This is a genomic window from Pontiella sulfatireligans (genome assembly GCF_900890705.1).
Classification (GTDB): Bacteria; Verrucomicrobiota; Kiritimatiellia; order Kiritimatiellales; family Pontiellaceae; genus Pontiella; species Pontiella sulfatireligans.
This window is the reverse complement of record NZ_CAAHFH010000001.1, coordinates 3,632,023-3,727,846: the sequence shown is the minus strand read 5'-3', so window position 1 is coordinate 3,727,846 and position 95,824 is coordinate 3,632,023. Positions and strand designations below refer to the sequence as shown.

The following is a 95,824-nucleotide window of genomic DNA, read 5'->3' as shown; positions in this document are numbered from 1 at the left end:
CTGTTCCCTCTTCAGAAGAGGAGTTGCAACGTTCATTTATCGGTGCGTAGCGGTTGGCCGCAACTCAGCATCAAAATGCTTAACCTCCCACCCATTAGGGGGGGGGCGAGTGTTCCGACCTGCCGGGCACTGCGCGTGGAGCAGGCGGGACGCCTGCGATACGGTTGCCGCATCGCCCGTCTCCGGCGGGCTCCGAAGCCGCTGGGATGGCGATGGCACGAGTTGTACCGCAGGCGTCCCGCCTGCTCCCTGAGAGGCTGGTAGTTATGCTTGACTTAGCGCCATTCGGGTTAGTCCTATAAAACAATGTTTTGACTGGAGCGTGCCTATGACTTCCCCTGCAAAATATCCGCAAAGAAGTCGTGGCCTTTGTCGTCTACTATGATGACGGCGAGGAAGTCTTCTACTTTAATCTTGCGGACGGCTTCGATCATGCCGCGTTTACGGTGACATTTGGAACATACCCCAGGTCCTGCTGAATGGATTGCAGGATTTTTCCGATGTTCTGCATCGTTGGATTGCCGTTTTGGCCTAGCATTCGGTGGAGCGATTTTTCGCTTATGCCGGTTTCCTCGGCCAGCCGTTTAAACGTGATTGATGCATGCACGAGATCGCGCAACATCGACCGGGCGATGGTTTGTTCGCCTTCCAGCAAGGCGTTGATCGCTTCCGCATAAATGGCCTTCCTGAATTCAGGTTCCGCTTTAAGCCGTGTCAATACCGTTTCTTTGTAGCTTTTTGTCAGTGCCATCGCTTTATTTTCCTTTCCTGTATGCCGCCCAGCGTTTCTTTGCGGCGGCAATATCGGCGGATTGTTTTCGTTTCGATCCGCCACCGAGCAGGATGATGATCGTATCGCCATCCCGGCCATAGTAGATCCGGTATCCCGCAGCGAAGTGCATCCGCAGCTCTTGTACTCCGTCGCTCACCGGTTTGGAGTCACCAAGGTTTCCTTGCTCCATTCGACGGACGAACATGTCGATCCGTGCTGCCACTGCAGCATCAAGTCCATTGAACTATTCGTCGAATGGGCAGCTGTTACCTTCGCAATATTCCCTTAATTCATACGTCGAATAGTAACGTATGTGTTTCTATTATTAATTTGGATTTTATTTGGGGGCGGCATGCTTTCGTTCCCAATCCTACTTCCCCTGCAAAATATCCGCAAAGAAGTCGTGGCCTTTGTCGTCTACGATGATGACGGCGGGGAAGTCGACTACTTCAATCTTGCGGACGGCTTCCATGCCGAGCTCTTCCATGTCGACGATCTCGACTTTTAGGATATTCTTTTCGGCGAGGAGGGCGGCGGGGCCACCGACGGAGCCGAGGTAGAAACCGCCGTGTTTGGTGCAGGAGTCGGTGACGGCCTGCGTGCGGTTGCCTTTGGCGAGCATGACCATGGAGCCGCGGTGCGCCTGGAAGGGTTCGACGTAGGGGTCCATGCGCTGGGCGGTGGTGGGGCCGAATGAGCCGGAGGGTTTGCCTTTGGGGCATTTGGCCGGGCCGGCGTAGTAGACGGGGTGGTTTTTGAAGTAGTCGGGCATCGGCTCGCCGCGGTCAAGCATTTCCTGGATCTTGGCGTGGGCGATATCGCGCGCAACGATGAGCGTGCCGTTGAGGCGAACTCGGGTGCAGACGGAATATTGCGACAGGTCGGCGAGGATTTCTTCCATCGGCCGGTTGAGGTCGATAACCGGCGCTTCGTCTTCGAGTTTACCGAGGTTGGCGGGCGCATATTTGGCGGGGTCGTGTTCGAGCTGTTCGAGGAAGACGCCGTCGCGGGTGATCTTGGCCTTAATGTTTCGGTCGGCAGAGCAGGAGACGCCGAGGCCGACGGGGCAGGAGGCGGCGTGGCGGGGCATGCGGACAACGCGGACGTCGTGGCAAAAATATTTGCCGCCAAACTGCGCGCCGATTTTGGAGTTCTGCGCCATTTGCAGAATCTTTTCCTCCCATTCGAGATCGCGGAAGGCGCGGCCGGAGGCGTCGCCGGTTGTCGGCAGGTCGTCGAGCGCGCCGGTGGAGGCGAGCTTGACGTATTTCATCGTGGCTTCGGCGGAGGTGCCGCCAATAACGACGGCAAAGTGGTAGGGCGGGCAGGCGGCGGTGCCAATATTGAAGAGCTCGGCCTTGAGGAATTCCGTAAGGCCGTCCTCGGTCAGCAGCGCTTTGGTTTTTTGGAAGAGGTAGGACTTGTTGGCGGAGCCGCCGCCTTTGGCGACAAACATCAGTTCGTATTCGTCGCCTTTGCCGGCATAGATGTCGACCTGCGCGGGCAGGTTGTTGCCGGTGTTCTTTTCGGAAAACATGTCGAGCGGCGCGATTTGGGAATAGCGCAGGTTGAATTCCTGGAAGCAGCGGTAGACGCCGTTGGAGAAGGCTTCCTTTTCGTCGAAGTCGGTCCAGACCTGAGCGCCCTTGGTGCCGACAACGATGGCGGTGCCGGTGTCCTGGCAGGTGGGCAGCTCGCCGATGGCGGCGATGACGGAGTTTTCCAAAAAGCAACGGGCAACGAAGAGATCGTTTTCACTGGCCTCGGGATCGTCGAGGATCTTGGCGACCTGCTGCATGTGGCCGGGGCGCAGGAAAAAGGAGACGTCGGCAAAGGCTTCGTAGGCGAGGCGTTCGAGCGCTTCGGCTTCGACGACGAGTACGTCCTTGCCGTTGAATTGCTCGACACGGACGCCGTCGGTGGTGAGAAGGCGGTAGGGGGTGGTGTCGCCGCTGTGCTGGATGGTCGGGGTGTAGGTGTAGTCGGGCATGGGTTTTCTCCGTTTTACGTACTGCGCTATGATTTGGTCAAACCGTCCTGTGCGTCAATGAAAAACGCCCGCCCAAGGAGATCGGGCGGGCGTTTAGTTGTTTGGGGTGGTGCTAGGAAAATTATTTGTGGCCGGCTTCGGCGGAAATGCTGACCTTGACCTCTTTGCCGATGGAGGAGGCCGAGGGTTTACCGATTCCCAGATCGACGCGGCTGAGCGTGGTTTCGCATTCAATGCCCATCAGCTTTCCGCCGCGCTTGCCGTCGACCGGGCCATTGATGGTTACGGGCAGGACGACGTCGTGATCAACTCCGAGCACATTCAGCTTGCCGGATACATCGAACGCGTTGTCGCCGGTTTTTTTAACGGAGGTGCTCTTGAAGGTGATCTTTGGGAATTTGGCCACATTGAAGAAGTCGTCCTTCTTCAGATGGTCGTCGCGTTTGTCGTTGTTGGTGTCGATACTGGCGACTTCGATCGAGCCCTCGACCGATTTCAGGGTTTTGGCGGCGATGTCATAGTCGAGCGTCCCCTCAAAGGTGTTGAACGATCCCTTGGCGTTGCTGACCATCAAGTGCTTTACTGAAAAACTGATTCCAGCATGGCCCGTGTCGACCGTGAAGGTTTCGGCGACGGCTCCCAAGGCGATAGAGATTCCAATTAATACGGCTACGGCATGTTTCATCGTACAGCTCCTTTTCTACTATTACTGATATATGACCATGATGGTCATATATAGTTGAGTTAAAAAAGGAACTATTTTCAATAGCCCGCTAATATTGGATCAGCGCATGCATCGGAAGGCCGGCCAGCTTTTCGCGTCCATGCAGGAATTCCAGCTCCATCAGAAAGTCGATTTCGACGATCTCGACCTCAAAGTTGCTTCGGATCAGCTCTACCGTGGCGGCGACGGTGCCGCCGGTGGCGAGCACGTCGTCGAGAATCAGGATTTTTTGGCCGGGCTTGAAAGCGTCGGTGTGGATTTCGACGGCGTCGGTGCCGTACTCGAGGTCGTAGGTTTGCTGGTGGACGGCGTGGGGCAGCTTGCCGGGTTTGCGGACCAGGCAGGTGCCGGCGCCAAGGGCATAGGCGAGCGCGGAGGAAAAGATAAAGCCCCGCGCCTCGATCCCAACCACGATGTCGATGCCCTGATCGGCGTGGCGCGCGGCCAGCAGGTCGATGGTGCGGTGGAATAGGCGACCGTCGGCGAGCAGGGGGGTGATGTCTTTGAACTGAATGCCCGGTTTTGGGAAATCGGGAATGTTGCGGATGGCGGCTATGATTTCTTCCATGGCGTAGACTTCAATGGAATGGATGGGGGCGGAAGGAATAGGTGAACCGCTGCGCCAAACGGCGCAGCGGTTAGGGTCATTATTAGCGAGTGGTTCTTCCGATCGTGCCCATGAGATCGGTCTTGAGGGTGGACATTAGACGCGAGTCGGTGCCGACCACCCAGTTTTCATCTTCCAGATACTGGGCTTCGGTGCGGAACTTCAGATTCTTATGATCCGGCGAAAACTTGATAGTCATCCGTACGCGGTAGTTCGAGAGGTAGTTCCCTGACCACGTGTAGAGCCACTCGGTTCGGAGATAGCCCTCTTCCTTCATCGCCACATCGAGCTCGAATTGCGTGACCACGAGATCGACCACCCGACCCCAAGCATCGTCGTATTGAAGATCCTCGCGAAGTTCCAGCAACACCCATGATGGGCTCTGCGACGACGAAAAAGAACGAGGCGATTTGGAAACGCATCCAGACAAAGCTCCAATGCAGATTGCGGCCAGAACCGCAGATAGCAGTTTTGTTTTCATTGTTGTTCTCCTTACCGTGTTGTGCGTCCGATGTTGCCCATGACGTCGGTTTTTATGGTGGAGAGCAGGCGCGAGTCATAGCCCATTACCCAGTTGCCGGCGCCTCCGAATTCCGCTTCCGACTTAATTTCGCATTTGGTCCGCTCCGGATTAAACTTGACGGTAACGCGCACGCGGTAGCTTTCGTTGACCTTGCCGGTCCAGGTGTAGAGCCAGGAGGTTCTGGCATAGCCGTCTTCTTTGGACAGCACTTCCATGTCGAACCGCTTTACGAGGGTGTCGACCACTGCGGCCCAGGCCTTGTCGTAGCTCTCGTCGGAACGGATTTCCACGCTGGCCCAAGTGGGTTCCATTGTTCTGACAAATGTTTTCGGTGCCATGCAACCGCTCAGCAAGATAAGGCTTGATCCGAGCAACAGTGCAAGATTGATTCGCTTCATACTTTTTCTCCCTAATTGATTTCTGTTTCCCTGGCGTTGTATGCTTGGCATACCGGCCGGGCAAGACTTATTCCGTAATATAGGAGCTGAGCTCTCTCTAAACAATGTTAAACAAGCATATTAATGCTCTCGCAAATGCCTCCAATTCTAAACGCAGCTGGCAGATTCTTTCCAAGAACGGCCCTAGGGCTATTTCTCAGCAGATGCTGACGGGTGCTCGTTGGCGAGCACGTCGTCGAGAATCAGGATTTTTTGGCCGGGTTTGAAAGCGTCGGTGTGGATCTCAACGGCGTCGGTGCCGTATTCGAGGTCGTAGGTTTGCCGGTGGCCGGCGTGGGGCGGCTTGCTGGGCTTGCGCACGAGGCAGGTGCGCCGGGGCCGGGGCATAGGCGCGCGGCAAGCAGGTCGATGGTGCGGTGGAAGAGTTCGCCGTCGGCGAGCAGTGAGGTGATGTCCTTGAACTGGATGCCCGGTTTTGGGAAATCGGGAATGTTGCGAATGGCGGCTTTAATCTGCTCCATGGCGATGGCTCCTTAAATGGATCAAAAACTTAGCGTGTTTCCCGAGCGTTGAAAAGCCCGCTTCCAAGAGTTGGAAACGGGCTTTCGCATTCGAGATGGCTTCGCGCCTATTTGGCTTCCGCCTTTTTCTTTTGGGGTTGTTTCTTTTTCTCCGGCTTTTTCTTTTTAACCGGCTGTTTGTCTTCGGCCTTTTTCGGCGCGGCTTTTTCGCGCTTCATTTCACTTTTGCGTTCTTCGAGTTGCTTCTTTTTCAGCAAAGCCTGGCGCTTCTTTTGGCTTTCGGTCAGCAGGATCTTTTCTGTGCGGTGCTTTTCGCTGAGTTGCATCTGCTCTGTACGGGCTCGTTCGGCCATGAGCTTCGTCTGCATGGATTGCTTCTCTTGAAGGGATAGTTTGCCGTCGTTGTCCATGTCGAACCGCTTAAGCATGTCGCGCTGTTTTTTCTGAGCCATGGCCTTGCGTTTGACTTGCTCTTTTTCGGCGCGCTCGAGGCATTTCGCGCAGACGGTCTTTTCGGCCGCCTTTTTCTTTTGAATCTTGGCCTGTGCTGCTTTTTCCTTCTTATGGGGTTTTTTCCCGTCGTTGTCGGCTTGAACGGCGACGACCATGCTGGACAGGGCAATCAGGGCAATCATGCTTCTTTTATTCATTTTCATACCTTGTGTTCTCCGGTTGATTCCATTTATACGACGCCGCTTGACATGGTGGGCTGGACAATCAAATGAGGGCGCTCTTGGCTTTCCAACGAATTGAATACCATGTATCTCTTTCCTATTGGCTAAACGTAGGGGACGGCATGAGGGGTTTCGGGAAAGGGGTTGGTTTGGTGTTGTGCTTCGCCGGACAGCTTCGACCGGGTCATTAAAGGGGCCGAGGTCAATAAACCCAAGTTAAAATAGGAGTTACGGCATGAAAAAAACAATCGGCATCGTTTGCTTCGGGGCGGCGATGGTTTGCATGGGAGGACGAATGGACAGCTACGAGATTATTAAGGTGGGGCAGAAGCTGACTGCGTCCGAGGTGGAGCAACTGGAAAGGGCGCTCGTTGAACGGCCGGACGACCTCGTCGGGCGCAAGAAGCTGCTGGGCTACTATTGGATGCGTCAGCATCAGCATCCGAACGAAAAACCGGCGAGGCAGCGACAGGTGTTGTGGATCATCGAGCACGCACCGGAAGACGACATCCATGCCATGCCCTACGGCCAAATGAACGAGTTCTTGGATGGGGCCGCCTATGCCGCCGGGCGCGCCGCTTGGCTGAAGCAGATCGAGGCCCAGCCGGAAAATGCGCTTATTTTGGGGAATGCCTCAGCTTATTTCTTGCAGGCGGACCACGCGTTGGCTGAAAAGTTCCTGAAAAAAGCGGCAGTGATCGATCCTAAGAATCCGGAATGGCCCAAGAAGCTTGGCCAGCTTTATTCGCTGGAGCGCGGCGCCGATCCGGCGGCCTCCGCCCGGCGGGAGCTCGAGCAGCTGGAGATCGCCTACGAGCGGTCGAACGGGATGGGAAAAAACTATCAGTTGAAGGACATGGCCCAGGCCGCGGCCGCGGCGGGGGATTACGCCAAGGCGAAGCAATATGCCCAGAAGATGCTCGGCTCGCCGGGAATCGACTGGAACTCAGGAAACAATGTCCACCACGGCAACATGGTGCTGGGGCTCGTCGCGCTGGAAGAGGGCGATGTGGAGGAAGCCAAACGCCGCCTGATCGCCTCGGGAAAAACCAAGGGCTCGCCCCAGCTCAATAGCTTCGGCCCCAACATGACGCTGGCCAAGGCGCTGCTCGAAAAGGGCGAAACCGAGGTTGTAGTTGAATATTTCGAACTCTGCGCCCTCTTTTGGGGACGGCATAGCGATAAGCTGGAGGCGTGGACGGCGCTCGCAAAGGGTGGCGTGGTTCCAGACTTCGGAGCCAATCTGAAATATTAACGGGCGTGCTTGTCAGTGGCATGTTTTATGAAAAACGCGGGTTTTTCGGGGTCTTTTTCATGGTGCAATAATGAGTCGCTAAAATAGGTTGCGCGCGCCCTGTTCCGGGTCTATACAGCTTCTAGAGGCGAGAGTAATGAGAAACTATGGCATAGATGAAGAAGTCGTCGTACGCCCGATCGACGGAATGCAGCTTTCAGAGGGATTCATCCGGGAGGATCAGCCCCAGCATTTCCTAGGTTGCCTGCCAGGTCTTGAACCAGCTGGAGGCGACACCCTTGATGATGTGCTGTTCAGGCTTGCAAAAAAAGCCAAGGCCTATTACGGCGACGATGTTGTCGTGGAAATAGCGCCGCGAATTGTTGCTACCTAGCACATCGATGATCGATCGACGGGGAACCGGCTTTGTTTTAAAGCGGCGCGGACGCCGCCGAGGTAGAGGTGTATCCGCGAATCCTGTTGCGTTTATGCGTTTGCCGTCGTCTTGATTCGTGCTAATCATTTGCAATCATTGAAAACGGGAAGATTGCATGACACTTGAGGAGTTTGGCTACAGCGCATGGTTTAGCGAGCAGATCGATCCGGCAACGGAGTCGGAACTGAAGGTTGCACGCATCACCGCCGTCCACAAAGGCGAGTGCGAGGTGTCCGACGGCGAAGAAACCCGCCCGGCCAAAACCACCGGCCGCCTGCGCCATCAGGCCAAGTCCAAGCTCGACTATCCCACCGTCGGCGACTGGGTTTTGGTCAAGAATTTTGACGACGAGGATTTCGGGCGCATTCACCGCGTGCTCAAGCGGCAGTCCGAGCTCAAGCGCAAGACCGCCGGGCGCACCAACCGCTACCAGCTTATCGCCGCCAACATCGACACCGCCTTCATCATGCAGACCGTCGGCCTCGGCTACAACCTCCCGCGGTTGGAGCGGTATTTGGTCATGGTTAACGAAAGCGGCATCGAGCCGGTCGTGCTGCTGAGCAAGAGCGATCTGCTTTCTGCGGAAGAGCTGGAGCAAAAGATGGACGAAGTGAGGACCCGCATGCCCGGCGTCCGCCTGTTTGCCTTCAGCAACGTCGATCAATACGGCCTGGATGAAGTGACCGCGCTTTTCGAGCCGGGCCACACCTACTGCATTATCGGCACCTCCGGCGTGGGCAAGACCTCGCTGCTTAACAGCCTGCTCGGAGAAGAGGACTGTCTGTTCACCCTGCCGGTCCGCGAGAGCGACGGCAAAGGCGTACACTCCACCACTTGGCGCGAGCTCATCACCCTCAAAAACGGCGCCCTCGTGGTCGATACCCCCGGCATGCGCGAACTCGGCAACATGGATGTGACCGAAGGCATCGGCGAAACCTTCGACGACATCACTGCGCTGGCCTCCCAATGCCGCTTCAACGACTGCTCGCATGTCGGCACGCTCGGCTGCGCCGTCACCGCGGCCGTCGAACGCAACGAACTTCCCGAGGCCCGCTACAACAACTTTGTCCGCCTGATGAAAGAGGCGGCGCGCCACGAGCAATCCGCGCTCGACAAGCGCGACCAGGACAAAAAGCTGAGCCGTTTCCACCGTTCCGTGCAGGGCGCCAACCGCAAGCATAAGGGAAGTCAGTAATGGAATGCGTGTTTGAAACCGAAATGATGGTGCGCGACTACGAATGCGACCTTCAGGGCATCGTCAACAACGCCGTCTATCAAAACTATCTCGAACATGCCCGCCATGAATTCCTCCACGAGGTCGGCCTCGACTTCGCGCAGCTCTGCCAAGACGGCATCGACGCCGTCGTCACCCGCATCGAACTCGACTACAAGCTGTCGCTGAAACCGCGCGATGAACTCATCGTCAAGCTCGGCATGCACAAGCAGGGGCGCATCCGCTTTGTCTTCGACCAGACGATCCTCCGCAAATCCGACGGCAAAACCGTGCTTGAAGCGCAAGTGACCGGCGTGCTTACCCGCGCCGGACGGCCCATTGCCCCAAAGCTGTTCGACGACGTCTTTGCCTCCAAAGGGTGGAGCTTCGAGTAGTGATAGTAGAGCCGGGGCTGCGAGCCGGCTGAGTGCGGGGCCATCTCGCAGCGATGGCTGTACTGGGTAGAGCCGGCTTTTTCCGAGGGTGGAAAAAATATTTGTCCGCGGGAGATTTCTGTGGCAAAATCCCGTTGCTTTTGAGGAGGATGAAGCCATGACCATCAAGGATTTCCTGAACGCGGCGGCAGACGACAGTCCGGATAACGTGGCGTTGAAGTTTAAACGCGGGGGCGCGTGGAACACCATCGGTTTCGGAGCCTTGCGCGAACGCGCTTGGCATGTGGCGGAGATGCTGCTTCGCCTAGGCATTCAAAAAGGCGACCGTGTGGCGATCTTCCGTGAAAATACGCCGGAATGGTTCGAGATCTACTACGGAATCATCGGTATTGGAGCCGTGGCGGTTCCGGTGGATGCCAAGCTCCGCGAGCAGGAAGTGGCGCATATTTTCCACGACTGCGGCGTGTCGGCCGTTTTTTGTTCGGCGCGTTTGGCCGTGTTTGATCCCGAAATGGTTCAAAGCCTCCATCGTCTGCGGGCGATTGTGGCGCTGGATTGCGGCGGCGAGTCGCCTCCGGCCAGCGACGGCGCCGCCGTGTACGACTACACCGCACTATGGCAGGACGTTTCGGCGGATGCCCTTGCGCCGGAGCGCGCCTTTGACCGGATGGGGCCCGAAGCCGATTCACCGGCCTCGTTTATCTACACTTCCGGCACGACTGGGCGCCAGAAGGGGGCGGTGCTGACCCACCGTAATTTCCTCTCGAACGTTGAAGGCATGCTCAGCGCGGTGGGGTTTGTCCGGAACGACAACCTCATGCTGGTGCTGCCTCTGCACCATTCGTTTGCCTTCACCTGCATCATGCTCGTATCGGTGCGCACCCGGTGCCAGATCAGCTTGGTGCAAAGCCTGAAGACCCTCAAGCCCGACATGGAAGAGTGCAAGCCCACCGTACTGCTTGCCGTGCCGCTGCTGCTGGAAAAAATGCTCATGCGCATGCTCGACGGCATCCGCGACAATGCCAGTGCCACCTTGATGTACCGTTTTGGATTGGCGAAACTTATTGGCGACAAAATCAAGGAAGGCCTTGGCGGTGCGCTCCGCCTGATTGTGTCCGGCGGCGCGCCGATCAGCCCGGCTACGCTGGAGGCCTGGAGCAAGCTCGGCTTCACCATTGTGGAAGGATACGGAATCACCGAAACCGCTCCGGTGCTCTCCGTCAACCCGCCCGCAGGGCCGCGGGTTGGAACCGTCGGCCTTCCGATTGCCGGCGTGGAAATCAAGATTGCGGATCCGAATGCCGAGGGCATCGGTGAAATCGTTGCGCGTGGCGATAACGTGATGCAGGGCTACCACAATAATCCGGAAGAAACCGCTAAGGTGCTCGTCGACGGCTGGTACCACACCGGCGATCTAGGGCACTTTGATGAAAAAGGCTATCTCGTCATCAGCGGCCGAAAGAAAAGCATGATCGTCAACCGCGAGGGCAAGAACATCTATCCCGAGGAAGTGGAGCTGCAGGCGATGAATTCCGAATATGTTTTGGAGTGCCTGTCGCTGGGCTATTGCGAACCCGGCGACAGCGCGGGCGAACGCGTCGGCCTGATTGTTGTGCCCAATATCGCTGTGTTCGACGCCGTGGAGGACCGCGAAGGCCAGCGGCTCAGCGATGCGCAGATCGAAGAGCGGGTGCGCGAGGATGTTCGCCTGCAGCTTTCAGCGCTTTCCGACTATAAGCGTCCGCGCAAAATCGAGGTGCGCTTCGAGGAGTTCGAGAAGACCAGCACCCAAAAGGTAAAGCGCTACCTCTATGCCATCGACACCGGCGGGAAGTCTTCATGAACAGGCGCACCGTCCCGCACTTTTACTATATCCAACCGCTCTCCGAAGATTGGACCGGCAGCAGTCTCGAAGGCGACGACACCGCTCCCGGCGGTACGGCATCCGTTCGTTTTCAGGCGCTGGACCATTGGGCGCTGGGCGCGCGCTACCAATCAAAGGTCGATCTCAAACTCACCGGCGAGATCAACCACGCGCTCGACGCCTCCGCCGAAATCACCCTGCCTTCCTCCTTCACGGCGGGCTTGGCCAACACCTCCATCAAGAATCTTACGCTGGAGCTGAACGTGGTTTGGACGGAATGGAGCGTATATGACGAGCTCGCCGTCAAGACCGCGGCCGGAACCCAGTCTGCGCCGAAAGACTGGGACGACGTTTGGAGCATCCGCGCCGGTGGCGAATATGCCTTGGGCGAACAGTTGGCGCTGCGTGCCGGCTATGTCTGGGATGAGTCGCCGGTCCCGGGGACAACCCGCGCCCCGGAGCTTCCCGGCTCGAACCGGCAGATGGTCACCGGCGGCGTTGGCTGGGCCAACGGCCGCCTCGGCGTTGACGCCGCCTATGCCCATCTCTGGGCCAAGACCGTAGACATGGGAAGCATCTATCCCTTAGAGGGAAAATTTAAGACCGCCACCCACGTTGTGTCGCTCTCTGCCAGCTACGCATTTTGATTGGGAGGCCGTCTTCAGTTGGACTTTTCGCGGAACAATTATTTCTGATTAACAGGTTGCATCTGTTTCAGATACGCGTATACATGCCCGTTCGTTTTGCGGAACCAAGCTATTGGAATCCGCTGATTCGGGGCTAAACTCTTGCGATGGGCGCGGGATCGACGCCCTGTTAATTTTGGAGGAGCGTCCTCCGCACCGTCCGGTTGGGCGGGGCGAAGTCCGTCTTCCATTTGTGAGAGGACATATGAAATTCACCGAAATGGGGCTTAGCCCCGAAACACTCCAATCGATTCAAGCCCTTGGATTTGAAACCCCGACCCCGATTCAGGAGCAGGCGATTCCGATCCTGCTCGAGGGCAAGCGCGACTTTGTTGGCCTAGCTTCCACCGGAACTGGAAAGACCGCCGCGTTTGGACTGCCGCTCTTGGAGCGCATCGACGCCGATCTGGCTGTTCCGCAGGGCGTCATCCTTTGCCCGACCCGTGAGCTGTGCCTGCAGATTGCCGAGGATTTGAAGAAATATTCCAAGCATCGCGCCGCCCTGAGAGTGGTGGCGGTTTATGGCGGTTCGCCGATCACCACCCAGATCAGGGACCTGAAGCGCGGCGCGCAAATCATCGTGGCCACCCCCGGCCGTTTGATGGATCTGATTGAGCGCAGAGCCGTGAAGGTTGACCAGATTTCCATGGTCGTGCTCGACGAAGCCGACGAAATGCTCAACATGGGCTTTAAAGAAGAGCTCGACAAGATTCTCGGCAAAATGCCGGAAGAACGCGTGACCTGGCTCTTTTCTGCCACCATGGCCAAGGGCGTGGCGCACATTGCGCAGAACTACCAGACCGACCCGGTGGAAGTTTCTGTGGGCGGCCGCAACGAATCGGCCGCGAACATTCAGCACCTCTGCTTTATGGTGCATGAAAAAGACCGCTATCCGGCCGTTAAGCGCATTCTCGACTTCCTGCCCGAAATCTATGGCTTGATCTTTTGCCGCACCCGTGCCGAAACCCAGACGGTGGCGGAAAAGCTGATTCAGGACGGCTACATGGCCGATTCCTTGCATGGCGATCTTTCGCAGGCCCAGCGCGACGCGGTGATGCGCAAGTTCCGCCAGAAAAACATCACGATTCTGGTGGCGACCGACGTGGCTGCCCGAGGCATCGACGTCGATGACATCACGCACGTTATCCACTATAAACTGTCCGACGAGATCGCCGCCTACACGCACCGCAGCGGCCGTACGGCCCGCGCCGGGAAATCCGGCGTTTCGATTGCGCTGGTCAACATGCATGAGCGCCGCCGGATCGTTGAACTTGAGCGTCGCAACAACATTAAGATCGCCCTCGAAAAGGTGCCCGATGCCAAAGCCATCTGCGAAAACCAGCTGCTGGCGCTGATTCACCGCGTGGTGGAATGCAAAGTCAACGAAGAGGAAATCAAGGATTACCTCCCGCCGGTCTACGAGGCGCTTTGCCATCTCGATAAGAAGGAAATCATCAAGCGTTTCGTGGCGATTGAGTTCAACCATTTTCTTGAGTACTACCGCAATGCCGACGACATCAACGTCAAGCCGCGCCCGCAGCGCGAACGTCAGGCCGGGCAGCAGCGTTCCGATAATTCGAAGCGCAACCGCCGGATGGAAGCGTACGACACCAAGCGTTTTTCAATCAACGTCGGCCGCGTTCATAAAGTGAATGCCGGCGCGATTGTCCGTCTGGTTTGCGAAAACTGCGGCGTCAAGTCGAACCAGATCGGCGCGATCGACCTCGGCCGGGACTCTTCGTTCTTTGAAGTTTCCAAGGAAGCTTCCGCCGCCATTCAACAAGGGCTGAGCAATCTTCAGCTGGATGGCCGGCAGGTCAGCATTCGTTCTGCCAGCGGACAAGGCGGCGGACAAGGCGGCGGCCGGCAGGGCGGGCGTCCCGGCGGCGGTCGTCAGGGCCATCCCGGCGGACGCAAGCCGCGGAGAGACTAATCATGAACCGCTCGGTTTTAATCACTGGCGCAACGCGCGGCATCGGCCGCGAATTGGTGAAGCAGCTGAACGCGCTTGGATATTCAGTGTTTGGAACCGGGCGCGATTCAACCTTGCTCGAAGCGCTCAAAGCGGAGACCGGCTGTCTGGGCGCGGTCGCCGACCTTTCCGATCCAGAGCAGGTCGTCGGCATCTTCGAGCAGGCGAAGGCGGCGTTGGGTCGGGTGGATATTCTGATCAACAACGCCGGCCTGAACCACCGCAAGGCGCCGGTCACCGAAATTGAGCTGGGCGACTGGGAACTGCAATATGCGGTTAATCTGCGCGCCCCGATGCTGCTCAGTCGCGAAGCGCTGAAGGATATGGGCGAACGCAAAAGCGGGCACATCGTCAACGTGGTCAGCACCATCGCCAAAACCTCGCAGCCCAACTATTCGATCTACAGCACGATGAAGTACGGCCTTATGGGATTCACCAAATGCCTCATTAAGGAGGCGCGCGAAGTGAATGTGAAGGCGACGGCCGTCTATCCCGGCGGCACCGACACCGATTTCCGCCCCGAGGAGCGTTCGGAATACCTTGCAGCCGATTCGGCCGCAAAGATGATTGTGCATTGCATCACCGCGCCGGACGATGTGGTCGTTCACGACCTGACCTACCGTCCGATGGTGGAAAGCAACTTCTAGGCGGTTCCGGTCCGCGGTCCGTGGGCGCATAATTCCATTAAATTTCTTTGCTGCATGGAGACGTGCGTGCAAAACTCCCCGCCTTGCTTGCCTGCCGGCGTGTGCCTTACAAACGCTTAGCGTGGTTGTAATGGAATAGGGCGGGCCGAGGTGCAACGATGTGTTTCAACCCAAGGAGAGAAAAATGAAATGGATTAAAACAACCTGTCTTGCGGCAACAATCAGTCTGTCGCTTACCAGCGTGCTGCAGGCCGCTCCAGCGATAGAAAAACCGGTGGTGATGCCGGAGGCCATGCTGTCCGTTACGGTTTCAGACCTGCACGGCTTGATCGACGGTGTCGGCAGCATTGCCGCGCAGGCCTCGCCGATGATGAACGGCATGATGCTCAAGAGCATGCTTGGCATGCAGCTGGGCGATCCCAGCCTTGCGGGCATTGCTCCCGGAAAGGGGCTTGCTGTCGTTGCTCTGGATATGACCAATGCTTTTGTCGTCATTGAAGTGGGCGAAGCCCAATCGGCGGCCTACGGCGCTGCCGTTGCCTCGAAAGGCATGCAGTCAAAATATGAGAACGGGCTGCTGGTTATCGGTAAAGCGCCAGAGCAAGTGGCAAAAGGCATCGCTCTCGCCGGTTCCGTTCAAAAACAGCTGCTGGTCAAGCGCAGCCCCACGCTTCGGGTGGCCGCACAGCCCGCCGCCATCGTGGCGAAAAACGGCGAGCAGATTCAGGGCATGCTCCAAATGATGCCCATGATGATGGGCGCCGGCCTGATGCAGTCGCCCGGCATGGATACAAACACGGTGGCGAACACCACCAAGATCCTCGAAGGCGAGCTCCGCGTGCTGCTCTCCATTGCAAGCCAATGCGAAGTGGCCGAGTTGGTTCTTGCGCCCGAGAACGGCTCGCTCCGCATCAGCAAAACCTATGCTCCAAAAGCGGGAACCCGGCTGGCGGCGTTGATGAACGCCCCGCAGGTGAACGAGCCCAATCCCAAAATCCAGGCAGGCCTGCTGGGCGGCGGCACGATGCTGCTCGATTGCACCATGGGCAATCCCGATGCGCTTGCGGCGTTCTTTGTCGGTGAGACGGAGCAGCTGGTCAAGGAAATGAAGCTGAAAGACATCGATATGGTCGGCCTGCTCGACAATATGAAAAAGTGGATGGGCATCTATGGCGGGACCTTCTGCGAGAGTGTCGGTTTTGGTGGCGACGGTGGCTTCAGCGTCAACTATCTGATGGAAGTCAAAGACGAGAAGGCCGCAATGGACCTCTTCCGGACGATGGAAAAGGACATGGCTTCTTTCTTGAAGCTTTATGAAAACCTCGGCATGCCGATGGGCATGAAGTTCCAGGAAAATGTCCGCGAGTACAAGGGCGTGAACATTCACCAGTTCACGGTCAACATGGATCTGGCGAGCATGCCCGAAGAGCAGCGTGCGCCGTTCGAGACCATGGGCCTTTCCAACATGTCCTACGACTTGGCGATCGCTGACGGAGTGATGTTCTATGCCATGGGAACCACCAAGGTTGAGGATCTGATGGACCGCGTGAAAGACGGCTCAGCCGTCGCGCAGCCGCTGAAGGCGCGCTCGGTATATCCGGAAGGCGGCTTTTACTACTTAGACTACGATGTGGCCAGCTACATGGAATTCGCGGCCTCGATAATGCCCGCAGGGCCGGCAAACCCGTTGACCCAGATGGCGGCCACGCTCAAAGGCGCCTCGCCGCTCACTTCGGCCGGATTCAAGCAGGACGGCCTCGCTATGTGGAGCGTTAACGTGCCGGGCGACCTGATCGCCAAATACGGCCAAATGATCATGATGATGCAGATGCAGCAAATGCAGCAAATGCAGCAGGGCGGCGCTCCGCAGGGAATGCCCGGCGCAATGCCGGTTCAATAACCGTTTCCTAAGAGTGGAAAATAGAATAACCCCGTCGGTTCCGGCGGGGTTTTCATTTTCCCGCTGTTCTTGGTTTAACCCGTTCGGCTTTATGGCTATTGTCCCCGTTTTACTTGAAAAAGAACCTGTTAGGTGGAGTTGGCTATGATTTATCGCATTGAAATTGGTTTAAAAGACGGCGTGCCGGATGCGCGCGGACGCGGCGTGATCCATCGGGCGGAGGGCGCCCTGAAAATGGCGATTGACGAATGCCGCACGCGCGACGTCTATAAAGTCGTCGCTAGCATCGATGCCGACACCGCCGCCGTGGTGCAGAAAACCTTTGCCGACCCGGTCGTGGCCGAATCCGCCATGGATCGTCTTCCAGCCCCTGTAAACTTTGACTGGATGCTCGAAATCGGCTTCAAGCCCGGCGTAACCGACAACATTGGCCGCACCGCCCGCGGCGCCCTGAAGGACATCGTTGGCCGCGAACTCGAATGGGAAGAGCAGGTCTACACCTGCATGCAGTATTTCCTCTCCGGCGACCTTTCCCGCGCCGACGTTGATCGTCTCGGCAAAGACCTGCTGGCCAATACCTTGATTCAGACCATCGCTGTCTTCTCGGCGGCCGAATGGCAGGCCACTGCGCCGGACGTCTCCGCGCCGATCTTTGACGACCACCCCGAAATCAAGGTCAACGTTGTCGAGTTGCCGGACGACGACGCGGCGCTGATGAAGATTTCCTCCGAGGGCATTCTGTCGCTCTCGCTCGAAGAGATGCACACGATCCGCAACCACTACCTGCGCGACGACGTGAAAGCGCACCGTGCCGAGCTCGACCTGCCCGAATGGCCGACTGATATTGAGCTCGAGTGTATTGCCCAAACTTGGTCGGAGCACTGCTCGCACAAGGTGTTTGCCGGAACGATCAACTACAAGGATGAAGAGACCGGCGAAGAAGAGACAATCCACTCGCTCTATAAAACCTACGTCAAGGCCTCCACCAAAAAGATTGAAGAGTCGATCGATTGGCTGATCTCGGTTTTCACCGACAACGCCGGCATCGTGAAATTCAACGAAGACATCCACCTCGTCTACAAAGTGGAAACCCACAACTCGCCGTCGGCTCTCGATCCGTTCGGCGGCTCCATGACCGGCATCGTCGGCGTCAACCGCGACCCGCTCGGCACCGGCATGGGCGCGGCGCTGGTTTCCAACGTCTGGGGCTACTGCCTTGGCTCGCCGTTTTACGACAAGGCCATTCCCGAAGGCTTGATGCACCCGCGTCGTATCCGCGACGGCGTCCACGAAGGCGTCATTGCCGGCGGCAACGAGTCTGGCATCCCCTACAGCCGCGGCTTCGAATGTTTCGACGAACGTTTCCTCGGCAAGCCGCTCGTCTACTGCGGCACGATGGGCACCATTCCCGTAACGGTCACCGGCGGACCATCCGAGCGCAAAGAGATTGAAATCGGCGACTGGACCGTCATGTGCGGCGGCCGTATCGGCAAGGACGGAATCCACGGCGCGACCTTCTCTTCCGAAGAGCTCCGCACCGAATCGCCGGCGCAGGCCGTGCAGATCGGCGACCCGCTGACCCAGCGCAAGCTCTACGAATTTATCCTCGAAGCGCGCGACCTCGGCCTCTTCCGCTGCATCACCGACAACGGCGCGGGCGGCATTTCTTGTTCGTTCGGCGAAATGGGCAAATATTCCGGCGGATGCGAATGCGATCTCGCCGGCGCGCCGCTGAAATATGAAGGCCTCCAGCCTTGGGAAGTTTTGGTTTCCGAAGCACAGGAGCGCATGACGCTGGCCGTACAGCCCGAGTGCCGCGAAAAGTTTGAAGCATTAGCGAAACAACGCGACGTAGAGGTAGCCTTTATGGGTACCTACAACGACAGCGGATATTTCACCGTCAAACAGGACGGCAAGGTAATCGCCAGCCTCGATATGGACTTCCTCTACGAAACCGGCTGCCCGACACTCGTCATGCCCGGCACGTGGAAGAAGCCGGTTGTTGAAGCGCCGGCCGTTGAAGCCAAAGCCGACTATTCTGAAACCCTGACGAAGCTGATGGGCGACCTCAACCTTTGCTCGCGCGAATACAAGAGCCGCATCTATGACGGCGAGGTGAAAGGCCTCTCGGTTGTGAAGCCCTACGTCGGTGTTAACTCCGATGTGCCTTCCGACGCCACCGTTATGCGTGTGGAATACAACAACGACCGCGGCGCGGTGCTGGCTGAAGGCATCAATCCGTGGTATTCCGATATCGATACCTACGACATGACCACCTCCGTGATCGACGAAGCGGTCCGGCGTGTCATCGCTGTCGGCGGCGACATGAACCGCATTGCGATTCTCGACAACTATTGCTGGCCGGATCCGGTTGAATCGGACAAGACCCCCGACGGCGCATATAAGATGGCGCAGCTCGTCCGCTCGAATAAAGCACTCTACGATCTCACCACCGCCTACAAAACCCCGGCGGTCTCGGGTAAAGACTCCTGCAAGAACGACTCCTCACGGGGGGGGAAGAAAATTTCGATTCCTCCGACGCTTTTGGTTTCTTCCATTGGCCAGATCGACGACGTCAAAAAAGCGGTCACCATGCCGTTGAAAGATGCCGGCGATGTGATCTATGTCATCGGCGAAACCAAAGATGAGCTCGGTGCTTCGGCGTACTACCGCCTGCTGGCTGAAGAGCAGGGCGTTCCGATGAACTATGGCGGAACCGTTCCGGCGGTTGATGCAGACAAGGCGCTGAAAATCTATGCGGCGATGAACAAGGCCACGGATGCCGGTCTGCTGAAGTCCGCGACGACGCCAAGCAAGGGTGGCCTCGCCGTTTCGCTGGCGCTGACCACCATTGGCGGACAGCTCGGCGCGGATGTGGATCTCAGTGGTTTGGGCGTTGATTCCTCCACCGCGCTCTTCTCCGAATCCAACAGCCGCTTTGTGGTGTCCGTTGCTCCTGAAAAAGCCGCTGAGCTGGAAGCGTTGTTTGCTGGCCTGCCGATTGCGAAGGTCGGAACGGTGACAGCTGATAAGACACTAAAGATTGCCGGAGCAGTTGAGGCAAATCTTGACGCTTTGGTTCAGCCCTTTAAATCCACCCTTCATGGTGTATAAGCTGTAGGCGGGGGCGGTGACCCCGCTAGACAGGGCCGGGGTCGATGACCCCCGGCTACAATAAAAACCCCGCGATCTGCATCGCGGGGGTTTTTTAATGTAGACGAAGCATCTTGCTTCGTTACGACTGAGCTGTTCGTGTGCAACGCGGCTGGAAGCCGCGTCTACGATCCACTACCTCTCAAGCGGATGCGGAGCATCCGGCGGAGCGGTTCGGCCGCGCCCCAGAGGAGCTGATCGCCGACGGTGAAGGCGGAGAGATATTCGCCGTCCATCTTCTTCTTGCGGATACGACAGGCCGGAGCGGTCATTGTTTGAAAATCGATTTCTTATCAGTTTCAGTTGATATTCGACGCTTTCGTACGCATGTTTTATGCGTGAATTTGGGAAGAAAGGGGTGCCGGTATGATTAATCTCCGAAAAGAAGTGATGTTGGGAATATTGATTTCTTCATGGCTGCTTTTGTTGCCGCCGGCGTTTTCCCAACGGCTTCAGATTCACCGGGTATCCGACAAACCTCTTATTCCGCCCTCCAAGGGTTACCCCGGACACTGTTGGTTTCCTAATGGAAATCTAAACCCTGCTCCAGTCGTGGCGAAGGTCAATGGGAGGATGAATCTGCTCTTGTTTTACCGTGCGTCTATGCCTCTTGCTGGAACAGGAAATGAAACCGGCGGACTGGGGCTTTGGAGCCTGCCGTTGTCAAAAGTTTCCTCCTTCAGCGATTTAATGGAGCAGGAGAACTACACTAAACAACCGTCGGCCGTTCTAACGGTCGCGGATTACCTGAGAGCCGGCATAGATGATATCGGCATTGAAGGATCCGGCCCAAGGCTTGCCGATCCAAACATATACGTTGATTCATTGCCTTCCCGTCAAACCGACATTTTGTATCTGACCCACAAGTTCAAGTATGTGGGCCAGAATCCAAACTCAATATATACGGTGGCCGCAAAAAGTACGGATGGAGGCCAATCGTGGACGCCGCTCGGAAGGCTTAGGGCGGAGGGCAAACCGGTCTCCATGGCACCGGCCATCTGGCGCCATGACAATGCATGGCATGCAATCGGGGGAAACGGGCACGTACGCAACTATTATTATCAGGATGATCCCCGATACGCCCAATGTCCCACGGATTGGAAGTTAATGGGTGAAGCATGGAAGCCCCAGACCGCACAGCAGCAGTTTCGGCAGATTACTACCCGCGTTACCGTAGAAGGGGAATTCGTATATGCCTGGGTAGCGGTTACTCCCCGGCACGGAAAAATGAAGGTGCATAATGATTGGCCAGAAACGGTTTCATTGTACCGGGCAAAGCTTTCAGAATTAGGGAAGAACTACGCATACAGAAAAAAGGACGGCCAGCTCACTTGGGAGGAATATCCCTATAACCCGGTTTTTATCCGTGGCGCTGCAGGAACACAGGAAGAAGCGGCCTTGTGGTCTTTTAATGTCGTGAAAATTCCGGGAGAGAAATTCCATTTGGTCTGCTGGGAAGCCGCAGGAAGCTGGAATGCTCCAGGAGGCAGCCGGCAAAGCGATCGCTGGCGGGATGCCTGGTGGGCCGGGCCTGCGAACGGGAAGTCCCCTTATGGATATGCTGGCTACAATAGAACGGGGTATTCTTCCTGTTTTGCAGCTAAACTGAATGCATCATCGCTAGGCGAAGTCTGGGATGCCGACATAAAAAAAGCTCCGTTGTTTAAGGAGAGTTTTGTGCTGAGAAACAAGGAAACAAAGAAATACCTGCTCCTTCCTGCTTCCGTAGGAAGTGCAGTGGAGCAAACTGCAAATATCAAAAAGGCCGCTGTGTTTTCGGCGGTACCTGCATATCGGAATGCAAAAAGCTGCAACTTCTGGTACATGGAACGGGCAGGATCAAACGGGCTGGTGCTGGCAAGTCCTGGTATTGGAAAAGAAGAAGACGTATTGCTGCAGGCCATGCCTGTAGATATTGATCCAATGAATCCAAGCGATATTAACGCCGGAAAAGACAAACAATGGCATCCAGTCCTCTATGAGCACCAAGGGGATGCGTTGATTGGTCTCCAAAACAGGTTTACCGGCTGTTTCTTGGATGCGTCCTCTTCCGGCAACAATGTGAAATGCAGAAAATGGGCTGATTCATTATCACAAAAATGGCTGTTGTGTTCGCCCGGTACGGGGCTCTGAATTGAATGCTCAGGGCGAGAAAAGGGGAAAGAAGAGGAGCCGGTCTTGTATTATATCGGGGACAGTCCTCTCTCCCGAGGTGGCTGAGCACGAAAAACCCCGCGATGCAGATCGCGGGGTTTTCTGTAGGATGAGGCTCTGCCTCGTCTGTATTCAGGAAGGGTCGAAGCAGAAGCTTCAACCTACCTTTCCAACAGAATGCGGAGCATCCGGCGGAGCGGTTCGGCGGCGCCCCAGTGGAGCTGGTCGCCGACGGTGAAGGCGGACAGGCAGGTGCCCAATCTTGACAAATCCCCAGCCTTCCATTAGTCACTTTTACATATGAAGCTGCTTGCTGCGCATCTTGAAGGACTTGATGAAAGTCCGCTTGTTGAACTCGATGAAACCGTCAGATCGATCTATCGGCTGATTGTTTTCGGCGACGACCATAAACAGTCGGATCTCTTGGCTCGGTATTATGAAGCCATGCAGCATTTGCGCGATGTGATGGCTCTGAAAAACGCGCAGCAGGAAGCACAAACCGAGGACGAAGCCAGAGAATATCTGGCGAACCTTAAATCCGGTATTGAACTGATCGTGGGCGAAATCGGAGTGCAGCACAGCCTCGAAACTCCGGTTGATCTTTTTCGTCTCTTTCGACTCATCGCTCCGGAGGCCGCGGCGCGGCATCCCAATCGATTCCGCCATACCACGGTGCAGTTCGGACCGTGTTTCGGAGCAGAACCTGCCCGGATTTCCGTCCTCGTCGATGAATTATTTCACGTTCTTCCGGAAATCAAGCATCCCGTCACCCGAGCGGTTTACATGCATCATGAACTTGTGCGGATTCACCCCTTTGTCGATGGGAACGGTCGTCTCAGCAGAATGGCCAAAAACTGGGTGCTCATGTACAATCTCTATCCGCCTATGTTCATTAAGAACATTTTCGACAAGCACTTATACATCGCCCGTCTGCAGGAAAGTTTTCTGTCGATTGAAGAGGAGCCGAATGTGCTTCATTCCACTACGCAGGCATTTTTTCAGGACGAGTTTCGCAGGCTCCGGGCTAGCGCGACTTTTATTTTGCACCGCATGCTCAAGAATCCGAAACTGGAGTTTCCAGAAGAATCAGAGGATCTTACCGAGCTCTAGTTAGATCACCGAAAGAGTACGAAAAACCCCGCAATTCTCATCGCGGGGTTTTCTGTAGGATGAGGCTCTGCCTCGTCTGTATTCAGGAAGGATCGAAGCAGAGCTTCAGCCTACCTTTCCAGCAGGATGCGGAGCATCCGGCGCAGCGGTTCGGCGGCGCCCCAGAGGAGCTGGTCGCCGACGGTGAAGACAGAAAGGTATTCGCCACCCATCTTCATCTTGCGGATGCGGCCGACCGGCACGGTCAGCGTTCCGGAAATGGCGGCCGGGGTCAGACGCGCAAGGGTGTCTTCCTTATTGTTGTCGACCACATCGACCCAGTCGTTGTCGTTGCGCAGGATTTCCATGATCTCTTCGACTGGGATATCTTTCGTCAGCTTGATGGTCAGCGCCTGGCTGTGGCTGCGCATGGCACCGATGCGGACGCAGATGCCGTCGATCGGAATCAGCGGATCGTTCTGCAGAATCTTGTTGGTTTCAACGTAGCCCTTCCACTCTTCCTTGGTCTGGCCGTCGTCGACGAGCTTGTCGATCCACGGGATCAGCGAGCCGGCGAGCGGGGCGCCAAAGTTGGCTGTTGGGATGTCGCTGCCTTGCAGGCATGCGGTAACCTTGCTGTCGATTTCGAGAATCGCAGAGGAGGGGGTGGCCAGTTCATCGGCCACGCAGCCGTTGAGCGAGCCCATCTGATTGAGCAGTTCGCGCATGTTCTGCGCGCCGGCGCCGGAGGCGGCCTGATAGGTCATGGAGGAAATCCATTCGACGAGGCCGGCCTTGAAGAGGCCGCCGATCGCCATCAGCATCAGGCTGACGGTGCAGTTGCCGCCGATAAAGTCCTTTTTGCCGTCGGCCAGGGCCTGATCGATGACCGGGCTGTTGACGGGATCAAGGATAATGGTGGCCTGCTCGGCCATGCGCAGGGTGGAGGCCGCGTCGATCCAGTAGCCATTCCAGCCTTTGGAACGCAGTTCGCCGTGCACCTTGGTGGTATAGTCGCCACCCTGGCAGGTGATGATGGTTTCCATTTCCATCAGTGCATCAAGGTCGTAGGCATCGAGCAGAACCGAGTCGCTCTTTCCGACGTTCGGCGCCGCCTGTCCGGCCTGCGAGGTCGTAAAGAAGACGGGATTGATCTGTTCAAAATCATTTTCCGCGCGCATGCGGTCCATCAGCACGGATCCGACCATGCCTCGCCATCCAATAAGTCCAGTTTTCATCGTTTTACTCCAGTGCAGCAAAAGCAACGCTTTTGACAGCAGTTATCAGTTATTCGTTAATCGTTATTCGTAAAAGTCCCTGACAGATTCGTCCTGTTAACTATTAACCAATAACCATTAACTGAAACGGCAGAGCCGTTTCTCATCCAAAGGGCAGGGCAGGAACAGTATTTAATTTGAAAACCAAACGCAAGCCGCTATTGTTTGCCGCTCATGCTTGAAAACAGCGGGTTGCAGAGGTTTGGAAGGGCAAAATATGTGGATTTGGCTGGGATTGGTTTCGATGCTGTTTTTGGGGGTGTACGACCTCTGCAAGAAGCATGCGCTCAACGACAACGCGGTTTTGCCGACGCTGTTTTTCTCGAATCTAGCGAGTGTCTGCCTGACGTTGCCGGTGATTCTCGGTTCGTTGGCCGCCCCCGACCTGATGCAAAACATGGGCCTGTATGCCGCGCCGATGCCGCTTCAATGGCACGGCTATATGGTGATTAAGGCGCTGATTGTTGGCTCATCGTGGATCTGCGCCTACTTTGCGCTGAAACACCTGCCGATCTCGATCGTGTCGCCGATCCGCGCCTCCGGGCCGGTCTGGACGCTGGTCGGTGCGATTCTGCTTTATCACGAGCAACCTGAGCCTTTGCAGTGGCTCGGCATGGGCATCATCTTTTTTTGCTACTTTGCCTTTTCCCTGCTCGGGCGAGAGGAGGGCATCCATTTCCTCCGCAGCAAGTGGGTGGCGCTGATCTTTCTTGCAACGCTCGTCGGCACCTGCAGCACGCTGTTCGATAAATGGCTGATTCAGCTGCAGGGTATGGCGCCGGTGCAGGTGCTGGCCTGGTATTTCCTCTACCTCTCCATCTTTTTCACCCTCGTGAACGGATTGCTCTGGTGGCCGAACCGCAAAAAAACCACGCCGTTCAAGTGGCGCTGGTCCATTCCGCTGATCGGCATTTTCCTGACCATCGCCGACTTTGTCTATTTTATCGGCATCACCGACCCCGATGCGCTCATCGTTATCTTGTCGGTCCTCCGGCGCTGCAGCGTGCTGGTGGCGTTCTTTGTCGGAGCCGTGCTGTTTAAGGAAGTCAACAAGCGGAAGAAGGCCTGGGTATTGGTGGGAATTATGATCGGCGTGCTTTTAATTGTTCTTTCCGGGCGGTAGAAAAGGGCGCTTATGAAGGCGGTTCTAAAACATGCGGGGCGGTGGCTCCATTTCCAATGTCCGGAACGGGTGCTTCGGGCGGATACGCCCGAGCAGGTGCTGCCGATGCTGCGCGAGGCGGAGGCGTCGGGCCTGTTTGCCGCTGGATTTGTTTCCTACGAAGCGGCGCCGGCATTTGACCATGCCCTGAAAACCCAGCCCGCCGAGGGCTTCCCGCTGCTCTGCCTTGGCCTCTTTCAGGCTCCGAGCGTGTTGGAAAATATTGAAGAGGCGCCAAGTGCCCGTTTCGATATGGGGGAGCTGAAGCCCTCGGTTACGAAACGAGATTTCATCAAAGCCATTGGCGAAATCAAAGAGCGCATTGCCGAGGGCGCGACCTATCAGGTCAACTATACCTATCGGCTCAACGCCGATTTTTCCGGCGACGTATGGGCCTTTTTCTACGAACTGGTCAACGGGCAGAAGACGGACTATGCCGCTTTCATTGAAACCGATGAGTTTGCGATCTGTTCGGCCTCGCCCGAGCTGTTCTTCAGCCTGAATAACGGGCGGATTATTTCGCGGCCGATGAAGGGCACCGCCCGGCGCGGGCGCACGTTTGCGGAGGATTGGAAGCAGTCGGACGCGCTTCAGCAGTCCGAAAAGGACCGCGCAGAAAACATTATGATTGTCGATATGATCCGCAACGACATTGGCCGGGTCGCCGAGCCGGGCAGCGTCGAAACGGTCAGCACCTACGACGTTGAAAAATATCCCACCGTCTGGCAAATGACCTCGACCGTTCAAGGGCGGATTAACCACAAAGACACTAAGGACACAAATCCCATCCAAGCGATGCTTTGTGAACCTTCGAGTTCTTCGGCGATTGCTGCTCAATCGTGTGGTGAAAAAAGCGTTGGTTTGGTTGATGTGATGAAGGCGCTTTTTCCGTGTGCATCGATCACCGGGGCGCCGAAGGCGAAGACGATGGAGATTATTCAATCACTGGAAACGTCGCCGCGCAAAATCTACACCGGCGGCATCGGGTTCATCACCCCGCAGGGCGAGGCATGTTTCAGCGTGGCGATCCGTACCGCTTTAATTGAAAACGGCAGGCTCGAGTTCGGCATTGGCGGCGGCATTGTCTGGGACTCGGACGCCGAGGCCGAATTTGAGGAAACGCTAACCAAGGCGCGGGTGCTGACCCAGCCGAGGCCGGACTTCCAACTATTGGAAACGATGCTGTGGGAGCCGGAGACGGGCATGTTTCTGCTGGACGAACACCTGCAACGTTTGGGCAAGTCGGCCGCTTATTTTGACATTCCATTGGATGTGCATGCCCTATTGCAGGCATTGGAAGAAAAAATTCACACCTGCGCAGGTGTGAACTTAAGGATTCGCCTGCTGGTTGCCAGAGACGGAAATACGGAGATCCAGACGTTTCCGCTGCAAGCTGGAGGGACGCAGGCCTCTGCGTCCGAGGGCGGAAAACGTCCGCCCCTCCACATCGCTCTCGCGAAGGTGCCGGTTGATTCGCAGGATGTCTTCCTGTTTCACAAGACGACGCACCGAGCGGTTTATGAGGATGCCAAAGCGGACTTCCCTGATTGCGACGACGTGATTCTTTGGAATGAAAAAGGCGAAGTGACCGAAAGCACCATCGCCAATGTGGTCATCCGTCGGAAAGGGAAGCTCGTTACCCCTCCCGTTGAGTGTGGTCTGCTGGCCGGCACATTCCGCCAATATTTGCTAAAAATGGGCGAGGTTGAGGAGCAAATCGTAACAATTGAGGATTTGAAGCAAGCGGAAGAGCTGTTTTTGATCAACTCCGTCCGGAAGTGGCAAAAGGCGGGTTTAAAATAAATCGGCATTAATTATTGCATCCCCTGCGGTTTGGCGTAGTTTTTCGCAAATCCAACCGTAAGGTGACGTTTATGCACGAAATTATGACGATAGAGGAAGTTGCTGCTTATATTCGCGTTTCAGAGCGTACAGTGTACGATTGGGCGCAAAAGAGCGAATTGCCCGGCGGCAAGCTCGGAACCACTTGGCGCTTCAAGCGCGCCGACATTGAAAAGTGGGTAAACGACCGTCTCTCCAAAGAAGCCGCCGTGAAGAGCGGTTCTAAAAAGGCCGCAACTGCCAGCTTTGTCCTTACACGTGAGCGGGTGGTTCTGCTGGACCACCCCTCCAAAAAAGAAGTTTTAACGCAGCTGGTTGATCTGCTGGCCGAAACCCCTTTTGTGAAAAACCGCGATGCGCTGCTGAAGGGCATCCTTGAGCGCGAAGAGCTCATGAGCACCGGCATCGGCTTCGGCATCGGCGTGCCGCATGTGCGCATCGATTCCGTGACCGACCTTGTGATGGCCGTGGCCGTCAGCAAGAATCCGGTAACCGACTACACCTCTCTCGACGAAGCGCCGGTGCAGATTATCTGCATGCTCGCGGCGCGAACCGACCAACACACGAAATATATCCGTACGCTTTCGGCCATTAGTTCGCGCCTGAAAGATCCAGACGTCCGTCGCGAAATCATCGCATCCAACGACCCGGCGGCCATCTGCAAGCTGCTCATCGACTCGGAGCAATAGCTATGCCAGAAATTCACTTAGGCGTTCTCGCCGTTCTCGGAATCTGCATTGCCGGCGGCATTGCCGGTGCATGGATTTTCCAAAAGTTCCATGTGCCGCAGGTCGTTGGCTATATTGTCATTGGCGTCCTCATCGGCGACACCGGCTTCGGGCTGCTGCATCCGGCCGATATTGAGGCGCTCCAGTCCTTCAATAATTTTGCTTTGGGCCTGATCGGCTTTTTGGTTGGCGGCGAGCTGAGCGGGAGCATTTTCAAGAAGTACGGCAAACAGTTTACCGCCATTCTGATCGGTGAGGGGATCGCCGCATTCATGCTGGTTGGCATCACCTCGACGCTCATTCTCTACGCGGTCTGCAACGACTGGATCATCTCCGCCGCGGCGGGCATTGTTTTCGGCGCCATCGCTTCGGCAACCGACCCGGCCTCGACCATCGACGTGCTGTGGGAATACCGCTCCGCCGGGGTGCTCACCACCGCCATCGTCGCCATCGTGGCGCTCGACGACGCGCTTGCCATGACGCTCTACGGCCTCGGCACCAGCGTTGCGACCATTCTGGTTCAGGGGCAGGGGGGGGGCGACCATTCCATCCTCCTGACGCTTCTGCACACTTTCGTAGAGCTGGGCGGCGCCATCCTGCTCGGCGTGATCTGCGGCTTTGTGCTCGACTATATGATGAAATACCTGCCGCAGAACGAGAAGCGCCTCGGGATGTCGATCGGCATGCTGCTGGTCTGCATCGGTCTCGCAATAGCGTTCAAAATGGACCTGATCCTCGCCACCATGGCTGTCGGCATCGTGCTGATCAACCGCGCGCCGAACCGTTCCAAGAAGCTGTTCGAAACCGTCCGCTCTTTTGCCACCCCGATCTACATCATCTTCTTCGTTCTTGTTGGCGCCCGTCTTTCGATCGGCAGCATGCCGTTGTGGGTGTGGGGGTTGGTTGCATCCTATGTTCTGATGCGCAGCCTCGGAAAATGGGCCGGGGCCTATTGGGGCGGCAGCATTTCCAAGGCCGAAAAACCCGTGCGCGACTATCTCGGCATGGCCATCTTCGCCCAGGGCGGCGTCGCGGTCGGCCTTTCCATCGTGGCCAGCCACAATCTGCACCATATTGAAATCATGGAAGGCATGCGGTTGAGCGATCTCATCATCTTCACCGTCACCGCCACCACGCTCTGTGTCCAACTGATCGGCCCCGCGTTTGCCAAGCTGGCCATCAAGAAGGCTGGGGAAATTGGCCGCAACGTGACGGAAGAAGATGTGATGGCCGAACTCGATGTGGCCGCCGTGGTGGATACGGGCATCGTCCCGCTGCACGAAGGCACGCCGCTCAATACCGTGGTGCAGCACTTTGCCGAACAGGACACCTTCGTCTATCCCGTGGTTTCCAATGACGGGAAAATCATCGGCGTGCTGACCTTTGAAATGCTCAAGGAGCTGCTGATCGACCGCGATACGTGGCAGTGGCTCGTGGTCGGCGACGTGATGCAGCCGGTGCGCCACCGCCTTTCTTCGAAAATGAACCTCGCCGAAGCGCTGCAGGAAATGATCAACAACCAGGTCGAAGCGCTGCCCGTTGTGGAAAGCGATGAAAACGAAAAACTCATCGGCGTGCTCGACCAGCGCGCCGCCCGCCGCAGCGTTGGCGCGGAACTCGTCCGGCGGAAGACCGCCGCGGCCTAAGGATTGCAACCATGTTGAAAAACCGGACATTTTGGCTCGCGCTTCTGATCCCGCTCCTGTTGGGTCTGCTGGTCGTTTTTGCCAAATATTCGTCCGGCGATCACTTTCAGGCGGGCATCGAAGAGCGCTCGTTTAACGCGCAGAAAAGCTCCCTCGAAGTCGAAGAGTGGGTGGAGGAAGATACCTTTTCCTTCGGCCTGCTCCAGAGCTTTCGCAGCGAGGTCGTCTGTCCCGTCGTTTACAGCCGATGCCGGTTCTTTTCTTTTACTCCCTTTGCCGCTCCTTTGGCGTCCGGCTGGGTGATGCCCCTGCGGATTTGATCCCGCAGCAATGAGCCACCCTTCCCAACTGAACCGCGGTAGTCACGCTTGCGGTTCCGTGTTTCTCTGCCCGTTTCGGGCGTTTCATTGTTCAATCGATCAAATTCAAGGGTTAAAAAATGAAAGCCAATTTGGAAAAAACCACCGTTAAGGATATTTCGTATCTCATCAATTCGTCCTGCCTGCGCGCCAACAACGGCATCTCGCTTGAAAAGCTCGCAGACATGCTCTGCTCATCCGACCGCTATAAGGTCTATCTGGAAAACGGCGACAGCCAACTGGTTGGGATTGTTCAGGCCAAGCAGATCGCTATGAAAATTCTGGAGCTTTCCCGCCAGAAGTCCGACGAAGAGGAAATGCTGCCGGCCATCTCCTATGTGATGAATTTCTACAAGGGCGGCGACCTTGCCGAGGCTCCTGTTTCCGTCAAAGCCAGCTCTACGCTTAAGCAGGTGCTCGAGCTGATGCAGCAAAACAGCATTCGCGAAATCGCAGTCGTCGATGCCCGGAGCCGTTTGGTGGGCACGCTCGAGGCCAAGAATATTCTTGCGCACTATTTGCAGGCCAAAGCCGAAGCGGCGCTTTAGCGGAGACGGCAACATGAAAATCATGAACTATACCCGCCGAGAGGCGTCGTGGCAGCCCCGGCTTGGGTCAGGTCCGCGCGATGCCGTTCTCGGAACCATACTTGAACAGCTCTGTTCCAACGGATTCTACACCGTGAACTGTGAGCTTTCGCACGAGGGAATTATGCAGGCGCTGATCGCCCGCGAGGCCCAGCGCACCACCGCCATGGGGGAAGGCATCGCTTTTCCCCACGCCCGGCTGCCGCAGCTGAAGCAGGCTTTATTTGCCGTCGCTACGTTTGAGGAGCCGGTCATGTTCGAGGAGTTTCCCGTACAGATCATCTGCCTGATTCTCGTGCCGACTTCCGATCCATCCGTTTCGCTGAAAATTATGGCGCAGTTCTCGCGGCTGCTCATGGAGCAGGGCGTGAAGGAACAGGTGCTCAACGCATCGGATCCGGCCGGGCTACGCAATATTTTCAAGGCGCATAATCCCCGGATCGACAAGCCGATTCTCGCCCGCGACATTATGCGGCCGCCGCGTTTCAGCGTGCTCGATACGGATTCTGTGGCCACCTGCTCGCACCTCATGAGCGTGAACAATCTTCAAGCTGTTCCGGTGCTGAACGACCGCCGCGAAGTGCTGGGCGAAATCACCGTAGAGCGGCTCTTTCGTTATGGGCTCCCGGAATTTTTCTCGAACCTTAAAAGCGTTTCGTTCATTGCCGAGTTTGATCCGTTCGAAAAATATTTCGATGACGAGAGCGACATTAAGGCCGGCGACATGATGGAACCCAGTGCCCGCATCGTGCCGATGGACTACACCATCATGGAAATCGTGTTCGACCTCGCCATTCAGAACTATCTCAAGCTCTACGTAACCGATCAGGATGGACGCTGGATCGGCGCGATCGACAAGGGCCTTGTTCTCGACAACGTGATCAACCACTGATTCTCTGGAGTTTTTTACCCATGCTACTTCCTATTATTGTATTTTTGGTGGTCTACTTTTTTATTGCCACCGAACTGATCGACAAAACGATTGCCTCGCTCATCGGTGCGGGGTTGATGATCGGCTTCCACTTCATCGGCTACGAAGAAGCGCTGCACGCCATCGATATGAACGTGCTGTTCCTGCTGATCGGCATGATGGTCGTGGTGAACACGCTCACCGATACCGGCGTCTTTGAATGGCTGGCCATTAAGCTGGCCAAGCTGGCCAAAGGCAACGGTCTGGCGCTGGCGGTGCTGTTCATGATTCTTACCGCCGTGCTTTCAGCGTTCCTCGACAACGTGACGACCGTGATTCTGATGGCGCCGATTACGATCCTGCTCTGCCAGCTGCTGGAAATTCCAGCGGTTCCGATTCTGATCATGGAAGCGGTCTTCTCCAATATTGGCGGCACCGCCACGCTGGTGGGGGATCCGCCCAACATCCTGATCGGCTCGCAAACGCATTTGTCTTTCAACGACTTCCTGCTCAACCTTGGCCCGCCGGTGGTGGTGATGCTGGTGGTGCTGGTCGCCGTTATGGCCTTCATGTTCCGCAAGTCGATCAAGACCACGGCACAGACCCGCAAGCGGATCGAACAGTCGCGTCCCGACAAGGCGATCCTTCAGCCTCTCGTACTGAAAAAGGCGCTGGTCGTGTTTGGATTCATCCTGGCCGGGTTCTTTGCCGGACGCGCGCTGGAGATCGAGCCGGGCATCATTGCGCTGTCCGGTGCGATGGTCATGGTGCTCGTCTGCAAAAAAGACATCCACCATTCGCTGATGCATGTGGAGTGGAACACGATCCTGTTTTTCTCCGGTCTCTTCATGATGATTTCAGCGCTCGAACACCATCACGTGTTTGCAGCCATGGGCCAATATATCCTGCACATCTGCAACGGCAACTTGATGGCCACCGCGTTGACCATTCTCTGGTTCAGCGCCATTGCCTCGGCGATCGTCGACAATATTCCGCTGGTGATGGCCATGATCCCGCTCGTGAAAGGCATCATCCCGATCTTTGCGCTGCAGATGGGCATCGACGATCCCGCGCTGGTCCACACGCAGATTGCCGAGCCGCTGCTCTGGGCGCTGGCGCTGGGGGCCTGCCTCGGCGGCAACGGCACGCTGGTTGGCGCTTCGGCCAACGTCGTGATTGCCCAGGTGGCGAACCGCAACAACTGCAAGATCACTTTCTGGTCGTTCACGAAGTACGGCTTCCCGTTCATGATCGCCTCGCTGCTGATTGCCCACCTCTACATTTATTTGCGCTATTTCGTTTTTTAACCCCAAGGAGTACATTGATGAAAAAAAACCAATCCATCAGTGGCGGCGTGCTGATCAGCCGCTACGACAGCGGCATCCAATATCCCGCCCGGAAATTCCTAGAGGAACAGTGGGGGGCGGAACGCATAGACCTGCTGACCGCCGAAGATCCGCTTCATCTGTTGTTCCACCATGTAGACGACTCGGCGATGGAGGTTCTTTTCAACCACATCGCGGACTTTTTGGAAGGCACTTCGCTCAAACGTCTCGCCTTGGCCGGAGGGTGTCGCCCCGATACGCTCACTGACGGCGAAGTGCATTTTAAACTTAAAACCGCCGCCTTCCATCTGCACCGGCACTTCCCGGAAGCTCAGATTGAAGTGCTGTTCGTAAACCAGTTTTCCGGTGTTGTAGAAGAGGTTTTCCCCGGATCGGAACAAATAGAATCTTAAAATAGCATAGCCATTAGGAGAGTCATGCAACTGTCGGTCAAGGATGTCGCAAAACTATTAAGCGTAGACAACAAAACGATCTATGGATGGATCAAGCAGGGGGATATTCCCGTCTACCACATCAACGAGCACTGTCGTTTCAATAAAGCAGAAATCCTTGAATGGGCCACCAGCCGCCAGATTGCGCATATCGCGCATGACGCGAGTGACATGGCGCACTTCCCGGGGCTGGTAGAAGCATTGGGGACGGGCGGGATCGTCTATGGCGTGAAAGGCGAAAACAAACCCACGGTGCTGCGCAACGTGGTGGACGCGATGCAGCTGCCGGCGGAGGTCGACCGAGACTTCTTCTACGAAGTGCTTCTGGCCCGCGAAAACCTCGGCTCCACCGGCTTGGGCGACGGCATCGCCATCCCGCACGTGCGCAACCCCGTCGTTCTGCACGTTACCCGCCCGACGATTACCCTCTGCTTTTTGGAAACGCCCATCGAGTTCGGTTCCATTGATGGGCAGCCGGTTGACATCCTGTTTTCGATGGTCAGCCCGACGGTGCATATGCATCTGCATCTGTTGGCGCGGCTTGGCTTTGTATTGCGCAATCCCGAATTCAAGGCTGCGCTCAAGGCCCGGCTTCCGCAGGATAAACTCATAGAGGCGCTCGCGCTCGCCGAGGCTGAAATCGGAGCCGGGATCCAATCCTCCAGCTAGCAGCCGATGCAAAACCATCTTCCCATTCTATTGGTTCTTGGATCCGCCGCCCTCAGTGCGTTGAGCGGGCTGCCCGCGTTGCTGTTGCCTCGCCGTTCTGCGGCGGGACAACGCATTGCGGCCACGCTGATGTGCGCCGCGGCGATGGCCGGGTTGGGCGGTGTTGCACTTGTTTTTCTTCATGGAACGGATGCCGCCGTGCTGCCCTGGCAGGCGCTGGGGGTTGCCATGCCGGTGGTGGCCGATGCGTTGAGCGCCTTTTTTCTCGTTCCCGTGCTGGTCATCGGCACGCTGGGTTCGCTCTACGGTCTCGGCTATTGGCCGCAGGCGGAGCATCCGGAAAACGGGCGGGGCCTGCGCCTGTTCTGGGGCCTGACCGTGGCAGGGATGAGCCTGCTGCTGGTGGCGCGCCACGCAGTGCTGTTTCTGATGGGTTGGGAAATCATGGCCGTTTCCGCCTTTTTCCTGATCACCACCGAAAACAACCTGCCGGAGGTGCGTGCGGCCGGCTGGGTCTATTTTGTGGCAACGCACCTTGGAACCTTGGCGCTCTTTGCTCTGTTTGCCTTGTTCCACTCAGTCACGGGTTCGTTTGAGCTGAGGGCCATCGCCTCCTCCGAAGCGGGAATCAGATTGCTCTCCGCAATGTTTCTTTTGACGCTGCTGGGCTTCGGCGTCAAGGCTGGCGTGATGCCGGTGCATTTCTGGCTGCCCGCCGCACATGCCAACGCGCCGAGCCACGTTTCCGCGCTGCTGTCCGGCGTGATGCTTAAGATTGGCCTGTACGGAATCATTCGCTTTGTCGGTTTTCTGCCGGATCCGCCGATCGGCTGGGGGGTGCTGGTGCTGACGCTCGGCTCTTGCAGCGGCGTGCTCGGCGTGGTCTTCGCTCTCGGGCAGCACGATTTGAAGCGGTTGCTGGCCTACCACAGCGTGGAAAACATCGGCATCATCATGATGGGATTCGGTTTGGCGCTGATCGGACGGTCGTGGCACCAGCCCCTGCTGGTGATGCTTGGAATGGCGGGCTGCCTGCTTCACGTTTGGAACCATGCGCTATTTAAATCGTTGCTGTTCCTCGGAGCCGGATCGGTTATTCATGCCTGCGGAACCCGCGAGATCGACCGGATGGGCGGACTGGCGAAAGCAATGCCGTGGACGGCGGCGTTTTTCCTCGTTGGTGCCATCGCCATTTGCGGGTTGCCCCCGCTCAACGGGTTTGTGAGCGAGTGGTTCATCTACCTCGGGCTCTTCCACGCCGTGTCGGACGGCACCGCGCTGTCGTGGTCAGCTGCGGCGTTGGCGGCACCGGTTCTGGCGATTATCGGCGCCTTGGCGCTGGCCTGTTTTGTGAAGGCCTTCGGCGCGGTTTTCCTTGGCGTTGCCCGCCACCCGAAAACCACCCATGCACACGAAGTGCCGTTGGTGATGAAACTGCCGATGGGCGTGCTGGCGGGATGCTGTGTTGCGATCGGGCTACTGCCCTTCCTCGTGACCCCGATGCTGAGCCGGGCCATTCTGGCCTGGGATACCGAGGGATTGCTGCAGGCGTCGTGCCCGCTGAACTTGCTCGCCCCGCTCCCAGCCATTGCGTTGGCCGGCCTGGTTTTATGCGGGGCTTGCCTGGCCTTGTATTTCGGGTTGTCGCGCAAGATAAAAAAGATCGACGCCCCGCGCATGCCCACCTGGGCCTGCGGCTATGCGCAGCCCACCGAACGGATGCAATACACGGCGTCGTCCTTTGCCCAGCTCCTGACCGGCCTGTTTCATTTTGTGCTCCGCTCTAAAATCCACGCGCCGGAAATCGAGTCTGTTTTTGCGCGCCCATCCCGCTTCGAGACCCATTTGGACGAACCGGTGCTGGATCGGAATCTGCTGCCGATGACGCAATTTTTTAGAAAACTCTTTAGCAAGGCGCTGCCGCTGCAGCGCGGCTTGACGCACCAATATTTGATCTACGTGGCCCTGATGCTGGTGGCCCTGCTGGTCTGGACGCTGCCGATCAAGGCGATTTTCGCCCGAATTTTTACTCGATAGGATGAACATGCAATACGAAATACATAACGGTTTGGTTCTGATTTTTGCGGCGACGATCATTATGATCGCCAGTGGATTGCCGGCCTGTTTTTTCGACCGCAGGTTCGTATGGACCCAACGGTTGACCACGGCCCTCATGTTGATTGGCAGCGTGCTTGGCTGGTGGGGACTGGTCGTGGCGTCGTTTGGAACTCCGGCCAGCTCAATCGTCTGGGATTGGCACTTGCCCGCTGGGCATTTTTCCATCGGACTGGATGCGCTGGGCGCGGTCTTCCTGATTCCCGTCTTCACGATTCCCGTGCTGGGTTCCTTCTACGGCCTTTCCTACTGGCGGCAAAGCGAGCACCCGGAGAACGGGCGTGGACTGGGCTTGTTCTACGGCTTGCTGGCTGGCGGCATGGCGCTGGTGGTACTGTCCCGCGACTCGGTTCTGTTTTTAATTGCCTGGGAGCTCATGGCCATGGCCGCCTTCTTCCTGGCTGGTGCGGAGGATGAAAAGGCCGAGGTTCGCCGCGCCGGATGGACCTATCTCGTGGCAACCCATGCGGGAACCATCTGTTTGCTGGCCCTGTTTGCCTTGCTGCGGCAGGTTTCGGGCGGCTTCGCGCTCTCCACTGTCGTGGACGGTTCGCTAACGACGGGCATCGCCGCCACGCTGTTTGTTCTGACGATAATCGGGTTCGGTTTCAAGGCGGGGCTGATGCCGCTGCATGTCTGGCTGCCCGGCGCGCATGCCAACGCGCCGAGCCATGTGTCGGCGGTAATGTCGGGCGTGATGCTTAAAATGGGCATCTATGGAATCCTGCGCGTCCTGACCTTGCTGCCGGTCACGGAACTATGGAATGGGGAAGTTGTGCTGGGTCTGGGCGCGATCACCGGGATTCTCGGCATTGTCTTTGCCATCGCCCAAAACGATATCAAGCGCCTGATGGCCTATAGCAGCATTGAAAACATCGGCATCATCACGATGGGCATTGGTCTCGCGCTGATCGGGCGGGCGCTCCACCGTGCCGACTTTGTCTTGCTGGGGCTCGGCGGGGCGCTGCTGCACGTCTGGAACCACAGCCTCTTTAAATCGCTCATTTTCCTCAACTCCGGAGCCATCATGCACGCGGTGCATACCCGCGATATGAACCGGATGGGCGGATTGGCCAAGTCCATGCCGGTCACCGCCGGACTCTTCCTGTTTGGTGCCGTGGCCATCTGCGGGCTTCCACCGCTCAACGGATTTGCCAGCGAATGGCTGATCTATCTCGGTCTGTTCCACAGCGTTGGTGCCGGAAGCAGCACCGTCTGGCCGGTCGGGGTGGCCGCCGTGGCGCTGGCTGTGATTGGTGCGCTGGCGCTGGCCTGCTTTGTGAAGATCTACTGTGTCGTATTCCTCGGAACGCCCCGCCATCCCGTCCATGGCCAACCGCACGATCCTTCGCGTTTGATGCGCTATCCGATGATGCTGCTGGCTGGCGGCTGCGTCGTGCTCGGCATTCTGCCCCAGCTCGGTTTCCCACTGCTCCAAAACGCCGTTGAGCAATGGATGGATCCGGTCGCCCCGGCGATTCCTCAGCTCGCTTCGGCTGCGCCTTTCCAATGGATCAGCAGCATGGCAATGGTGTTTATTGTCCTTGTGGTCGGCGGCTTCGTATTGCTTCGCCGGAAAATCGTCCGGCAGGCACCGGCTCTCGTCGGCACCTGGGGCTGCGGCTATGGGCTGGCCACCCCGCGGATACAATACACCGCCACGTCTTTCGGGGAAATGCTGGTTTCTCTTTTCCGCTGGGTGCTGTTTCCCCGGTTCCGGCGGCCCGCGATTTCGTCGGTGTTTCCGGCCAAGAGCGAATTCTCGACGGAGGTTCCCGATCCCGTGCTGGAGCGGGTCATCCTGCCCGCTTTCCGGCAGGCCGGACGGAATATGATGAAGCTGCGACTGCTCCAGCAGGGCCGCATACAGATCTATCTATTGTATGTGCTGGCCGTTTTGGTGTTTTTGCTCGGCTGGGGGAAGCTGGGCTTTTAAAGGAATTGAAACCATGATTAATCTACTTGTCCATTTTGTGTTGATGCTGGCCATGCCGCCGCTCTTGCTCGGGGTCATCAACAAAACCAAGGCGCTCTTTGCCGGTCGCAAAGGATTGCCGCTGCTGCAGAACTACTACGATTTGATCAAGCTCGCCCGCAAGGACGTCGTGATCAGCCAGACCACCACCTGGATTTTTGTCGCCGCGCCGGTCATCTCGCTCACGGGCATCGTCATGGCCGGGCTGCTGGTGCCGCTCGGCCCGTTCCAATCGCCAATCTCTTTTACCGGCGACCTGATCCTGTTTGCCTATCTGCTCGCCGTCGGCCGCTTCTTCACCACGGCGGCGGCGCTCGACACCGGATCGCCGTTCGAGGGCATGGGCGCCGCCCGCGAAGTCACCTTTGCCTGCCTGTCCGAACCTGTGTTGTTCTTTGCTTTGCTGGTGTTGGCCAAAATGTCCGGCACACTAATCCTCGGCGATCTGCTGCACGCGCCGCTGACGGTCGGCATCCAGGGGGCCGCCGCCTCGCTCGTGCTGGTGGCGATTGGAATGTTCATTGTGCTGCTGGCGGAAAACAGCCGCATCCCGGTTGACGACCCGAATACGCATCTGGAACTGACGATGATCCACGAAGCGATGGTGCTCGACCACAGCGGTCCGCTGCTGGGGCTGATTCTCTACGGAGCTTCGGTCAAACTGTTTGTTTTGAGTGCGGTATTGCTGCATATCCTCTTTCCGTTCCAGAGCGGGTATGCGTTGTTGGATTGGAGCCTGTTTATGGTTGAAATGCTCGGCGTTGCGGTTGCGATAGGAGTGGTTGAGTCAATTATGGCCCGTCTGCAGATGCGCCATGTTCCGTACTTGTTGATTGCTGCCATCCTGTTTTGTGCGTTTGGTTTTGTTTTGCTTGTGAGGTAAAAAATTATGAATCCGCTATTGAATGCATTGCTGGTGGTTGTGCTGGCGCTGAACCTGTTCGCGCTGGGCACCAGCCGCTTGGTCACGGTCATCAAGATCGTGAGTCTGCAAGGGGTGCTGCTGGGCCTTATGCCGTTTTTGATTGAAGGGCATCTGGGGTGGCGGCTGCTCCTGGCTTCGGGCGGGACGATTTTGCTGAAGGGCGGGATTATCCCTTTCATGATGATCCGGGCCATGCGCGATGTGCAGATTAAACGTGAGATGGAGCCGTTGATCGGTTTTCTTCCTTCCATGCTGCTGGGCGCGCTGGCCACCGGGTTTGCGCTGCTCTTTTCCAAATCGCTGCCGCTGGCGAGTGCGCACACCACGCCGCTATTGGTGCCGGCTTCGTTGGCCACCATCTTTGTCGGCTTTATTCTGCTCACGACCCGGGCTAAGGCCATCACGCAGGTAATGGGCTATCTGGTGCTCGAAAACGGCATCTATATTTTCGGCATGCTGCTGATGGGAGCCATGCCGCTGGTCGTTGAGCTCGGGGTTCTATTGGACCTGTTCGTCGCTGTTTTTGTCATCTGCATCATCATCAACCATATCAATCAGGCGTTCTCCTCTTTGGATACCCGCCGACTGGTTGCACTCAAGGAGTGAAGACCCATGGCTTTCGTACTGATTTTCCTTCCGTTGTTCATGGCTGCCGTTGCGGCGGTCGTACCCTCCGACCGGCTGCGCCCGTGGCTGCTGCCCGTTACGGGAACCCTGCATCTGGGACTGACGTTTCTGGTGCTGGCACGCCCCGGGCAGGTGGCCACGACGACCTGGCTGGTGCTTGATCCGCTCGGCAAAATTGTTCTGCTCGTGGTCAGCCTGCTCTTCTTCTTCTGCTCAATCCATGCCGTCGGTTATCTCAAGAATAGCCATACCCGTTCCAACCGGGTGTTCTGCGTTTGCTTCAGCGCCTTTCTGGGCGTGATGACGCTGGTCACCTGGTCGCACCATCTCGGGATCATGTGGGTGGCGATTGAGGCCACCACGCTGGTCAGTGCCCCGCTCGTCTACTTCGAGCACACCCCGCGCAGCATCGAAGCCACTTGGAAATACCTGGTGATCTGCTCCGTGGGCATCGCGTTGGCGTTGCTCGGTTCCTTCTTTCTCGCCTACGCCTCGCTGCACGCCGGGATCAACCCCACCCTGGTCTTCGAGGAGCTCCTGCAGCAAGCGCCCCATTTGTCCAAGCCCTGGCTCCACGCGGCGTTTGTGCTGATGCTCGTCGGCTATGGCACCAAGATGGGGCTGGCCCCGATGCATACTTGGCTGCCGGAGGCGCATAGCGAAGCCCCCGCGCCGGTCTCTGCCATGTTTTCCGGGGCGCTGCTGGTCTGCGCTTTCTTGGCGATCCTGCGGGTCTACCATCTCTGCCTGGCCGCTGGCGATGCGGCGTTTGTTACCCCGATTCTTATTTTCATGGGCTTGTTTTCCATGGCGGTGGCCGGGGTGTTCATGGTGGGGCAAAAGGACTTCAAGCGCATGCTCGCCTATTCCAGCATCGAGCACATGGGCATCCTTGCGCTGGGTATCGGCATCGGCGGAGTCGCCCTGTTCGGTACGCTTTTGCATGTGGTGGCCCACGGTGTCACCAAAGGCCTGTTGTTCCTTTCCGCCGGCAACATCTACCACGCTTACGGGAGTAAAAACACCGACGAGGTAAGCGGTGCGCTGCGGCGGCTGCCCCTGTCCGGCACGTTGTTCCTCGCCGGCTTTATCGCCATCATCGGCTCGCCGCCGTTCGGTCCGTTCATCAGCGAGTTTTCGATTCTGAACGCCGGGTTTGCAACCGGGCACTATGTCGCGAGCGGCTTGTTCCTGCTCCTGCTGCTGGTCATCTTTATCGGCATGGGCGCCACCGTGTTGAAGGTCGTCCAGAACCGCGAGCCGGCATCCGGGGCCGCTCCGCAACCCGTTTTCCGCGAAGGGCTGCTCACCGTCGCCCCGCCGATCGTTCTGCTCGGGCTGGTGCTGCTTTTGGGTTTGCATATTCCTGCGCCGCTAAGCAACCTTTTGCATAACGCAGTTGATTTCCTGGAGGTACAACCATGACCGCTCCATCTGAATTGTTGACGACCAGAAACGGCGAGGCTGTTGCGCTCGAAAAAATTCCCCGGCACGATCTGGCCGCGTTCCAGCGCATTGCATCGGGTGCCGTCGAAGGCGGGCAGCGCGTGGCCTCGTTCTTCGGTTACGATGCCGGCGAGCTCGGCGGCATCGACCTGCTGATGGTGCTCGCCAACGACGAAGATGGGCAACTGAATATCCTATCCACCAGCATCGAGGGCAATTCATTCCCCTCCATGACCCCCGACTGCAATCAGGTCCACCTGTTCGAGCGAGAAATCGCCGAGCAGTTCGGCGTCCGCCCGGAGGGGCACCCGTGGCTCAAGCCCGTGCGCTACCAGGCCTCCTGGCGCCCCGGTCGCGATGCCTGGAACCGGCCTGGAAACCAGCCGATCGTTCCCGGCTCCGGCGACTTCTACCGCGTGGAGGGCGACGAAATCCACGAGGTCGCCGTCGGCCCCGTCCATGCCGGCGTCATCGAACCCGGCCACTTCCGCTTCCAGTGCCACGGCGAACACGTGTTCCATCTCGAAATCGCGCTGGGCTACCAGCACCGCGGCGTCGAAAAAGCCTTGGTGGAACAACCCGCCAAGCGCGCCCTACATTATGCTGAAAACCTATGCGGCGACACCGCCATCGGCCATTCCACGGCCTACTGCCAAGTGGTCGAAGCGCTTTCTGGCTGCAGGAAAACCGTGCGGGCCCAGGCGCTGCGCGGCATTGCGCTGGAATTCGAACGCCTCGCCAACCACATTGGGGATCTCGGTGCGCTTTCCGGCGACGCCGGCTTTTTGCCGACCGCATCGTATTGCGGCCGCATCCGCGGCGACTTTCTCAACATGACCGCCGTGCTCTGCGGCAACCGCTTCGGGCGCGGCATGCTCCGCCCCGGCGGTGCGGGATACGATCTTGACGACGCTGGAATTGAAGATCTGCTGACGCGGTTGGAGGCTGGCGAAAAGGATGCGGCCAGCGCCATTGAACTGCTGTTCGACACCCCCTCGGTGCTGGCCCGGTTCGAGGGCATCGGCCTGCTGCCGGCGGACGTCTGCCGCGAGTTGGGCATCGTGGGCCCGGCGGCACGGGCGGCCGGACTGGAGCGCGATGTCCGGCACGACCATCCCTCCGGCATCTACCGTTTTGCGCAACTCCCGCTCCCCACCTGGAACTCCGGCGATGTCTTCGGGCGCGCGTTTGTCCGCTGGCTGGAAATCAAGCATTCGATCACCTTCATCCGCGATCAGCTCCATGCCTTGCCCGCCGGCGATGTTCGTGCGGTAACCGGGCCGCTCAAACCGGGGCATCTAGCGGTTTCGCTGATCGAAGGGTGGCGCGGCGAGCTCTGCCACGTGGCGCTCACCGATGCGCAGGGAAAGTTCCGGCGCTACAAGGTAACGGATCCTTCGTTCCACAACTGGGCTGGGCTGGCCTACGCCCTGCGCGACCAGCAGATTTCCGACTTTCCGCTCTGCAACAAGAGCTTCAATCTTTCCTATTGCGGCCATGACCTGTAACGGAGACCGAAACCATGTTTGATATCCTGCAAGCCCGAATCCACCAGAAGCACCGCACCATCCGCTTCCCCGATGCCCCGCCGCCCCCCGTGCCCGACCGTTTCCGCGGCCGCCCCGAGATCGATACAGCCCGTTGCGTCGAGGGCTGTCGCGCCTGTGCCGAAGCCTGCCCGACCAACGCCGTCGCCATCGCCGACGGCAAGCTGCCGGTGATCGATCTGGGCCGATGTATTTTTTGCAACGACTGTGTGCAAGCTTGCCCGCAGGAAGCCATCGCGCACAGCACCGACTACCGTCTCGCTGTCCGCGAACACGAAAACCTCGTACTGGAACCTGCCGATGCTTTGGTGCTGGCGGAAGAGCTCGGCAAAAAAATGAAGCGGCTGCTCGGCCGCTCGCTCAAGCTGCGCGTGGTAAGTGCCGGCGGCTGCGGCGCCTGCGAGGCCGATGTCAACGTGCTCGGCACCGTCGGCTGGGACTTAGGCCGTTTCGGGATCCAATACGTTGCCTCGCCTCGTCACGCCGATGGTCTGCTCATCACCGGCCCCGTGACGCAAAACATGAAGGCGGCGCTGCTCGACACCTATGCCGCCATGCCCGAACCCAAGGTCGTCATTGCCGTCGGTTCCTGCGCGATCTCCGGCGGGCCCTTTATCGACCATGCCGAGGTCAACAACGGCGTGGATTCGGTGCTGCCCGTCGATCTGTATATTCCCGGATGCCCGCCGCATCCGCTTACCATCCTCGATGGTCTGCTGCGCCTTCTCGGGCGCGTGGACGACTATAAAACCACTGTTTAACAGGAGAACTAAAAATGACCAACCGAAAACTCATTAACCAGCTCATTCAGCTGCAGGAACTTATTGTGGCGCGGATGCAGAAAAAAGTCGTTATGCCCCAGGCTCCTCTTGATGCGCTTGACAAAAATATTGCACAGCTTAGCGCAGACCTCCCGCAGGCGATCAATAGTCATCTAAACCGTCTGTTGAAGAAACATCCCGAAGCGGTTGTGCCGTTTGTCGACGGGCACTGCACCGGTTGCGGCATGGGGGTGAGTGCAAGCTTGATCAACGAGATTCGCCATGCGGACGAGCTGCACCGCTGCCTGAACTGCACGCGCTATCTCTATTGTCCGTCGGAGATTGTTGCCCGCGAGCATGCCAGCCGGGTTTACGGCGAAAAGCGCAAGATCGGCCTCGCCCGGTTTTCCGCGCAGTCGCTGATGGTTTCTCCGCTTACGGGGGATACGCCCGAAGAGGCGCTCGGCCAGTTGTGCAGCCGGATGCAGCAGGAGGGGTTTGTGTTCGATGGCGGCCAGCTTCTAGAAATGGCGCTTCAACGCGAGACCATCATCAGTACGGCGGTCGACAGCGGCATGGCTTTTCCGCACGTCCGCGGCGTCGAAGGCGGCGGCCTGACGATGGCGCTCGGCGTGCATAAGAAGGGCATTCATTTCGGCGGCCCGGGCCGGACGCTTACGCGCCTCTTTTTCTTCATGGTCATCCCGACGGCCACCAGCGCGTTTTATCTCAAGCTCATCTCCGGCCTTTCGCAAATCTTCCGCGAAAAAGAGGCGCGCGAGGCGCTGCTTGCCGCCGATAGCGAAGAGGCGCTTTGGAGCGCCCTGATGCGTCAGACCCGCAAGGTCATCAAGTAGGACATTGTTCCAGTCATTGGAAAACGAAAGAAAACATTATGAATACATTGGCCTTTATGGGTATGCCCGGCGGCAGCGAGATGGTGATCGTGTTTTTGGCCATTCTGTTGCTGTTCGGCGCCAAGCGTCTTCCCGAACTCTCGCGTTCGTTGGGCAAGAGCCTCGGCGAGTTCCGCAAGGGACAGGAAGAGGGCACCCGACCCGATCCCATTGAAACCAAAGACGACCAGTAGGATAATTCCATGAAAAAGTGTCCATTCTGCGCGGAGGAAATCCAAGACGAGGCGATCAAGTGCAAGCACTGCGGTGAATTTCTGGATGGCCGCCAAGTGCCCGCACCGCCGAAGGCGAAGGTGCCTTTCTATTTCAGCACCTCGTTCATCGTCGTCTCGTTTTGCTGCGTCGGCCCCTTGGCCTTGTCGCTGATCTGGTGGCGGCCCGGCATGAGCTGGACGGCCAGGATCGTATGGACGGTGGTGGTGCTGGCACTGAGCGTGGTGTTTTATGAAATCGCCATGAAATCGGTCGAGACGATTAAGCAATACTATGAGCTGATCGAGGGTTTCTAGAATAACAGAGTTGCACCTTGAAAGCCCGGGGGCTTGCAACCAAGATGACGTTGCGGGTTTAGAATGCTTAGCAACAGGAGAATGAAAAATGGAAAAACATCATCTATATTTGTCGGTGGTTCCCGAAGCTTTGGTGGCTTCCATGCTGCCGGCGGAAGAGTTTGGCCGTTATCTGGCGGTGGGTTCGCATAAGCGTTCGAGCGGTGTGGCGATCTACTTTGAAATCGATCCGGATTTCAGTTCTGAATTCTTCAATATGGGGATCGTGCCGGAGCGTTGCGTCGCGCACGCGGATGGATCGCCCAAGCGGTCGCTCTATCTCGGGGTCTACCGTGTGATGGAGCACATCCCGCTGGAGGTGCTTGGAAAGCTATACCTCACCACCCGGGACGGGCAGGTGCTGGTTTTGGAGCAGGGCGAACTTCCAACGGCGTTCCCGGACGCGCACTATCTCTATGATGAGCTATGCCCGGTTCATCCGCTGATCGCCAGCAAGTTTGATCCCATGGTCTTCACTAAGTTTGCCACCAATCCGGGCTCGCCCTTGTGCGTGCCGAAAATATTCTTCGCACAACTGGATCCGGCCGCCATTATTGGTGCCGACAAAACCGCTGAAGGCTCGCCGGCCATTCATAATCTTCCCGCCCGGATCAAGGAGTGCTTCGAGGAACTGGATGCGGTGGACAAACCCTCCAAGACGGCCGACCGAACCCGGCAACTGACCTTCCGGTGGAACCATATCAAAAACGGGTACTATATCGGGGATCAGGATCGGTTGCTCTACTACCCGTTCCCGTCCGTGGAAGCACTAGGGCGGAATCATCATGCCTGGTGGCGTTCCGCCACGCTTTGACCTCCGAGATGATAAAGGTATATGACGAGCTGGTTGAGGAGCTGTATTAAATACCGCTGTTGAGCGGATTCCAGCCTCTGGAAATGATGGCGTAGGATGCAGTCATGCAGGCGCTCGTTCCCATTCGGCTTTGAACGGTCAGACGACTGCGTCCGCGTTTTTCAAGCTCTTGGGAAACGCGGGCCATTTCCGATGGACTAACGGATGCTTCCGCTTTGAGCTCGGATTGAACCGGGCCGGAATATTCGGTTTCGCTTTTCACGACCATCACCTCCGCATCAAGGTCGGCCTCTTTCAGACCAATCGTGATCACCGCCCAACCGGCGAGAACCAGCATCGAAGAAATGCTTCCTGCAAAGCCGGTGCCCTTGTCGTTCAGGTTGGGTTTCAGCGGGGCAGTCAGTTCAAGCTTCCCGTTGGCATAGTGCGTTGGTTTGATCTGCAGCGCTTGTGCAGGGGCAATGTCTTTGAAGAGGTTTTCGAGCTGTTCAGCATTCATTGGAACAGGTTGCCATTGTGTTGTGCTCAATGCGAATGAATACAAAACGGTTTATGCCGCGGAGACACGGAGGTCAGGAGTTTTGATGGATTTACCCTATACGATTGCATCGTAGAAAGAGGACAGGATCATTGGATGACAGGACTATGCCGTTCCGGTATGGCGCGAATAGTCCCGTCCAATAAGTTCTCCGTCGAACCACTGTAGTTTTCTTGAGGGTGCTCTAGATTTTTTTGCTCTGTGCCTCCGTGTTTCCGTGGTGAAGCTTTCACGCCCTTGGCTCGACATTTCGGCGTATTTTGCTAACCTTCCTTCGTTGATAAGGAGATTCCGATTATGAAGGTCATTGTTGATTTAACCATTGTTCCGATTGGCGTGGGCATCTCGCTCTCGAAATATGTGGCGGCGTGCGAAGACGTGCTCAACCGCCCCGGGCTGAAGACCGCCTTGCATGCCAATGGAACCAACATCGAAGGCGAGTGGGACGAAGTATTCGCTGCGGTCAAGGCGTGCCACGAAAAAGTGCATGGCATGGGTGCGCCAAGGATCCACACCAACATTAAGCTCGGAACCCGAACCGACCGGGAGCAGTCGCTTGAAGACAAGGTCAACAGCGTGGTGGCTAAGCAGCAGGGCTAGTTTTTTTGGCCGCGAGAGAACGCAGAGAAGCGCAAGAGACCAAGGCTTCTTTCTTTGCGTCCTTTGCGCTAGATTGCTCTTGTTCATCTCAATCATGTGGCTAACCTCCAGTTGTTCGGCAAAGGAGGTCCCTATGGATGTGCAACGCAAGATGATGGTGGCCGTTCTTAAGCAGCAAGGCGTGAAGGACGGGCGCGTCATCGAAGCCATGGGCAAGGTGCGGCGCCACGTCTACATTCCCGAAGCGCTTCGGGGACGCGATCCATACGGTGACCACCCGTGCCCGATCGGCCACGGGCAAACCATCTCGCAGCCTTTCATTGTGGCCTACATGACCCAGCGCATCGAAGTGAAGCCCGGTATGCGGATCCTCGAAATCGGCACCGGATCCGGCTACCAGGCCGCGGTGCTCGCCGAGCTCGGCGCCAAGGTCTACAGCATTGAAATCATTCCCGAACTCTCCGATCACGCCCGCGCCGTGCTCGCCGCCGAAGGCTATAAAACCGTCGAAGTTAAAACCGGCGACGGATATAAAGGCTGGCCGGAACACGCGCTCTTCGACGCCGTCATCGTCACCTGCGCCCCCGACAAAATTCCGAAGGAGCTCGTGAAGCAGCTCAAGGACGGCGGCCGCATGATTCTGCCCGTCGGAACCGGCATCCAGCAGCTCGTTATCCTCGAAAAAACCGGCGACACGTTTCGTGAGATCCCCGACATGCATGTCCGCTTTGTTCCGATGGTTAAAGGAAATGATGATTGAGCCGTGAGGCGTGACCTGTATCCTTCCCAACAATCCCCTCTAATTCCCTTGCCTCAAAATCCTCCAGTCACCATCGTCTTCTTTTGAAGAAACAGCGGATTGATATTGAATATTGAGAATAGGCATTTCTGCCCGATTATGTAGTCAACATCCGGATATCAGGCAGACTTGCCAATCAATAATATATTGGGGACAGATAAATAATGAAAAAGAAAAGAGTCATGCGAGTAATCATTATTTCCCTGTCGATTCTTGCCGTTTCAGCAGGACTTTTCTTCTTTCACATGACATATGGATATTGGTGGGACAGACCATCAATCAGTGATGATGACATCACAGAAATCATAATTCATGAAGGTAACTTCATTCCTCCTGGTGTATCCCCAGTAATAAACTTAAGTGGAAAATCAGATGAGGCACATAGAGTCATTCGATCAATTAACGGCGGATGGCATTATCCACAGTTACTCAAATTTGGAGGTAATTACTCCTTAACTATATATCATTCTGACTCAAGAGAAGAATACGTGGTCATAGGATCACAGCACATATCTGTACGTTCAGGTGAAAGATACAAGAAGTACCGAATTTTAAGAGACATTACCCAAACCATTGCCGAGATAAGAAAAAACAACCCCAACCGGCCATCTGAGGTTGTCCTGCCGCTCAGCGATTCATAAATCGTGATGGAACCCGTTCCAGTTATTCCTGATTTCCATCGCACACCTTGATTCGCAGCACGGTGACGAGGCCGATGAGCAGGATGAGGGTTCCGGCGATGCGGACGTAAAGGTTGTCGATGGCGAAGCCGACGGCGTAGGTGCCGAATACGATGATGGAGGCGACGGCGATGATTTTGGCTTTACGGGGCATGCACCGGTTTTCGTGCCAGTTGCGGATGATGGGGCCAAAGAGGTTGTGTTCCATGAGCCAGCGGTGGCATTTTTCGGACGAGTTGGCAAAGCAGGCGGCGGCGAGCAGGAGCAGCGGCGTGGTGGGGAGCAGCGGCAGAAATATGCCGACCGCCGCCAGCGCGGTCAGCGCAAAGCCCGCGATGAGCAGCGGTATTCTCTTTCTTGTTCCCATGGTTTAGAAAAATGGTGGATCGGGTGGTTGGAGTAAACCGGAAACCGTCACCATTCTCCAGACACGCCAGCGTAGTAAAACCACGAAATACACGAAAGATCATATGCTCCTCGCAGCCTTGCTTTCGTGTATTTGGTGTATTTCGTGGTTAAGCACAGTGGTTGTTGGTCAGAGAAATGTAGAAATCGGCTGGCAAACGGAGGGCGGGTACGGGATAGTCTCGCCAGCAACGGACGTAGTCCGGCGAATTTTGGAGAGAGGAAATGAAGGCTGGCTTGATGAGGTTGTTTTTCTGGGGATTGATGGGACTGTTTGCCGGAGGTTCGGCGTGGTCGGTGGACAATCCGCTTCCGGTTGAGCTTGATGGTTCGCTTGTGCGCTACAACGGTTCGTTCTACGCCATGAGTGCTCAGACCAACGGACAGATGCTCGGATCGTCGAATCTGCAGGACTGGACGTCGCCGGTCGCCGTCTTACCGCCAGAGATCGGCGGCCCCTATGATTTGGCCTACCGGAACGGGCTCTTTTATTTATATGCTGAGGGCAAAGGCTTTGCCGCCGGCGCCGAACCGCTCGCGCCGTTTTCCGCGATTCGCAAGGCGGGCCTCTCCGGCGAACAGATGCGGCTGTTCCAGGATAAAAGCGGCGCGTTGTTTTCCGTCAACCGCCGTCTGGGCAGCAAGAAGGAGGGCGAAATTTGGTTGCAGCGCTATGCCTCGCCGTGGAAGACGGCCGACCGCGCAACGGAGCTGCTCGACGGCCGGCGCGGTATGTGGGATTCGCTCGACAGCGCCGATCTGGGGGAACCGGAAATTCTCGACTACCGCGGCAGCTACTACTTGCTCTACGCCGCCAATCATCCGGGGCCTCGCACCGGTCTGCGTGAAATCGGTGTGGCGATGAACGAGAATCCGCGCCGTTTTGAAAACCCCGACAAGCTTGCCGACCCGGTGCTGGCCCGCAATGTCGAACGGTTGGCTCGCACCTATGCCGCGGTGCTGCCCACGGCGGCGTATGCACCATGGAAAGCACGCTATACCACGAAGCGGCCGGATAAGAATTGGGCGGTTCCCGGAAGCAAGCTTTCGGGGTGGCGCACCGGCGACGGGGGCTTTGGCTTTCCGGCCGAGGTGGGCGAGGCCCAGCTTTTTACCTGCCACACCAAATGGAAGGAAAATGAGATCTGGGTTCGACGTGAATTCGATCTGCCGAGCGGCCCTTTAAAAATGCCCTTGCTGCAGTTGCGCCACGAAGGCGCAGTGCAGGTGTTCCTTAACGGGAAAATGGTATACGAATCGAAGGAGCCATCGCTGTCCTATAGTAATTTCGATATTTCCGAGGCGGCGGCGGGGGCGTTCAAACCAGACGATAATTTGCTGGCGGTGCATGCTGTTGCGCCTAAGAGGGCGGACTACCGTTTTCTGGATTTCGGCCTGTTCGATGCCGGCGATGAACCGGTTGAGCCGACGGTTTACGGCCTCGATGCGCCGCGCATCGTGACCGGACCGAACGGTTTCGAAAAATGGGTGGCCTACCGTGCGTGGTGGAACGGCCAGCGAGGCACCGGCCTCGACCGCGTCTTTTTCTACAACGACGAGATGGTGATCGATGGACCGACTACGGCCAACACGCCCGGCTATCACCCGCCTCCGGCCAAGCCGACCTTTGCCGACTCCTTTGCATCATCCGGAAGCGCTGCATGGGCGGAGCGCTGGAGTGCGGCCGGCGGCGCATGGGCGACCACGAACGGCGTTATGCGGCAAGCCGAAACCAAGGGGCTTGCCCGGGCATATATAAAACGGCCTCCCGCGGCCAATTATCTCTTTGAAACCAGCATCCGCATCACGTCTATGGAAAAAGGCATGCGCGGTGCGGCCGGCGTGGTGGCTTGGAGCGACGGGAAAACGGATATGCTGATTGGCATCAACCCCGTTACGCGCACGTGGGAATACCACCTCGAGCCCGGAGGCGGATCACCCCGGCGCCAGTCGCTGCCATCTGCCTTTCAATGGTCTGAAGCGCCGAAGGGCATCGATGCGGCGGCTGCGCCGCTGCATCGGCTGCGCATCACGAAGAACGGCGCCTATTTTGAAGTGTGGCTCGACGAAATGCTGCTGACGCCCGGTAAGCCGCTGATCACGGAACTCCACGGCGCCGGCGTGCCGGGGCTGTTTTGCAGCGGGGCGGCGGCCGAGTTCGACGGCGTGGTCTATACCGTTGGCTGGGACGAGCATGCCGAGTACATCACCGACTGGGGCTCGGCGGCGGACGGCACCCAGCCCAGCGGCGAGTGGCGGCACGACAAAGACGATGGACTCGAGCAGTGCCGGCACTCCGTTCCAGGCCTCGCCTTTAAGGGCGATCTGCTTGACCAGTATGAATTCACCGTGAATCTCGAGACCGAAAAACTCGAGGAGGGCAAGGAGCGGTTGTACGGCGTTTTTCCCGTTTTTGCGAACCGCGACAACTATCTCAAGGCTGTAATCGACACCCGCGGTCGCCAGCTTCTGGTTTCTGGAAAATTAAACGGCCGGGACATCGGTCAGATCGCGAAGACGCTTCAGCGCCAAATCGTGCATCGGCATCTTTTCGACGATGAAACCGCCTACCGCGACATTGCCGCCTGGGTCTACCAGCTCCGCTCACAGTCGGTTGTCAGCGCGCTGGACGTTCGCTGGCTCGAAGGCGACTTTGAACATTTGCGCCAAGAGTTCTTCGTGCCGTCTGATGACATGCTCATTCGCTATGCCAAGCTCGACCGCGGACGTGAACCGATGCTCTGGGACGACGGTCGCTTCTACGATGCCGACGAACCCAAACCGTATGCGCAAAAGCCGGAAATCCATAATCATATTGCCATTCGTCCGGAGATTGCGAACAACGTCGGATTTGGGCTCTACATCCCGTCCTCCATTGTAATCGACTCCCGAACGGGCCGTTATATCCGCGACTACAGCCCCGGCGAAGACCTAGACAACAACGAGGAGATTGGCAGCGACACCATCGACTCTGACACCATGTCCAGGCCTCAGGAAACGGTGATTACGGTTGAGGTGGAATCGAGTTATTTCTTCCGCTGCATCAAGCTCAAGGACCGCGTTATCATTGAGCTCAACGGCCAGCCGATGCTAACGATTAAAGGCGAGTGGCCTGCCTCGCAGGTCGGGCTCCTGACTGAGGGCCAGCCCTGTTTCTTCAACGGCATCACCCTGTACCACCTTCCGGACGAATAAAACAGCCACTCGCTTTTCCCTTGAAAGGTGGGTTTGTTTTTGCTCTTATCTCAAACCTTTGAGGAAACAATAGGAGTTGTTTATGAAAAACCTTTTCGACATACAGGATAAAGTCATTGCCGTCACCGGCGCCGCGGGTGTGCTGGCTGGCGGAACCGCAAACTATCTGCAGGAGCAGGGCGCATTCGTGGTCTATCTCGATCTGTTTCAGGACAAGGTCGATGCGACCGTGGAAGAGGCCAAAAAGATTTCGGACAAGTGCTGCGGCTTTGCCTGCAACGTGCTCGACCAAGCCGCGCTCGACGAGGTTTGCGCCAAGGTGCTCGAAACCTGCGGACGCATCGACGTGCTCATCAACGGCGCGGGCGGCAACATGCCCGGCGCAACCATCGGCCCCGACCAGGATGTGTTCGACCTGAAGATCGAAGACTACTCCAAGGTGCTTGACCTCAACCTCAAGGGAAGCGTCCTTCCGACGATGACGTTCGCCAGGGCGTTTAAGGAACAGGGCTTCGGCTGCGTGGTGAACTTTTCCTCCATGTCTTCGCCTCAGGCGCTGACCCGCGTGCTCGGCTATTCGAATGCGAAGGCCGCCATCGATAACTTTACCCGTTGGATGGCCGCCGAGATGGCGCTGAAGTATGGCGATAAAATCCGCGTCAATGCCATTGCCCCCGGCTTTTTCATCAGCAACCAAAACCGTGCACTGCTCACCAACGAAGACGGCTCCTACACCGAGCGCGGCCAGCAGGTGATCAATAAGACTCCGTTCCGCCGCTTCGGCGAGCAGGAAGAGGTCTTCGGCACAATCCACTACCTCATCTCCGACGCCGCGTCGTTCGTTTCCGGAATCGTCGTCCCCGTCGACGGCGCCTTCTCCGCCTTCAGCGGGGTGTAGATGCGTGATGATTGAGACGTGAATTGGCCTTGCAGACGCGAAAGCATGCAGGGGCAATCAAGTCTCAATCGTCACGTTTCACTCCCCGCATTACAAAGCCTCCTCTTTATTGTAATCGAAGAATTTAAGCTTATACTCTAAGTTTCTTTTCATTCGAAGGAGGCGGTTATGTTTAGTCCTGTGTTTTGGTGGGCCTTGGTCGGCATCGGTTTGATGATCTGCGAATTTGCAGTGCCGGGCTTGATTCTCTTTTTCTTTGGCCTTGGTGCGCTTGTCACGGCGCTGTTTGCATGGCTGCTTCCGCTGTCGCTCACGATGCAGCTGATCGTTTTCACGATTGCTTCGCTGGTTTCGCTGTTCGGTCTTCGCCGATTTCTCAAACCGGTTTTTGCCGGCAAGGCAACCGCCGGTGCCGGCGACGGGCTTTCGGAAGGGCTGGCCGGCGAGGAGGGCAAGGTAACCGAGGCCGTTGCGCCCGGTGCTCCTGGAAAAATTCTCCCGCACGGAACGTCGTGGAAGGCGGAGTCGGAAGAATCTCTTGAAGCGGGACAGGCCGTGGTCGTGGTTGGCCAGAAAAGCCTGACGCTGATCGTTAAAAGCAAGTAATGGAGGCAGAACAATGGGTGGTGGATTGATATTGATTGGAATCGTCGTTGTCTTTGTGGTCATTGCGATTGCAAAAACCATGCGGATTGTTCCGCAGCGCAGTGCGTTCATTGTTGAACGGTTGGGCAAATACAACAAGACGCTTGAGGCGGGACTGCACATACTGCTTCCGTTCATCGACAAGGTGGCCTACAAGCACACGCTCAAGGAACAGGCCGTGGATGTGGCGCCGCAGATGTGCATCACCAAGGACAATATTTCGGTGGAGGTCGATGGCATCCTCTACATGCAGGTGGTGGATCCGAAAAACGCCTCGTACGGCATTGGCAACTATAGCTTTGCCTCGACCCAGCTGGCTCAGACCACCATGCGTTCGGTCATCGGCAAGCTCGACCTCGACAAGACCTTCGAGGAGCGAGACTCCATCAACGGCGCGATCGTCGAGGCGGTTGATGCTGCATCCGATCCGTGGGGCGTGAAGGTCACACGCTATGAAGTGAAAAACATCACGCCGCCGCAGAGCATCAAGGAAGCGATGGAAAAGCAGATGAAGGCCGAGCGCGAAAAGCGCGCCGTCATCGCTGAATCCGAGGGTGGGCGCCAGGCGCAGATCAACCGGGCCGACGGCGAGAAGCAGGCGGACATCGCCCGCTCCGAGGGGGAAAAGATGAAGCGCATCAACGAGGCCGACGGTCGCGCCGCCGAAATCCGCGCCGTGGCCTTGGCCACCGCCGAGGGCATCACCGAGATCGCCAAGGCGATCAACGCCGAAGGGGGAGCCGATGCGGTTAATCTGCGCATTGCTGAGCAATACATTTCCGAGTTCGGCAACCTCGCCAAGACCAACAACACGATGATCATTCCCGCTAACCTTTCCGATGTCGCCGGTGTTGTTGCCACCGCCAAGGAAGTGATCGGCAAGATGGGCACTCAGGTATAGCTAGCGCATGAAAATTTGTGTTTTATTCCCCGGAAAAATCAAGCCGAAGGCACTGTTGGCAGCACAGGATGAATATGCCAAGCGGTTGAAGGTGTTTGGTGTTGAGGTGCTTGAATACAAGGACGAGAAAGTGTCTTCGCGTACGCCGGAGCAAACCAAGCAGGCCGAGGCGGAGCGCGTCTTTAAGCTGTTGAAGGTGGGCGACTATCTGGTGGCTTGCGACGAGCGCGGCAAAGCGATCAAGACTCTGGAAATGGCGGCGTTGCTGCGCGCGTCGCGCAGCGGGGATTTTCCGCTGGCCGGCAAGCGCCGCATGGTGATTGTAGTTGGTGGCGCATTGGGGTTGGCCGAGTCCGTGCGGCAAAAGGCCGATGCGGTTTGGCAGCTTTCTCCGCTGGTGATGGCCGGGGGCGTTGCGCGCATCGTATTGCTTGAAGGGCTTTACCGCGCCTTCACGGTGGTCGAGGGTCACCCCTATCACAATGAGTAGGCTTTTTCTTTATTCCTTCGGTTCTTCTTTTTCTTCGCTTTCATCTACAGCTTCCGGCTCTTCGACGGGGTCCCATGAATATTTCTTGGGGATGCTTGGAGGAAGGGCGATTTCGCGCACGAGCTTGTCGCGCCCGGGGCCTTGCATGGAGAGCTTGATCCATACGCCTTCCAGGCTGCCTTTGAGGTCGATTTTATCGCCCCATGTCCGGCTGGCGGAGCGCTTGAGGATTGACACGCTCTGGGTGGGGAACTCTTTGCTTTCGCCGGCCTCAATGGCGCGGATCTTGAGCTTGCCTTCTTTCACTTTGCTTTCTTCCATGGAGAGATAGCGCTCGGGGCGGGGATCATCCTCGCGGCGGTTCTTGTTGGCCTTCTCGTCCTTGACGGCCTTTTCCTGATCGTAGTAGATCCGGTATTCCATGGTGAGATTCTTCACTGGAATCTTGGTTTTGTTTTCGATCAGCAGGTTGAATTTGTAGTGGGTGATTTTGTCAATCGCAACCGTCTGTACGCCGGAGTCGCCGCCGCGGCGTCCGCCGGCTTCCTCCTCGCCTATATCCACCTCGTGTTCTTTTTTCGTGGAGTTGACCTCTTTGCGAACGACGTCCAGCTTGAATTTCGATGTGGAAAGAAAGTGTTGCGCCGTCTGCCATGCATCGACATATCGCTGGTCTTTTGCTGAAAAAGCCGTGGGGGCGACGGTGATCCGTTTTTTGTCGGCGCGCTCGATCAGCACCTTGCCGCTCGCCGCGTCGTACGAAACGATGCGGGCGCTGAGCGTCCGGCCATCCTGCGCGGTGAAGGTACGGTAGGCTTCATCCGCGTACGTTGCGGCGGTTGCCAGAATAATCAGACCGATCAGTTTCATCATATATCCCTCTCCAAGCTGCTATTGCATGCTAGCATGCCGTCCTCAATAAACGAAATGACTTTAGACATATTGTACAGTGCTCGCATTTTTAATCTGCGCGCCGTCTTTGGAGCGGGGGGAGCTTGCATAAACAGGCTAAGAAATTGATGATGCATCTTGTCTAAACCAATGTTTCTGGGAGATCAGCATGATAAAAAGCATTACTCAATGGATTTGTGCAGCCGCCCTTGCGGGACTGGCGACCTCGTGTGTCGGCATCAAAGTGGAGTCGTGGAAGAATCCGGAGGTTGGGGAGCGGCCGATGGGCAAGACCATGGTGCTTGCGATGGCTCAAAGCGACAGCCTGTGCCGGCAATATGAATCCATGTTTTGCATGGATCTGCAAAAGCTGGGGGCCGAGGCCCGCTCGCTGCACGCTCTCGTTCAAGACGCGGGAAAGCTGGACGAGGAGCAGTTGGTTTCGCTGCTTCGTGAAAATGGGTTCGACTCCATTCTCGTTACGCGCCTGATGTCGGAAGACCAGCAGCGCGGAATCGGCGCCAGCAACAGTTTCCCGACCTACTATGCCAGCTACTGGGGGTACTATTCGACCGTATATGTCTCTTCCTATGGAGGGAATCAAGGCGACATCTATCAGGAATACCGGCTGGAAACCAACCTTTACGATGTGAAGACGCGCAGCCTGATCTGGTCGGGCAGGAACGTGGTTTACGACGACCGCTCCAGCGAAAGCAACATGCGCGGCATCATCAGCGCCGCCGTCTACGATCTCAAGGACAACGGACTGCTCCAGAAAAAATAAGGCAAATGCCGCGTTTAGGTTTTGCGTGATCGCGCCACGTAGACAGCACCCACCGACGTTCCGCCCGTGATGGGGTTTGCAAACTCGATGGTGTGGGATGCGGCCTCGGTAAACACCAGCCTCAGGCGTTCGGTAAAAAACGCCTCGGGTGCTCCGTCCGCCCACATGGCGAATACGCCTCCGGGCTTCAGGTGGCGCGTCATTTCCGCAAGGCCTTCCTCGGTGTAGAAATGCGTGTTCGTTTGGTGCAGCACGTTGGTCGGCGTGTGGTCGATGTCGAGCAGGATGGCATCGAGCTGTTTTGTCGGCGCATTACGCATGAGGGCGAAAAAGTCGTTTTGTTCCAGTCGGCAACGGGGATCGTCCATCAGCGTCTTTCCCAATGGAACCAGTCCGGTCTGATGCCACTCGATCACGCCTTCGAGGTAGTCCACCACAACGAGCGATTCCACCCGCGGGTCGTTTAGCGCCTCGACGGCGGTGTAGCCCAGTCCAAGCCCGCCAACCACCACATCGAGACCGTCGTGGTCCAGCGCTCCGAGGCCCAGCTTCGCCAGCTGCGATTCGGCTTCGTGGAACAGGCTGGTCATCAGAAAATCTTCGCCCAGCTTCACTTCATAGATGTCAGTGTCGCCGAATTGGGCCATGCGTCTGCGGCGCAGCATCAAGTCGCCGATGGGGGTGGGGCGGAAATCCAGTTCTTCGTATAAAAAACTCATGCCGCACCATGATTGGAACAATACGCAGGGTCAAACAACTAACCCAACTTCTCTGAATCCGGCCATGTGTGGATTAAGGCCGTGCGCCGGCTTCTTTGAGGAGGGCGAGCATTTTCTCGTCGCCGTTGGCGAGGGCGCGCCGGTAGGCGGTGCACACCTTTTCGTAGACATCGCCGGGCGTCAGGTTTCGAGTGGTAAGGTTGTTGCTCATTCTGTCGTTCACCGTTGCCCCCAGACCGATAAGGGTTTTCACGGCGTCGATATGGCCTTCGCTGACGGCGTGCATGAGCGGTGTGGTGCCGTAGTTTGAACGGGCGTGGATGTTGCCCCCGTTTGATGAGAGGTATCGGATGAGTGCGCTGTTGCCGCTTTTGGCGGCAAAAAAGATGGGAGAGAGTTTGCCTTCCGTCGGGATGGTGCGTCCAAACAGGGAGGTTTGCAGTTTGCTGTAGCCGGTCTCCGCCCGGACATCCGCGCCCCGCTGTTCGATGAGAAAGCGGGCCGCTTCCAGATTGCCGCCGTGGCAGACGTCCATCAGCAGCGTCCGGCCCTTGGTGGCCTTGAGCCATGTCCCGGAGAGATTGTAGTGTTGAACAATGTAGAGGCCGGCCGATTGGTTTTTGCTCGCGAATATTTTATTGATTCGGCCGAGGGTGGTGCCGTCGGGGCGCGGCAGCGTGTCCATGGTGTTGTGCACGTTGGCCATGATTTCGGGAATGTAGCGGATGAACAGCTTCTGGCTGGAGGCTAGCGCCCCGAGATCGATCATGTAGATGTCGATGTCGCCGGCCTGGCTCATGGCATAGTCGAAGACCGCTCTGTTGCCGCATTCCAGCGACCAGTTCATCAGCTCGGTGTTCTCGGAGCGGGTCATTGGCTCCTTTGCCTGGCGGAGGGCGATGAGGCGCATGGCGTTTTCGGTGTCGGACTGCTTCATGCAGAATTCAATGGCATCGCCGAAGTACAGTTTGTGCATGGATGCCAGCACGTCGTCGGGCAAGGTCGCCAGGAAGGCGGCGTCTACGGCGGAGAGGGTGCCTTGCCATTCGTCGAGCTGCAGGGCGGCGAACGCATATTCTGGATCGGCCCGGAGCGCATCGGCAAAGGGGGCGCCAAAGCCGGTTTCATCGAGATCGACCCGGTTGCATGCATAGCCGAGTTCAACGAGTTTGCAGGCCAGTGCCTCGTCCTTGAGTTCGAGAAAAACATAATCCCCCAGAGCGGCCATGACCTCCTTCGTTTTCCAGTCGATGAATTTCACGTCGTTGAGAGCGGGCATGTGGGCGATGAAAAACTCGACGCGCTCCCGTTTGTTCCTGAGCATGGCGGTTTCGATCTGCTCGGCAAGAAAGCGGCAAAAGCGGGCGTTGAACTCGGTTTGCTCCTGCGGGCTTTCGACCTTGTAGCCGCTGGCTTTAAAGGCGCTGACATGAGCATTGAAAAACGTGATGTTGTATTCCTCTATCGCACGGTTCATGAAGACGGACCGAGCTTGCTCGGGGTATTCAGCCATGAAATAGTCGCGCCAATCCGGGCCGAGCGACCAGTACTGCAGCAGGCCCTGGTATTGGAGATCCGGCTGAATGCCGCGTGCGAAGGCCCATCTAAAGGAGTCCAGATTATTCGCCTGCATCGCTAGTTGACTGACCCGTGCCGGCACCGCGTTGAGCGCGGAGGCATGTTTGGCCAGAAATGCCTTGGCGGTTTCGGATGCCGGCTCGCCGGCGCGCAACAGGGCGGCGTTTTCGTCGGCGCCGCGGAGCCATGCCAGCTGCAGCAAAAGGTTTGATCCGGCGGAACCTTTTTTCAGGCCGGCTTTCACCTGGGCCATCTGCGCTTTTTCATCTACGCCGGCTTCCGGCCGTTTTGGGCCGGAGCACCCGGCCAGCAGCACGGCGAGTGCGAGGGATAGCGCGATGTATGATGTTCTATTTGTTTTCTTCATATTTTGGTTCCGTAGTTCGCCGCATAAAGTGGAATAAACATGAGTGGCTTGCAAACATTTTTGGAGCTGCAGGCTCTGGTTCCACGCGGAATCCGTTTCGGAGGCTTGAAGCTGTAGCCGGAGGCGGCGACTCCGGAGCGATAGTTGGGTCGGAGAATCCGATGCCTTGAATCTTGAGACCTGACCCCGGTTTTTGACGACCTAGGAGCGGCGGCCGCTCGTGGAAGCGTTGATGGGGTTCCGCGGTTTTCAGCAAACCGCGGCGATGGTGATCATCAGCGAGATTGGCGACTTCAAACCCTAACCAACGAACCGGAGGCTACGCCCCAGTTTTAACAATGGAAAAGACACCCCCTTCAGTTCGGCAAGAAGGGCTTTCCCGGGAGGTGAAGGCCGTCAGCTGGCACGCCCAAAACCGGCTCAACAAACGGAGTTTCAAACTGGCGATGCGCGGTATGCACGTGAACAAGATCCGCGTCGCCATCGCCTGCGAGCTCTCCTCCTATATTTGGGACATCGCTCACTTCGTCGGCTAATTGATAAAACCCGCGAACCACCATCCACTCAACGCGGGGGAAAAAACACGCTTTTAACTAATTGAACCGAACCCGGGGGCGCGCGACGAGAGCTGCGGAGGCCGGTCCTTGATAACGTTATGAGTTACGTCGATGTTCCGTCTGGGGCAACGGCCAGCACTCGTTAGCCAGACGAAGGGATAGCCGCGACAATCGTTCCATGAGTTCCGTTTGATTATCCATCCCTTCATTGAATTCTTTGCGCCCTTTTCCAGCGCGATCTTTGAACCCTTTTCCAACTCGCAGGCGATCGATACCTATTCTGAGCAAAGCAGATATGCTCCCAAGTTGCCCTCACCAATAATCTCAGTCTTTTTTATAGTCAGTTTAAGCGACTTAATCAGTCCTGGCATTCCATTGTTGGCAAGGAAATCCCGGAAGTTCCTAAAATGCTCCCGACCTGCTGCAATCTCAATAAAGTAAATTAGTGCCTTGTAGATCCAGCCTTTGGGGAATCGAATCGAACCAGGATGATAGTCGATCAGCAAAATGCGCCCTTCTCGTTTCAGAACACGTACCATCTCATTCATTACCTGCAATCGGATATCTCGACACATTTCATGTAAGGTCAGCATGCCAATGACCAAATCGAAGGATTCGTCTGGATAGCACATTTCTGAAGCGCTACCCAGCCGAAGTTCGGCTTGGTTGCCTAATTTATTCTTGGCTTCCTCTAGCATTGCAGGAGATGCGTCTATACCAAAGACTTTACAACCAGCTTTATGATAAAGATTCAAATTTGTTCCAGTACCACATCCCACATCTAAAACAAGCATGCCCTCTCGGGGAGGATACACTTGCATTCCAATCTGCCTTAAGGATGTGGCGAATCGTTCAATGAAGATGTCATATTTCTTTGCCGAATTTGCATATGGATCAGTATTCATTGTATCCCCCATTACGTTGTCCTATCTTCAAAACATCTTTTTCCCCTTTTTGCCTTCCTTTATCTGGGTTAAGGCGTATCGCGTTCCTGTACCCGATAGAATTGATTCGAATATAGATTCGCATCTTGCAGCGTGACGGCATCACCATTACCTGGCACACCAACTTGTCCCGCTACGTTTGTCCAGTTCCCCGATGTTAGATCATCGTTCCTCTGCAACGTGTAGTACCCATCCGCTAGAGAAGGGAAAGAAACTTCGATATGAGGAGTTTCCATCTCGAACACTTGAAAATCTAATTCCCCTACATAGGCAGACCGGTAGTTTCGCCCCGTGTACCGGATATAGCGGGCAGAATACGCTCCCATCACATCGTTGGTGCGTATGCCTGCATCAGAAAGGGAATCCATCATTGCGGAATGTCTATTGGTCCATACGGCACCGTCACTGGAGGTCTCGATAAGATAATACGCTGTCTGAACAGGATAATGTACAAATCTCCCGATCACCACGTTGCGCTCCAAATCCAGTGTGAAAGAAATCTCGTTACTGATTCCTTGATGACTGTACCAGACTGTATCGAAGTCTCCGTCCACAACGTTCAGAGGGTCACCTAGTACAACGTTTGTGTGCGGAGTGATATTCGTTCCCAATGCCACATTGTCAACGCCGAGCCCGCTTGTTTGATACATAGACATTGATGTGATGTGAAAATCAGCGGCCTCAATCTGGAGTATTATTCCAAATGAAAGTATCCCTGCCGTTAGACGCGCCGCTCTTTGGGTCATGATGCCTTTATTCATAATCGATTCTCCGGCTTGGTAAAGCCATATGAACGTTATGGGTGAGTGGCGTGAAAAAGCATACCCCATAAACTCGATGCGAGCTGTTGATTTCAAAACAACCCTGCGTTTTTCACGTACACTCCACCCACTTGGACTTCTCATATATTGTGGATGGGTGGGATGATTCGGATGATTATTATTTCATGAGTTTTCTGGCCATCATTCCGTTGATCAATGAGTCCTCCCATCGCTGTCCACACATAAGGGGGTTGTGATATTTCTGTATTCAGCCCTCTACTTTCAAAAAAAGGCATTTTTATTACTAGACCGTCTTTGGTCTTATACTCATCAAATGCCTTAAACTTTCGGTTCATCATGTCTACTTTGTAGTTAACAACATTGTCTTTCACCTGGTTAACAGTGATAGAAACTGACTTTCCGAATTTATAAGGCTCTTTCCTACAGACAACGTTTCCTTCAACAACGTTGGCATCTACTGCCATTGCTTCTGTTTTAGTTTGGTCATTTGTTACTGATTCTCCGATGCCTGCGTAAACAACAGGAAACTCAATAAGTTCAATGTCCGATCTTTTTATGAGGTCTTCGATTTGCGACTGCGTGAGCACTGGCTTTGGAAGCTTGGATACGGGGGGGGTGATATGTTGCTTTCCAAACAGATCGTTTTCTTTTGGCTGGGTGTAATTTTGAATGACTGCATTGGTATCATAACTGAATCCTAATTCTTGGATAATCGAATCTGGAGATGCCACTTGCAAACACTGAAAAGCGTATTTTGTTTTGTGTGGTTTTGGAGAGGAAGGAGTAGTCGAACAGCCAGCGATCAATATAACTACAAATAATGTTATGATTGTTTTTGTCATTATCTTTTCCTTGTCATCCCAACGTTAAACGTGAGCCTCGGTGCACATAAACATTGCCTTACTCAGCGGGCGTTTTCACCGTAGGCTCGATGTTCTTGATACTCATCTAAACCCTTCTGATAGGGCTGTTATTTCCTTAAGCTAAAATGAGGTGCCTCCTTCTGTCCAAGCAATACGGCTGACCACCCGAAGGCGGCGTCTCCAATTGGCACTAATCGAAGGAGGCATGAGATGAAGTATTACAAAACGACGACGAAATACAACTGCGGAATCGATCTGCATACGAGGCAAATGTACATCTGCGTGATGGACCTGGATGGGAACATTCTGGTTCACCGCAACATCCGGAACAACGACTTCGGGTTTTTCCTGAAGCTGGTGGAACCCTACAAGGATGATCTGACCGTAACCTGCGAGAGCTGCTTTGTCTGTTTCTGGCTGGCGGATGCCTGCGTGGATGCCGGGATCAAGTTTGTGCTGGCCCATGCGTTCTATGTGAAGTCGATTGCGGCGAACAAGCATAAGAACGACACGGAGGCGAAGCCGGAGAGCCAACCCAAAATGGGTTGGAGTGAACGAAGAGAACGTCAACGAGGATTCCCGGGAGCTGGCGGAGTGCCTGCGCACCAGTCGCATTCCCCCGGCCTATGTCTGCCCCCGGGATCTGCGGCCGGCCCGGAAGCTGCTCCGCCGCCGCAACAAGTATGTGAAGAACCGGGCCGAACTCACCGGCCATTCGACTTGCGAGGTGATGGCTGCCGGAAACCAGCCGCTAACGATCAGTGCGAACAGCAAGGAGCGCTGGCGGGAAGGCATCCGGTCAAGTTTTGACAACCCGCTCGATTCGTTCACTGCCGAAATGGAGTTGTCCATCGTCGAGCGCTACGACGAGATCATTATGAAAATGGAGCAACGCATCGAAAAACATGCACGGGATTTCAAGCAGCAGGACTACCGGCTGCTGCGCACGGCTCCAGGCATTGGAAAAATACTGGCGCTGACCATCCTCTACGAAACCATCGACATTGAACGCTTCCCGACCGTGAAGGATTTCATCAGCTATTCCCGGTTGGTCTGCGGCACCAACGAAAGCGGAGGAAAGGACTTCGGCGGCAAGGGGCGCAAGATGGGAAACCCATATATGAAGTGGGCATTCATGCAGGCGGCCATCTTGGGCAAACGGGCCGACCCGAAACTCAATGCTTATTACGAACGGCTCGAACGCAAGAAAGGCAAACACACAGCCAACGCCATCATTGCCACCAAGATCGCTCGGGCCGTCTATTTCATGCTCGACCGCAAGACCGGCTTTTCAGTCGATCAACTCATAAAGGGCAGACGATGATTTAATTTATGCTTTTAAGGAGGCGGTGGTGATCCGGACGTTCTAACTGGGACAATAGAGGTCATCCGATGCACGGCATAATAAAATGGTTCGAATCCGAAGCAGCCGTGATGGAAAGAACCCGTACCCGTTCCGCTTGATTGGAACCGCCGCCTCCGGTTTTTATAGAACCTGTTTTGATAAGGAGCCGACCCTGTCGCAAGCCCGCACCAAACTGGACTCCGTCTTTATGGCGGACAACCGATGTTTTCTTGAATAGGTAGCGTGCAGGGAAGTACCGCATGATTTTCTGGGACGTCCGGAGCCATTGAGGCCGGACAGCCGCCACCCCGAAGTTTTGGGGAGATCTGGCCGCCTGAGCCCGCACGGTTGTTTGAGGGAGCCTTGCTCCACTCGCCCATGTAGAAATAAAAACGGCACAAGTCGAGACCAGGTTGGATTGTTCAATCGATAGTGGAAGTTGGTAAAAACACGAAGATTGGATTGGGGGATTTTTTGTCTTTACTCAGAAGGGCTTAATGGTGGTTCTGCTTGTTTTTCTGTTTCAGTTGATGGAACAATAAAAACGGGCTCTTGATAAGTGGGCATGTTTTCCAGAATGAAAAATGTAATTGCTCCATGGACAATAACTACGCTCAGAATCCGTATGATTGAATTTCTTTTCCAGTTAATGGGGAATGCTCTTCTTTCCACCAGTGAGCAGATGGATGCCCATGTGATCGGATAAAAAAGGTAGATCCCAAATAATATTGCAAGGCTGAATTTTGCGGACACACCCAACAAGACGAAAAACAAACAGAAGGTGACAATCTGAGCGATAATCCATGTTGTTTTTCTTTTCATCTTATTTGTGCAGAACGTCTCGAAGCAGCGTTTGGGAGCGGAGCGACCAATAAGCTGACTTCGCTTGTTAGCTTTTACATTGTTTCGCTTGCGTTTTCTCCCAAGAGTCTTCTGGCTCAATACCAGAATCAAACCAGCTGCCTTTTCTAATGTTACTGTTCGAAATGCAGTATTTGTCACAAAGACACCCAGTCCGGCGATTATACTCTTCAACCGCTTGATCATTATTAAGCTCCATGTACCCATCGTTCTGCTCGTTCCACGATATTAAAATGATTTGCTCGGGAGAAATAGGCAACGTAACCTCAGTTTTGCTTTGTCCGAGGCCAACATGACGGAAGAAGGGTGGAAGTTTGTGAATTTCTGGGTTAACCCATACGCAAGGCGAATCGGATGTAATGAAACTAGAAGACGTATTTGTTCCAATTATTGAAATATGCATTTGAGCCAATAGCTCTACTTGGGAAATCATCATTGGAAATAGCGAATTTTGCATTGGTTTTTCTGCAAGACTACGAACCTGCTCATGCGAAAGAGATTCTTCAGAACCAGATAAAGACGGTTGTGTAGCAATAAATCGCTCTCCTCCTTCTTTTGTCATTTGTTCAGCTAGTGAATCCATCATTTCCAGGGCTTTGCCCCACTGATTCTGCATATGATCGCGTTGCACTACAGTACGAGCCTTCATGGCGGCAACAAATAAAAGCAATTGGGATTTCTCATCAGGCACAAGGTCAATTCTGTTTGATAGTTTTTCGCGACGTAATCTAGCAAAAAAACCTTCAAGCCCGGAAAGGCCATGCTCTAGGGTCAAATCTCTTTCGCCCCCGCTCCCGTGAATGGTATACATCTCGCTTTCACAAAAAATGTTTTGCGGGGCTTTGTTTTTGGAAGCAGAACCATCCTTGGAAATCATCCATACATATGGCTCATGATTTTTTGGCGCGTCAGAATCACACCAGGCCTTGAGGTATGATTCAGGTATCCAGTGCTGTTTCTTGTGCTTCATGTTTTTTATTCGTAGCTAACGTTACACGTGACTTTCGGTGCTCATAAACTTTGACCGGATCAAACAGGCGTTGTCACCGTAAAGTCCATGTGCTGGTTGTGTGCCGGGCTTGCCCGGCTACTTGTTGGTGCGTTGCTTGTTTCGCGCTCCTCCGTAGATTGCGGAAGATCTTGCAAGATATGGAGGTGCGATACAAGGGATTAGTTCAACCCCGGGCCGAATGGTGGCTAGGGTAGCAGAGAGCAGAGCTTCAGTCTGTAAAGCTGGGGTGAAGGAAGCTTAAAGCAAATGCGCGGGCTGACGTACAGCAAGCGAATATAGGCAAAGTGCACGGGGACGAGGGAGCAACACATTCGGAAGTCCTGACCATTCGAATACGGCGCATTTTGTAGATTCGACAGTTACGCGTGGAAAGTAGCCGAGGAGTACCCCGGGAGGGCCATTGGTTCTTGCGGATAGATTGCCGGAATGAGATCCCCGGCTTACCAAGCTCTCGGCCTGGCCTGCGTCGACTTTGCGCAGGGCGGGAGCCGGTTGGAAAGAATCGGGACACAAAACCTCGAAGTCGATCTGCGAGTGAGCAACCCGAAAGGGAAGCTTATCGACTGATGGCAGTCAGCAGCGGGCGTAATAGGTGGTGTCGTGAGAATCGGATGCGGAAATGCGACCGGTTGAAGTGCGGCGGTATTAAAGGCCCAAACGGTGGGCGGGCACGGGGTGCCTGTTAAATGCGAGTATGAGTAGGACGAGGTGTTTTATGAATTCAGAGCAGATGCTTATGGGACTGGGCGCTTCGGAACTACGCCGTCGCGGGAATGCGGTCGTCGACGAGTTCATAGCAAACCGACTGGCCGAAAGTACGACGGGACAAGACCGCCTGATGGAATCCATCTGCGCGGTTGAAAATCGAAGATCCGCCCGGAAACGGGTGGAAAAGAATAACGGTGCTCCGGGAATAGACGGCGTGAAAGCGCGGGAATTGACCGGAGCGCTGAACCGATGCTGGGGCGCGATTAAAACGTCCCTGCTCGGAGGAACCTATGAACCGATGCCGGTGCGCCGGAAGACAATCGAAAAACCCGACGGGGGCACCCGTGACCTGGGGATTCCAACCGTGCAGGATCGGTTCGTGCAACAAGCGATGACGCAGGTTTTAACCGCCATCTATGACCATGCCTTCTCGGACAGCTCCTTCGGGTACCGTCCGGGACGCTCGCAGGCGCAAGCCGTGGAACGGGCGAGGGAACATGTTCAGCGCGGGGCAAACTATGTGGTGAGCATCGACCTCTCGAAGTTCTTCGACCGCGTAAACCACGACCGGCTCATGAGTCGGCTGGCCATGCGGATCAAGGACAAGCGGGTGTTGAAGCTCATTCGCGCGTTTCTCAACAGCGGTATTATGCTGGAGAACAACGAGATCACCTATCCGGGTGAGGGCACGCCGCAAGGCGGGCCACTCTCGCCGTTGCTCTCAAATATCGTGCTCGACGGAAAAGGGGTCAGACCTATGAAATGATGTTTTTCTTCCTTTCCCCCGCGCCCCCTTTCCATTAATTTCCTTCCATGCCTCGGAAGCCACGGATTGAATATGAAGGCGCGGTGTATCATGTGATGTGCCGCGGGAATGGCGGGGATGCCATTTTTACTGATGACTGGGATCGGAAGATCTTTATGGACACATTGGATGAGGCGTGTGGCCGCTGCGGTTGGCGGATACATGCCTTTGTGTTGATGGGCAATCATTATCACGTTTTGCTTGAGACGCCGGAGCCAAATCTGGTGGCGGGTATGACGTGGTTCCAGGGGACATATACCCAGCGGTTCAATGCCCGGCATAAACGATGGGGGCATCTGTTCCAGGGGCGCTACAAGGCGTTGGTGATCGACGGAGTCCGGAATGAATATTTTTCGACGGTTGCCGGCTATATCCATCTGAATCCAGCCCGTGCGCATTTGTTTGATTTAAAGACGGGTGCGTTGGAAGAATATTGCTGGAGCTCATTTCCTCTTTACTTTGATCCGTCACTGCGGCCGGAGTGGCTATGTGTGGAACGGGTGCTGGGCAGTTTTCAGTGGTTGGATAACTCAACGGGCAGAAGGCAGTATCAGCAATTCATGCAGTCGCGGGTGTTAGAGCTCTCGCTGTCTGATAATCCGGCCGAATATGATGTCGCATGGAAAGAGCTTCGCCGGGGATGGTTTCTTGGCGGCGAGACGTTTCGCAAGGAGTTGATGGGGCGGATCGACGATGTTATGGAGGGGCGGCAGCGCAGTTCGTATTCCGGGGAGCAGGTCATTGGCCATGATGTGTCGGAGGCGGAACGCCTTGTGTCGGCGGGCTTGGCGGCATTGGGTTTGACCGATGAAGCATTGGCTGGACTGCGAAAGAACTGTGCGGAGAAATATGCGATTGCCTGGCTGGTGCGACGAAATACCTGTGTGAAGAACCTGTGGATCAAAGCTCGATTGGAGATGGGAAAGGCGACGAACTTTGCGGCTTTTCTGAAACGCATGGACGCGGGCGAGTTTGGTTCTGAAAGTTTTGATCGGGTTAAAAACATTAAATCATAGGACTGACCCCTCGGGGAAAGGCATAGGCGATGAAGATATGGGTTGCAAGGATTCCGGAAGAGGGATCGAATTACACGGGTGCCGATCCGGCCGGGATCATAGAGCTTGATGGCGATCCTTTTGTGCGGAAGGCGGGGGATGTACAGTACGAGCTTTATGCGCAGCGGGTTTCGGACGAGCTGGTTGTGCGCGGAACGCTGGCGGTGGAGATGGAATTGCGCTGTGCAAGATGTTCTGAATTTTTCTCGACAACGGTGACCGTTTCCGATTTTCTACGCGCTTACTCCGCCCCCGATGGAACTGATTCGGTGGATATTACGGAGGATTTTCGTGAGGAGATCTTGTTGCACGTGTCCGGTTTTTCGGTCTGCAGCGATGAGTGCAAAGGGGTATGCGCACAGTGCGGAGCCGACCTGAACAAGGGGGCTTGCTCGTGTGAACCTAATGACGGTCCAAGCGCCTGGACGGGGTTGGACGAATTGAATTTGTAGAATGTAAGGAGGATTGCTATGGCAGTTCCAAAGAGAAAAACTTCGAAAAGCAAGACCGCGAGCCGCAAGGCCCAGAATATGAAGAAGCCGATTTCCCGTGCTTCAAGCTGCTCGCAATGCGGCTCTCCGGCGCTCCCGCACCATGCGTGCCCGAGTTGCGGCTATTACAACGGACGCCAAGTATTGACTGTTGCCACTGAAGAGTAGGCTCCCGTGCGTATCTCGATAGATGCGATGGGGGGCGACTACGCTCCTCAGGAAATTGTTGCCGGAACACTCCAGGCCGCTGAAAAGCTCAAGGGTCTGGAGAAGTTGTTTCTTGTCGGCGACGAAACCGCGATCAAGACTGAACTCGCCAAGCATAAAGGCGCTGTTCCGTCGTGCATTGAAATCGTGCACGCCTCGGAAGTGGTTGGGATGGGGGAGTCTCCTGCTGTGGCGATTCGCCGCAAGAAGGATTCCTCGATCACCCGCGCACTGGAGCTGGTCAAGGACGGCAAGGCCGACGCCATTTTTTCAGCCGGCAACACGGGCGCGGCTGTAGCCGGCGCTACGCTGAAGCTTCGGACCTTGACGGGTGTTGCCCGTCCGGCGATCGCCGCTATTATGCCGACGCCGAAAGATCCGTTTGTGTTGCTTGATGCCGGGGCCAATCCCGACAGCACGCCTGAAATGCTTCAGCAGTTTGCCGTGATGGGCAGCATTTATTCCCGCGAAATCCTTGGGGTCAAGAATCCGAACGTTGGGCTTTTGAGCATTGGAGAAGAGGCGGCCAAGGGCAACGAAACCACCAAGAAGACCTTTCGTCTGCTGGACGAGTCGCATCTGAACTTTAGCGGGAACGTCGAAAGCCGCGATCTTTTCAGCGGGAAAGTCAGCGTTGCCGTGTGTGACGGCTTTGTCGGGAATGTCGTGCTGAAGACCAGCGAGGCGGTGGCCAGCATGATTTCCAGCTGGCTCAAAATCATGTTCAGGGCCAACCCGGTGCGTATCCTCGGCTACTTTCTTTCCCGTGGCGTATTCAAAGAGATGCGTTCGCACGCCGATCCTTCAAGCCATGGCGGCGCTCCGCTGCTTGGCGCTAACGGAATCGTCATTATCGGCCACGGCTCGTCGAACGCGCACGCCACCTTCAACGGTATTCGCGTGGCTTCCGAGGCAATAGATCATGATCTAAACCATTTGATTGAAGCTGAGCTAGCGAGTATAAACCCCAAAACCTAGTATTTTTTACGGAACACTTGAATGGATTCCAGACGGACAGTTTCAATCATTGGAACGGGGTCGTACGTGCCTGAAAAGGTGCTGACGAATAAAGACCTCGAAAGCATTGTCGACACCACCGACGAATGGATTTATTCCCGTACAGGCATGCGCGAGCGCCATATTGCCGCCGCCGATCAAGCCACGTCCGATCTGGGCGCCGCGGCGGCAAAGAAAGCCTTGGCTGATGCCGGCATCGGGGCCGACGAGCTTGATCTCGTTATTGTGGCCACGCTTTCGCCCGACATGTTCTTCCCAAGCACGGCCTGCTTCGTGCAGGAAAAGATTGGTGCCAAAAACGCTTTTTGCTTCGATCTCGGGGCCGCCTGTTCCGGCTTCCTGTATGCTTTGGACAACGCCAAGAACCAGATTGCCTGCGGGGCCATTGATACCGCGTTGGTGATTGGCTCCGAAAAAATGAGCACCTTCATCGACTGGGAGGATCGTGGCACCTGCATTCTTTTCGGTGATGGCGCAGGAGCAGCTGTGCTGCGCGCCGGCGGCGAAGGCCGTGGTGTGATGCAATCGGCCATGGGATCCGACGGATCGCTGGCCAATTTGCTTTGGACGCCCGGCGGCGGCAGCCGCAATCCAATTTCCCAAGATGTGCTCGACAACAAGCAGCAGTATCTTCAAATGCAGGGCCGCGAGGTCTTCAAACATGCTGTGATCCGGATGACCGAGTCGGTTCTACAGGCATTGGAAAAGAACGGTTTGGAAGCCGATGATATTGGATGCTTTATACCGCACCAAGCCAACATCCGCATCATCGACGCCATCTCCAAGCGGCTCGGAGTTGGCGACCGCATGTATGTGAATGTGGATAAATATGCCAACACTTCGTCGGCCGCTTTGGCCATCGCGTTGGACGAAGCCACCAAGGATGGAACCATCCAGAAAGGCGATTTGGTTGTGTTGACCGTGTTCGGAGGCGGCTTTACCTGGGGTGCAAGCGTTTTGGAATGGGGGAAGTAATGAAAAGAGCAATTGTTTTCCCGGGACAGGGATCGCAAGTGGTTGGAATGGGCAGGGATCTCGCGGAAGCGATTCCGGAGTGCAAGGCGCTGTTCGATCAGGCGAACGACATCCTCGGCTATGATCTCGCAGGCATCTGCTTCGAAGGTCCGCAGGAAGAACTCAACAAATCCAACCATGCGCAACTGGGCATCTTTGTGGCCAGTGCAGCGGCGTTCAAGGCTTTGGAGCTCAAACAGCCGGATATTGAATACGACATTCTCGCGGGGCACAGCCTCGGCGAATGGACCGCGCTTTATGTGGCCGGCGCCGTCAGCTTTGAAGACACGATCAAGATTCTCAAGGCGCGCGGCGAATTCATGCAGGCGGCTTGCGAAGAAAACCCCGGCGCCATGCTGGCGGTGATGAACGTGGCCGGCGAGGTGCTGGTAAAGGTTGCGGAAGAGGCGGGCTGCCAGGTCGCCAACTTTAATTCGCTGGCTCAGACGGTGCTCTCCGGCACGGCCGAGTCGATCGACAAAGCTGAAGTTCTCTGCAAGGAAGCCGGCGCCAAGCGTGCCATCCGCCTGCCGGTGGCCGGTGCGTTCCACTCGTCGCTGATGCAGCCGGCTGCGGACAAGATGGCGGCCTTTCTGGCCGGCGTCGAGCTGGCGGAAACCAACGTTCCTGTGCTTTCGAACGTAACCGCCGGCTTTCACGAATCCGCCTCGATCTCTGATAACATGGTGAAGCAGATCACTTCATCCGTACAGTGGGTGGCTTCTGTGCAGCGGCTTGCCGCCGACGGAGTCGAAGAGATTGTCGAATGCGGCCCGGGCAAGGTGCTTGCTGGGCTCATAAAGCGTATTGACAAGGATGTCGCAGTACGTAACATCGGCCAATTAACCGATTTGGAAAAGGAATAGGGGAAATACATGTTTCAATTGAACGACAAAGCAGCAATGGTAACCGGCGCCGCGCGCGGCCTGGGACAGGCTATTGCAGTGAAGCTGGCGGAAGCCGGCGCAGACATCGCCCTGTGCGACCTCAATGCCGAATGGCTCGAGGAAACCGCCGAAAAGGTCAAGGCGCTGGGTCGCCGTGCCGAATGCTACGGCGTGAACGTGGCTGAAGGCGACAGTGTGACTGAAGGCGTAAAGGCCATCACCAAGGATTTTGGAAAGATTGACGTGCTCGTCAACAACGCCGGCATCACCAAGGACGGCTTGATCATGCGTATGAGCGAAGACGACTGGGATGCGGTTCTGAACGTGAACCTCAAGGGCGTGTTCCTCTGCACCAAGGCCGCCATGCGCGGCATGATGAAGCAGCGTTCCGGCACCATCGTGAACATTGCTTCGGTGATCGGGTTGATGGGCAACGCCGGCCAGGCCAACTATGCGGCCTCCAAGGGCGGCGTGATTTCTTTCAGCAAGACGGTCGCCAAAGAGCTGGCCTCGCGCAACGTTCGCTGCAATGCAGTGGCGCCGGGCTTTATCCGCACGGCGATGACCGATGCGCTGGATGAAGAAGTACAGAACAAGATGAAGGAATTGATTCCGCTCTCGCGCTTTGGCGAGCCGGAAGACGTGGCCAACGTCGTACTGTTTTTGGCAAGTGACGCCTCCGCATATGTTACGGGTCAAGTACTCTCGACATGCGGCGGCATGGTAATGTAGCATTTGTAAGTGTAAACCTAGGAAAAGGAGATTAGAAATGGCACTTGAAGATAAAGTAAAAGACATCATTGTTGAGCAACTCGGCGTTAACGCTGACCAGGTTACCCTCGAAGCATCTTTCATCGAAGACCTCGGTGCGGATTCCCTCGATACGGTAGAACTCGTTATGGCTTTCGAAGAAGAATTCGGCGCTGAAATCCCGGACGAAGATGCTGAAAAGCTGACTTCTGTCGGCGGTGTGATCAGCTATCTGTCAGAAAAGGGTTTCGAGTAATCTAGCTGAAGGGTTTTTTAATGGCCGGAACCGCTCGTGAGGGTGTTCCGGCCATTTCAGCATTTATTCAATTGAGGAGCGGGTTATGAGTCGTGAAGTAGTAGTTACCGGTTTGGGCGTGGTTTCGCCCATAACAAGTGAGCTTAACAGTTTTTGGGAAGGCATTAAGAACGGCCGGTCCGGAATCAGTCGCGTTGAAGCTATGACGGATATTGACCAATATCCTTCGCAGGTCGGCGGCGAAATACGCGACCTCGATATTGAAAAGTTTATTGACCGCAAGACCGCTCGCAAGATGGATCCGTTCTCTACGTGGGGCCTGTGCGCCGCGATGATGGCGGTTGAAGATGCCGGGCTTGTTTCCGAAGAGCTCGACCTGCAGCGCGTCGGCGTTATTGCCAGCTCCGGCATCGGCGGCATGCAGATCATGCAGAACGAATGCCTCAAGGCCTACGAAAAAGGGCCGCGCCGCATTTCGCCCCAGCTCATTCCGCAGATGATCACCAACATTCTTTCGGGTTATATTTCCATCGAATACGGCTTTAAAGGCCCCAATTTCTGTATCACCAGCGCTTGCGCTTCCGGCACGCACTCCATTGGTGAAGCCATGCGCATCATCCAATACGGCGATGCCGACGTAATGGTCGCCGGCGGCTCCGAAGCCTCGATTGCCATGCTCGGCGTCGGCGGCTTTTCCGCCCTGCGCGCCACCAGTCGCCGCAACGACGATCCGGAAGGCGCATCCCGCCCGTTCGACAAAGAGCGCGACGGATTCGTTATGTCTGAAGGCGCCGGCATTCTGGTTCTCGAAGAAAAAGAACACGCCTTGAAGCGTGGCGCAACAATCTACTGCGAGGCCGCCGGCTATGGCCGCACCGGCGACGCCTACCACATTACCGCTCCGAATGCGGAAGCCGATGAAGCGGCGCGCGGCATAGCGCTTGCCATTGCCGACGCCGGGCTCAAGCCCGAAGACGTCGACTACATCAACGCTCACGGAACCAGCACCCCGCTCAACGACAAGGGCGAAACGCTGGCCATTAAGAAGGCGTTGGGCGAAGAGATCGCCTACAAGGTTGCGGTAAGCTCCACCAAATCCATGACCGGCCACATGCTCGGCGCTGCCGGCGGTGTTGAGGCGGCGATTTGCGCTTTGGCGATCCGCGACAGCATTGCGCCGCCGACCATCAACTACACCACGCCCGATCCCGACTGCGACCTGGACTATGTTCCCAATACCGCACGGGAAATGAACATCGACGTGGCGCTGAGCAACTCGCTCGGCTTCGGCGGCCACAACGCCACCCTCTGCTTCAAGAAGATCAAATAGAGCTTCTAGAAACTGGATACGAAAAAGGCGCCCTGCATTTGCAGCGCGCCTTTTTTCGTATCCGTTCTGGAGGAAGAAGCTATGGGAAGACGGAGCGGATGGCTTGGAGGTCGGCGACGATCTGTTTCTTGAGCTTTTCGGCGTTCTCGAAGACTTCGTCGCCCCGGATGTATTTGAGGTAGCTGACTTCGACCTGCTGGCCGTAGAGGTCGATGTCGGTTTCGTCGAGCAAATGGACTTCGAGAACCTGAAGTTTGTTTTCGTGGAAGGTGCCGCGGTGTCCGATGTAGGCGGCCGCATTGTGCAGGTTGTGTCCGACGCGCAGCTGGGAGGCATAAATGCCGCGGGGCGGGAGTATGTCGTTTTCTGGTTCTATGTTTGCTGTCGGATAGCCGAGGCCTCTGCCGATTTTTTCGCCGTGAACTACTTTGCCGATGGTGCTGACAGGGCGGCCGAGCATGCCGGATGCATCTTCAAGGCGACCCAGTTTGACGGCTTCGCGGATGCGGGTGCTGGAAACGCGCTCTTCTTTCCAGCAGACGGATGGGTGGGCGGAGAAGAACATGTTGCGCTCGCCGCATAGCTTGGTGAGCAGTTCGGGGTTGCCGGAGCGGTTGCGTCCGAACGACCAGTCCTCGCCGACGGAGATGCCGGCGAGTTCGGGAATGCTGGAGCACAGGTTGTCGAAAAAGTCGACGGGCTCCTGCTTCATGAAATCGATGGTGAAGGGCTGGAGGATGCAGCCTCCGACGCCCATTTCCTGCAGCTGGCGGCTCTGCTGGCCGGTGGTGAAGATCAACGGCGGGGCGCGGTCGGGGCTGAGCACCTTGGCGGGGTGGGGGTCGAAGGTGAAGACCCAGGCTTCGCCGCCGATGGTCTGCGCGTGGTCAATGGCGACTTGGATCACGGCGCTGTGGCCGATGTGCAGGCCGTCAAAGCAACCCGCCGCCAGAATGACCGGCGCCTGGGTGTCGCTGAATTCTTCCAGTGCGTGAATGATTTTCATGGATGCCTAATGCGTAATGGGTAATGCGTAATACTACGGAGAGAGATGATTTGGACAAGAATTACGCATTACGGATTACTTGTTGTCCCCGGAGTGCAGCATGTCAGCCAAATGAATGATTTTTTCGCCGATGGTTACGCGGTCGCATTCGAGGATTTCGTCGAGCGTGTAGGCCTTGTCCAGATTGAGGGGGCCGGATTCGGTGCGGCGGAGCTCGTCGAGGCTGCCGCCGACGCCGAGGTCGTTGCCGAGGTCGTGGGCGAGGGTGCGGACGTAGGTGCCTTTGGTGCTTTTGACGCGGAAGGTGACGAGGGGGTTGTCGAAGGCGAGCACGTCGTAGCTGTAGATGTGGATCTTGCGCGGTTCGCGTTCGATTACCTGGCCCTTGCGCGCCATTTTGTATAGCGGGACGCCGTTCTTCTTGATGGCCGAAACCATGGGCGGGATTTGCTCGATGTCGCCGAGGTAGCTCTGGATGGCGGCTTCGACCTGTTCGCGGGTGATGTGCGAGGCGTCTTTTTCTTCGAGCACTTCGCCGTCACGGTCCTGTGAGTCGGTCGTTATGCCGAGGTGGATGACGCCTTCGTAGACCTTGTCGCCGCCCATGATGCGGTCGGAAAGCTTGGTGCCTTTGCCGATGAGCAGCACGAGCAGGCCGGTGGCCAGCGGGTCGAGCGTGCCGCCGTGGCCGACCTTGCTGAACTTAAAATGGCTGCGGACTTTCGCGACGACGTCGTGCGAGGTCCATTCGGTGGGTTTGTTGATGAGCAGGATGCCGTCGAACGGATCGGGCTCACGGCGTTTACGATTTCTCATCGGCACCTTTATCGTCCTTGAATGCGGTGGGGTTTTCGCGCTCCATTTCGGCGAGCATCTGGAGGATGTGGTCGCCTTCCTCGATGGATTCGTCGAGGATGAAGTGCAGGCGCGGGGTGTATTTGAGCTTCACGCGCTTGACCATCAGGCGGATGATTTCCTGGCGGTGGCGGTTCAGGTAGCCGATCATTCCATCGCGGTTGCTTTCGTGGCCGAAGATGGAAATAAAGACGTTGGCATCGCGCAGGTCCGTTGCGCATTCGACGCGCGTAACGGTGATGGCGGCCGTATCGAAATTGGTCTGCGAAAAGTTGCGGTGGATGTCTTCCGCAATCTCGCGCTTAAGCAACTCGTTGACTCGAACTAGACGTGGTGTGGGCATAGCCTCTCCTCAAAAGGGAGCTACTATAGGCAACCCGCCCTGAAAATCCGCAAAAAATTGAATATATTTGCGGGGCCGGCACCGGTCGGCCACTCTTGGGAAATCCGCGGAAAACGTTTTCCAGCCTTTGAAAAAACCGCTATGTTCACGCGCTTATTTAAGGAGATGTGTGCAATGGATTTGAGTGCAATTAACGAGGAATGGTTCACCGGACAGTTGGAGTCTGCTGAAATCGACGTGGCTGAAGTGGTCGGCGTGTTTGATGCAATGCTTCAAGAAGACCGCGGTTCCGAGGCAAAACCTTGGGCGCAAAGCCTGTTTCAGAAGCTGGCCGAGGCCGGTCTGGTTGATGGAGCGCTGCTGGTGCTGGAGTGGCTGGCGGTAAACCGGTCGGTGGACGATGCGAAGGGCGCGGTCAACAAGCTTCTTTCCAGCGACCGCAATGCGCTTAAAATGATTGAGCCGGCCGGGTTCGGCGGAAAGCTTCCGGTTGGGGAATGCTTCAAGCGCCTGCGGCATCTGCGCTCGCTCAAAGTCGGCATGCTTTGCTTCAACGCGACCTGGGGATTCGGCATTATTAAAGACCTCGACTATTTCTATCAGCAGCTCGAAGTCGATTTTGAGAACAAGGGCGAACACGAGATGTCGTTCTCCTATGCCGCCGAGGCGCTTGAAGTGCTCGACGAAGGGCATCTGCTGGCCATCAAGTACAACAATGCAGCCGAGCTGGAGCGCATGATCAAGGAAGAGCCGGCGGAAGTTGCCCGCATCACGCTTCGCTCCTACGGCAACATGCCGGTCACCCGCTTGCAGTCCACGCTGACCCCTTCGGTGTTTCCCGAGGCCAAATGGAAAAAATTCTGGGAAACCGCGCGTCGCGAACTCAAAATGGATGCTTCGGTGGAAATCCCCAAGAAGCGGTCCGACAACATTGTGCTGCATAAAAAGGCGATGGCTTACGACGACGAGTGGTTCGGCCTGATTACCGAGATCCGCGACATTGAAGAACTCTTCGACCGCTTTAACGAGATTATTGAAAAGAAGATTGATATCACGACTGATGCGGCCAAAGCCGCATTGGCCGAGCGCCTCGCCTTCATCATTAAAGGTGCGCCGTCGGGCCGACCGGAATGGAAGGCGCAGGGCTTCATCTTCGCCAGTATTTTTGAGATCGAGCCGGCGGACGTTGATACGGCTAAGCTGATTCACGATCTGATTGACGGCGATCTGGTTGTTATGCTCGACCGTCTGCCTTCGCGTCAGCTGCAGACGCTGCTGGCCATCATGATTGAAAACGACAGAGACGCCGTGATCGCAACGCTAAGCGAAGTGATTCCAGTCGTCAGCCACCCCGTACTGAACGAAGTGATGGCGGCCTTGATCTCCTGTGGTGCCGAGGAGGAGGTCCGCCAGATCATGACCGTTGCGGTGGCCAAGCGCACGGCCAGCGCACCGATGCTTCTGTGGGTGCAGCGCTCGGCGGAATATGTCGAGAAATGGGGGCTGATCACCAAAGGCGACCTAGCTTTCCGGATCCAGGAAGTACTCGAAGTCAACAGCATGGGAGCGATGCTCCGTGCGCAGAACCAGTTGCGCGAGCGTTTCCAGCAGGAAGGGTGGCTGCACGATGTGATGGACGCCATGACCGAGCAGCAGCGCCGCGACTTTCTCCGCCGCACCAATGAAGGGCAGGGGTGGGATGCACTCGATCGCAAATCGGTCATCGCCAAGGTGCTCCGCAAGTTCCCAGAGCTGCAGGACATTATTTTGCCATCGAAGAACGCGAATACGGTAAAAAGGCAGATTCCGCTCACTTCCAGTCGCAGCTATGTCGAACGGCAAAAGCAGCTTGAGCGCATTATGACCGTTGATATTCCGGAAAACTCGAAGGAAATCGAAGTGGCCCGCAGCTACGGCGACCTCCGCGAAAACGCCGAATTTAAATATGCCAAGGAGCGTCAGGGCCTGCTGATGGCTCAGGGCGCGCAGTTGGCGGAAGATCTCGAAAAGATCAAGCCGAGCGACTTTGCCGATGCTGAAACCGATGTGGTGGGCATGGGCACCGGCGTAGAGCTGGTCTATCCGGGCGGCGCCATGGAGACCTTCTACGTTCTCGGCGCATGGGACCAGGACGAAGTGCTGTCCATCATCTCCAGCGAGACTGCTCTGGCAAAAGCGCTAATGGGGCACAAAGAAGGCGAAATGCTGCAGGTGCCCACCGGCGAGTGCGAGCTTAAGGCAATTTTGCCGCTATCCGATCAGGTTAAGGCTTGGATCAAGGGATAGGACGGTCACCAGCGAGTTCGCCTCTTTCCAGCGGACTTCAAGATCGAAGACCCGGGTGCCGAATACGCGCCCGGGTTTTTCTGTTTGATAGGCCGGGCGCGGATTGAAGGCCAGCATGTCGCAAACCAGTTGCCGCAGGGCGGGGCGGTCTCTGTTTTCAAGGGTTTGGAGAGCGCGTTCTGCTTTGGGCGAAAACTCCACCCGGTTGACGGGCTCCGGCGCGGCGGCTGCAAAAGCGCCCAGTGCGTTCGGCAGGCTGTCCGCGTAGGGGATGTAGGGCTTGATGTCCAGCACAGGTGTGCCGTCAAGGAAATCACCTCCACCGAGTTTCAGCCGAATGCCGTCGATCTCCAGCAGCTCCACCACCGACAGTCCGATAGGATTGGGGCGGAAATTGGAGCGTGAGGCGAATACGCCGATCCGCTTGTTGCCGCCCAGCCGGGGCGGGCGCACGGTGGCCTTCCATTCGTCGCGCGCTGATTGATGGAAAACGAAGATGATCCAAAGGTGGGAAAATCCGTCCAGTCCCCGGAAGGCGTCCGGCGTGTTGTAGGGCGGTGCCAGCTCCAGCGTGGCCGTGGCGCTCTTGACGAGGCCGGGCTGGCGCGGGATGCCGAACTTTTCGCTGTAGCAGGAGCGGATGGTGGCGATGGAGTTAATGTTCATGGTCAAAACTTGTCGCAGCGCGGTGGGCAAGTCAATCCGGATGTTCTGTTGCGCAGAGAGGGCAATCCCGCTAGCATGCGTTCCATGTGTCTTGCTGTTCCAATCAAGGTGGTTGAGGTGCTCGAAGGCCAAATGGCGATCGGCGAGCAAATGGGCGTGCAGGTCGAGTTTTCGACGGCGCTGCTTGGAGCGGTGCAGCTGGGCGACTATGTCCTTGTCCACACCGGCATTGCCATCGAAACGCTCGACGAAGCCGATGCGCAGGAAACGCTCTCGATCTGGAACGAACTAAACTCAACCCTCGGAAGTTGAACCACGAAATACACGAAAGAGGAATGAATGGTTTTCGTGTATTTCGTGAGTGGTGAAAAATGAACCTGTTGAAAGATTTTAAGAATCCGGTGCTGGCACGGAAGCTATCGGCGGCGATTGCGGAGACGGTGGGGGACCGGCCGTTCAGCATCATGGAGGTCTGTGGCGGGCAGACGCACACGATCTATAAATACAGGCTTCGCGAAATGCTCCCGCCGAATCTGCGGCTGGTTTCCGGCCCCGGCTGTCCGGTTTGCGTCACGCCGATTGAATACATCGACAAGGCGGTTTTCCTCGCACTGGAAAAAGGCGCAAGCATTTACACGTTCGGCGATCTGGTGCGGGTTCCGGGCACCATGATGTCGCTGGAAAAGGCACAGGCCGAGGGCGCGGATGTGCAACCAGTCTATTCGCCTTTTCAGTCGTTGCAGGCCGCCAAGGCCAATCCGGAGCGGCACGTGGTGTTTCTAGGCATCGGCTTCGAGACCACGCTGCCGGGCGTAGGGCTGGTGATTCGCGAAGCGCAACGGTCCGGGGTGGAAAACTTTTCGGTGCTGCTGTCCGCCAAGCGCGTGCCTCCGGTGCTCGACGCGCTGCTGTCGTCGGGCAAGGCCGAAATTGATGGCTTTATTACGCCTGGCCACGTGACGTCGATCATTGGAACGAAGGCTTACGATGCGCTGTGCGAAACATACCGGGTGCCCATGGTGGTGGGGGGCTTTGAGCCGCTCGACCTGCTCGGTGCGGTCCATCTTTTGGCCGGCGAGCTGGCTGGAGGCGGAACCCGCAATTTGAACGCCTATTCCCGAGCTTCTTCTAAAGAAGGGAATGTGAAGGCGCAGCAGGTGATGGAAGAGGTGTTCGAGGAAAAGGACGACGAGCTGCGGGGTCTTGGAGTTATTCCAAAGGCGGGCTACGGCATCCGCGAAAGCTTTGCGGAATTCGACGCCGACCGGCGCTTTGACATTGTTACAAACAGCCGCGAGCCGAAGGGGTGCATCTGCGGCGAAATTCTATGCGGCATCAAAGCTCCTGAAGATTGTCCCCTGTTTGGGGCAATCTGCACGCCCGATGCGCCCGTCGGCTCCTGCATGGTCAGCAATGAAGGCGCCTGCAACGCCGCATATCTCTTTAGGGATTAACAGATGAATGAAAAAATCATTTTAGGGCATGGTTCGGGGGGGCGGATGACGCGCGACCTGGTGCGGGACGTTTTCTGCCGGCATCTGGGCGACTTTGGCCCGCAGTCGATGGATGACGGGGCGGTTTTGCCCTGCGAAAAAGGTGAGCTGGTTTTTACAACGGATTCGTATGTGGTGAGTCCGCTGGAGTTTCCGGGCGGCGATATCGGAACGTTGGCGGTTTGCGGGACGGTGAATGATTTGGCGGTGATGGGCGCGCGCCCGCTTTGGCTTTCGCTGGGCGTCATTCTGGAGGCCGGACTGGAAATCGATGCTCTCGAGCGCATCGTGAAGTCGATTGCGGCAAAGGCACGCGAGGCGGGGGTGAAGATTGTTTGTGGCGACACCAAGGTGGTGGAGAAAGGGAAGGGCGATGGTATTTTTATTAATACAGCGGGAATCGGTGTTCTCGAGCATCCGCTGACGCCGGAAACCATCGAGCCGGGCGATCAAATTATAGTGAGCGGAACAGTGGGCGACCATGGAATGGCGCTGCTGACGCTTCGAAAAGGTTTTCCGCTGAAGTCGGATTTGAAGAGCGATTGCGCTCCCTTGAATGGAATGATTTCACAATGTTTGGATGAAGCCGGTGTAAAATGGATGCGCGATGCAACGCGGGGCGGCGTAGCCACGATTCTTAACGAGTTGAGCGAGGGCCGGCCGTGGGGCGTGCTGCTGGAGGAAAACGATATTCCGCTTTCGGATGCGGTGGCCGGGGTGTCGGAACTGCTGGGGCTTGACCCGCTCTACAGCGCCAACGAGGGCAAGGTGATTTTCGTTGTTCCTAGGCATCAGGCTGAAAACGCCTTAAAAGGTTTAAAAAAATCGGCCTACGGCAAAAAGGCCGCCGTTATCGGTTTGATTGTGGATGACTTCCCCGGAAAAACCGTGCTCCATACCCAAATGGGAACCCTGCGAACATTAGGGATTCTCGCATCTGACCCGCTTCCGCGAATTTGCTGAACTTTTTTCGGCTTGGGGGTTGACAGTTCAGCGCTTTTCTATAAAGTGCGCCGTCTTATTTGCCAAATCAATGGGTTCGGCATTTGAGGTGTTTTTTGTAGGAACAAGCTCTGTGAGTGCATTTATTTACCGGTGTGCAACGGGCTTGTTTGTCTGTTTTTTTGGATAAACAGGCCCATGTAGCTCAGTTGGTAGAGCGCATCCTTGGTAAGGATGAGGTCAGCAGTTCGAATCTGCTCATGGGCTCCATTTATTCGCTTTGTAATAAGATTAACTGATAGAAGATTCAGGAGGTAAACAAAATGGCTAAGGATAAGTTCGAACGGACAAAGCCCCACGTGAATGTGGGCACGATTGGTCACGTTGACCATGGTAAAACTACGTTAACAGCAGCGATCACTTGCGTGCAGGCAGCCAAGGGTTTGGCTGAATACATCGCTTATGACAGCGTTGCCAAAGCATCCGAGTCCCAAGGACGTCGTGACTCCACTAAGATTCTGACGATTGCGACTTCGCACGTTGAGTATGAATCTGACAAGCGTCACTACGCCCACGTTGACTGCCCCGGCCATGCCGACTACGTGAAGAACATGATCACCGGTGCTGCCCAGATGGACGGCGCAATTCTGGTGGTTGAAGCTCCTTCCGGTCCGATGCCGCAGACTCGTGAGCACATCCTCTTGGCCCGCCAGGTTGGTGTACCGAAAATCGTTGTATTCCTCAATAAGTGCGACCTCGTCGATGACGAAGAGTTGATCGAACTCGTTGAGATGGAAATTCAGGAACTCCTCGCTAAGTATGAGTTCGAAGAAGATTCTCCGATCATTCGTGGTTCCTCCCTTAAAGCGATCAACGACCCGTCTGGCCCCGATGCCCAGTGCATCCAGGATCTGATGGAGGCCCTTGACTCTTGGATTCCAGAGCCCGAGCGCATTACTGACCTGCCTTTCCTTCTTCCGATCGAGGACGTGTTCTCCATCGAAGGTCGCGGTACGGTTGTTACCGGTCGTGTCGAGCGTGGTGTTGTCCACACCGGCGACGAAGTTGAAATCATCGGCCTGAAAGACACGGCTAAGACCACCTGCACCGGTGTTGAAATGTTCCGCAAGATTCTCGACGAGGGTCAAGCTGGCGACAACGTTGGCGTTCTGCTCCGCGGTACTAAGAAAGAAGATGTACAGCGTGGCCAGGTTCTGGCTAAGCCCGGTTCCATCAAGCCGCACACCACGTTCAAGGGTGAAGTTTACGTTCTGTCCAAAGACGAGGGTGGCCGCCACACGCCGTTCTTCAAAGGTTACCGTCCGCAGTTCTACTTCCGTACAACTGACGTGACCGGCGACATTACCCTGCCGGAAGGCGTGGAAATGGTTATGCCTGGCGACAACGTCACCATGGAAGTCGAACTCATCACCCCGATCGCGATGGAGCAGCACATGCGCTTCGCCATTCGCGAAGGTGGCCGCACAGTTGGTGCTGGCCGCGTTATTGAAATTACCGCATAACGCAGGTGGCTTATCGGTGACGGGCAGGAATTTTTCCTGCCCCGAACCGTTTAATCTCTAATAGGACAAAACCATGTCGAGAGATATTATTACTCTGGCCTGCACCGAGTGCAAGGAGCGCAACTACACCGGCACCAGAAATAAAAAGCTGGAAACGAGCCGTCGTGAAATCAAGAAGTACTGCCCGCGGGACAAGCGGCATACTTTGCATCGCGAAACCAAGTAGTTGTTCGAATTTCGACAGGTCGGTAGTTCAATTGGTAGAGCACCGGTTTCCAAAACCGGCTGTTAGGGGTTCGAGTCCCTTCCGACCTGCCATGTATTTGTAAACTGGAAAGTATAAATGAATAAACTAACCGAAAGCGTAGGAAACCTAAAAACGTTCATCGAAGAAGTGAAGGTTGAGCTGGTAAAATGCTCTTGGCCGACGCGCAAAGAGTTGTTTGAGCAGTCTTTGGTCGTGATTATTTCGGTAATCATCCTCGGCGCTTTTGTAGGACTCTGCGACCTTGTGAATATGAATCTCCTGCGTTTCATCATCCGTTAGTTCATTTATTAGGGATAAAAATTAATGCCGAAACAATGGTTCATCCTACATGCACTTTCCGGTCACGAACTCAAGGTTCAGAAGAACATTGCCAGTCGTGTGCAGCAAGAGGAAATGGAAGACGTCATCGGCGAGGTTTTGATTCCTGCCGAAAAGGTGTCGGAAGTTAAGCAAGGCAAAAAAACAACGGTCAACCGCAAGTTTTTTCCGGGATATATATTGATTCACATTAATCTGTTTGACGATGGCGCCTTGAATGAGCGTGCTTGGTATTTCATTCAGAATACACCTAGTGTGATCGGTTTTCTGGGAGGCGACAAGCCCGCTCCGTTGAGCGACAAAGAAGTGAGCAGCATAGTCAATCAGTTGGAAGAGAAGAAAGAGACTGTTGCTCCGAAGGTTATGTTCGAACCAGGGGAAACCGTGAAGGTGACCGACGGGCCGTTCATGAACTTTAGCGGTGTGATCGAAGAGGTCGATCCCGAACGAGGCAAGCTGAAGATCTCGGTGTCCATCTTCGGGCGTACTGCGCCAGTGGAGTTGGAATACTGGCAAGTGGAACGGTCGGCCGAATAAATTTTTTGATTAAGGATAGTTATGGCTAAGGAAATCACAGGATACATCAAGCTGCAGATTCCGGCAGGGCAAGCAAACCCTGCACCGCCGGTGGGCCCAGCTTTGGGTCAGCATGGTGTGAACATCATGGAATTCTGCAAGGCGTACAACGCCGCAACGCAAAGTCAGGCAGGATTGGTTATACCGGTTGTAATCACGGTATACAGCGATCGCAGCTTTTCATTCATTACGAAGAGCCCCCCCGCGGCGGTGCTGCTGAAGAAGGCGGCTGGTCTGGCCAAAGGCTCCGGCGTACCGAACCGCGATAAAGTCGGCAAGGTCACCCGCGCGCAGTTAGAGGAGATTGTCGAAGTCAAGAAAGACGACCTTAACGCTCATGACATTGACGCTGCAGTGCGCATTATTGAGGGCACAGCCCGCAGCATGGGAATCGAGGTGGAGTAACATGGCTATTCACGGTAAAAAATATATTAACGTTGCAGAAAAGGTAGATCGGGAATCCGATTACAGCGTCGATGGCGCAATCGTTTTCCTTCAAGAACACCCGACTGCGAAATTCGACGAAACAATGGAACTCGCTTTCCGCATGGGTGTTGATCCGAGTAAATCCGATCAGGCGATCCGTTCAACGGTTGCGCTGCCCCACGGTACCGGCAAAGATGTCCGCATTATTGTTTTCGCTACGGGCGATGCTGCTGAAGCGGCTCGTGAAGCGGGTGCAACGGAGGTCGGCTTTGACGACTTGATCAAGAAGGTGCAGGGCGGCTGGACAGATTTCGACGCCGCTGTCGCCACGCCGGACGCCATGAAGGAAGTCCGCAAGGTTGCACGTGTCCTCGGACCGCGTGGCTTGATGCCTAACCCGAAAACGGGAACGGTTACCGACGATACCGCTGCGGCGGTGAGCCAGCTCAAGGCTGGCCGCGTCGAATTCCGCATGGATCGCAACGGCAACATTGCTGTTCCGTTCGGCAAGCGCTCTTTCGAAAAGACCGCCCTGCTTGAAAACGCCAAAGCGGTGGTTGACGCCATCAATGGCGCCAGGCCGGCCAGTGCAAAGGGAACATACATCAAACGCTGCTCCATTTCCAGTACCATGGGTCCGGGTCTCCGGGTTGCCCTGAAGGAAATTTCAGCTTAGAAAGGGTTGGATACGACTATGAAACCTGATAACAAACAACTTAGACCTGAAAAGCAGTCGATCGCCACTGAAATCGACCAGCGCTTGTCCGGTGCTCTGTACATGATCGTTGCCGATTACAACGGCATGGACATGCCCATGACCACCGAACTCAAGAACACGTTGCGTGAAAAAGGCGCCTCGTTCAATGTGGTGAAGAACCGCATGCTCAACCGCGCGCTTCCCGAAGATGCGTCCGACCTGCTTAAGGGTCAGACCGCAATGATCTACGGCGAAGGCGACGTGGTTGAAGTAGCCAAGATCATCAAGAAATTTACCGCTAAAAACCAGAAGCCCGTAGTCAAAGGCGGCTTTGTCGAAGGCAAGGCCGTTAGTGCTGAAGACGTGGTCGAGCTTGCGAAGCTTCCTGCCAAGGATGTTATGCGAGCCATATTGCTCGGCACCTTGCAGGCGCCGTGCACGCAGCTGGTTGGCGTCATGAACCAAAAGGTTTCGAGTTTGGTTTACGTGCTGGATGCGGTAAGAAGTAAAAAAGAACTAGAAGCATAATAATTTGAATTAGATAGCAGTTCAAGGAGGCACAAAATGTCCGAAGAAGTAAAAGATGAAGTAGTACTCGAAGGCAAGATGGCAGAGTTCGTTGATTGGGTTGAAACCATCTCGGTTCTGGAACTTTCCAAGCTCGTTAAAGGGCTGGAAGATCGTCTGGGCGTAAGCGCAGCCGCTCCGGCCGCTGCCGCTGTTGCCGCTCCGGCTGGCGACGACGAAGGTGGAGCTGCCGCCGCGCAGACCGAATTCGAAGTTGTTCTGACGGCCGCTGGCGGATCCAAGATCCAGGTTATCAAAGAGCTCCGCTCAATTACGGGCCTCGGTCTCAAGGAAGCGAAGGAACTTGTTGATGGTGCACCCACCAGCGTCAAGGCCGGCCTTTCTAAAGAAGACGCTGACGCCATGAAAGAAAAGCTTGAAGGTGTTGGAGCTTCAGTAGACGTCAAGTAAGTCTCGGTTTACTTGATTCGATACAGATTGTACCATCTTCGGATGGTACGTAGATTGTTCCCCTTTGAGACCCAAAGGGGAACAAGCGTTCTCCAATATAAACCTAAAGGTGCGGGATGGCTGACAGAAAAAACTTTGGCAAGCTCACCGATGCGCTTGATGCGCCTGACTTGATTGAAATCCAACTTAACTCCTACAGGGACTTCCTGCAAACTGGCGTTTCCCCTTCCAAACGGAAGAAAATCGGCTTGCAGGCCGTACTGGGCGAAGCGTTCCCGATCGAAAGTTACGACGGGCAGATCGCGCTTGATTTTGTAAGCTATGAAATCAAAAAGCCAAAACTCGAGCATCTCGAGTCGCTCCGTGAAGGCGAAACCTTTTCGGCGCCGCTGTATGTAACGTTCAAGCTTCGCGAGGGCGAAGACCTGCGAGAAGACACCTTGTTCATGGGTGAGATTCCGCTGATGACCAAAAGCGGAAGCTTTGTGGTTAATGGGGCTGAACGCGTTATTGTCAGCCAGCTGCACCGCTCGCCGGGCATCTGCTTCGAACAGACGAAGCACGCCAACGGCTCCACGCTGCACTCTTTCCGCATCATTCCGGACCACGGTTCGTGGATTGAAGCCCAGTTTGACACGAGCGATCTGATCTACATCTATCTCGACCGCAAGCGCCGCCGCCGGAAATTCCTGGCATCGACGTTCCTGCGCGCGCTCGGCTATACCACCGACGAAGAAATTCTCGGCCTATATTATAAATTTGCATCGTTCTCGCTCAGCAAGAGCAAGTTCGAAGAAGCGGATCTGGAAAACCTCGTGCTCAGCGACGACATCGTTGATTCGGATTCCGAGTCTGTGATTGGACGCCGTTATGACAACCTGACGGTTGACATGATTCAACGCATGAAGCTCGCCGGCTACAAGAAGGTGGCCGTGGTTAACGTTTCTTGGGACCAGGGACTCTTCCTTAAGAGTGTCCAGGCCGATACCACCCGCACGGTGGATGAAGCATTGAAGGATCTCTACCAGAAGCTTCGTCCGGGCGATCCGCCCACCACTGCATCTGCCCGCCAGATGATCAAGCGCCTCTTCTTTGATGAAGCCCGCTTTAGCCTGAGCCGTGTTGGACGCTATAAGATTCAGCAGAAGCTCGGCATCGAGAGCACCTCCCTGACGCTGGAAGTCGAAGACGTGGTTGAAGCGCTTCGCTATCTTCTGATGGTTCGCATGGGTAAGGGTACGCTCGACGATATCGACCACCTCGGAAGCCGCCGCATCCGTACGGTTGGCGAATTGCTCGAAGGCCAGTGCCGTGTGGGATTGGCCCGCATTCAGCGCTTGGTTAAAGAGCGCATGACCATTTTCGACACGACGGTTGACCGCCTCTCTTCGCAGAAGCTGATCAATCCGAAGGCCCTATCTGCCGTGATCAAGGATTTCTTTGGCCGCAGCCAGTTGTCGCAGTTCATGGATCAGACCAACCCGCTGTCCGAACTGACGCATAAGCGTCGTTTGTCCGCGTTGGGCCCGGGCGGCCTCAACCGCGACCGCGCTGGTTTCGAAGTCCGCGACGTTCATAGTTCGCACTATGGCCGCATCTGCCCGATTGAAACGCCGGAAGGTCCGAACATTGGTTTGATTTCATCGCTTTCCACTTTTGCCAAGGTCAACGAATACGGTTTTATTGTTACGCCCTATTTGAAGTGCGCCAAGGGCAAGGTCAGCAAGCACCTCGATTGGCTGACGGCCGACGAAGAAGAACGCTACGTTATCGCGCAGGCCAATGCTGTGCTTGACGAAAAGAGCTGTTTCGTCAACGACCGCGTCATGGTTCGTGTCCGTGGCGACTTCATTGAAGTTGCTCCGGAAAAAGTCCAGTACATGGACGTATCGCCGAAGCAGGTGGTATCCATTGCTGCCGGTTTGATTCCGTTCCTCGAGCATGACGATGCCAACCGTGCATTGATGGGCTCGAACATGCAGCGCCAAGCGGTTCCGCTGATGAAGGCGGAACGCCCTTTCGTTGGAACGGGCATTGAAGGCCGATTGGCGCGCGACTCCCGCGTGCTGATTATTGCCGAAGCTGCAGGCAAAGTGGCCTACTCCTCTGCCGACCACATTATCATTTCCAAAGACGGCAAAGCGCCGACCAAGAAAACGCCGGACAGCGAGTATCAGGAATACAGACTCCGCAAGTTTATGCGCTCGAATGCAGGCACCTGTCTGAACCAGCGTCCGCTTGTTCGCGTTGGGCAGAAAATCGCCGAGGGCGATGTGCTGGCCGACGGTTCTGGAACGGACGAGGGCGAATTGGCGCTCGGCCGTAACGTTGTGGTCGCGTTCATGCCGTGGAGCGGTTATAACTTCGAGGATGCCATTCTGATCAATCAGAAGCTGGTGCGCGACGACGTCTACACTTCGATTCACATCGAGGAGTTCGAGTGCGGCGCCCGCGATACCAAGCTGGGTCCGGAAGAAATTACGCGCGACATCCCTAACGTAGGTGAAGAAGCGCTGAAGAATCTTTCGCACGACGGCATCATTCAGATTGGCGCAGAAGTCAAGCCTAGCGATATCCTTGTCGGCAAGATTACGCCCAAGAGCGAAACCGAACTGGCTCCGGAAGAACGTCTGCTCCGCGCCATTTTCGGCGAGAAGGCCGCTGACGTCCGCGATACCTCTTTGAAGGCACCGTCCGGCACCTATGGCATTGTAATGGACGTGAAGGTTTCGTCCAAAAACACGCTGTTAAAGAGCGACAAGCCGACCGACGTCAAGAAGCTTCAGGGCGAAATCAAAGAACGCCACGGCGACGTGGTCTCCCAGTTGACTGAAGACCTGACCGAAGCGCTTTCCAATATCCTGCTCGGTGAAAAGATTCCGCTGGATGTCATGAATGCCGAGAACGGCGACGTGATCATCCCCGCGAACCGCAAAATCACTAAGACGCTGCTGCGCAAGCTGGCAGCGAGCTATGAGCATGTTGAAATCGATCCGAGTCCGATCCGCATCAAGATCATGGGTATCATCGACGAATACCGCAACAAGTTCACCGAAGCCAAAGCCGATAAGGATCGCTCGCTCGATCGCGCCGGCAGCGGCGAAGAGATGGATGCCGGCATTGTTAAATCGGTGAAGGTGTACATTGCTACGAAGAAAAAGCTTTCAGTGGGTGACAAGATGGCCGGTCGTCACGGCAACAAGGGGGTTATCTCCCGTATCGTGGCCGAAGAGGATATGCCGTTCCTTCCGGACGGCACTCCGGTTGACATTGTTCTTAACCCGCTCGGCGTACCTTCCCGCATGAACGTGGGACAGGTGCTTGAAACGCACTTGGGCTGGGCCTGCAAGCACTTGGGCATGCACGCCGCCACTCCGATTTTCGACGGCATCTCCGAACAGCAGATCCGCGACATGCTGGTGGAAGCCGGCCTTGCCAACGATGGTAAGACCGAGCTCTACGACGGCCGGACCGGCGAAATGTTCGAGCAACGCGTCGTGGTTGGCGTGATTTACATGCTTAAGCTGCACCACTTGGTCAGCGAAAAGATCCATGCTCGGGCGGTTGGTCCGTACTCGCTCGTTACGCAGCAGCCTTTGGGCGGCAAGGCCCAGTATGGCGGCCAGCGTTTCGGGGAAATGGAAGTATGGGCACTCGAAGCCTATGGCGCGGCTCATGCTCTCCAGGAAATCCTGACAGTCAAGTCCGACGATATTGCGGGTCGTACCCGCATGTATGAAGCGATCGTCAAGGGCGAAAACGTGCTCGACTCCGGACGTCCGGAATCGTTCAACGTACTGATTAAGGAACTGCAGGGGCTGGGTCTGAACTTTCAAGTGAAGAACGAAGATGGCGAACCCATTCTTTCAACCTAGTTGCCTCGCATTACGGCTAGCATTTTTAGACTGCAGGAGGAACATTAGTGGACAAAAATTCAAGCAGTGTAGCAGATATTTTCGGACTTAAGCGCCAGGACCTTAGCGATTACGCGAGCATTACGCTCGCTTCGCCGGAGTCCATCCGTTCGTGGAGCCACGGCGAAGTTAAGAATCCTGAAACCATCAACTATAGAACATTCAAACCCGAGAAGGGTGGCTTGTTCTGCGAGCGCATCTTCGGTCCGACCAAGGACTGGGAATGCTCATGCGGAAAATACAAGCGCATCAAGCACAAAGGCGTGATTTGCGACCGTTGCGGCGTTGAAGTAACGCTGTCGCGTGTTCGTCGCGAACGGATGGCTCACATTGAGCTAGCTGTTCCGGTTTCGCACATCTGGTTTTTCAAGGCCACGCCGAGCCGCATGGGGTTGATTCTCGATATGACCATGCGGAACCTTGAGCGCGTTCTTTACTACGACAACTACATCGTGGTTGATCCCGGCGACACGCCCCTGAAGGAAAAGCAGCTGCTTTCCGAAGAGGAGTTCCGTGAAGCGTGCGACAACTACGGCGACACCAACTTCAGCGCTAAAATCGGTGCCGAAGGTGTTCGTGAACTGTTGACGAAAATCGATCCAACGGAAACGCTCATGGCTTTGGAAGAGGCCATGATGAACACGCGCTCCAAGCAGACCCGCAAAAAACTGGTCAACCAAATGAAGGTGATGGAAGGCTTTATCAAGAGCAATTCCCGTCCCGAGTGGATGGTGATGGAAGTGCTGCCGGTCATTCCGCCGGATCTGCGTCCGTTGGTTCCGTTGGAAGGCGGACGTTTTGCCACTTCCGACTTGAATGATCTTTACCGTCGCGTCATTAACCGTAACAACCGTTTGCGTACGCTTCTGGCTCTGAAAACGCCGGAAGTGATCATCCGCAACGAAAAGCGCATGCTGCAGCAGTCCGTTGACGCCTTGTACGACAACGGCCGCCACGGCCGAGCCGTTACAGGGCCGGGCAACCGTCCGCTGAAGTCGTTGAGCGATATGCTCAAAGGCAAGCAGGGCCGTTTCCGCCAGAACCTGCTCGGCAAGCGCGTCGATTATTCCGGCCGTTCCGTAATTGTGGTTGGCCCGACCCTCAAGCTGAACCAGTGCGGTCTTCCCAAGAAGATGGCGCTCGTCCTGTTTGAGCCGTTCATTATTCGCAAGCTCAAAGAGCGTGGCGTGGTGCACACCGTGCGCAGCGCGAAGAAGATGATCGAACGCGAAGTCGAAGAAGTGTGGGATATCCTCGACGAGGTGACCCGCGGCCATACCGTCATGCTTAACCGCGCGCCGACGCTTCACCGTCTTTCCATCCAGTCGTTTGAGCCGATCCTCATTGAGGGCGAAGCCATTCAGCTGCACCCGCTTGTTTGTACTGGCTACAACGCCGACTTTGACGGCGACCAAATGGCTGTGCACATTCCGCTTTCCGTGGAAGCGCAGGTGGAGTCGAAGAGCTTGATGCTCGCGACCAACAACATCTTCTCGCCGTCGAGCGGCAAGCCGGTAACCACCCCGACGCAGGACATCGCGTTGGGTTGCTACTTCCTCACGTCTGAGGCCCAGAAATATTTGATGGAACGCAAGAAGGGCGTTAAGAAACCCGCCAATGAGCATCTCCGCATCATGGGAGACTTGCACGAAGTTCATACGGCGTACGACGAAGGCGTGGTGCAGCTGCATAACCGCATCCGCTACCGCAATCCAGACTATCAGCGCGAAACCCGCAACGGCGACAAGGACCGTTCTGTCATCATCACTACGGTGGGTCGCGTACTCTATAACGAGGTCTGGCCGGCAGCGCTTGGATTCGTGAACAAGACCGCCACCAAGAAGGTGGTTGCCAGCATGATTGAACAGTGCTACGAGGTTTCTGGGCACAACGAGACCGTTCGGGTTCTCGATGATCTGAAGAATCTCGGCTACGAGCATGCAACCCTCTCCGGCATGTCCATCGGCTTGTCCGACATGATCATTCCGCAGGACAAGGGCGAAATGATCGCCGTCGCCCGTAAGAATATTGAAGGAGTTGACGCCAAGCACCAAAAGGGTCTCATCACCGAGGGCGAACGCTACAACATGATCATCGACATCTGGACGGACACTAACGATCGTTTGACCAACAAGCTCTTCGAAGTGCTCGAAAACAACGATGACCCGATGAACGTTCAGTCGAAAGACGAGCTGAACCCGGTTTATGTCATGGTTGACTCCGGTGCCCGTGGTTCGCGTCAGCAGATTCGTCAGCTGGCCGGCATGCGCGGCCTGATGGCCAAGCCGTCCGGCGAAATTATCGAACGCCCGATTCTGTCGAACTTCCGTGAAGGTCTGTCCGTTCTCGAGTACTTTATTTCGACGCACGGAGCGCGTAAAGGTTTGGCCGATACCGCGCTTAAGACTGCCGACTCCGGTTACCTTACCCGTAAGCTGGTGGACGTTTCGCACGACATCATTATTACCGAAGAAGACTGCCACACGCTTAACGGCATTGACGTCATCGCCATCAGCGAGGGTGACGATGAACTCGTCTCCTTGGCAACACGCATCATCGGCCGTACGGCGGCGGAAGACATCTGCAACCCGCACACGCTGGAAGTGATTGTTGCCGCCGGCGAGTTGATCGATAAGTATTCCGCCCGCCGGGTGGAAAGCGCCGGCGTTGAGATGGTGGTCATCCGCAGTGTGCTTACCTGTGAGTCGCGTCGCGGCGTTTGCGCCAAGTGCTACGGCAAAAATCTGGCTACCGGCAAGCCGGCCCAGCTCGGTCAGCCTGTCGGCATTATTGCCGCTCAGTCGATCGGCGAGCCGGGCACGCAGCTCACCATGCGTACCTTCCATATTGGTGGTACGGCAAGTTCGGTCTTCAAACAGCCGAAGGTGATTGCGAAGTCAACCGGTACACTGAAATTTGAAGGTGTTCGCGCTGTTAAGGTCGAAGACCGCAACGTGGTGCTGAACAAAAACGGCAGCGCTCTTCTTCTCGACGAAGACGGCCGCGAACTCGAGCGCTACGCTCTGGTTATCGGTGCGCTCGTTTCGGTTGACGAAGGCGACACGGTTACTGCCGGCGACACGTTCGTCGAGTGGGATCCGTACTCTGTTCCAATTCTTTCCGAGCACAACGGCGTGGTTGAATTCCGCGACTTCATCGAAGGGGTTACCGTCCAGAAGGGCGTTGATGAATCCACCGGTGTTGAAGGCCTCGTGGTTATGGAGCATAAGGAAGACCTTCATCCGCAGCTCGTGATTCGCGACAAAAAGGACAAGAACAAGGTAGGTTTCTATTCTATCCCGGCCGGTGCACAGGTCATGATCAAGGAAAAGGAAGTGGTTGGCGCAGGTTTCACCCTCGCTCGTACGCCGCGTAAGACAGTTCGTACGAAGGACATTACCGGCGGTTTGCCGCGTGTGGCCGAGTTGGTTGAAGCCCGTACTCCGAAGGAAGCGGCCGAGATCGCCAAGATCGAAGGCATTGTGGAACTCGGCGGCATTGCCAAGGGCAAGCGAAAGCTCATAGTCCGCGACACCGTTACCGGTGCGGAAGAAGAGCACTTGATTCCGATGAACAAGCACGTGATTGTATTCCCGGGCGACTTCGTCCGCAAGGGACAGCAGTTGACCGAAGGCCCGATCGTTCCGCAGGAACTGCTCGAAATCTGCGGTCCGCAGGACCTTCAGGAATACCTCGTGAACGAAGTGCAGGCGGTTTACCGCCTCCAGGGTGTGGAAATCAACGACAAGCACATCGAAGTAATCGTTCGCCAGATGTTGCGCAAGGTCAAGATAACTGATCCGGGCGACACCGAGTTCCTCTGGGGTGAACAGGTCGAAAAGCAGACGTTCCAGGAAGTCAACCAACGTGCGGTCGGCGATGGCCGTCGTCCTGCGGAAGCCTCTCCGGTGCTGCTGGGCATCACCAAGGCCGCCCTCGAAACCGAATCGTTCATTTCGGCGGCGTCGTTCCAGGACACCACGCGTGTTCTAACTAAAGCGGCAACGCTTGGCATGGTCGACCAACTTCGCGGGTTCAAGGAAAACGTTATCATGGGCCGTCTCATTCCGGCCGGTACCGGATTCCCAATGTACAAGGACATCAAGCCAGTCAAACTCGGCGAGGAAATCTCGGTTGAGGACGTGCTTGGCGACCCCTTGGCGCTCGGAGAGAAGGTTGAAGAGCTCTAGCGGCTTGAGGGCCACAAAAAAAGGCGGAGCTTGCGGCTCCGCCTTTTTTTGTGCCCCGCCACCATGCGCATTGGGTCCCCGGTTTTCGGGGCAGGGGAGTTTCCTCGATCTAAGCATTAGCTTGAGGCCCATCCATGCCTTGCGGGACGAGGTCGGCGAGAGCAGACACTGCGCTGCGGAGGTGCCGTTTCCGGTCGTGGAGCAGCCTGTGCATCACTGCATATTCTTTCTTGCTTTCAACTTTTGATCGGCCTCATCCGACCCGGTTTCAGGGGGATATATCCTTCGAAATGAATAGTGGCTTCAATATTTGGAAGTTTTCTCTGGATTTTATCTGCGGGTTCTATATCTTGTCTGTCCTTTCGCGTCAGATTGTGGATTGCGGGAGAATGTAAATTGTGCGACTGACTAATCTACAGTTGCTTTTGCATCTCCCTTGTTTCTGAAGTGGCTGGCGGTTCTCGCTGACGGAATAGGAGCTAACCGCAAAAGAACGCAAGAGCTTTGGTTTTCGTGTTTTTAGTGGTGGTTTGATAATCGCGAATGCACCGGCAATCGGTTTCCGATCCGGATTAGGTTTCGATCTGAAATGCACGGCGCAGGAGTAGTTCTGGGCCGGATGCAGTTAAGTGAGAGGCAGTTTGTGGATGACAGGGTCTGTCCTGAGGATGGAAGGCCTATTTAATAAGGTGAAATAAGTTGAATGTTTCGCTTGCGGTGTAGGGAGTGGATAGCTACTCTCCTGCGCTTGTCTTTTTTTAGGGAAGGGATATTTATGCCTACAATAAATCAACTAGTAAGAAATCCGCGTGCGGTTGCTAAGAAGAAGAGCAAATCGCCCGCGCTGACGGTCTGCCCGCAACGTCGCGGGGTTTGTTTGCTTGTTAAAACTCAGACACCGAAGAAGCCGAACTCGGCTTTGCGTAAGGTTGCACGTGTTCGTTTGACCAATGGCCGCGAAATTAATGCGTACATTCCGGGCGAAGGCCACAACCTGCAGGAGCATAGCATGGTGCTGGTTCGCGGCGGCAGAGTGAAAGACTTGCCGGGTGTGCGTTATCACATCGTTCGCGGTGCACTCGACTGCCTGGGAGTTGACGGTCGTAAACGCGGCCGTTCCAAGTATGGTGCGAAACGACCCAAATAAGGGAATTTGAACTATGGCTAGAAGACACAGAGCTGAAAAACGGGACCTCATTCCTGATCCGCGCTACAACAACCAGTTGGTGGCGTACATGATCAACTGCGTTATGGAGCGTGGTAAGAAGTCGGTTGCCGCTAAGATTGTTTATGGAGCCCTCGAAGATATTCAGGGCCAGCTGAAGGACGAGGATCCGGTTGAAGTGTTCACCACTGCAGTCGAAAATGTTTCGCCGCGTCTGGAA

General features: G+C 56.0%; 94 protein-coding genes, 2 tRNA genes and 5 pseudogenes (1 of these 101 cut by a window edge). 74 read left to right on the top strand and 27 right to left on the bottom strand.

The annotated features are described in order from the left end of the window. Nucleotides 1–326: 326 nt before the first annotated feature. From SCARR_RS29290 to SCARR_RS13245, 10 genes and pseudogenes are all read right to left on the bottom strand, one after another. A pseudogene (locus tag SCARR_RS29290) lies at nucleotides 327–431 on the bottom strand (fumarate hydratase C-terminal domain-containing protein); the annotation flags it as partial. After that, nucleotides 431–751, bottom strand: a complete 321-nt coding sequence (locus SCARR_RS13285; RefSeq protein ID WP_136062051.1) for a helix-turn-helix domain-containing transcriptional regulator — start codon at nucleotides 749–751, stop codon at nucleotides 431–433. The pseudogene SCARR_RS29290 and the gene SCARR_RS13285, both read right to left, overlap by 1 nt. A gap of 4 nt (nucleotides 752–755) precedes the next feature. Beyond that, nucleotides 756–1,004, bottom strand: a pseudogene (locus tag SCARR_RS13280) (type II toxin-antitoxin system RelE/ParE family toxin); the annotation flags it as partial. Nucleotides 1,005–1,142: 138 nt separating this feature from the next. Beyond that, nucleotides 1,143–2,762, bottom strand: a complete 1,620-nt coding sequence (locus tag SCARR_RS13275; RefSeq protein ID WP_136062049.1) for a FumA C-terminus/TtdB family hydratase beta subunit — start codon at nucleotides 2,760–2,762, stop codon at nucleotides 1,143–1,145. Between the two features lie 121 nt (nucleotides 2,763–2,883). Then, the gene (locus SCARR_RS13270; RefSeq protein ID WP_136062048.1) at nucleotides 2,884–3,447 is read right to left on the bottom strand and encodes a YceI family protein; all 564 of its coding nucleotides are present in this window, start codon (nucleotides 3,445–3,447) and stop codon (nucleotides 2,884–2,886) included. An 88-nt stretch (nucleotides 3,448–3,535) separates the two neighbouring features. After that, nucleotides 3,536–4,054, bottom strand: a complete 519-nt coding sequence (locus SCARR_RS13265) for an adenine phosphoribosyltransferase (RefSeq protein WP_136062047.1) — start codon at nucleotides 4,052–4,054, stop codon at nucleotides 3,536–3,538. An 82-nt stretch (nucleotides 4,055–4,136) separates the two neighbouring features. Further along, on the bottom strand, nucleotides 4,137–4,574 hold the full coding sequence (locus tag SCARR_RS13260) for a hypothetical protein (RefSeq protein ID WP_136062046.1): 438 nt from the start codon (nucleotides 4,572–4,574) through the stop codon (nucleotides 4,137–4,139). Nucleotides 4,575–4,585: 11 nt separating this feature from the next. Beyond that, on the bottom strand, nucleotides 4,586–5,014 hold the full coding sequence (locus SCARR_RS13255) for a hypothetical protein (RefSeq protein WP_136062045.1): 429 nt from the start codon (nucleotides 5,012–5,014) through the stop codon (nucleotides 4,586–4,588). Nucleotides 5,015–5,236: 222 nt separating this feature from the next. Beyond that, a pseudogene (locus SCARR_RS29080) lies at nucleotides 5,237–5,535 on the bottom strand (adenine phosphoribosyltransferase); the annotation flags it as partial. A gap of 107 nt (nucleotides 5,536–5,642) precedes the next feature. Continuing rightward, the gene (locus SCARR_RS13245) at nucleotides 5,643–6,185 is read right to left on the bottom strand and encodes a hypothetical protein (RefSeq protein ID WP_136062043.1); all 543 of its coding nucleotides are present in this window, start codon (nucleotides 6,183–6,185) and stop codon (nucleotides 5,643–5,645) included. A 259-nt stretch (nucleotides 6,186–6,444) separates the two neighbouring features. Between SCARR_RS13245 and SCARR_RS13240 the strand changes: the two genes are divergently transcribed. The 10 genes from SCARR_RS13240 to SCARR_RS13195 all read left to right on the top strand — a co-directional run bounded on the left by SCARR_RS13240 (nucleotide 6,445) and on the right by SCARR_RS13195 (nucleotide 19,670). Then, a complete protein-coding gene (locus SCARR_RS13240) occupies nucleotides 6,445–7,464 on the top strand; it encodes an RNA polymerase subunit sigma-24 (protein ID WP_136062042.1) in 1,020 nt (339 codons plus the stop codon). A 136-nt stretch (nucleotides 7,465–7,600) separates the two neighbouring features. Beyond that, nucleotides 7,601–7,837, top strand: a complete 237-nt coding sequence (locus tag SCARR_RS13235; RefSeq protein WP_136062041.1) for a hypothetical protein — start codon at nucleotides 7,601–7,603, stop codon at nucleotides 7,835–7,837. Nucleotides 7,838–7,994: 157 nt separating this feature from the next. Continuing rightward, complete coding sequence (gene rsgA / locus SCARR_RS13230) at nucleotides 7,995–9,074, top strand: ribosome small subunit-dependent GTPase A (protein WP_136062040.1); 1,080 nt, start codon at nucleotides 7,995–7,997, stop codon at nucleotides 9,072–9,074. Beyond that, the gene (locus SCARR_RS13225; protein WP_136062039.1) at nucleotides 9,074–9,487 is read left to right on the top strand and encodes an acyl-CoA thioesterase; all 414 of its coding nucleotides are present in this window, start codon (nucleotides 9,074–9,076) and stop codon (nucleotides 9,485–9,487) included. The genes rsgA and SCARR_RS13225 overlap by 1 nt, the downstream gene beginning before the upstream one ends. Before the next feature lie 157 nt (nucleotides 9,488–9,644). After that, nucleotides 9,645–11,330 carry an AMP-dependent synthetase/ligase gene (locus SCARR_RS13220; RefSeq protein WP_136062038.1) on the top strand — a complete coding sequence of 562 codons (1,686 nt, stop codon included), beginning with the start codon at nucleotides 9,645–9,647 and terminating at the stop codon, nucleotides 11,328–11,330. After that, nucleotides 11,327–11,998 (top strand): OmpP1/FadL family transporter, encoded by a 672-nt coding sequence (locus SCARR_RS13215; RefSeq protein WP_136062037.1) that lies wholly within the window; start codon nucleotides 11,327–11,329, stop codon nucleotides 11,996–11,998. The genes SCARR_RS13220 and SCARR_RS13215 overlap by 4 nt, the downstream gene beginning before the upstream one ends. 244 nt (nucleotides 11,999–12,242) lie before the next feature. Continuing rightward, nucleotides 12,243–13,970, top strand: a complete 1,728-nt coding sequence (locus SCARR_RS13210; RefSeq protein WP_136062036.1) for a DEAD/DEAH box helicase — start codon at nucleotides 12,243–12,245, stop codon at nucleotides 13,968–13,970. Nucleotides 13,971–13,972: 2 nt separating this feature from the next. After that, nucleotides 13,973–14,656 carry an SDR family oxidoreductase gene (locus SCARR_RS13205; protein ID WP_136062035.1) on the top strand — a complete coding sequence of 228 codons (684 nt, stop codon included), beginning with the start codon at nucleotides 13,973–13,975 and terminating at the stop codon, nucleotides 14,654–14,656. Nucleotides 14,657–14,840: 184 nt separating this feature from the next. Next, nucleotides 14,841–16,556, top strand: a complete 1,716-nt coding sequence (locus SCARR_RS13200; protein ID WP_136062034.1) for a hypothetical protein — start codon at nucleotides 14,841–14,843, stop codon at nucleotides 16,554–16,556. Nucleotides 16,557–16,700: 144 nt separating this feature from the next. Next, nucleotides 16,701–19,670, top strand: coding sequence for an AIR synthase-related protein (locus SCARR_RS13195; RefSeq protein ID WP_136062033.1), 2,970 nt, complete (start codon nucleotides 16,701–16,703; stop codon nucleotides 19,668–19,670). A gap of 164 nt (nucleotides 19,671–19,834) precedes the next feature. Here SCARR_RS13195 and SCARR_RS13190 read toward each other — a convergent pair. After that, nucleotides 19,835–19,984: pseudogene (locus tag SCARR_RS13190) on the bottom strand (aspartate-semialdehyde dehydrogenase); the annotation flags it as partial. 118 nt (nucleotides 19,985–20,102) lie between these two features. Here SCARR_RS13190 and SCARR_RS28180 point away from each other — a divergent pair. Beyond that, nucleotides 20,103–21,842 (top strand): hypothetical protein, encoded by a 1,740-nt coding sequence (locus tag SCARR_RS28180; RefSeq protein WP_168433283.1) that lies wholly within the window; start codon nucleotides 20,103–20,105, stop codon nucleotides 21,840–21,842. Nucleotides 21,843–22,163: 321 nt separating this feature from the next. Continuing rightward, the gene (locus SCARR_RS13180; RefSeq protein WP_136062031.1) at nucleotides 22,164–22,973 is read left to right on the top strand and encodes a Fic family protein; all 810 of its coding nucleotides are present in this window, start codon (nucleotides 22,164–22,166) and stop codon (nucleotides 22,971–22,973) included. A 110-nt stretch (nucleotides 22,974–23,083) separates the two neighbouring features. Here the strand turns inward: SCARR_RS13180 and asd are convergent, their stop codons facing one another. Continuing rightward, nucleotides 23,084–24,190 carry an aspartate-semialdehyde dehydrogenase gene (gene asd, locus SCARR_RS13175; protein WP_136062030.1) on the bottom strand — a complete coding sequence of 369 codons (1,107 nt, stop codon included), beginning with the start codon at nucleotides 24,188–24,190 and terminating at the stop codon, nucleotides 23,084–23,086. A 256-nt stretch (nucleotides 24,191–24,446) separates the two neighbouring features. Between asd and SCARR_RS13170 the strand changes: the two genes are divergently transcribed. The 21 genes and pseudogenes from SCARR_RS13170 to SCARR_RS13070 all read left to right on the top strand — a co-directional run bounded on the left by SCARR_RS13170 (nucleotide 24,447) and on the right by SCARR_RS13070 (nucleotide 45,584). Continuing rightward, nucleotides 24,447–25,352, top strand: a complete 906-nt coding sequence (locus SCARR_RS13170; RefSeq protein ID WP_136062029.1) for an EamA family transporter — start codon at nucleotides 24,447–24,449, stop codon at nucleotides 25,350–25,352. Nucleotides 25,353–25,364: 12 nt separating this feature from the next. After that, nucleotides 25,365–27,194 carry a bifunctional chorismate-binding protein/class IV aminotransferase gene (locus tag SCARR_RS13165; RefSeq protein ID WP_136062028.1) on the top strand — a complete coding sequence of 610 codons (1,830 nt, stop codon included), beginning with the start codon at nucleotides 25,365–25,367 and terminating at the stop codon, nucleotides 27,192–27,194. A 71-nt stretch (nucleotides 27,195–27,265) separates the two neighbouring features. Further along, entirely contained in the window at nucleotides 27,266–27,922 is a 657-nt protein-coding gene (locus SCARR_RS13160) for a PTS sugar transporter subunit IIA (protein WP_136062027.1), read from the top strand. Between the two features lie 2 nt (nucleotides 27,923–27,924). After that, nucleotides 27,925–29,607 carry a cation:proton antiporter domain-containing protein gene (locus SCARR_RS13155; protein WP_136062026.1) on the top strand — a complete coding sequence of 561 codons (1,683 nt, stop codon included), beginning with the start codon at nucleotides 27,925–27,927 and terminating at the stop codon, nucleotides 29,605–29,607. An 11-nt stretch (nucleotides 29,608–29,618) separates the two neighbouring features. After that, nucleotides 29,619–29,927, top strand: a complete 309-nt coding sequence (locus tag SCARR_RS13150; protein WP_136062025.1) for a hypothetical protein — start codon at nucleotides 29,619–29,621, stop codon at nucleotides 29,925–29,927. 119 nt (nucleotides 29,928–30,046) lie between these two features. Continuing rightward, the gene (locus tag SCARR_RS13145; RefSeq protein ID WP_136062024.1) at nucleotides 30,047–30,514 is read left to right on the top strand and encodes a CBS domain-containing protein; all 468 of its coding nucleotides are present in this window, start codon (nucleotides 30,047–30,049) and stop codon (nucleotides 30,512–30,514) included. A 13-nt stretch (nucleotides 30,515–30,527) separates the two neighbouring features. After that, nucleotides 30,528–31,445, top strand: coding sequence for a PTS sugar transporter subunit IIA (locus tag SCARR_RS13140; RefSeq protein ID WP_168433282.1), 918 nt, complete (start codon nucleotides 30,528–30,530; stop codon nucleotides 31,443–31,445). A gap of 20 nt (nucleotides 31,446–31,465) precedes the next feature. Further along, nucleotides 31,466–32,770, top strand: a complete 1,305-nt coding sequence (locus SCARR_RS13135; RefSeq protein ID WP_136062022.1) for an ArsB/NhaD family transporter — start codon at nucleotides 31,466–31,468, stop codon at nucleotides 32,768–32,770. A gap of 17 nt (nucleotides 32,771–32,787) precedes the next feature. After that, the gene (locus SCARR_RS13130) at nucleotides 32,788–33,201 is read left to right on the top strand and encodes a hypothetical protein (protein WP_136062021.1); all 414 of its coding nucleotides are present in this window, start codon (nucleotides 32,788–32,790) and stop codon (nucleotides 33,199–33,201) included. A gap of 24 nt (nucleotides 33,202–33,225) precedes the next feature. Beyond that, nucleotides 33,226–33,909 carry a PTS sugar transporter subunit IIA gene (locus SCARR_RS13125; protein WP_136062020.1) on the top strand — a complete coding sequence of 228 codons (684 nt, stop codon included), beginning with the start codon at nucleotides 33,226–33,228 and terminating at the stop codon, nucleotides 33,907–33,909. 6 nt (nucleotides 33,910–33,915) lie between these two features. Next, complete coding sequence (locus SCARR_RS13120; RefSeq protein ID WP_136062019.1) at nucleotides 33,916–35,946, top strand: proton-conducting transporter transmembrane domain-containing protein; 2,031 nt, start codon at nucleotides 33,916–33,918, stop codon at nucleotides 35,944–35,946. 7 nt (nucleotides 35,947–35,953) lie between these two features. Beyond that, entirely contained in the window at nucleotides 35,954–37,960 is a 2,007-nt protein-coding gene (locus SCARR_RS13115) for a proton-conducting transporter transmembrane domain-containing protein (protein ID WP_168433281.1), read from the top strand. A 13-nt stretch (nucleotides 37,961–37,973) separates the two neighbouring features. After that, nucleotides 37,974–38,882, top strand: coding sequence for a respiratory chain complex I subunit 1 family protein (locus SCARR_RS13110; RefSeq protein WP_136062017.1), 909 nt, complete (start codon nucleotides 37,974–37,976; stop codon nucleotides 38,880–38,882). Between the two features lie 6 nt (nucleotides 38,883–38,888). After that, a complete protein-coding gene (locus tag SCARR_RS13105; RefSeq protein WP_136062016.1) occupies nucleotides 38,889–39,530 on the top strand; it encodes a hydrogenase in 642 nt (213 codons plus the stop codon). 6 nt (nucleotides 39,531–39,536) lie between these two features. Further along, nucleotides 39,537–40,976, top strand: a complete 1,440-nt coding sequence (locus SCARR_RS13100; RefSeq protein WP_136062015.1) for a proton-conducting transporter transmembrane domain-containing protein — start codon at nucleotides 39,537–39,539, stop codon at nucleotides 40,974–40,976. Continuing rightward, nucleotides 40,973–42,505 carry a hydrogenase large subunit gene (locus tag SCARR_RS13095; protein WP_136062014.1) on the top strand — a complete coding sequence of 511 codons (1,533 nt, stop codon included), beginning with the start codon at nucleotides 40,973–40,975 and terminating at the stop codon, nucleotides 42,503–42,505. The genes SCARR_RS13100 and SCARR_RS13095 overlap by 4 nt, the downstream gene beginning before the upstream one ends. A 14-nt stretch (nucleotides 42,506–42,519) precedes the next feature. Beyond that, the gene (gene nuoB, locus SCARR_RS13090) at nucleotides 42,520–43,305 is read left to right on the top strand and encodes an NADH-quinone oxidoreductase subunit NuoB (protein ID WP_136062013.1); all 786 of its coding nucleotides are present in this window, start codon (nucleotides 42,520–42,522) and stop codon (nucleotides 43,303–43,305) included. A 14-nt stretch (nucleotides 43,306–43,319) separates the two neighbouring features. Next, a complete protein-coding gene (locus SCARR_RS13085) occupies nucleotides 43,320–44,162 on the top strand; it encodes a PTS sugar transporter subunit IIA (protein WP_136062012.1) in 843 nt (280 codons plus the stop codon). A 38-nt stretch (nucleotides 44,163–44,200) separates the two neighbouring features. Next, the gene (locus tag SCARR_RS13080) at nucleotides 44,201–44,395 is read left to right on the top strand and encodes a Sec-independent protein translocase subunit TatA/TatB (RefSeq protein ID WP_136062011.1); all 195 of its coding nucleotides are present in this window, start codon (nucleotides 44,201–44,203) and stop codon (nucleotides 44,393–44,395) included. A 9-nt stretch (nucleotides 44,396–44,404) separates the two neighbouring features. Continuing rightward, nucleotides 44,405–44,470: pseudogene (locus SCARR_RS29540) on the top strand (zinc ribbon domain-containing protein); the annotation flags it as partial. Nucleotides 44,471–44,819: 349 nt separating this feature from the next. Beyond that, a complete protein-coding gene (locus tag SCARR_RS13070) occupies nucleotides 44,820–45,584 on the top strand; it encodes a hypothetical protein (RefSeq protein ID WP_136062009.1) in 765 nt (254 codons plus the stop codon). Nucleotides 45,585–45,630: 46 nt separating this feature from the next. On the opposite strand, the gene SCARR_RS13065 is transcribed toward SCARR_RS13070, so the two are convergent. Continuing rightward, the gene (locus tag SCARR_RS13065; RefSeq protein ID WP_136062008.1) at nucleotides 45,631–46,083 is read right to left on the bottom strand and encodes a YiiD C-terminal domain-containing protein; all 453 of its coding nucleotides are present in this window, start codon (nucleotides 46,081–46,083) and stop codon (nucleotides 45,631–45,633) included. A gap of 336 nt (nucleotides 46,084–46,419) precedes the next feature. Here SCARR_RS13065 and SCARR_RS13060 point away from each other — a divergent pair, with 336 nt between their 5' ends. The 3 genes from SCARR_RS13060 (at nucleotide 46,420) to SCARR_RS13050 (ending at nucleotide 48,162) form a co-directional block, all read left to right on the top strand. Further along, nucleotides 46,420–46,722, top strand: a complete 303-nt coding sequence (locus SCARR_RS13060) for an MTH1187 family thiamine-binding protein (RefSeq protein ID WP_136062007.1) — start codon at nucleotides 46,420–46,422, stop codon at nucleotides 46,720–46,722. A 133-nt stretch (nucleotides 46,723–46,855) separates the two neighbouring features. Continuing rightward, on the top strand, nucleotides 46,856–47,482 hold the full coding sequence (locus tag SCARR_RS13055) for a protein-L-isoaspartate(D-aspartate) O-methyltransferase (RefSeq protein WP_222846289.1): 627 nt from the start codon (nucleotides 46,856–46,858) through the stop codon (nucleotides 47,480–47,482). Nucleotides 47,483–47,685: 203 nt separating this feature from the next. After that, nucleotides 47,686–48,162 carry a hypothetical protein gene (locus SCARR_RS13050; RefSeq protein WP_136062005.1) on the top strand — a complete coding sequence of 159 codons (477 nt, stop codon included), beginning with the start codon at nucleotides 47,686–47,688 and terminating at the stop codon, nucleotides 48,160–48,162. A gap of 22 nt (nucleotides 48,163–48,184) precedes the next feature. On the opposite strand, the gene SCARR_RS13045 is transcribed toward SCARR_RS13050, so the two are convergent. After that, nucleotides 48,185–48,568, bottom strand: coding sequence for a YbaN family protein (locus SCARR_RS13045; RefSeq protein WP_136062004.1), 384 nt, complete (start codon nucleotides 48,566–48,568; stop codon nucleotides 48,185–48,187). A gap of 263 nt (nucleotides 48,569–48,831) precedes the next feature. Between SCARR_RS13045 and SCARR_RS13040 the strand changes: the two genes are divergently transcribed. The 5 genes from SCARR_RS13040 (at nucleotide 48,832) to SCARR_RS13020 (ending at nucleotide 54,735) form a co-directional block, all read left to right on the top strand. Continuing rightward, nucleotides 48,832–51,801, top strand: coding sequence for a glycoside hydrolase family protein (locus SCARR_RS13040; RefSeq protein WP_136062003.1), 2,970 nt, complete (start codon nucleotides 48,832–48,834; stop codon nucleotides 51,799–51,801). Nucleotides 51,802–51,883: 82 nt separating this feature from the next. Continuing rightward, nucleotides 51,884–52,699 (top strand): SDR family oxidoreductase, encoded by an 816-nt coding sequence (locus SCARR_RS13035; RefSeq protein ID WP_136062002.1) that lies wholly within the window; start codon nucleotides 51,884–51,886, stop codon nucleotides 52,697–52,699. Between the two features lie 168 nt (nucleotides 52,700–52,867). Next, entirely contained in the window at nucleotides 52,868–53,305 is a 438-nt protein-coding gene (locus SCARR_RS13030; protein WP_136062001.1) for an NfeD family protein, read from the top strand. Between the two features lie 13 nt (nucleotides 53,306–53,318). Further along, nucleotides 53,319–54,245, top strand: coding sequence for an SPFH domain-containing protein (locus SCARR_RS13025; protein WP_136062000.1), 927 nt, complete (start codon nucleotides 53,319–53,321; stop codon nucleotides 54,243–54,245). Nucleotides 54,246–54,252: 7 nt separating this feature from the next. Then, complete coding sequence (locus SCARR_RS13020) at nucleotides 54,253–54,735, top strand: 23S rRNA (pseudouridine(1915)-N(3))-methyltransferase RlmH (protein ID WP_136061999.1); 483 nt, start codon at nucleotides 54,253–54,255, stop codon at nucleotides 54,733–54,735. A 9-nt stretch (nucleotides 54,736–54,744) separates the two neighbouring features. On the opposite strand, the gene SCARR_RS13015 is transcribed toward SCARR_RS13020, so the two are convergent. Continuing rightward, nucleotides 54,745–55,608, bottom strand: coding sequence for a hypothetical protein (locus tag SCARR_RS13015; protein ID WP_136061998.1), 864 nt, complete (start codon nucleotides 55,606–55,608; stop codon nucleotides 54,745–54,747). Nucleotides 55,609–55,795: 187 nt separating this feature from the next. Between SCARR_RS13015 and SCARR_RS13010 the strand changes: the two genes are divergently transcribed. Further along, nucleotides 55,796–56,410, top strand: coding sequence for a DUF4136 domain-containing protein (locus SCARR_RS13010; protein WP_136061997.1), 615 nt, complete (start codon nucleotides 55,796–55,798; stop codon nucleotides 56,408–56,410). Nucleotides 56,411–56,424: 14 nt separating this feature from the next. On the opposite strand, the gene SCARR_RS13005 is transcribed toward SCARR_RS13010, so the two are convergent. Beyond that, nucleotides 56,425–57,129, bottom strand: coding sequence for a spermine/spermidine synthase domain-containing protein (locus SCARR_RS13005; RefSeq protein WP_136061996.1), 705 nt, complete (start codon nucleotides 57,127–57,129; stop codon nucleotides 56,425–56,427). A 73-nt stretch (nucleotides 57,130–57,202) separates the two neighbouring features. After that, a complete protein-coding gene (locus SCARR_RS13000; protein ID WP_136061995.1) occupies nucleotides 57,203–59,074 on the bottom strand; it encodes an ankyrin repeat domain-containing protein in 1,872 nt (623 codons plus the stop codon). A 338-nt stretch (nucleotides 59,075–59,412) separates the two neighbouring features. On the opposite strand from SCARR_RS13000, the gene SCARR_RS12995 reads away from it, so the two are divergent. Continuing rightward, nucleotides 59,413–59,610 carry a hypothetical protein gene (locus SCARR_RS12995; protein ID WP_136061994.1) on the top strand — a complete coding sequence of 66 codons (198 nt, stop codon included), beginning with the start codon at nucleotides 59,413–59,415 and terminating at the stop codon, nucleotides 59,608–59,610. 296 nt (nucleotides 59,611–59,906) lie between these two features. Here SCARR_RS12995 and SCARR_RS12990 read toward each other — a convergent pair whose 3' ends face one another. The 4 genes from SCARR_RS12990 to SCARR_RS12975 form a co-directional block, all read right to left on the bottom strand. Then, a complete protein-coding gene (locus SCARR_RS12990) occupies nucleotides 59,907–60,548 on the bottom strand; it encodes a class I SAM-dependent methyltransferase (RefSeq protein ID WP_136061993.1) in 642 nt (213 codons plus the stop codon). 56 nt (nucleotides 60,549–60,604) lie between these two features. Then, nucleotides 60,605–61,336, bottom strand: a complete 732-nt coding sequence (locus SCARR_RS12985) for a discoidin domain-containing protein (RefSeq protein ID WP_136061992.1) — start codon at nucleotides 61,334–61,336, stop codon at nucleotides 60,605–60,607. A 140-nt stretch (nucleotides 61,337–61,476) separates the two neighbouring features. After that, complete coding sequence (locus SCARR_RS12980; RefSeq protein WP_136061991.1) at nucleotides 61,477–62,199, bottom strand: hypothetical protein; 723 nt, start codon at nucleotides 62,197–62,199, stop codon at nucleotides 61,477–61,479. A gap of 141 nt (nucleotides 62,200–62,340) precedes the next feature. Beyond that, on the bottom strand, nucleotides 62,341–62,685 hold the full coding sequence (locus SCARR_RS12975; RefSeq protein ID WP_136061990.1) for a hypothetical protein: 345 nt from the start codon (nucleotides 62,683–62,685) through the stop codon (nucleotides 62,341–62,343). Between the two features lie 85 nt (nucleotides 62,686–62,770). On the opposite strand from SCARR_RS12975, the gene SCARR_RS12970 reads away from it, so the two are divergent. Together SCARR_RS12970 and SCARR_RS28175 are read left to right on the top strand one after the other, a co-directional pair. Beyond that, nucleotides 62,771–63,544, top strand: a complete 774-nt coding sequence (locus tag SCARR_RS12970; RefSeq protein WP_136061989.1) for a transposase — start codon at nucleotides 62,771–62,773, stop codon at nucleotides 63,542–63,544. Between the two features lie 85 nt (nucleotides 63,545–63,629). Further along, complete coding sequence (locus SCARR_RS28175; protein WP_168433280.1) at nucleotides 63,630–63,803, top strand: hypothetical protein; 174 nt, start codon at nucleotides 63,630–63,632, stop codon at nucleotides 63,801–63,803. 242 nt (nucleotides 63,804–64,045) lie between these two features. Here SCARR_RS28175 and SCARR_RS12965 read toward each other — a convergent pair whose 3' ends face one another. Continuing rightward, nucleotides 64,046–64,387, bottom strand: a complete 342-nt coding sequence (locus SCARR_RS12965; protein WP_136061988.1) for a hypothetical protein — start codon at nucleotides 64,385–64,387, stop codon at nucleotides 64,046–64,048. A gap of 67 nt (nucleotides 64,388–64,454) precedes the next feature. After that, complete coding sequence (locus tag SCARR_RS12960) at nucleotides 64,455–65,396, bottom strand: DUF4238 domain-containing protein (RefSeq protein WP_136061987.1); 942 nt, start codon at nucleotides 65,394–65,396, stop codon at nucleotides 64,455–64,457. Nucleotides 65,397–65,864: 468 nt separating this feature from the next. On the opposite strand from SCARR_RS12960, the gene SCARR_RS28170 reads away from it, so the two are divergent. The 11 genes from SCARR_RS28170 (at nucleotide 65,865) to fabF (ending at nucleotide 73,958) form a co-directional block, all read left to right on the top strand. Continuing rightward, nucleotides 65,865–66,005, top strand: coding sequence for a hypothetical protein (locus SCARR_RS28170; protein WP_168433279.1), 141 nt, complete (start codon nucleotides 65,865–65,867; stop codon nucleotides 66,003–66,005). 148 nt (nucleotides 66,006–66,153) lie between these two features. Continuing rightward, nucleotides 66,154–66,912, top strand: a complete 759-nt coding sequence (locus tag SCARR_RS12955) for a reverse transcriptase domain-containing protein (RefSeq protein WP_136061986.1) — start codon at nucleotides 66,154–66,156, stop codon at nucleotides 66,910–66,912. A 47-nt stretch (nucleotides 66,913–66,959) separates the two neighbouring features. Beyond that, nucleotides 66,960–67,967 carry a transposase gene (locus SCARR_RS12950; protein WP_136061985.1) on the top strand — a complete coding sequence of 336 codons (1,008 nt, stop codon included), beginning with the start codon at nucleotides 66,960–66,962 and terminating at the stop codon, nucleotides 67,965–67,967. 29 nt (nucleotides 67,968–67,996) lie between these two features. Beyond that, on the top strand, nucleotides 67,997–68,458 hold the full coding sequence (locus tag SCARR_RS12945) for a YceD family protein (protein WP_136061984.1): 462 nt from the start codon (nucleotides 67,997–67,999) through the stop codon (nucleotides 68,456–68,458). Nucleotides 68,459–68,476: 18 nt separating this feature from the next. Then, a complete protein-coding gene (rpmF, locus tag SCARR_RS12940) occupies nucleotides 68,477–68,665 on the top strand; it encodes a 50S ribosomal protein L32 (RefSeq protein WP_136061983.1) in 189 nt (62 codons plus the stop codon). 6 nt (nucleotides 68,666–68,671) lie between these two features. Further along, complete coding sequence (gene plsX, locus SCARR_RS12935) at nucleotides 68,672–69,682, top strand: phosphate acyltransferase PlsX (protein ID WP_136061982.1); 1,011 nt, start codon at nucleotides 68,672–68,674, stop codon at nucleotides 69,680–69,682. 21 nt (nucleotides 69,683–69,703) lie between these two features. Continuing rightward, nucleotides 69,704–70,696, top strand: a complete 993-nt coding sequence (locus SCARR_RS12930; RefSeq protein ID WP_136061981.1) for a beta-ketoacyl-ACP synthase III — start codon at nucleotides 69,704–69,706, stop codon at nucleotides 70,694–70,696. After that, complete coding sequence (fabD, locus tag SCARR_RS12925) at nucleotides 70,696–71,601, top strand: ACP S-malonyltransferase (protein WP_168433278.1); 906 nt, start codon at nucleotides 70,696–70,698, stop codon at nucleotides 71,599–71,601. The genes SCARR_RS12930 and fabD overlap by 1 nt, the downstream gene beginning before the upstream one ends. Nucleotides 71,602–71,610: 9 nt before the next feature. Next, nucleotides 71,611–72,354, top strand: a complete 744-nt coding sequence (gene fabG, locus SCARR_RS12920) for a 3-oxoacyl-[acyl-carrier-protein] reductase (RefSeq protein ID WP_136061979.1) — start codon at nucleotides 71,611–71,613, stop codon at nucleotides 72,352–72,354. A gap of 37 nt (nucleotides 72,355–72,391) precedes the next feature. After that, complete coding sequence (acpP, locus tag SCARR_RS12915) at nucleotides 72,392–72,628, top strand: acyl carrier protein (protein WP_136061978.1); 237 nt, start codon at nucleotides 72,392–72,394, stop codon at nucleotides 72,626–72,628. 85 nt (nucleotides 72,629–72,713) lie between these two features. Then, nucleotides 72,714–73,958: a beta-ketoacyl-ACP synthase II gene (fabF, locus tag SCARR_RS12910; RefSeq protein ID WP_136061977.1), complete on the top strand. Its 1,245-nt coding sequence runs from the start codon at nucleotides 72,714–72,716 to the stop codon at nucleotides 73,956–73,958. Between the two features lie 79 nt (nucleotides 73,959–74,037). Here the strand turns inward: fabF and ribF are convergent, their stop codons facing one another. The 3 genes from ribF to rbfA all read right to left on the bottom strand — a co-directional run bounded on the left by ribF (nucleotide 74,038) and on the right by rbfA (nucleotide 76,162). Next, nucleotides 74,038–74,964, bottom strand: coding sequence for a riboflavin biosynthesis protein RibF (gene ribF / locus SCARR_RS12905; RefSeq protein WP_136061976.1), 927 nt, complete (start codon nucleotides 74,962–74,964; stop codon nucleotides 74,038–74,040). Between the two features lie 75 nt (nucleotides 74,965–75,039). After that, nucleotides 75,040–75,780, bottom strand: coding sequence for a tRNA pseudouridine(55) synthase TruB (gene truB / locus SCARR_RS12900; protein ID WP_136061975.1), 741 nt, complete (start codon nucleotides 75,778–75,780; stop codon nucleotides 75,040–75,042). Beyond that, the gene (rbfA, locus tag SCARR_RS12895) at nucleotides 75,767–76,162 is read right to left on the bottom strand and encodes a 30S ribosome-binding factor RbfA (protein ID WP_136061974.1); all 396 of its coding nucleotides are present in this window, start codon (nucleotides 76,160–76,162) and stop codon (nucleotides 75,767–75,769) included. The genes truB and rbfA overlap by 14 nt, the downstream gene beginning before the upstream one ends. Before the next feature lie 174 nt (nucleotides 76,163–76,336). Between rbfA and SCARR_RS12890 the strand changes: the two genes are divergently transcribed. Beyond that, nucleotides 76,337–78,448: a GreA/GreB family elongation factor gene (locus SCARR_RS12890; protein WP_168433277.1), complete on the top strand. Its 2,112-nt coding sequence runs from the start codon at nucleotides 76,337–76,339 to the stop codon at nucleotides 78,446–78,448. Here SCARR_RS12890 and tsaA read toward each other — a convergent pair. Next, nucleotides 78,413–79,120 carry a tRNA (N6-threonylcarbamoyladenosine(37)-N6)-methyltransferase TrmO gene (gene tsaA, locus SCARR_RS12885; RefSeq protein ID WP_136061972.1) on the bottom strand — a complete coding sequence of 236 codons (708 nt, stop codon included), beginning with the start codon at nucleotides 79,118–79,120 and terminating at the stop codon, nucleotides 78,413–78,415. The two genes, SCARR_RS12890 and tsaA, sit on opposite strands and share 36 nt — an antisense overlap. Nucleotides 79,121–79,189: 69 nt before the next feature. Between tsaA and SCARR_RS12880 the strand changes: the two genes are divergently transcribed. The 17 genes from SCARR_RS12880 to rpsG all read left to right on the top strand — a co-directional run. Beyond that, nucleotides 79,190–79,426 carry a HypC/HybG/HupF family hydrogenase formation chaperone gene (locus SCARR_RS12880; RefSeq protein ID WP_222846287.1) on the top strand — a complete coding sequence of 79 codons (237 nt, stop codon included), beginning with the start codon at nucleotides 79,190–79,192 and terminating at the stop codon, nucleotides 79,424–79,426. Between the two features lie 59 nt (nucleotides 79,427–79,485). Then, nucleotides 79,486–80,568 (top strand): hydrogenase formation protein HypD, encoded by a 1,083-nt coding sequence (hypD, locus tag SCARR_RS12875; RefSeq protein WP_136061970.1) that lies wholly within the window; start codon nucleotides 79,486–79,488, stop codon nucleotides 80,566–80,568. A 3-nt stretch (nucleotides 80,569–80,571) separates the two neighbouring features. Then, on the top strand, nucleotides 80,572–81,570 hold the full coding sequence (gene hypE, locus SCARR_RS12870) for a hydrogenase expression/formation protein HypE (protein WP_136061969.1): 999 nt from the start codon (nucleotides 80,572–80,574) through the stop codon (nucleotides 81,568–81,570). A 173-nt stretch (nucleotides 81,571–81,743) separates the two neighbouring features. Then, nucleotides 81,744–81,819, top strand: a tRNA-Thr gene (locus SCARR_RS12865). A gap of 53 nt (nucleotides 81,820–81,872) precedes the next feature. Then, complete coding sequence (gene tuf / locus SCARR_RS12860; protein WP_136061968.1) at nucleotides 81,873–83,072, top strand: elongation factor Tu; 1,200 nt, start codon at nucleotides 81,873–81,875, stop codon at nucleotides 83,070–83,072. Nucleotides 83,073–83,145: 73 nt separating this feature from the next. Further along, nucleotides 83,146–83,298 (top strand): 50S ribosomal protein L33, encoded by a 153-nt coding sequence (gene rpmG / locus SCARR_RS12855; protein ID WP_136061967.1) that lies wholly within the window; start codon nucleotides 83,146–83,148, stop codon nucleotides 83,296–83,298. A gap of 16 nt (nucleotides 83,299–83,314) precedes the next feature. After that, nucleotides 83,315–83,390 (top strand) — tRNA-Trp (locus SCARR_RS12850). Between the two features lie 25 nt (nucleotides 83,391–83,415). Beyond that, nucleotides 83,416–83,619, top strand: coding sequence for a preprotein translocase subunit SecE (secE, locus tag SCARR_RS12845; protein WP_136061966.1), 204 nt, complete (start codon nucleotides 83,416–83,418; stop codon nucleotides 83,617–83,619). A gap of 24 nt (nucleotides 83,620–83,643) precedes the next feature. Then, complete coding sequence (gene nusG / locus SCARR_RS12840; RefSeq protein WP_136061965.1) at nucleotides 83,644–84,195, top strand: transcription termination/antitermination protein NusG; 552 nt, start codon at nucleotides 83,644–83,646, stop codon at nucleotides 84,193–84,195. 21 nt (nucleotides 84,196–84,216) lie between these two features. Beyond that, nucleotides 84,217–84,639: a 50S ribosomal protein L11 gene (rplK, locus tag SCARR_RS12835; RefSeq protein WP_136061964.1), complete on the top strand. Its 423-nt coding sequence runs from the start codon at nucleotides 84,217–84,219 to the stop codon at nucleotides 84,637–84,639. Nucleotide 84,640: 1 nt separating this feature from the next. Beyond that, nucleotides 84,641–85,336, top strand: coding sequence for a 50S ribosomal protein L1 (gene rplA, locus SCARR_RS12830; protein ID WP_136061963.1), 696 nt, complete (start codon nucleotides 84,641–84,643; stop codon nucleotides 85,334–85,336). Nucleotides 85,337–85,354: 18 nt separating this feature from the next. After that, nucleotides 85,355–85,885, top strand: coding sequence for a 50S ribosomal protein L10 (rplJ, locus tag SCARR_RS12825; RefSeq protein ID WP_136061962.1), 531 nt, complete (start codon nucleotides 85,355–85,357; stop codon nucleotides 85,883–85,885). A 78-nt stretch (nucleotides 85,886–85,963) separates the two neighbouring features. After that, a complete protein-coding gene (gene rplL, locus SCARR_RS12820; protein WP_136062177.1) occupies nucleotides 85,964–86,335 on the top strand; it encodes a 50S ribosomal protein L7/L12 in 372 nt (123 codons plus the stop codon). A gap of 116 nt (nucleotides 86,336–86,451) precedes the next feature. Next, the gene (rpoB, locus tag SCARR_RS12815) at nucleotides 86,452–90,210 is read left to right on the top strand and encodes a DNA-directed RNA polymerase subunit beta (protein WP_136061961.1); all 3,759 of its coding nucleotides are present in this window, start codon (nucleotides 86,452–86,454) and stop codon (nucleotides 90,208–90,210) included. A gap of 47 nt (nucleotides 90,211–90,257) precedes the next feature. Next, entirely contained in the window at nucleotides 90,258–94,439 is a 4,182-nt protein-coding gene (rpoC, locus tag SCARR_RS12810; protein WP_136061960.1) for a DNA-directed RNA polymerase subunit beta', read from the top strand. Nucleotides 94,440–95,214: 775 nt separating this feature from the next. Further along, on the top strand, nucleotides 95,215–95,586 hold the full coding sequence (gene rpsL / locus SCARR_RS12805; protein WP_136061959.1) for a 30S ribosomal protein S12: 372 nt from the start codon (nucleotides 95,215–95,217) through the stop codon (nucleotides 95,584–95,586). Between the two features lie 13 nt (nucleotides 95,587–95,599). After that, nucleotides 95,600–95,824, top strand: the 5' portion of a protein-coding gene (rpsG, locus tag SCARR_RS12800) for a 30S ribosomal protein S7 (RefSeq protein WP_136061958.1). The gene runs 249 nt beyond the window's last position; the window shows 225 of its 474 coding nt (coding positions 1–225); the start codon lies at nucleotides 95,600–95,602; its stop codon lies beyond the right edge, outside the window.

Excerpts from the sequence above, each read along its gene's own strand:
- SCARR_RS13285 (WP_136062051.1), bottom strand. The coding sequence starts at position 751 with ATGGCACTGACAAAAAGCTACAAAGAAACGGTATTGACACGGCTTAAA.
- SCARR_RS13275 (WP_136062049.1), bottom strand. The coding sequence starts at position 2,762 with ATGCCCGACTACACCTACACCCCGACCATCCAGCACAGCGGCGACACC.
- SCARR_RS13270 (WP_136062048.1), bottom strand. The coding sequence starts at position 3,447 with ATGAAACATGCCGTAGCCGTATTAATTGGAATCTCTATCGCCTTGGGA.
- SCARR_RS13265 (WP_136062047.1), bottom strand. The coding sequence starts at position 4,054 with ATGGAAGAAATCATAGCCGCCATCCGCAACATTCCCGATTTCCCAAAA.
- SCARR_RS13260 (WP_136062046.1), bottom strand. The coding sequence starts at position 4,574 with ATGAAAACAAAACTGCTATCTGCGGTTCTGGCCGCAATCTGCATTGGA.
- SCARR_RS13255 (WP_136062045.1), bottom strand. The coding sequence starts at position 5,014 with ATGAAGCGAATCAATCTTGCACTGTTGCTCGGATCAAGCCTTATCTTG.
- SCARR_RS13245 (WP_136062043.1), bottom strand. The coding sequence starts at position 6,185 with ATGAATAAAAGAAGCATGATTGCCCTGATTGCCCTGTCCAGCATGGTC.
- SCARR_RS13240 (WP_136062042.1), top strand. The coding sequence starts at position 6,445 with ATGAAAAAAACAATCGGCATCGTTTGCTTCGGGGCGGCGATGGTTTGC.
- SCARR_RS13235 (WP_136062041.1), top strand. The coding sequence starts at position 7,601 with ATGAGAAACTATGGCATAGATGAAGAAGTCGTCGTACGCCCGATCGAC.
- rsgA (WP_136062040.1), top strand. The coding sequence starts at position 7,995 with ATGACACTTGAGGAGTTTGGCTACAGCGCATGGTTTAGCGAGCAGATC.
- SCARR_RS13225 (WP_136062039.1), top strand. The coding sequence starts at position 9,074 with ATGGAATGCGTGTTTGAAACCGAAATGATGGTGCGCGACTACGAATGC.
- SCARR_RS13220 (WP_136062038.1), top strand. The coding sequence starts at position 9,645 with ATGACCATCAAGGATTTCCTGAACGCGGCGGCAGACGACAGTCCGGAT.
- SCARR_RS13215 (WP_136062037.1), top strand. The coding sequence starts at position 11,327 with ATGAACAGGCGCACCGTCCCGCACTTTTACTATATCCAACCGCTCTCC.
- SCARR_RS13210 (WP_136062036.1), top strand. The coding sequence starts at position 12,243 with ATGAAATTCACCGAAATGGGGCTTAGCCCCGAAACACTCCAATCGATT.
- SCARR_RS13205 (WP_136062035.1), top strand. The coding sequence starts at position 13,973 with ATGAACCGCTCGGTTTTAATCACTGGCGCAACGCGCGGCATCGGCCGC.
- SCARR_RS13200 (WP_136062034.1), top strand. The coding sequence starts at position 14,841 with ATGAAATGGATTAAAACAACCTGTCTTGCGGCAACAATCAGTCTGTCG.
- SCARR_RS13195 (WP_136062033.1), top strand. The coding sequence starts at position 16,701 with ATGATTTATCGCATTGAAATTGGTTTAAAAGACGGCGTGCCGGATGCG.
- SCARR_RS13180 (WP_136062031.1), top strand. The coding sequence starts at position 22,164 with ATGAAGCTGCTTGCTGCGCATCTTGAAGGACTTGATGAAAGTCCGCTT.
- asd (WP_136062030.1), bottom strand. The coding sequence starts at position 24,190 with ATGAAAACTGGACTTATTGGATGGCGAGGCATGGTCGGATCCGTGCTG.
- SCARR_RS13170 (WP_136062029.1), top strand. The coding sequence starts at position 24,447 with ATGTGGATTTGGCTGGGATTGGTTTCGATGCTGTTTTTGGGGGTGTAC.
- SCARR_RS13165 (WP_136062028.1), top strand. The coding sequence starts at position 25,365 with ATGAAGGCGGTTCTAAAACATGCGGGGCGGTGGCTCCATTTCCAATGT.
- SCARR_RS13160 (WP_136062027.1), top strand. The coding sequence starts at position 27,266 with ATGCACGAAATTATGACGATAGAGGAAGTTGCTGCTTATATTCGCGTT.
- SCARR_RS13155 (WP_136062026.1), top strand. The coding sequence starts at position 27,925 with ATGCCAGAAATTCACTTAGGCGTTCTCGCCGTTCTCGGAATCTGCATT.
- SCARR_RS13150 (WP_136062025.1), top strand. The coding sequence starts at position 29,619 with ATGTTGAAAAACCGGACATTTTGGCTCGCGCTTCTGATCCCGCTCCTG.
- SCARR_RS13145 (WP_136062024.1), top strand. The coding sequence starts at position 30,047 with ATGAAAGCCAATTTGGAAAAAACCACCGTTAAGGATATTTCGTATCTC.
- SCARR_RS13140 (WP_168433282.1), top strand. The coding sequence starts at position 30,528 with ATGAAAATCATGAACTATACCCGCCGAGAGGCGTCGTGGCAGCCCCGG.
- SCARR_RS13135 (WP_136062022.1), top strand. The coding sequence starts at position 31,466 with ATGCTACTTCCTATTATTGTATTTTTGGTGGTCTACTTTTTTATTGCC.
- SCARR_RS13130 (WP_136062021.1), top strand. The coding sequence starts at position 32,788 with ATGAAAAAAAACCAATCCATCAGTGGCGGCGTGCTGATCAGCCGCTAC.
- SCARR_RS13125 (WP_136062020.1), top strand. The coding sequence starts at position 33,226 with ATGCAACTGTCGGTCAAGGATGTCGCAAAACTATTAAGCGTAGACAAC.
- SCARR_RS13120 (WP_136062019.1), top strand. The coding sequence starts at position 33,916 with ATGCAAAACCATCTTCCCATTCTATTGGTTCTTGGATCCGCCGCCCTC.
- SCARR_RS13115 (WP_168433281.1), top strand. The coding sequence starts at position 35,954 with ATGCAATACGAAATACATAACGGTTTGGTTCTGATTTTTGCGGCGACG.
- SCARR_RS13110 (WP_136062017.1), top strand. The coding sequence starts at position 37,974 with ATGATTAATCTACTTGTCCATTTTGTGTTGATGCTGGCCATGCCGCCG.
- SCARR_RS13105 (WP_136062016.1), top strand. The coding sequence starts at position 38,889 with ATGAATCCGCTATTGAATGCATTGCTGGTGGTTGTGCTGGCGCTGAAC.
- SCARR_RS13100 (WP_136062015.1), top strand. The coding sequence starts at position 39,537 with ATGGCTTTCGTACTGATTTTCCTTCCGTTGTTCATGGCTGCCGTTGCG.
- SCARR_RS13095 (WP_136062014.1), top strand. The coding sequence starts at position 40,973 with ATGACCGCTCCATCTGAATTGTTGACGACCAGAAACGGCGAGGCTGTT.
- nuoB (WP_136062013.1), top strand. The coding sequence starts at position 42,520 with ATGTTTGATATCCTGCAAGCCCGAATCCACCAGAAGCACCGCACCATC.
- SCARR_RS13085 (WP_136062012.1), top strand. The coding sequence starts at position 43,320 with ATGACCAACCGAAAACTCATTAACCAGCTCATTCAGCTGCAGGAACTT.
- SCARR_RS13080 (WP_136062011.1), top strand. The coding sequence starts at position 44,201 with ATGAATACATTGGCCTTTATGGGTATGCCCGGCGGCAGCGAGATGGTG.
- SCARR_RS13070 (WP_136062009.1), top strand. The coding sequence starts at position 44,820 with ATGGAAAAACATCATCTATATTTGTCGGTGGTTCCCGAAGCTTTGGTG.
- SCARR_RS13065 (WP_136062008.1), bottom strand. The coding sequence starts at position 46,083 with ATGAATGCTGAACAGCTCGAAAACCTCTTCAAAGACATTGCCCCTGCA.
- SCARR_RS13060 (WP_136062007.1), top strand. The coding sequence starts at position 46,420 with ATGAAGGTCATTGTTGATTTAACCATTGTTCCGATTGGCGTGGGCATC.
- SCARR_RS13055 (WP_222846289.1), top strand. The coding sequence starts at position 46,856 with ATGGATGTGCAACGCAAGATGATGGTGGCCGTTCTTAAGCAGCAAGGC.
- SCARR_RS13050 (WP_136062005.1), top strand. The coding sequence starts at position 47,686 with ATGAAAAAGAAAAGAGTCATGCGAGTAATCATTATTTCCCTGTCGATT.
- SCARR_RS13045 (WP_136062004.1), bottom strand. The coding sequence starts at position 48,568 with ATGGGAACAAGAAAGAGAATACCGCTGCTCATCGCGGGCTTTGCGCTG.
- SCARR_RS13040 (WP_136062003.1), top strand. The coding sequence starts at position 48,832 with ATGAAGGCTGGCTTGATGAGGTTGTTTTTCTGGGGATTGATGGGACTG.
- SCARR_RS13035 (WP_136062002.1), top strand. The coding sequence starts at position 51,884 with ATGAAAAACCTTTTCGACATACAGGATAAAGTCATTGCCGTCACCGGC.
- SCARR_RS13030 (WP_136062001.1), top strand. The coding sequence starts at position 52,868 with ATGTTTAGTCCTGTGTTTTGGTGGGCCTTGGTCGGCATCGGTTTGATG.
- SCARR_RS13025 (WP_136062000.1), top strand. The coding sequence starts at position 53,319 with ATGGGTGGTGGATTGATATTGATTGGAATCGTCGTTGTCTTTGTGGTC.
- SCARR_RS13020 (WP_136061999.1), top strand. The coding sequence starts at position 54,253 with ATGAAAATTTGTGTTTTATTCCCCGGAAAAATCAAGCCGAAGGCACTG.
- SCARR_RS13015 (WP_136061998.1), bottom strand. The coding sequence starts at position 55,608 with ATGATGAAACTGATCGGTCTGATTATTCTGGCAACCGCCGCAACGTAC.
- SCARR_RS13010 (WP_136061997.1), top strand. The coding sequence starts at position 55,796 with ATGATAAAAAGCATTACTCAATGGATTTGTGCAGCCGCCCTTGCGGGA.
- SCARR_RS13005 (WP_136061996.1), bottom strand. The coding sequence starts at position 57,129 with ATGAGTTTTTTATACGAAGAACTGGATTTCCGCCCCACCCCCATCGGC.
- SCARR_RS13000 (WP_136061995.1), bottom strand. The coding sequence starts at position 59,074 with ATGAAGAAAACAAATAGAACATCATACATCGCGCTATCCCTCGCACTC.
- SCARR_RS12995 (WP_136061994.1), top strand. The coding sequence starts at position 59,413 with ATGGAAAAGACACCCCCTTCAGTTCGGCAAGAAGGGCTTTCCCGGGAG.
- SCARR_RS12990 (WP_136061993.1), bottom strand. The coding sequence starts at position 60,548 with ATGGGGGATACAATGAATACTGATCCATATGCAAATTCGGCAAAGAAA.
- SCARR_RS12985 (WP_136061992.1), bottom strand. The coding sequence starts at position 61,336 with ATGAATAAAGGCATCATGACCCAAAGAGCGGCGCGTCTAACGGCAGGG.
- SCARR_RS12980 (WP_136061991.1), bottom strand. The coding sequence starts at position 62,199 with ATGACAAAAACAATCATAACATTATTTGTAGTTATATTGATCGCTGGC.
- SCARR_RS12975 (WP_136061990.1), bottom strand. The coding sequence starts at position 62,685 with ATGGGCCAGCACAAACTTGATCCCGGCATCCACGCAGGCATCCGCCAG.
- SCARR_RS28175 (WP_168433280.1), top strand. The coding sequence starts at position 63,630 with ATGGTTCGAATCCGAAGCAGCCGTGATGGAAAGAACCCGTACCCGTTC.
- SCARR_RS12965 (WP_136061988.1), bottom strand. The coding sequence starts at position 64,387 with ATGAAAAGAAAAACAACATGGATTATCGCTCAGATTGTCACCTTCTGT.
- SCARR_RS12960 (WP_136061987.1), bottom strand. The coding sequence starts at position 65,396 with ATGAAGCACAAGAAACAGCACTGGATACCTGAATCATACCTCAAGGCC.
- SCARR_RS28170 (WP_168433279.1), top strand. The coding sequence starts at position 65,865 with ATGAGATCCCCGGCTTACCAAGCTCTCGGCCTGGCCTGCGTCGACTTT.
- SCARR_RS12955 (WP_136061986.1), top strand. The coding sequence starts at position 66,154 with ATGAATTCAGAGCAGATGCTTATGGGACTGGGCGCTTCGGAACTACGC.
- SCARR_RS12950 (WP_136061985.1), top strand. The coding sequence starts at position 66,960 with ATGCCTCGGAAGCCACGGATTGAATATGAAGGCGCGGTGTATCATGTG.
- SCARR_RS12945 (WP_136061984.1), top strand. The coding sequence starts at position 67,997 with ATGAAGATATGGGTTGCAAGGATTCCGGAAGAGGGATCGAATTACACG.
- rpmF (WP_136061983.1), top strand. The coding sequence starts at position 68,477 with ATGGCAGTTCCAAAGAGAAAAACTTCGAAAAGCAAGACCGCGAGCCGC.
- SCARR_RS12930 (WP_136061981.1), top strand. The coding sequence starts at position 69,704 with ATGGATTCCAGACGGACAGTTTCAATCATTGGAACGGGGTCGTACGTG.
- fabD (WP_168433278.1), top strand. The coding sequence starts at position 70,696 with ATGAAAAGAGCAATTGTTTTCCCGGGACAGGGATCGCAAGTGGTTGGA.
- fabG (WP_136061979.1), top strand. The coding sequence starts at position 71,611 with ATGTTTCAATTGAACGACAAAGCAGCAATGGTAACCGGCGCCGCGCGC.
- acpP (WP_136061978.1), top strand. The coding sequence starts at position 72,392 with ATGGCACTTGAAGATAAAGTAAAAGACATCATTGTTGAGCAACTCGGC.
- fabF (WP_136061977.1), top strand. The coding sequence starts at position 72,714 with ATGAGTCGTGAAGTAGTAGTTACCGGTTTGGGCGTGGTTTCGCCCATA.
- ribF (WP_136061976.1), bottom strand. The coding sequence starts at position 74,964 with ATGAAAATCATTCACGCACTGGAAGAATTCAGCGACACCCAGGCGCCG.
- truB (WP_136061975.1), bottom strand. The coding sequence starts at position 75,780 with ATGAGAAATCGTAAACGCCGTGAGCCCGATCCGTTCGACGGCATCCTG.
- rbfA (WP_136061974.1), bottom strand. The coding sequence starts at position 76,162 with ATGCCCACACCACGTCTAGTTCGAGTCAACGAGTTGCTTAAGCGCGAG.
- SCARR_RS12890 (WP_168433277.1), top strand. The coding sequence starts at position 76,337 with ATGGATTTGAGTGCAATTAACGAGGAATGGTTCACCGGACAGTTGGAG.
- SCARR_RS12880 (WP_222846287.1), top strand. The coding sequence starts at position 79,190 with ATGCGTTCCATGTGTCTTGCTGTTCCAATCAAGGTGGTTGAGGTGCTC.
- hypD (WP_136061970.1), top strand. The coding sequence starts at position 79,486 with ATGAACCTGTTGAAAGATTTTAAGAATCCGGTGCTGGCACGGAAGCTA.
- hypE (WP_136061969.1), top strand. The coding sequence starts at position 80,572 with ATGAATGAAAAAATCATTTTAGGGCATGGTTCGGGGGGGCGGATGACG.
- tuf (WP_136061968.1), top strand. The coding sequence starts at position 81,873 with ATGGCTAAGGATAAGTTCGAACGGACAAAGCCCCACGTGAATGTGGGC.
- rpmG (WP_136061967.1), top strand. The coding sequence starts at position 83,146 with ATGTCGAGAGATATTATTACTCTGGCCTGCACCGAGTGCAAGGAGCGC.
- secE (WP_136061966.1), top strand. The coding sequence starts at position 83,416 with ATGAATAAACTAACCGAAAGCGTAGGAAACCTAAAAACGTTCATCGAA.
- nusG (WP_136061965.1), top strand. The coding sequence starts at position 83,644 with ATGCCGAAACAATGGTTCATCCTACATGCACTTTCCGGTCACGAACTC.
- rplK (WP_136061964.1), top strand. The coding sequence starts at position 84,217 with ATGGCTAAGGAAATCACAGGATACATCAAGCTGCAGATTCCGGCAGGG.
- rplA (WP_136061963.1), top strand. The coding sequence starts at position 84,641 with ATGGCTATTCACGGTAAAAAATATATTAACGTTGCAGAAAAGGTAGAT.
- rplJ (WP_136061962.1), top strand. The coding sequence starts at position 85,355 with ATGAAACCTGATAACAAACAACTTAGACCTGAAAAGCAGTCGATCGCC.
- rplL (WP_136062177.1), top strand. The coding sequence starts at position 85,964 with ATGGCAGAGTTCGTTGATTGGGTTGAAACCATCTCGGTTCTGGAACTT.
- rpoB (WP_136061961.1), top strand. The coding sequence starts at position 86,452 with ATGGCTGACAGAAAAAACTTTGGCAAGCTCACCGATGCGCTTGATGCG.
- rpsL (WP_136061959.1), top strand. The coding sequence starts at position 95,215 with ATGCCTACAATAAATCAACTAGTAAGAAATCCGCGTGCGGTTGCTAAG.